This window comes from Streptomyces sp. NPDC053542, from assembly GCF_044544685.1.
Taxonomy (GTDB): Bacteria; Actinomycetota; Actinomycetes; order Streptomycetales; family Streptomycetaceae; genus Streptomyces.
Map to the genome: position 1 here is coordinate 318,785 of NZ_JBITXL010000004.1, position 112,237 is coordinate 431,021.

General features: G+C 72.3%; 101 protein-coding genes and 1 tRNA gene (2 of these 102 cut by a window edge). 46 read left to right on the plus strand and 56 right to left on the minus strand.

The window, feature by feature from the left end:
- Positions 1 to 11: transfer RNA gene (locus ACIGXO_RS13155), tRNA-Asn, on the minus strand; it reaches 62 nt to the left of the window's first position.
- Positions 12 to 229: 218 nt separating this feature from the next.
- Between ACIGXO_RS13155 and ACIGXO_RS13160 the strand changes: the two genes are divergently transcribed.
- Both ACIGXO_RS13160 and ACIGXO_RS13165 read left to right on the plus strand, forming a co-directional pair.
- Positions 230 to 529, plus strand: a complete 300-nt coding sequence (locus ACIGXO_RS13160) for a YtxH domain-containing protein (RefSeq protein ID WP_223735773.1) — start codon at positions 230 to 232, stop codon at positions 527 to 529.
- Between the two features lie 114 nt (positions 530 to 643).
- The gene (locus ACIGXO_RS13165) at positions 644 to 2,161 is read left to right on the plus strand and encodes an FGGY family carbohydrate kinase (protein ID WP_399784676.1); all 1,518 of its coding nucleotides are present in this window, start codon (positions 644 to 646) and stop codon (positions 2,159 to 2,161) included.
- A gap of 81 nt (positions 2,162 to 2,242) precedes the next feature.
- Here ACIGXO_RS13165 and ACIGXO_RS13170 read toward each other — a convergent pair whose 3' ends face one another.
- The 6 genes from ACIGXO_RS13170 to ACIGXO_RS13195 all read right to left on the minus strand — a co-directional run bounded on the left by ACIGXO_RS13170 (position 2,243) and on the right by ACIGXO_RS13195 (position 9,724).
- Positions 2,243 to 3,457: an RNA polymerase sigma factor gene (locus tag ACIGXO_RS13170; protein WP_399784679.1), complete on the minus strand. Its 1,215-nt coding sequence runs from the start codon at positions 3,455 to 3,457 to the stop codon at positions 2,243 to 2,245.
- A 127-nt stretch (positions 3,458 to 3,584) separates the two neighbouring features.
- Positions 3,585 to 5,489 carry a DNA primase gene (dnaG, locus tag ACIGXO_RS13175; RefSeq protein WP_399784682.1) on the minus strand — a complete coding sequence of 635 codons (1,905 nt, stop codon included), beginning with the start codon at positions 5,487 to 5,489 and terminating at the stop codon, positions 3,585 to 3,587.
- 44 nt (positions 5,490 to 5,533) lie between these two features.
- A complete protein-coding gene (locus ACIGXO_RS13180; RefSeq protein WP_399784684.1) occupies positions 5,534 to 5,983 on the minus strand; it encodes a GNAT family N-acetyltransferase in 450 nt (149 codons plus the stop codon).
- A gap of 41 nt (positions 5,984 to 6,024) precedes the next feature.
- Positions 6,025 to 7,290 carry an NAD(P)/FAD-dependent oxidoreductase gene (locus ACIGXO_RS13185; protein ID WP_399784686.1) on the minus strand — a complete coding sequence of 422 codons (1,266 nt, stop codon included), beginning with the start codon at positions 7,288 to 7,290 and terminating at the stop codon, positions 6,025 to 6,027.
- Positions 7,291 to 7,469: 179 nt separating this feature from the next.
- Positions 7,470 to 8,900, minus strand: coding sequence for a deoxyguanosinetriphosphate triphosphohydrolase (locus ACIGXO_RS13190; protein ID WP_399784689.1), 1,431 nt, complete (start codon positions 8,898 to 8,900; stop codon positions 7,470 to 7,472).
- Positions 8,897 to 9,724, minus strand: a complete 828-nt coding sequence (locus ACIGXO_RS13195; RefSeq protein WP_399784692.1) for a sirohydrochlorin chelatase — start codon at positions 9,722 to 9,724, stop codon at positions 8,897 to 8,899. The genes ACIGXO_RS13190 and ACIGXO_RS13195 overlap by 4 nt, the downstream gene beginning before the upstream one ends.
- A gap of 219 nt (positions 9,725 to 9,943) precedes the next feature.
- Between ACIGXO_RS13195 and ACIGXO_RS13200 the strand changes: the two genes are divergently transcribed.
- Positions 9,944 to 12,025, plus strand: a complete 2,082-nt coding sequence (locus tag ACIGXO_RS13200) for a molybdopterin oxidoreductase family protein (RefSeq protein WP_399784695.1) — start codon at positions 9,944 to 9,946, stop codon at positions 12,023 to 12,025.
- A 42-nt stretch (positions 12,026 to 12,067) separates the two neighbouring features.
- Here ACIGXO_RS13200 and ACIGXO_RS13205 read toward each other — a convergent pair whose 3' ends face one another.
- The 3 genes from ACIGXO_RS13205 to ACIGXO_RS13215 all read right to left on the minus strand — a co-directional run bounded on the left by ACIGXO_RS13205 (position 12,068) and on the right by ACIGXO_RS13215 (position 14,136).
- The gene (locus ACIGXO_RS13205) at positions 12,068 to 12,523 is read right to left on the minus strand and encodes a MarR family winged helix-turn-helix transcriptional regulator (protein WP_399784697.1); all 456 of its coding nucleotides are present in this window, start codon (positions 12,521 to 12,523) and stop codon (positions 12,068 to 12,070) included.
- A 92-nt stretch (positions 12,524 to 12,615) separates the two neighbouring features.
- Positions 12,616 to 13,617 (minus strand): adenosine deaminase, encoded by a 1,002-nt coding sequence (locus ACIGXO_RS13210; protein ID WP_399784700.1) that lies wholly within the window; start codon positions 13,615 to 13,617, stop codon positions 12,616 to 12,618.
- 6 nt (positions 13,618 to 13,623) lie between these two features.
- The gene (locus tag ACIGXO_RS13215; RefSeq protein ID WP_399784703.1) at positions 13,624 to 14,136 is read right to left on the minus strand and encodes a gamma-glutamylcyclotransferase family protein; all 513 of its coding nucleotides are present in this window, start codon (positions 14,134 to 14,136) and stop codon (positions 13,624 to 13,626) included.
- 240 nt (positions 14,137 to 14,376) lie between these two features.
- Here ACIGXO_RS13215 and ACIGXO_RS13220 point away from each other — a divergent pair, with 240 nt between their 5' ends.
- Together ACIGXO_RS13220 and ACIGXO_RS13225 are read left to right on the plus strand one after the other, a co-directional pair.
- Positions 14,377 to 14,733 (plus strand): hypothetical protein, encoded by a 357-nt coding sequence (locus ACIGXO_RS13220; RefSeq protein ID WP_399784706.1) that lies wholly within the window; start codon positions 14,377 to 14,379, stop codon positions 14,731 to 14,733.
- The gene (locus tag ACIGXO_RS13225) at positions 14,730 to 14,975 is read left to right on the plus strand and encodes a hypothetical protein (protein ID WP_399784709.1); all 246 of its coding nucleotides are present in this window, start codon (positions 14,730 to 14,732) and stop codon (positions 14,973 to 14,975) included. The genes ACIGXO_RS13220 and ACIGXO_RS13225 overlap by 4 nt, the downstream gene beginning before the upstream one ends.
- An 8-nt stretch (positions 14,976 to 14,983) precedes the next feature.
- On the opposite strand, the gene cutA is transcribed toward ACIGXO_RS13225, so the two are convergent.
- Positions 14,984 to 15,328 carry a divalent-cation tolerance protein CutA gene (gene cutA / locus ACIGXO_RS13230; protein ID WP_399784712.1) on the minus strand — a complete coding sequence of 115 codons (345 nt, stop codon included), beginning with the start codon at positions 15,326 to 15,328 and terminating at the stop codon, positions 14,984 to 14,986.
- A gap of 160 nt (positions 15,329 to 15,488) precedes the next feature.
- Between cutA and ACIGXO_RS13235 the strand changes: the two genes are divergently transcribed.
- Both ACIGXO_RS13235 and ACIGXO_RS13240 read left to right on the plus strand, forming a co-directional pair.
- Complete coding sequence (locus ACIGXO_RS13235; protein ID WP_031054966.1) at positions 15,489 to 15,818, plus strand: cupin; 330 nt, start codon at positions 15,489 to 15,491, stop codon at positions 15,816 to 15,818.
- A 161-nt stretch (positions 15,819 to 15,979) separates the two neighbouring features.
- Complete coding sequence (locus ACIGXO_RS13240; protein ID WP_399784715.1) at positions 15,980 to 16,615, plus strand: hypothetical protein; 636 nt, start codon at positions 15,980 to 15,982, stop codon at positions 16,613 to 16,615.
- 24 nt (positions 16,616 to 16,639) lie between these two features.
- Here ACIGXO_RS13240 and ACIGXO_RS13245 read toward each other — a convergent pair whose 3' ends face one another.
- Complete coding sequence (locus ACIGXO_RS13245; RefSeq protein WP_399785640.1) at positions 16,640 to 17,425, minus strand: sulfite exporter TauE/SafE family protein; 786 nt, start codon at positions 17,423 to 17,425, stop codon at positions 16,640 to 16,642.
- A gap of 61 nt (positions 17,426 to 17,486) precedes the next feature.
- Here ACIGXO_RS13245 and ACIGXO_RS13250 point away from each other — a divergent pair, with 61 nt between their 5' ends.
- Positions 17,487 to 18,413 (plus strand): aldo/keto reductase, encoded by a 927-nt coding sequence (locus ACIGXO_RS13250; protein ID WP_399784718.1) that lies wholly within the window; start codon positions 17,487 to 17,489, stop codon positions 18,411 to 18,413.
- Positions 18,414 to 18,457: 44 nt separating this feature from the next.
- On the opposite strand, the gene ACIGXO_RS13255 is transcribed toward ACIGXO_RS13250, so the two are convergent.
- Positions 18,458 to 19,474: an Lrp/AsnC family transcriptional regulator gene (locus tag ACIGXO_RS13255; RefSeq protein WP_399785643.1), complete on the minus strand. Its 1,017-nt coding sequence runs from the start codon at positions 19,472 to 19,474 to the stop codon at positions 18,458 to 18,460.
- Positions 19,475 to 19,634: 160 nt separating this feature from the next.
- Between ACIGXO_RS13255 and ACIGXO_RS13260 the strand changes: the two genes are divergently transcribed.
- The 6 genes from ACIGXO_RS13260 to ACIGXO_RS13285 all read left to right on the plus strand — a co-directional run bounded on the left by ACIGXO_RS13260 (position 19,635) and on the right by ACIGXO_RS13285 (position 27,776).
- Positions 19,635 to 20,930, plus strand: a complete 1,296-nt coding sequence (locus ACIGXO_RS13260; RefSeq protein ID WP_399784720.1) for an MFS transporter — start codon at positions 19,635 to 19,637, stop codon at positions 20,928 to 20,930.
- 84 nt (positions 20,931 to 21,014) lie between these two features.
- Positions 21,015 to 22,208, plus strand: coding sequence for a M20 family metallopeptidase (locus ACIGXO_RS13265; protein WP_399784722.1), 1,194 nt, complete (start codon positions 21,015 to 21,017; stop codon positions 22,206 to 22,208).
- A 109-nt stretch (positions 22,209 to 22,317) separates the two neighbouring features.
- Positions 22,318 to 23,583, plus strand: coding sequence for an NAD(P)/FAD-dependent oxidoreductase (locus ACIGXO_RS13270; RefSeq protein WP_399784725.1), 1,266 nt, complete (start codon positions 22,318 to 22,320; stop codon positions 23,581 to 23,583).
- A 2-nt stretch (positions 23,584 to 23,585) separates the two neighbouring features.
- Positions 23,586 to 26,183 carry a nitrite reductase large subunit NirB gene (gene nirB, locus ACIGXO_RS13275; protein WP_399784727.1) on the plus strand — a complete coding sequence of 866 codons (2,598 nt, stop codon included), beginning with the start codon at positions 23,586 to 23,588 and terminating at the stop codon, positions 26,181 to 26,183.
- Positions 26,180 to 26,557, plus strand: coding sequence for a nitrite reductase small subunit NirD (gene nirD / locus ACIGXO_RS13280; protein WP_399784730.1), 378 nt, complete (start codon positions 26,180 to 26,182; stop codon positions 26,555 to 26,557). Before nirB ends, nirD begins: the two co-directional genes overlap by 4 nt.
- A gap of 280 nt (positions 26,558 to 26,837) precedes the next feature.
- Positions 26,838 to 27,776, plus strand: a complete 939-nt coding sequence (locus tag ACIGXO_RS13285; RefSeq protein ID WP_399784732.1) for an oxidoreductase — start codon at positions 26,838 to 26,840, stop codon at positions 27,774 to 27,776.
- A 12-nt stretch (positions 27,777 to 27,788) separates the two neighbouring features.
- On the opposite strand, the gene ACIGXO_RS13290 is transcribed toward ACIGXO_RS13285, so the two are convergent.
- A complete protein-coding gene (locus ACIGXO_RS13290) occupies positions 27,789 to 29,174 on the minus strand; it encodes an FAD-binding oxidoreductase (RefSeq protein WP_399784735.1) in 1,386 nt (461 codons plus the stop codon).
- A 204-nt stretch (positions 29,175 to 29,378) separates the two neighbouring features.
- Positions 29,379 to 29,990, minus strand: a complete 612-nt coding sequence (locus ACIGXO_RS13295) for a TetR/AcrR family transcriptional regulator (protein ID WP_399784739.1) — start codon at positions 29,988 to 29,990, stop codon at positions 29,379 to 29,381.
- A gap of 147 nt (positions 29,991 to 30,137) precedes the next feature.
- Here ACIGXO_RS13295 and ACIGXO_RS13300 point away from each other — a divergent pair, with 147 nt between their 5' ends.
- Positions 30,138 to 31,703: an APC family permease gene (locus tag ACIGXO_RS13300; protein WP_399784742.1), complete on the plus strand. Its 1,566-nt coding sequence runs from the start codon at positions 30,138 to 30,140 to the stop codon at positions 31,701 to 31,703.
- Here ACIGXO_RS13300 and ACIGXO_RS13305 read toward each other — a convergent pair.
- The 7 genes from ACIGXO_RS13305 to ACIGXO_RS13335 all read right to left on the minus strand — a co-directional run bounded on the left by ACIGXO_RS13305 (position 31,638) and on the right by ACIGXO_RS13335 (position 41,423).
- Complete coding sequence (locus ACIGXO_RS13305; protein WP_399784744.1) at positions 31,638 to 33,860, minus strand: acetate--CoA ligase family protein; 2,223 nt, start codon at positions 33,858 to 33,860, stop codon at positions 31,638 to 31,640. The genes ACIGXO_RS13300 and ACIGXO_RS13305 overlap by 66 nt on opposite strands.
- Complete coding sequence (locus ACIGXO_RS13310) at positions 33,857 to 35,083, minus strand: Glu/Leu/Phe/Val dehydrogenase dimerization domain-containing protein (protein ID WP_399784746.1); 1,227 nt, start codon at positions 35,081 to 35,083, stop codon at positions 33,857 to 33,859. The genes ACIGXO_RS13305 and ACIGXO_RS13310 overlap by 4 nt, the downstream gene beginning before the upstream one ends.
- Positions 35,080 to 36,750: a thiamine pyrophosphate-dependent enzyme gene (locus tag ACIGXO_RS13315; protein WP_399784749.1), complete on the minus strand. Its 1,671-nt coding sequence runs from the start codon at positions 36,748 to 36,750 to the stop codon at positions 35,080 to 35,082. The genes ACIGXO_RS13310 and ACIGXO_RS13315 overlap by 4 nt, the downstream gene beginning before the upstream one ends.
- The gene (locus ACIGXO_RS13320) at positions 36,750 to 37,907 is read right to left on the minus strand and encodes an acyl-CoA dehydrogenase family protein (RefSeq protein WP_399784751.1); all 1,158 of its coding nucleotides are present in this window, start codon (positions 37,905 to 37,907) and stop codon (positions 36,750 to 36,752) included. Before ACIGXO_RS13320 ends, ACIGXO_RS13315 begins: the two co-directional genes overlap by 1 nt.
- A 188-nt stretch (positions 37,908 to 38,095) precedes the next feature.
- Positions 38,096 to 38,425 (minus strand): hypothetical protein, encoded by a 330-nt coding sequence (locus ACIGXO_RS13325; protein WP_399784754.1) that lies wholly within the window; start codon positions 38,423 to 38,425, stop codon positions 38,096 to 38,098.
- Between the two features lie 71 nt (positions 38,426 to 38,496).
- Positions 38,497 to 39,822 (minus strand): condensation domain-containing protein, encoded by a 1,326-nt coding sequence (locus ACIGXO_RS13330; RefSeq protein ID WP_399784757.1) that lies wholly within the window; start codon positions 39,820 to 39,822, stop codon positions 38,497 to 38,499.
- A gap of 245 nt (positions 39,823 to 40,067) precedes the next feature.
- A complete protein-coding gene (locus ACIGXO_RS13335; RefSeq protein WP_399784760.1) occupies positions 40,068 to 41,423 on the minus strand; it encodes an MFS transporter in 1,356 nt (451 codons plus the stop codon).
- 223 nt (positions 41,424 to 41,646) lie between these two features.
- Between ACIGXO_RS13335 and ACIGXO_RS13340 the strand changes: the two genes are divergently transcribed.
- The gene (locus tag ACIGXO_RS13340; protein WP_399784763.1) at positions 41,647 to 42,399 is read left to right on the plus strand and encodes an IclR family transcriptional regulator; all 753 of its coding nucleotides are present in this window, start codon (positions 41,647 to 41,649) and stop codon (positions 42,397 to 42,399) included.
- Between the two features lie 54 nt (positions 42,400 to 42,453).
- On the opposite strand, the gene ACIGXO_RS13345 is transcribed toward ACIGXO_RS13340, so the two are convergent.
- Complete coding sequence (locus ACIGXO_RS13345) at positions 42,454 to 42,891, minus strand: MarR family winged helix-turn-helix transcriptional regulator (RefSeq protein ID WP_399785646.1); 438 nt, start codon at positions 42,889 to 42,891, stop codon at positions 42,454 to 42,456.
- Positions 42,892 to 42,982: 91 nt separating this feature from the next.
- On the opposite strand from ACIGXO_RS13345, the gene ACIGXO_RS13350 reads away from it, so the two are divergent.
- From ACIGXO_RS13350 to ACIGXO_RS13400, 11 genes are all read left to right on the plus strand, one after another.
- On the plus strand, positions 42,983 to 43,825 hold the full coding sequence (locus ACIGXO_RS13350) for a CoA transferase subunit A (RefSeq protein ID WP_399784766.1): 843 nt from the start codon (positions 42,983 to 42,985) through the stop codon (positions 43,823 to 43,825).
- The gene (locus tag ACIGXO_RS13355) at positions 43,825 to 44,613 is read left to right on the plus strand and encodes a CoA-transferase subunit beta (RefSeq protein ID WP_399784769.1); all 789 of its coding nucleotides are present in this window, start codon (positions 43,825 to 43,827) and stop codon (positions 44,611 to 44,613) included. The genes ACIGXO_RS13350 and ACIGXO_RS13355 overlap by 1 nt, the downstream gene beginning before the upstream one ends.
- Positions 44,614 to 44,622: 9 nt before the next feature.
- The gene (gene pcaH / locus ACIGXO_RS13360) at positions 44,623 to 45,390 is read left to right on the plus strand and encodes a protocatechuate 3,4-dioxygenase subunit beta (RefSeq protein ID WP_399784772.1); all 768 of its coding nucleotides are present in this window, start codon (positions 44,623 to 44,625) and stop codon (positions 45,388 to 45,390) included.
- A complete protein-coding gene (pcaG, locus tag ACIGXO_RS13365) occupies positions 45,390 to 45,968 on the plus strand; it encodes a protocatechuate 3,4-dioxygenase subunit alpha (protein WP_399784775.1) in 579 nt (192 codons plus the stop codon). The genes pcaH and pcaG overlap by 1 nt, the downstream gene beginning before the upstream one ends.
- The gene (pcaB, locus tag ACIGXO_RS13370) at positions 45,955 to 47,352 is read left to right on the plus strand and encodes a 3-carboxy-cis,cis-muconate cycloisomerase (protein ID WP_399784777.1); all 1,398 of its coding nucleotides are present in this window, start codon (positions 45,955 to 45,957) and stop codon (positions 47,350 to 47,352) included. The genes pcaG and pcaB overlap by 14 nt, the downstream gene beginning before the upstream one ends.
- Positions 47,353 to 47,461: 109 nt before the next feature.
- Positions 47,462 to 48,637 carry a 3-oxoadipate enol-lactonase gene (pcaD, locus tag ACIGXO_RS13375; RefSeq protein ID WP_399784781.1) on the plus strand — a complete coding sequence of 392 codons (1,176 nt, stop codon included), beginning with the start codon at positions 47,462 to 47,464 and terminating at the stop codon, positions 48,635 to 48,637.
- Positions 48,638 to 48,797: 160 nt separating this feature from the next.
- Positions 48,798 to 50,066, plus strand: coding sequence for an ABC transporter substrate-binding protein (locus tag ACIGXO_RS13380; protein WP_399785649.1), 1,269 nt, complete (start codon positions 48,798 to 48,800; stop codon positions 50,064 to 50,066).
- The gene (locus tag ACIGXO_RS13385) at positions 50,063 to 50,977 is read left to right on the plus strand and encodes a carbohydrate ABC transporter permease (RefSeq protein ID WP_399784784.1); all 915 of its coding nucleotides are present in this window, start codon (positions 50,063 to 50,065) and stop codon (positions 50,975 to 50,977) included. Before ACIGXO_RS13380 ends, ACIGXO_RS13385 begins: the two co-directional genes overlap by 4 nt.
- A 3-nt stretch (positions 50,978 to 50,980) precedes the next feature.
- Positions 50,981 to 51,817, plus strand: a complete 837-nt coding sequence (locus ACIGXO_RS13390; protein ID WP_399784787.1) for a carbohydrate ABC transporter permease — start codon at positions 50,981 to 50,983, stop codon at positions 51,815 to 51,817.
- A gap of 284 nt (positions 51,818 to 52,101) precedes the next feature.
- Entirely contained in the window at positions 52,102 to 53,052 is a 951-nt protein-coding gene (locus tag ACIGXO_RS13395) for a TauD/TfdA dioxygenase family protein (protein ID WP_399784790.1), read from the plus strand.
- A gap of 123 nt (positions 53,053 to 53,175) precedes the next feature.
- Positions 53,176 to 54,336, plus strand: coding sequence for an alkaline phosphatase PhoX (locus ACIGXO_RS13400; protein WP_399784793.1), 1,161 nt, complete (start codon positions 53,176 to 53,178; stop codon positions 54,334 to 54,336).
- Here ACIGXO_RS13400 and ACIGXO_RS13405 read toward each other — a convergent pair.
- From ACIGXO_RS13405 to ACIGXO_RS13415, 3 genes are all read right to left on the minus strand, one after another.
- Positions 54,314 to 55,162, minus strand: a complete 849-nt coding sequence (locus ACIGXO_RS13405) for an ArsR/SmtB family transcription factor (RefSeq protein ID WP_399784796.1) — start codon at positions 55,160 to 55,162, stop codon at positions 54,314 to 54,316. The genes ACIGXO_RS13400 and ACIGXO_RS13405 overlap by 23 nt on opposite strands.
- Before the next feature lie 634 nt (positions 55,163 to 55,796).
- Positions 55,797 to 58,535: a pyruvate, phosphate dikinase gene (ppdK, locus tag ACIGXO_RS13410; protein ID WP_399784799.1), complete on the minus strand. Its 2,739-nt coding sequence runs from the start codon at positions 58,533 to 58,535 to the stop codon at positions 55,797 to 55,799.
- A gap of 389 nt (positions 58,536 to 58,924) precedes the next feature.
- A complete protein-coding gene (locus ACIGXO_RS13415; protein ID WP_399784801.1) occupies positions 58,925 to 59,659 on the minus strand; it encodes a type 1 glutamine amidotransferase in 735 nt (244 codons plus the stop codon).
- A gap of 175 nt (positions 59,660 to 59,834) precedes the next feature.
- Between ACIGXO_RS13415 and ACIGXO_RS13420 the strand changes: the two genes are divergently transcribed.
- Positions 59,835 to 60,773, plus strand: a complete 939-nt coding sequence (locus tag ACIGXO_RS13420; RefSeq protein WP_399784804.1) for a TIGR03619 family F420-dependent LLM class oxidoreductase — start codon at positions 59,835 to 59,837, stop codon at positions 60,771 to 60,773.
- An 89-nt stretch (positions 60,774 to 60,862) separates the two neighbouring features.
- Here the strand turns inward: ACIGXO_RS13420 and ACIGXO_RS13425 are convergent, their stop codons facing one another.
- From ACIGXO_RS13425 to ACIGXO_RS13435, 3 genes are all read right to left on the minus strand, one after another.
- Positions 60,863 to 61,492: an MBL fold metallo-hydrolase gene (locus ACIGXO_RS13425; RefSeq protein ID WP_399784807.1), complete on the minus strand. Its 630-nt coding sequence runs from the start codon at positions 61,490 to 61,492 to the stop codon at positions 60,863 to 60,865.
- Positions 61,492 to 62,577, minus strand: a complete 1,086-nt coding sequence (locus ACIGXO_RS13430) for an S-(hydroxymethyl)mycothiol dehydrogenase (RefSeq protein ID WP_399784810.1) — start codon at positions 62,575 to 62,577, stop codon at positions 61,492 to 61,494. Before ACIGXO_RS13430 ends, ACIGXO_RS13425 begins: the two co-directional genes overlap by 1 nt.
- A 114-nt stretch (positions 62,578 to 62,691) precedes the next feature.
- A complete protein-coding gene (locus tag ACIGXO_RS13435) occupies positions 62,692 to 63,681 on the minus strand; it encodes a LysR family transcriptional regulator (RefSeq protein ID WP_399784813.1) in 990 nt (329 codons plus the stop codon).
- Positions 63,682 to 63,868: 187 nt separating this feature from the next.
- Between ACIGXO_RS13435 and ACIGXO_RS13440 the strand changes: the two genes are divergently transcribed.
- The 3 genes from ACIGXO_RS13440 (at position 63,869) to ACIGXO_RS13450 (ending at position 67,973) form a co-directional block, all read left to right on the plus strand.
- On the plus strand, positions 63,869 to 65,617 hold the full coding sequence (locus ACIGXO_RS13440; RefSeq protein WP_399784816.1) for an amidohydrolase: 1,749 nt from the start codon (positions 63,869 to 63,871) through the stop codon (positions 65,615 to 65,617).
- A 62-nt stretch (positions 65,618 to 65,679) separates the two neighbouring features.
- Positions 65,680 to 67,197, plus strand: coding sequence for an aldehyde dehydrogenase (locus ACIGXO_RS13445; RefSeq protein ID WP_399784819.1), 1,518 nt, complete (start codon positions 65,680 to 65,682; stop codon positions 67,195 to 67,197).
- Positions 67,194 to 67,973, plus strand: coding sequence for a gamma-glutamyl-gamma-aminobutyrate hydrolase family protein (locus ACIGXO_RS13450; RefSeq protein ID WP_399784822.1), 780 nt, complete (start codon positions 67,194 to 67,196; stop codon positions 67,971 to 67,973). The genes ACIGXO_RS13445 and ACIGXO_RS13450 overlap by 4 nt, the downstream gene beginning before the upstream one ends.
- Positions 67,974 to 68,325: 352 nt before the next feature.
- Here the strand turns inward: ACIGXO_RS13450 and ACIGXO_RS13455 are convergent, their stop codons facing one another.
- On the minus strand, positions 68,326 to 68,898 hold the full coding sequence (locus tag ACIGXO_RS13455) for a MarR family winged helix-turn-helix transcriptional regulator (protein WP_399784824.1): 573 nt from the start codon (positions 68,896 to 68,898) through the stop codon (positions 68,326 to 68,328).
- Positions 68,899 to 69,126: 228 nt separating this feature from the next.
- On the opposite strand from ACIGXO_RS13455, the gene ACIGXO_RS13460 reads away from it, so the two are divergent.
- Positions 69,127 to 70,650, plus strand: coding sequence for an APC family permease (locus tag ACIGXO_RS13460; protein ID WP_399784827.1), 1,524 nt, complete (start codon positions 69,127 to 69,129; stop codon positions 70,648 to 70,650).
- 134 nt (positions 70,651 to 70,784) lie between these two features.
- Here ACIGXO_RS13460 and dusB read toward each other — a convergent pair whose 3' ends face one another.
- Entirely contained in the window at positions 70,785 to 71,924 is a 1,140-nt protein-coding gene (gene dusB / locus ACIGXO_RS13465; protein WP_399784830.1) for a tRNA dihydrouridine synthase DusB, read from the minus strand.
- A gap of 157 nt (positions 71,925 to 72,081) precedes the next feature.
- Here dusB and ACIGXO_RS13470 point away from each other — a divergent pair, with 157 nt between their 5' ends.
- Complete coding sequence (locus tag ACIGXO_RS13470; RefSeq protein ID WP_399784833.1) at positions 72,082 to 73,539, plus strand: MFS transporter; 1,458 nt, start codon at positions 72,082 to 72,084, stop codon at positions 73,537 to 73,539.
- Here ACIGXO_RS13470 and ACIGXO_RS13475 read toward each other — a convergent pair.
- Complete coding sequence (locus ACIGXO_RS13475; protein WP_399784836.1) at positions 73,536 to 74,465, minus strand: helix-turn-helix transcriptional regulator; 930 nt, start codon at positions 74,463 to 74,465, stop codon at positions 73,536 to 73,538. The genes ACIGXO_RS13470 and ACIGXO_RS13475 overlap by 4 nt on opposite strands.
- Before the next feature lie 100 nt (positions 74,466 to 74,565).
- On the opposite strand from ACIGXO_RS13475, the gene ACIGXO_RS13480 reads away from it, so the two are divergent.
- A complete protein-coding gene (locus tag ACIGXO_RS13480) occupies positions 74,566 to 76,029 on the plus strand; it encodes an MFS transporter (protein WP_399784839.1) in 1,464 nt (487 codons plus the stop codon).
- A gap of 118 nt (positions 76,030 to 76,147) precedes the next feature.
- Here ACIGXO_RS13480 and ACIGXO_RS13485 read toward each other — a convergent pair whose 3' ends face one another.
- Positions 76,148 to 77,530 carry a glycine--tRNA ligase gene (locus tag ACIGXO_RS13485; RefSeq protein WP_399784842.1) on the minus strand — a complete coding sequence of 461 codons (1,383 nt, stop codon included), beginning with the start codon at positions 77,528 to 77,530 and terminating at the stop codon, positions 76,148 to 76,150.
- Positions 77,531 to 77,674: 144 nt separating this feature from the next.
- On the opposite strand from ACIGXO_RS13485, the gene ACIGXO_RS13490 reads away from it, so the two are divergent.
- The 4 genes from ACIGXO_RS13490 (at position 77,675) to ACIGXO_RS13505 (ending at position 80,879) form a co-directional block, all read left to right on the plus strand.
- On the plus strand, positions 77,675 to 78,643 hold the full coding sequence (locus ACIGXO_RS13490) for a metal ABC transporter substrate-binding protein (protein WP_399784845.1): 969 nt from the start codon (positions 77,675 to 77,677) through the stop codon (positions 78,641 to 78,643).
- Positions 78,644 to 78,669: 26 nt separating this feature from the next.
- The gene (locus ACIGXO_RS13495; RefSeq protein ID WP_399784847.1) at positions 78,670 to 79,452 is read left to right on the plus strand and encodes a metal ABC transporter ATP-binding protein; all 783 of its coding nucleotides are present in this window, start codon (positions 78,670 to 78,672) and stop codon (positions 79,450 to 79,452) included.
- Between the two features lies 1 nt (position 79,453).
- The gene (locus ACIGXO_RS13500; protein WP_399784850.1) at positions 79,454 to 80,353 is read left to right on the plus strand and encodes a metal ABC transporter permease; all 900 of its coding nucleotides are present in this window, start codon (positions 79,454 to 79,456) and stop codon (positions 80,351 to 80,353) included.
- Between the two features lie 100 nt (positions 80,354 to 80,453).
- Positions 80,454 to 80,879, plus strand: coding sequence for a Fur family transcriptional regulator (locus ACIGXO_RS13505; RefSeq protein WP_031066726.1), 426 nt, complete (start codon positions 80,454 to 80,456; stop codon positions 80,877 to 80,879).
- Positions 80,880 to 80,946: 67 nt separating this feature from the next.
- On the opposite strand, the gene ACIGXO_RS13510 is transcribed toward ACIGXO_RS13505, so the two are convergent.
- From ACIGXO_RS13510 to leuA, 5 genes are all read right to left on the minus strand, one after another.
- Positions 80,947 to 81,777 carry an isoprenyl transferase gene (locus tag ACIGXO_RS13510; protein WP_399784853.1) on the minus strand — a complete coding sequence of 277 codons (831 nt, stop codon included), beginning with the start codon at positions 81,775 to 81,777 and terminating at the stop codon, positions 80,947 to 80,949.
- Between the two features lie 71 nt (positions 81,778 to 81,848).
- Entirely contained in the window at positions 81,849 to 82,595 is a 747-nt protein-coding gene (gene recO, locus ACIGXO_RS13515) for a DNA repair protein RecO (protein ID WP_399784856.1), read from the minus strand.
- 80 nt (positions 82,596 to 82,675) lie between these two features.
- On the minus strand, positions 82,676 to 82,891 hold the full coding sequence (locus tag ACIGXO_RS13520) for a hypothetical protein (RefSeq protein ID WP_399784859.1): 216 nt from the start codon (positions 82,889 to 82,891) through the stop codon (positions 82,676 to 82,678).
- A gap of 234 nt (positions 82,892 to 83,125) precedes the next feature.
- Complete coding sequence (locus ACIGXO_RS13525) at positions 83,126 to 83,818, minus strand: TerB family tellurite resistance protein (protein ID WP_399785653.1); 693 nt, start codon at positions 83,816 to 83,818, stop codon at positions 83,126 to 83,128.
- Positions 83,819 to 84,045: 227 nt separating this feature from the next.
- Entirely contained in the window at positions 84,046 to 85,812 is a 1,767-nt protein-coding gene (gene leuA, locus ACIGXO_RS13530) for a 2-isopropylmalate synthase (RefSeq protein ID WP_399784861.1), read from the minus strand.
- A 301-nt stretch (positions 85,813 to 86,113) separates the two neighbouring features.
- Between leuA and ACIGXO_RS13535 the strand changes: the two genes are divergently transcribed.
- From ACIGXO_RS13535 to ACIGXO_RS13545, 3 genes are all read left to right on the plus strand, one after another.
- Positions 86,114 to 87,211, plus strand: coding sequence for a M4 family metallopeptidase (locus ACIGXO_RS13535; protein ID WP_399784864.1), 1,098 nt, complete (start codon positions 86,114 to 86,116; stop codon positions 87,209 to 87,211).
- A gap of 48 nt (positions 87,212 to 87,259) precedes the next feature.
- A complete protein-coding gene (locus ACIGXO_RS13540; RefSeq protein WP_399784867.1) occupies positions 87,260 to 87,529 on the plus strand; it encodes a protealysin inhibitor emfourin in 270 nt (89 codons plus the stop codon).
- Positions 87,530 to 87,635: 106 nt separating this feature from the next.
- Positions 87,636 to 88,901: an MFS transporter gene (locus ACIGXO_RS13545; RefSeq protein WP_399784870.1), complete on the plus strand. Its 1,266-nt coding sequence runs from the start codon at positions 87,636 to 87,638 to the stop codon at positions 88,899 to 88,901.
- A 17-nt stretch (positions 88,902 to 88,918) separates the two neighbouring features.
- Here ACIGXO_RS13545 and era read toward each other — a convergent pair whose 3' ends face one another.
- The 3 genes from era to ACIGXO_RS13560 form a co-directional block, all read right to left on the minus strand.
- Entirely contained in the window at positions 88,919 to 89,857 is a 939-nt protein-coding gene (gene era / locus ACIGXO_RS13550; protein ID WP_399784872.1) for a GTPase Era, read from the minus strand.
- A gap of 99 nt (positions 89,858 to 89,956) precedes the next feature.
- Entirely contained in the window at positions 89,957 to 90,304 is a 348-nt protein-coding gene (locus tag ACIGXO_RS13555) for a cytidine deaminase (protein WP_399784874.1), read from the minus strand.
- A 251-nt stretch (positions 90,305 to 90,555) separates the two neighbouring features.
- Positions 90,556 to 91,422 carry a helix-turn-helix transcriptional regulator gene (locus ACIGXO_RS13560; protein WP_399784877.1) on the minus strand — a complete coding sequence of 289 codons (867 nt, stop codon included), beginning with the start codon at positions 91,420 to 91,422 and terminating at the stop codon, positions 90,556 to 90,558.
- An 86-nt stretch (positions 91,423 to 91,508) separates the two neighbouring features.
- Between ACIGXO_RS13560 and ACIGXO_RS13565 the strand changes: the two genes are divergently transcribed.
- A complete protein-coding gene (locus tag ACIGXO_RS13565; RefSeq protein WP_399784880.1) occupies positions 91,509 to 92,987 on the plus strand; it encodes an MFS transporter in 1,479 nt (492 codons plus the stop codon).
- Positions 92,988 to 93,254: 267 nt separating this feature from the next.
- Entirely contained in the window at positions 93,255 to 93,878 is a 624-nt protein-coding gene (locus tag ACIGXO_RS13570) for a class I SAM-dependent methyltransferase (protein ID WP_399784884.1), read from the plus strand.
- Positions 93,879 to 93,909: 31 nt separating this feature from the next.
- Here the strand turns inward: ACIGXO_RS13570 and ACIGXO_RS13575 are convergent, their stop codons facing one another.
- From ACIGXO_RS13575 to ACIGXO_RS13590, 4 genes are all read right to left on the minus strand, one after another.
- Positions 93,910 to 95,223 (minus strand): hemolysin family protein, encoded by a 1,314-nt coding sequence (locus ACIGXO_RS13575; protein WP_399784887.1) that lies wholly within the window; start codon positions 95,221 to 95,223, stop codon positions 93,910 to 93,912.
- 4 nt (positions 95,224 to 95,227) lie between these two features.
- Positions 95,228 to 95,725 carry an rRNA maturation RNase YbeY gene (ybeY, locus tag ACIGXO_RS13580; RefSeq protein WP_031066761.1) on the minus strand — a complete coding sequence of 166 codons (498 nt, stop codon included), beginning with the start codon at positions 95,723 to 95,725 and terminating at the stop codon, positions 95,228 to 95,230.
- An 11-nt stretch (positions 95,726 to 95,736) separates the two neighbouring features.
- Positions 95,737 to 96,792 (minus strand): PhoH family protein, encoded by a 1,056-nt coding sequence (locus ACIGXO_RS13585; protein WP_399784891.1) that lies wholly within the window; start codon positions 96,790 to 96,792, stop codon positions 95,737 to 95,739.
- Positions 96,793 to 97,137: 345 nt separating this feature from the next.
- The gene (locus ACIGXO_RS13590) at positions 97,138 to 98,286 is read right to left on the minus strand and encodes a carbohydrate kinase family protein (RefSeq protein WP_399784894.1); all 1,149 of its coding nucleotides are present in this window, start codon (positions 98,284 to 98,286) and stop codon (positions 97,138 to 97,140) included.
- Between the two features lie 111 nt (positions 98,287 to 98,397).
- Here ACIGXO_RS13590 and ACIGXO_RS13595 point away from each other — a divergent pair, with 111 nt between their 5' ends.
- Entirely contained in the window at positions 98,398 to 99,708 is a 1,311-nt protein-coding gene (locus ACIGXO_RS13595; protein ID WP_399784897.1) for a 6-phospho-beta-glucosidase, read from the plus strand.
- A gap of 36 nt (positions 99,709 to 99,744) precedes the next feature.
- On the opposite strand, the gene ACIGXO_RS13600 is transcribed toward ACIGXO_RS13595, so the two are convergent.
- The 5 genes from ACIGXO_RS13600 to ACIGXO_RS13620 all read right to left on the minus strand — a co-directional run bounded on the left by ACIGXO_RS13600 (position 99,745) and on the right by ACIGXO_RS13620 (position 105,451).
- Positions 99,745 to 101,304, minus strand: a complete 1,560-nt coding sequence (locus tag ACIGXO_RS13600) for a hypothetical protein (RefSeq protein ID WP_399784900.1) — start codon at positions 101,302 to 101,304, stop codon at positions 99,745 to 99,747.
- 95 nt (positions 101,305 to 101,399) lie between these two features.
- On the minus strand, positions 101,400 to 102,029 hold the full coding sequence (locus tag ACIGXO_RS13605) for an MBL fold metallo-hydrolase (RefSeq protein WP_399784902.1): 630 nt from the start codon (positions 102,027 to 102,029) through the stop codon (positions 101,400 to 101,402).
- Positions 102,029 to 103,114 carry an S-(hydroxymethyl)mycothiol dehydrogenase gene (locus ACIGXO_RS13610; protein ID WP_399784905.1) on the minus strand — a complete coding sequence of 362 codons (1,086 nt, stop codon included), beginning with the start codon at positions 103,112 to 103,114 and terminating at the stop codon, positions 102,029 to 102,031. Before ACIGXO_RS13610 ends, ACIGXO_RS13605 begins: the two co-directional genes overlap by 1 nt.
- Before the next feature lie 112 nt (positions 103,115 to 103,226).
- Entirely contained in the window at positions 103,227 to 104,528 is a 1,302-nt protein-coding gene (locus tag ACIGXO_RS13615; RefSeq protein ID WP_399784908.1) for a glucarate dehydratase family protein, read from the minus strand.
- The gene (locus ACIGXO_RS13620; RefSeq protein WP_399784910.1) at positions 104,525 to 105,451 is read right to left on the minus strand and encodes a 5-dehydro-4-deoxyglucarate dehydratase; all 927 of its coding nucleotides are present in this window, start codon (positions 105,449 to 105,451) and stop codon (positions 104,525 to 104,527) included. Before ACIGXO_RS13620 ends, ACIGXO_RS13615 begins: the two co-directional genes overlap by 4 nt.
- 194 nt (positions 105,452 to 105,645) lie before the next feature.
- On the opposite strand from ACIGXO_RS13620, the gene ACIGXO_RS13625 reads away from it, so the two are divergent.
- Positions 105,646 to 106,422, plus strand: coding sequence for an HAD family acid phosphatase (locus tag ACIGXO_RS13625; RefSeq protein ID WP_399784913.1), 777 nt, complete (start codon positions 105,646 to 105,648; stop codon positions 106,420 to 106,422).
- A 60-nt stretch (positions 106,423 to 106,482) separates the two neighbouring features.
- On the opposite strand, the gene ACIGXO_RS13630 is transcribed toward ACIGXO_RS13625, so the two are convergent.
- From ACIGXO_RS13630 to ACIGXO_RS13640, 3 genes are all read right to left on the minus strand, one after another.
- A complete protein-coding gene (locus ACIGXO_RS13630; RefSeq protein ID WP_399784916.1) occupies positions 106,483 to 107,406 on the minus strand; it encodes a ribonuclease Z in 924 nt (307 codons plus the stop codon).
- A 33-nt stretch (positions 107,407 to 107,439) separates the two neighbouring features.
- On the minus strand, positions 107,440 to 107,799 hold the full coding sequence (locus tag ACIGXO_RS13635) for a histidine triad nucleotide-binding protein (RefSeq protein WP_399784919.1): 360 nt from the start codon (positions 107,797 to 107,799) through the stop codon (positions 107,440 to 107,442).
- Between the two features lie 67 nt (positions 107,800 to 107,866).
- Positions 107,867 to 108,700: a hypothetical protein gene (locus tag ACIGXO_RS13640; RefSeq protein WP_399784922.1), complete on the minus strand. Its 834-nt coding sequence runs from the start codon at positions 108,698 to 108,700 to the stop codon at positions 107,867 to 107,869.
- 141 nt (positions 108,701 to 108,841) lie between these two features.
- Between ACIGXO_RS13640 and ACIGXO_RS13645 the strand changes: the two genes are divergently transcribed.
- A complete protein-coding gene (locus ACIGXO_RS13645; RefSeq protein WP_399784924.1) occupies positions 108,842 to 109,270 on the plus strand; it encodes an OsmC family protein in 429 nt (142 codons plus the stop codon).
- Between the two features lie 30 nt (positions 109,271 to 109,300).
- On the opposite strand, the gene ACIGXO_RS13650 is transcribed toward ACIGXO_RS13645, so the two are convergent.
- The 3 genes from ACIGXO_RS13650 to dnaJ all read right to left on the minus strand — a co-directional run.
- Positions 109,301 to 110,044 carry a 16S rRNA (uracil(1498)-N(3))-methyltransferase gene (locus ACIGXO_RS13650; RefSeq protein WP_399784927.1) on the minus strand — a complete coding sequence of 248 codons (744 nt, stop codon included), beginning with the start codon at positions 110,042 to 110,044 and terminating at the stop codon, positions 109,301 to 109,303.
- Positions 110,041 to 111,147 (minus strand): nitronate monooxygenase, encoded by a 1,107-nt coding sequence (locus ACIGXO_RS13655; protein ID WP_399784929.1) that lies wholly within the window; start codon positions 111,145 to 111,147, stop codon positions 110,041 to 110,043. Before ACIGXO_RS13655 ends, ACIGXO_RS13650 begins: the two co-directional genes overlap by 4 nt.
- 112 nt (positions 111,148 to 111,259) lie before the next feature.
- A protein-coding gene (gene dnaJ, locus ACIGXO_RS13660; protein ID WP_399784933.1) for a molecular chaperone DnaJ crosses the window boundary here: on the minus strand, positions 111,260 to 112,237 show its 3' portion. The gene runs 159 nt beyond the window's last position; the window shows 978 of its 1,137 coding nt (coding positions 160-1,137); its start codon lies off the right edge, out of view; it ends in the stop codon at positions 111,260 to 111,262.

Genomic DNA, 112,237 nt, shown 5'->3' on the forward strand with positions numbered 1-112,237 from the left:
GCTACAGGGGATTGCTCTGTGTGCCTCGAACGCACTCCGGTCCGGGCTTCCGGACGGCGTGCGCTCGCTGCGACACATACATTAGCGCAAGCAGGGGGGTGCTTTGCCAATCGGTATGCCCATGGGTGATCACTCCGGCCCCGGGTACCGGTGAGAGCAGCACAGCAGCGGCTCGCCGCGTCACCGGGAAGCACCCGGGAGCGGGACGGACAGACAGAGAGGTGGAGCGATGCGCTACCGGCTCACGTTCATCGCGGGACTGGCCATCGGATACGTGCTCGGCACCCGGGCCGGGCGGGAGCGGTACGAACAGCTGCGCAAGAGTGCGCAGCGGGTCGCGCAGAACCCCGCCGTCCGCAATACCGCCGAGTCCGCCGCGCAGACCGGCCGGCAGGCCGCGAACAAGGCGTACGACGCGGTTTCGGCCAAGGTTGGTGACAAGATCCCGAACTCCGTTTCGGACCGCGTCCGTTCGCTGCGCGAGCAGCGTTCCGGCGCAGAGGACGACTGGGGCACCAGCAACACCTAGCGTCTCGCGCCGGCCGCGACCGGCCGGGACCGCCGCCTTCCCCGGGCCGCCGCCGTGCGGTCCGGGGAGTCCGGCTTTCCGCAGGGGTCCCCGCATGCGGCATCATCAGGTCCTATGGGGATAGTCGCCGGGTTGGACAGCTCGTCCGCAAGCACACGCATCGTCGTCTGCGACACCGAAACGGGTGCCGTCGTCAGGCAGGGGTACGCCCCGCACCCTGACGGGAAGGGGCCCGATGTCGATCCGCAGACGTGGCTGATGTCACTCGGTGAGGCAGCCGCCGGCGGGCTCCTGGAGGGCGTGCAGGCGATCGGCGTCTCGGCGCAGCAGCACGGCCTGCTCCCGCTGGACAACGACGGTGCGCTGATTCGCCCTGCCCTCATGGGCAACGACAAGCGGGCGCAGAGCGCGGCGGCCGACCTGATCGACGCGCTCGGGGGGCGCTCGGCGTGGGCGGAGGGCGTGGGTTCCGTACCGCACGCCGCGCAGCCGGTGGCGAAGTTGCGCTGGCTGGCGCGCGCGGAGCCCGAGCACGCCGCCCGTGTGGCGGAGATCATGCAGCCGCACGACTGGCTGGTCTGGCAGCTGCTGGGGCGCCCCGCGCGGCGCACGACGGACCGCGGCGGCGCCTCGGGCACCGGCTTCTGGTCGGCGGCGAGCGGCGCGTACCGCCCGGATCTGGTCGAGCTGGCGCTCGGGCACCAGGTGCGGCTCCCCGAGGTGCTGGGCCCCGCCGACGCTGCCGGGGTGACGCCGGAGGGGCTGCTGATCTCCGCCGGTACGGGCGAGACGATGGCCGCCGCCTTCGGGCTGGGCGTGGGCACCGGGGACGCCGTGGTGTCGCTGGGCGCCTCCGGCTCGGTCTTCGGCATCCACCACGAGGCGCTGGCGGACTCGACGGGGACGATCACGTCTTTCGCCGACGCGACCGGCATGCATCTGCCGGTCGTCCACACCAGCAACGCCGTACGGGTGCTGCGCGGCATGGCCGAGGCGCTGGGGACGGACCTGGAGGGCCTGTCCGACCTGGCGCTGAAGTCGACACCGGGCTCGTACGGGATGGTGATGCTGCCCTATCTGGAGGGCGAGCGGACGCCTCATCTGCCGCACACCGCGGGGTCGCTGCACGGGCTGCGCAGGGAGAGCATGAAGCCCGAGCACATGGCGCGCGCCGCCGTCGAGGGCATGCTGTGCGGGCTCGCGGACGCGCTGGACGTGCTGCGCGGGCGGGGCGTGCCGGTGCGCAGAGTGTTCCTGCTGGGTGCCGCGGCCGAGCTGGGCGCCGTGCAGGCCGCCGCGCCCGCGCTGCTGGGCGCGCAGGTCGTGGTGCCGCAGCCGGCGGACTACGCGGCGGTGGGCGCGGCCCGACAGGCGGCGTGGGCGCTGGGCCTCGCGCACGGGACGCACTCGGCGCAGGAGCCGCCGCGCTGGCCGGCCGCGGCCTGCCAGGTGTTCGAGCCGGGCGAGGAGCTGGCCGTGGGGCAGGCGGTGCGGCAGCAGTACACGTCGGTACGGGAGGAGACGCACCCGGGCGCGTTCGACGAGGCGACGGGCGGCCCGGAGGCGGCCGTGAGCCCTGCGGAGAACGCTGTGGGGAGCCCTGTGGGGGGTCAGGAGCCGGTCGAGGGCTGAGAGCCGCGACGGGCGTGCCCCGGGGCACGAACCGGCGCTCGGTCGAGGTATCAGTCGAGGTAGCCGCGCAGCTGGTCGGTATCAGTCGAGGTAGCCGCGCAGCTGGTCGGCGAAGGCGTGATCGCGGAGCTTGTTCAGGGTCTTGGACTCGATCTGGCGGATGCGTTCGCGGGTGACGCCGAAGATGCGCCCTATCTCCTCCAGCGTGCGCGGCCTGCCGTCGGCCAGGCCGTAGCGGAGCTGGACGACCTTGCGCTCGCGCTCGCCGAGGGTGGAGAGCACCGCTTCGAGGTGCTCGCGCAACAGCAGGAAAGCGGCGGACTCCACGGGGGACGCGGCGTCGCCGTCCTCGATGAGGTCGCCGAGCGCGACGTCGTCCTCCTCGCCGACCGGTGCGTGCAGCGAGACGGGCTCCTGGGCGAGCCGCAGCACCTCGCTGACGCGCTCCTCGGGCAGGTCGAGCTGGGCGGCGACCTCCTCGGGGGTCGGTTCGTAGCCGCGCTCCTGGAGCATCCGGCGCTGGACCCGTACGACGCGGTTGATCAGCTCGACGACGTGCACCGGGACCCGGATCGTGCGGGCCTGGTCGGCGAGGGCGCGGGACATCGCCTGGCGGATCCACCACGTCGCGTACGTGGAGAACTTGTAGCCGCGCGCGTAATCGAACTTCTCGACCGCGCGGATCAGTCCGAGGTTTCCCTCCTGGACGAGGTCGAGCATGGTCAGGCCGCGGCCGACGTACCGCTTGGCGACCGAGACGACCAGGCGGAGGTTGGCCTCGATCAGGCGGCGCTTGGCCATCCGGCCCAGTACCACCAGCTTGTCGAGGTCGAGGGCCAGCTGGGAGTCCAGGTCGGGGGTGCCCGCGAGCTTCGCCTCGGCGAACAGGCCGGCTTCCACCCGGCGGGCCAGCTCGACCTCCTCGGCCGCGCTGAGCAGCGGGATGCGGCCGATCTCCCGGAGGTACTGCCGGAAGAGGTCGGAGGACGGGCCACCCGCCTCGGGCCTGGCCTGCCGCTCCGGTGGCGGCTCAGGTGCCGGGTCCGGCTCTTCGGACAGCATCTCGGGGGCGGGCGGCTCGGCCTGCTGGGGCACGGTGGCGGCCGCTTCGGGCGGCGCGTCGGCGAGGCTCCGTGTCTGCACGGGGGCGACCTCCAGGGTGATCGCTGCTGAGGCGGCACAAAGGTCGGGTACGGCTGCGGCCGAGCCGCCGTCCGTCCCGTACATCAGAAGCGGGTTGGCGTCGGACTCCGGCTCTGTACCGCCGGATCCGGCGCGCTTCGAGGACTCAGGCACCGTTCCTCAGTGTGGAGTACGACACACTCCCGCCACGAGGGGCGTGCGGCGACTTTTTGCCTTCAGTGGGTGACCGGGTGGTTACGCAGACAGTCCGGCAGGCCGCGGCGGGCGCGCCGCGCGTGCCTCAGAGGGCCGCGGCGCCGCGCTCCCGGAGGGCCTGGGCGTACTGCTCCAGCACCCAGAGCTCGTTCTGCAGGGCGGTGTACTGCTCGCCGCCCGTCCGCGGGTCGTGGCGCTGCAGCGCGCCGTGGATCTCGGCACAGCGCTGCCGGACGGCGGCCAGCCGGACGGCGACGAGCTGCACGCCCGCGTACAGCTCGTCCGGATCGCGGCGGGTGTGCAGCGGCTCGACGGCCAGCTCCGTGACCATCGAGCGGACCGCGTCGTCGGGCGCGGCCTCGCGGACGCGGGTGAGGAAGCCGGCGTCGGCGGCGGCCGTGCCGCCCGCCTCCTCGATGCAGCGGCGGACCACGGCGTACGGCGGCGCGGTGAACTCGTCGATGCCGTACGCGTCGAACGTCGGGGCGACCAGGTCGGGGCGCTGCAGGGCGAGCTTGAGCAGCTCGCGCTCGACGCGGTGCGCCGGGCTGCGGAGGTTCAGCGCGGGGCCCCGGGGGGCCTCGGGGGCCGCGGGCCGCGCGGGCTCGGCGCCGCGCCGCTGCGGCCTGCCCTGGGCCTCCCTCGGGTCCCTGCCGCGCTCGCGGGCCCAGCGGGCCAGCTGGGAGACGCGGCGGACGACGAACTGGGTGTCCAGGATGCCGAGCAGGCCGGCCAGCTGGACGGCCGTCTCGTGCTGGATGGAGCTGTTCTTGATGTTGGCGACGATGGGCGCCGCCTCGTCCAGCGCGGCGGCGCGGCCGACCGGGGTGGCCAGATTGTGCCGCGCGACGAGCTGGCGCAGCGCGAACTCGAAGAGCGGCGTACGGGACTCCACCAGGTCGGCGACGGCCTCGTCGCCCTTGGCCAGGCGCAGCTCGCAGGGGTCCATGCCGCCGGGCGTGATCGCGATGGAGGTCTCGGCGGCGAACTTCTGGTCGTCCTCGAAGGCGCGCAGCGCCGCCTTCTGGCCCGCGGCGTCGCCGTCGAAGGTGAAGACGACCTCGGAGCCGCTGTTGTCCATCAGGAGCCGGCGGAGGATCTTGATGTGGCCCTCGCCGAAGGACGTGCCGCAGGTCGCGATGGCGCTGCGGACGCCGGCGAGGTGGCAGGCCATGACGTCGGTGTAGCCCTCGACCACCACCGCGCGGTTCCCCTTGGCGATCTCCTTCTTCGCGAGGTCGATGCCGTACAGCACATGCGACTTGCGGTAGATCGGGGTCTCGGGGGTGTTGAGGTACTTCGGGCCGTTGTCGTCGTCGCGGAGCTTGCGGGCGCCAAAGCCGACGACCTCGCCCGCGATGTCCCGGATGGGCCACATCAGACGGCCCCGGAAGCGGTCGATGGGGCCGCGGCGGCCGTCCTGGGAGAGGCCGGAGAGGATCAGCTCCTTGTCCGTGAAGCCGCGGCCGCGCAGGAAGCGCGTGAGGTGGTCCCAGCCCGCGGGGCTGTACCCCACGCCGAAGTGCTGGGCCGCGGCCTGGTCGAAGCCGCGCTCGGCGAGGAACTTCCGGCCGATCTCGGCCTCGGGGCTGTCGAGCTGCTCGATGTAGAACTGCGCGGCGACCTTGTGCGCCTCGACGAGGCGGGTGCGCTCGCCCTGCTGGCGCCCGGGGGCGTACCCGCCCTCTTCGTACCGCAGGGTGATGCCCGCCTGGGAGGCGAGGCGCTCGATGGTCTCGGCGAAGGAGAGGTGGTCGACCTTCATGATGAAGTCGACGGTGTCGCCGCCCTCCTGGCAGCCGAAGCAGTGGTACAGCCCCTTGCTGGGGCTGACGTGGAATGAGGGGGACTTCTCGTCGTGGAAGGGGCACAGGCCCTTCAGATTGCCGCCGCCGGCGTTCCGGAGCTGGAGGTACTCGGACACGACGGCGTCGATCGGGACCGCGTCCCGCACCGCCCGCACGTCGTCATCGTTGATCCTGCCTGCCACGCGAGAATTCTACGGGGCACCAGTGACAGTTCCGGGTCCCCGTCTCACGCTGCGGCGATCTTGAAGACGAAGCGGTGATGCGCGCCACTCGGCGCGATCTCGAAGGTCTCGCCGTCCGTGGTGAAGCCCATCCGCTCGTAGAAGCCGCGCGCGGAGACCCGGCCGTTGCACCACACGAGCTGGGCCCCGCGCCGCGCCGCCTCCTCGATGCCGGCGCGCAGCACGGCGGCCCCGAAGCCCCGCCCGCGCGCCTCGGGCGAGCTGGCCATGCCGCGGAAGCGGTACGCGGGGACGGCCTCCTCGCCCGGCACGGGGTCGGGGAAGAAGGTCGCGCAGGCCGCGAGGGTGTCCCCGTCGTACGCCGCCATGTGGAAGACGCCGGGGTCCGCGTCCTCCGGGTACCTCGCGGCCTCGGCGGGCAGCCCGGGGCGGAGCACCGACCAACGCAGGTCGAAGATCTCCGCCCGCGGGACCGTTTTCGTACGGATGGCCATGGGGCGCACGCTACGCGAGGAACGACCGGCCCGGCATTCGATTATGCGAGGAACGACTCCAGCGGCACCGTCGGATCGGCCAGCGCCTCCGCGTCCAGGGCACGCCCGGAGCGGATCATGGCCTGCAGCGGCTCGGTGACGTCCCACACATTGACGTTCATCGCGGCCAGCAGCCGGCCGCCGGAGTCCAGCCAGCAGGCGATGAACTCGCGCTTGCCGACGTCGCCGCGGAGCACGACCTGCTCGTAGGAGCCCGGTGGCGCGTAGCCCGAGTACTCCAGGCCGACGTCGTACTGGTCGGAGAAGAAGTACGGGATGCGGTCGTAGCTGACCTCCTGGCCCAGCATGGCGCGCGCGGCGGCCGGGCCGCCGTTGAGCGCGTTGGCCCAGTGCTCCACGCGCAGCCGGGTCTCCAGGACCGGGTGCGCGGCCGCGGCCACGTCACCGGCCGCGAAGATGTGCGGGTCGGACGTGCGCAGCGACGCGTCCACGACGATGCCGCCGCCCTCCGAGCGGTCCGCGAGGGCCAGCCCGGCCTGCTCGGCGAGGGCGGTGCGGGGCGCGGCGCCGATCGCGGCGAGCACGTCGTGCGCCGGGTGCTCCTCGCCGTCGTCGGTCTGCGCCGCCAGTACGACGCCGCCCTGGCCGGTGATCTCGGTGAGCGTGGCGCCGAAGTGGAAGCGGACGCCGTGCTCGCGGTGCAGCTCGGTGAAGAGCCCGCCGATCTCGGGGCCGAGGACGTGGTGCAGCGGGGTCGCCGAGGGCTCGACGATGGTGACCTCGGCGCCGTAGGAGCGGGCCGCGGCCGCGACCTCCAGGCCGATCCAGCCCGCGCCGGCGATCACGAGGTGGCCGTTGTCCCGGCCGAGGGAGGCCAGTACGCCGCGCAGCCGTTCGGCGTGCGCGAGGCGGCGCAGGTGGTGGACGCCGGCCAGGTCGGTGCCGGGGATGTCCAGGCGGCGCGGCTCGGCACCGGTGGCCAGCAGCAGCTTGTCGTACGCGATGAGGGTGCCGTCACCGAGCCGTACCGTACGGGTCACCGGGTCCAGGGCGACTGCGGGCTGGCCGAGATGCAGCTCGATGTCGCTGCGCGCGTACCACGCCGGCTCGTGCACGAAGACGCTGTCCCGTTCGGCCTTGCCGATCAGGAAGTCCTTGGAGAGCGGCGGCCGTTCGTACGGGTGGTCGCGCTCGTCACAGATGAGGATCACCCGGCCGCTGAACCCCTCCGACCGGAGGGTCTCGGCTGCCTTTGCCCCGGCCAGGCCACCGCCGACGATGACGAACGTCTGGTGTGCGTCGACCACTTGCTTCCTCCTCGCTGCGGCGCAGTGCGTCTGCGCCTTGAACGCCCCCCGTTCGGCCCCCGTTTGCGCCCCCGTTCGAAAAAGCCATACCCCCGTTCGAGCACCTCAGCACTGCGGGGGTTCGAGCGTCCCGCACAGAGGGTGATGGGGGAAGAGGGTAGGCCCTTGCTACGTCACCCTTAGTTGTCACGCGCGGGCGGACGACGCCGTTCTGTGAGGCCCTTGTGGCGTGTGAGGCGGGCGTGCAGGGTGCGCGCCGAGGTGTCCGTGAGGGCCGCGATCTGGTCGATGACGGCGCGCATCCGTGCGGTGTCGTCCGCTGCTCCGTCGAACAGCGAACGGAACTGCGGGTCGAGGCCGTCCGGTGCGCGCGCGAGCAGCGCCTCGGCCAGCTCCGCGATGATCACCCGCTGTTCGGCGCGCAGCGCCTCTTGGTCGGGGCGCTGCATCACGTACCGGTCGGCGACCGCCTTCAGTACGGCGCATTCGAGGCGGGCCTCCTCGGGGACGACCAGATCGGCGCGGTAACGGGTGAGCCGCCCCGTACCGTACGCGGCGCGGGTGGCGGCTTCCGCGGCGAGGCAGAACCGGCCGATCAGCTGGCTGGTGGCGTCCTTCAGGCGGGCCTGGGCGACCGCGGAGCCGTCGTAGCCGTGCGGCCACCACTCCTGCTCCAGCAGCCGGTCCAGGGCCGCTCCCAGCTCCGCGTCGCCGGCGCCCGGCGCGTACCGGTCCGCGGCCACCGCGAAGACCTCGGCGCGCTCGGGGTCCGCGTAGAGCACGGCCGGGTCCAGGTGTCCGGCGTGCAGCCCGTCCTCCACGTCGTGCACCGAGTACGCCACGTCGTCGGACCAGTCCATGACCTGCGCCTCGAAGCTGCGCGCGGCTTCGGGGGCGCCCTGCCGCAGCCACCGGAAGACGGGCAGGTCGTCCGCGTACACCCCGAACTTGCGCGAGCGCGGGTCCTCGGGGTGGCCGCCGCGCACCCAGGGGTACTTGGTCGCCGCGTCCAGGGCGGCGCGCGTGAGGTTGAGGCCGACGCTGACGATGCGGCCGTCGTCGGCGGTGACGAACCGTTTCGGTTCGAGCCGGGCCAGCAGCCGCAGGGACTGCGCGTTGCCCTCGAAGCCGCCGCAGGGCGCGGCCACTTCGTTCAGCGCCTGCTCGCCGTTGTGCCCGAAGGGCGGATGGCCCAGGTCGTGCGCCAGGCACGCGGTCTCGACCAGGTCCGGGTCGCAGCCGAGCGCCGCGCCCAGCTCCCGCCCGACCTGCGCGCACTCCAGGGAGTGCGTGAGCCGGGTGCGCGGGGTCGCGTCCCAGGCGTGCGCGCCGGTACCGGACGCGGCGACGCCGGGCGTGACGACCTGCGTCTTGCCGGCCAGTCTGCGCAGCGCGGCGGAGTGCAGCACGCGCGCGCGGTCCCGCTGGAAAGCCGTCCGGCCCGGGCGCTTGTCCGGCTCGGACACCCAGCGCTCGGCGTCGGCGTCGTCGTACGCGGCGCCGTACCGGTCACTGTTGTACAGATCGTTGTCGTACGAGGTGCCCACGGGCCGCCCGGCACGGTGCGCCGCGCGGCCTGCCCGTGGTTCTGGTGAGTTGGGACCCGTCATACCGCGACGGTAGCCGCACCGGCCCCCTCTCGGTCGGAAGCGGTACGCGCGCGGAGCGACTGGTCGTAACGGTGCAGGACGAGACGGGCGAGGGCCGGGTGGTCGCCGAGGGGCGCGGCGGCGGGTCCGAGGACGGCGGAGGAGGCGGTCGCGAAGCGGCCGGGCGCGGTGAAGTACGAGGCGAGGACGGGCCGCAGGCCGCGCGTCCGCAGGGCCGCCGCGGCCTCCTCGACGGTGGCGCCGGCGCCCGCCGCGTAGCCCGGTACGACGGGCACGCCGCCGAGCCGCATGGAGAGCAGCCGGGCGGTGCGTTCGGTGTCGGTGGCCGAGTCCGTGTCCCGCGAGCCGGCCGCGGCCAGGACTATCCCCGTGCCGGGCGCCTCCGGCCGGGTCCCGGCCTCCGTCAGCCGTTCGTGCAGCGCCTCGGCGAGCAGCGAGTGCGGCCCGAGCGGCGCCGCTATACGGGCGCTGACCTGCGGCGCGGCGTCGGCCATCGAGGGTATGTCGGACTTGGTGTGGTAGCCGCGGCTCAGCAGCAGCGGCACGAGGACCGCGTCGCCGTCCAGCCCGGCCAGCGTGTCGGACAGCAGTGGCTCGTTCAGTTCAATGTGTCCCAGGCGCACCGGGAGTCCGGGGCGCAGGGCGCGTACCCGGTCCAGCAGCGCGGTGACGGTCTCCAGGGCGCGGGGATCGCGGCTTCCGTGGGCGACCGCGACGAGGGTCGGCGGCATCGGTTTCTTGACGGGGCCGCACGGCAGGGTGCGGCGGCTGTGGAGTCTGACCCGGCTGAGCTGGGTGCTGAGCTGTGTGGTGATCTCTGTCATGAGCTGCGCCGTACTGTCGAAGGGAACCGCTGCGGGAAGGTGCGCGTTCGACGCCGTCATGGAGGGAGCCTGGCAGCGGAGAGTTGCCGGAGCGTTGCGCAGGAGTGACGAGTCGTTTCTCCGCCCTCACGGGTCCGGGCGCGCCCCGGGGAGGGACCCGTGCCGGGCACGTAACACCAGGGGGCGGCGGCGGAAACGCGCGCGTTGCACCGTGACCGTATGAACGCCGACGTCACGACCGGCACGGTCGACACGCACTGTCCGTACTGCTCCCTGCAGTGCGGAATGTCGCTGCGCCCGGAGCAGGGCACGGTACAGGTGGTCGAGCGCCCCGCGTTCCCCGTGAACCGCGGAGCGCTGTGCGGTAAGGGCCGTACCGCCGCCGAGGTCCTGGACCAGCGGGTACGGCTGACGGAACCGCTGGTCAGGGACGGTGGGACGCTGCGGCCCGCCACCTGGGACGAGGCCCTGGACCGGGTCGCTGCGGGACTGGACAGCGCACGGTCCGTATACGGGGACGACGCGGTGGGCGTCTTCGGGGGCGGCGGCCTGACCAACGAGAAGGCGTACGCGCTGGGCAAGTTCGCGCGCGTCGCGCTCGGCACCTCGCAGATCGACTACAACGGCCGGTTCTGCATGTCCTCGGCGGCCGCGGCACACGGGCGCGCGTTCGGTCTCGACCGCGGCATGCCGTTCCCGCTGGCGGACGTGGCCCGTACGGGGTGCGTGATCCTGGTGGGCTCCAACCTCGCCGAGACCATGCCGCCCGCGCTGCGCTACCTGACCGAGCTGCGCGAGAACGGCGGCAAGCTGATCGTCGTCGACCCGCGCCGCACGAAGACCGCCGAGGCGGCCGACCTGCACCTCGCCCCGCGCCCCGGGACCGATCTCGCGCTGGCTCTGGGCCTGCTGCACCTCGTCGTCGCCCAGGGCCGTACGGACGAGGCGTTCATCGCGGAGCGCACCACCGGGTGGCCCGAGGCGCGGGCCGCCGCGATGGCGCACTGGCCGGAGCTGGTGGAGCGGATCACGGGCGTGCCGGTGCCGGAACTGCGCGAGGCCGTCGCGCTGTTCTGCGACGCCGGCTCCTCGATGGTGCTCACCGCGCGCGGCCCGGAGCAGCAGGCCAAGGGCACCGACACGGTCGGCGCGTGGATCAACCTGTGCCTGGCCACCGGGCGGGCCGGCCGGGAGCTGTCCGGGTACGGCTGCCTGACGGGCCAGGGCAACGGCCAGGGCGGCCGCGAGCACGGCCAGAAGGCCGACCAGCTGCCCGGCTACCGCAAGCTCGACGACCCGGCCGCCAGGGAGCACGTGGCGGCCGTCTGGGGCGTCTCCCCGGACAGCCTGCCGGGTCCGGGGCGCAGCGCGTACGAGCTGCTGGACGCGCTCGGCACCGATGTGCGCGCGCTGCTCCTGATGGGCTCCAACCCGGTCGTCTCCGCACCGCGCGCCGCGCACGTGGAGGAGCGCATCCGCTCGCTGGACTTCCTGGCCGTCGCGGATGTCGTCCTCTCGGAGACGGCCGCGCTGGCGGATGTGGTGCTGCCGGTGACGCAGTGGGCGGAGGAGACCGGTACGACGACGAACCTGGAGGGCCGGGTACTGCTGCGCCGCCGCGCCCTGGACCCGCCGCCCGGTGTCCGCACGGACCTGGCGGTGCTGAACGGGCTGGCGGCGCGGCTGGGCCACGAGAAGGGCTTCCCCGACGATCCGGAGGAGGTCTTCGAGGAGCTGCGCCGCGCCTCGGAGGGCGGCGCGGCGGACTACTCCGGGATCAGCTACCGGCGCATCGCCGCCGAGGACGGCATCTTCTGGCCGTGCCCCGACGAGACGCACCCGGGAACCCCGCGGCTCTTCCTGGACCGGTTCGCCACCCCGGACGGCCGGGCCCGCTTCGTACCGGTGTCGCACCGCGCGTCGGCGGAGGAGGCGGACGCCGAGTACCCGGTGCTGCTGACCACTGGGCGGGTGCTGGCGCAGTACCAGTCGGGCGCGCAGACCCGGCGCGTGAAGGAGCTGAACGACGCGGCGCCCGGCCCCTTCGTGCAGATCCACCCGCTGCTCGCGGAGCGGTACGGCATCGGCGAGGGCGACCGGGTCGCGGTGGAGTCCCGGCGCGGCCGGGCCGTGGCGCCCGCCCGGCTGACCGGCACCATCCGCTCCGACACGGTCTTCATGCCGTTCCACTGGCCGGGCGAGGGCCGCGCCAACACCCTCACCAACCCGGCCTTGGACCCCACCTCGCGGATGCCGGAGTTCAAGGTCTGCGCGGTCCGGCTGACACCGCTGGGCCCCTAGAGGGCTTCAGCTGGGCCCTTAGAGGGCTTCAGTCGGAGGGCTTCAGTGATGCCAGGCACGGCCCCCGGTGTTGTGGATGAAGCGCTGGAGCACCTTGAGCGTGACCAGGTACTCCTCGTCGGTGATGCCCTCGTGGCGCTCCGTCCACAACTCCTCCTGGAGGGCGGCGGCCTTGGTGTACAAGGCCGAGCCCTCCGGGGTGATCCGCAGCGTGGCGTCCGCGTCCTGGGTGATCCAGCCGCGGGCGACCGTCGTGTCGATCTCCTCCTCCAGGGCACCGTCGACCTCGAGGTAGCCCTTGAGCACCTGCGTCACCTCGCCGCGGGACCGGCCGTCCGGCGCCGGCGCGACCTGGTTCAGCACCCACCACTGCGGCTGGCTGAGGCCCAGCTCCGCGAGGGCGCCGCGGATACGGGTCACGACCGCGTGGGACGCGGCCCAGCTCCAGTAACCGATGGGCTGCCGGATCAGTTCGGTGTCGCTGTGGGAGTACTCCATGGCTCCGCCCTCTTTCCATTCGGTTGAGGACGAAGCTAGAAGCTCAAGCGGACTTGAGGTCAAGCAGGCTCGAGGCCGGGCGGACCCGACCGTCAGGCGCCCCGGTGGTCGTCGACCTCCTTCAGGTACGCGGCGCGCGTCTCCTCGTCCAGGAACGACGCCGTGAAGGAGTTGCGGGCCAGCGTGCGCAGCGTCTCCTCGTCCAGCCGCAGCGCGTCCCGTACGGCCGTGAAGTTGTCGTGCGCGTACCCGCCGAAGTAGGCCGGGTCGTCGGAGTTCACGGTCACCAGCAGGCCCGCGTCCAGCATGGCGGGCAGCGGGTGGTCGGCGAGGTCGTCGATCACCCGCAGCCGGACGTTGGACAGCGGGCAGACGGTGAGCGGCACCTGCTCGGCGGCCAGCCGGGCCACCAGGCCGGCGTCCTCCATGCACCGCACGCCGTGATCGACCCGGTCCACCCCGAGGACGTCCAGCGCCTCCCAGACGTACGCGGGCGGGCCCTCCTCACCGGCGTGCGCCACGCACTTCAGCCCGGCCTCCCGCGCCCGCGCGTACACCTCGCGGAACTTCGACGGCGGGTTGCCGACCTCGGCGGAGTCCAGCCCGACCGCGGTGATCCGGTCCAGGTACGGGCGGGCCGCCTCGAACGTCTCCAGGGCCGACTCCGCGCTCTCGTCCCGCAGGAAGCACATGATGAGCCGGGTCGTGATGCCGTAGGTCTCCTGAGCGGCGTCCAGGGCCCTTCCCAGGCCCTCGATGACGGTGCCGATCGGCACGCCGCGCGCGGTGTGCGCCTGCGGGTCGAAGAAGATCTCCGCGTGCCGCACGCCCTGTTCCTTGGCGCGCGCGAGATAGGCATTCGCAAGATCCGCGAAGTCCTCCTCACTCCGCAGCACGGCCATCAGCGCGTAGTACAGATCCAGGAACGACTGCAGATCGCTGAACGAGTAGGCGCGGCGCAGCTCCTCCTCGGAGGCGTACGGCAGCTCGACACCGTTGCGCGCGGCAAGCGCGAACGCCAGCTCGGGCTCCAGCGTGCCCTCGATGTGCAGATGCAGCTCGGCCTTGGGGAGCGGGGGGTGAGCGGTGGTCATGTCGGCTCAGGCACCTTCCTGTGCGGTGGCGGCGAAGGCGCGGCCCTCGTTGGCGGCGACGCCGGGGCCCACCGGGCCCGCGGCACGTCCCCCGGTGGCGAGCCAGTCGCCACCGGGGACCGGGGTGCCGGTGGCCCGGAGGCGGCCGGCCAGGGGTTCGGCGGCGAAGTACACCCACGCGCGCACGGTGTTGCCGTCCGGCAGGACGGCGTCACAGGCGACCCGGTCGTAATCGTTGTCCGGCGCGCCCGGGGTGTACCCCTCCAGCCGGTCCAGCACCGCCAGGACCTCGTCGTACGCGCCCTCGGCGGGCGTGATGACGTGACCGTGCACCTCTGCTTCGGCGGGGCCCTGGATCGCGTACGGGTAGCCGGGCCCGTCGTACAGCAGCGCCCCGTGGATCAGCGCCGGCTGCTCCGCCGCGGTGCGGCCGCGCAGCGCCCAGGCGTGATTGGCCTCTCCGGGGCGCAGCGTCCCGTAGACGAAGAAGGGCAGCCGCTCGGCGGGCCGGTCGTTCATGGGTCGTTCTCCTCGTACTCGTACTTCCCACCTGCAACCATGCCAGGCCGCGCCGCGTCGCTGACCGGTAGGTCGGACATCTGACCGAAGAGCGACGGAACGGGGGCGCGGCGCAGGCCGTCACGCGGCAGGGGGTTGTCCAGCGGAACGATCCCCGTGCGGACCTCCGAGGGCTAGGCTCGGAGCGTGATGCCCGATGCACGCCCGCGCAGTCGGCGTGCGAGAGACCAGGAGGCCATCGTGAGCAGTCAGCCGGTCGGCACGGACGGCCCGCTGGTACCCATGCCGCAACTGACCCCTGAAGCTCTGCGCAGGGCTGTCGCACAGATCGCGCCGAGCCGTCTGCCGGAGTTCAACGACCACCTGGCGAGCGCCGCGACCAACGCGCAGCGCACCAGCAACGTGGGACCACTGCGTGCCTTCACCAGCCACTGGGGCACGCTCGTCAACATCTACCGCTGGCCGGAGCGCGCCACGCGGTTCCTCGCCGCCGAGACGCTCGCGGCCGATCCGGACGCGGACCCCGAGGCCGCCCGCACCGCAGCGAGCGAGGTCGGCCGCATCCTGCGGGCCGCCGGCGAGGAGATCGGTACGTGAGCGTCTGGCGCTGGGAGTACGACCCGGACGAGGAACACGTCGTGGGCGGTCTTCCGTCCCATGTGGTGACGGAAGTCGAACGCCTCGCCGGCGAGCTCGCGGTGCTCGGCGCGGATGCCGCAGAAGTGGGCGTCGGTCACAAGCTGCGCAATCTCGCGTTCCTCGATATGGGGCTGCTCTACTTCCTGCCCGTGCCGCGGCAGGAACTGATCGTGGTCGTGCGGGTGACCTGGGCCGGCTGAGGGTCCGGCTAGCGGGTCTCCTCCTGGATCCACGCCAGATAGTCCGCCGCGCCGTGGACGATCGGGGTGGCGATGATCTCCGGGGTGTCGTAGTCGTGCGCCCCGCGGAGGTACTCCTCCAGCTCCTGGTAGCGGTTGCCGGTCGTCTTGAGGAGTACCTGCCACTCCTCGCTGGTCTCGATCCCGCCGTCCCAGCGGTACACGGAGGTGACCGGCGCGCTGACCTGGGCGCACGCCGCCAGGCGCGCCTCGATCGCGCCGCGGGCCAGCGCCTCGGCCTTCTCCGCCGCGTCGGTCGTCGTCAGCACGGTCAGGAATGCGGGCGGTGCGGTCTGCTCGGGCAGGTCGGTCACGGGAGGTCCTTTTGGGTCGCGGGCGGGCGGGTACCTGATCCTTCCGCATCCACGGGTACCACGGCGCGCCGATGACTTGCGGCGCCCGGCGCACCCGCGAGGATGGGGAACAGGACCACGCCACCGGACCGCCGCACGTCCGCGACCGAAGGGCCCCCTCATGGACGACCTCACCGCCCTCGCCCGCCAGCAGCTCGACGACGCCAAGGCCGACCCGCACGGCCGCAGCGCACGGCTCTTCCTGCACGACGGGCCGCTGCGGCAGACCGTGATCGCGCTGGTCGGCGGCGCCTCGCTGGACGAGCACGTCTCGCCGCCGGCAGGCAGCATGCAGATCCTGCACGGGCACGTGCAGATCACGACGGACCGCGGCAAGCAGGACATGATCGCCGGACAGGTCGCGCAGATCCCGCGCGAGAAGCACGGCGTGACGGCCGTGGAGAACTCCGCGGTGCTGCTGACTTCGGTGACGCACGTCGACGGGATGTGAGCCAGGCGCCCGTCGACTGCGCGTGAGCGCGGTGGGCGGCACAACCCTCGGGCCGGTCCGCGGGTCTCACACGGTGAGAGTCCGTTACGTACCGCCACGGGGGAAAGGTCTCGTCCATGCGTCACCGTTCCATGCGTCACCGTTCCATGCGTCACCGTTCCATGCGTCACCGCTCCACGCGTCACCGTTCCGTACGCCGCCGTACCGCGCTCACCGCCGCCGCCATCGCGCTGGCGGCCACCGGTACCACCGCCGCGGTCGCGGCTCCGGCCGCCACCACCCCGCCCCGCTTCCTCGCGCCCGGCGAGCTCCCGCCGCACGCGTCCTCGCCCTGGTACGCCTCGAAGGTCACTCCCGGGCTGCCGGACCCGGAGCCGTTCTGCCTGGACGGCGGCGTGGTGCCCGGCGGCGACGGCACGTACCACCGCACTTACTGGACCGATTACGACACGGGCGCTCTGCAGGTCAGCGTGGTGACGGCCAACGAGGACAGCGCGCAACGGCTGGCCGCGGCGCTGCGCCGGAAGGTCGCGCGCTGCGCCGGCGACTGGCTGCACGACAAGCCCGGCGGCACCGCGTCCTGGAAGGACTACGGCACGGTCACCGCGGCGGACGGCGGCCGGGTGTACGGCATCCACACCTCGATCCCCGAGTCCGAGCCCGGCGTGCACCTCTTCGGTGTCGGCCGCTCGGGCCGGACCGTCACGGTCGTGGAGTGGGGCGAGATGGGCAACCTCGACCAGGCGCCGGTACCGGCCTTCAAGGCCACCCTCCGTCAGGCGCTCAACAAGCTCTGAGCCGACAGGCGCGGAGCAGCGCGCTCAGGCCAGCCACTGCTCGTACGCCATCGAGCACAGCAGCCCCGCGACGACCACGACCAGCACGCCGCGCACGAATCCGGCGCCCTTCTTCAGCGCCATCCGGGCGCCGACCGTGCTGCCCGCGAGGTTGAACGCGGCGAGCAGCGCGCCCAGCCCCCACAGCACGGTGCCCTGGTACGTGAACATCGCCAGGGCACCGACGTTGGTGCAGACGTTGACGACCTTCGCCGTCGCCGACGCGGTCACCAGGTCCATGTGCAGGACCGCCGCCAGCGCGATGACCAGGAACGCCCCGGTACCGGGGCCGACCAGCCCGTCGTAGAAGCCGATGCCGAGCCCGGCGATCAGCACGGCGGCGATCACCCGCTGCCGGGTGACCGGGCCCGAGGGCGCGGGCGCGGTCCCGAAGGACGGCCGGAGCAGCACGAACGCGAGCACGCCCACCAGCACGATCATGATCAGCGGGCGCAGCACCGCGCTGTCCAGACCGGCCGCGAGGAACGCACCGCCCAGCGAACCGCCCGCTGCCGCCAGCCCGATGCGCACCGCGGACGGCACGTCCAGCGGCGTCTTGCGGACGTACGTGATGGCCGCGCCCGTCGTGCCGACCACCGCCGCCGACTTGTTGGTACCGAGCACGAAGGCGACCGGTACGTGCGGGAGGCCGACGAGCAGCGCCGGCAGCAGGACCAGCCCGCCGCCGCCCACCACGGCGTCGATCCAGCCGGCCGCCAGCGCGGCCAGGCAGAGCAGGAGCAGGGTCGTCATGGATATGTCAGGCACCAGGTGATCTTATGGATCACCGGCCGCTCCAGGGCGGGGAGTTATGGATCTAGAGTGTGAAGTCATGGATCCCGATGACTCCGACAGCTCCGAGAACCCCGCGAACTCCGCGAACTCCGCGAATTCCACGATATTTTCCCCGGCCCCGGTCTTCTCCCTGGGCGGCGCGCTGCCCGTCCGGCGGCTCGGTTACGGCACCGCGCAGCTGTCCGGGCCGGGTTACTGGGGTCCGCGGCACGCCGACCCGCGGGACGCGGTGGCCGTGCTGCGGCGCGCCGTGGAGCGCGGGGTGAACCTCCTCGACACCGCCGACAACTACGGCCCCGCGGTGGCCGAGGAGTTGATCGCCGAGGCGCTGCATCCGTATCCCGAGGGCCTGGTGATCGCCACCAAGGGCGGCGTGGTCCGCACGAGCGCGGACGCCTGGCACATCGACGGGCGCCCCGAGTCGCTGCGCGCGATGTGCGACGCGAGCCTGCGGCGGCTGCGCCGGGAGACCATCGACCTGTACCAGCTGCACCGGCTGGACCCGAAGGTGCCGCTCGCCGACCAGATCGGCACGCTGCTGGAGCTGCGGGACGCGGGCAAGATCCGGTACCTCGGCCTGGACACGGTCGGCCCGGACGAGCTGACCGCCGCCCTCGCGCTCGCGCCGATCGCCTCCGTGCAGAACCGGTACAACCTCCTCGACCGCGGCTCGGAGGAACTGCTGGGGCTGTGCGAGCGGCACGGGATCGCGTTCCTGCCGTGGTTCCCGCTCGGCAACGGCGGGCTGACCGGCGGCGCCGCGCGCGCCCTGGACCTGGTCGCGGAGCGGCACGGCGCGAGCCACGGGCAGATCGCGCTGGCCTGGCTGCTGCACCGCTCCCCCGTGCTGCTGCCCACGCCCGGTACGGGGGCGCTCGCGCACCTGGAGGAGAACCTCGCCGCGGCGGACATCGCCCTCAGCCCGGCCGATATGAAGCTGCTGGAGGACGCGGCGGACCGCTGACCCGCAGGAACCTGTCGGGCTGAGCCCCGGCCCGGCCGCCGGGGTCACGCCCAGGGATCCACCGGTACGACGTCCACCGCGCGCCCCCGGTCGTCCAGCGCCCGCCCCATCAGCTTGGACTGCTTCAGGACGATCGCCCGGTCGTGCAGCTGGAGGTGCGGCAGCCGCTCGCCGAGCTGGATCTCCAGCCGCTGCACGTCCAGGACCGACTGCAGCCAGAGCGTGAAGAGGAGGTTCTGCCGGCCGGTGACGGCTGCGCAGAGCCGCACCTCGGGCAGGCCCAGCAGGACCCGCGCGGTCTCGGCGAGGTGGGTGGCGGGGACGCTCGCCCACAGGGTCGCCGAGATCGGCCACTCGGTCAGCTCGCGGGCCACCTCGCAGCGGAGCGCGATGTCCCGGTCCGCCATCAGCCGGCCGAGCCGGCGCCGTACCGTGGGCGCGCTCAGCCCGACCGCGCGCCCGATCTCCACCGCGCTGCCCCGCCCGTCCCGGGACATCTCCGTGATCAGCGCCCGGTCCTGCGCGTCCAGCGGCGCGGCGGCGCCCTGCGGCGCCTCGGCGGTGCGCAGCGCCTCCCGCTGCCGGGCGTCCAGGGCCCGCAGCCGCCAGCGGCTGCCCTCGCCGTAGACGCGGGTGGCGATGGACGCGCGGGTGGCGGTGACGCCCGGCAGCCCGGCGATGCGCCGGAGCAGCAGGTCGGAGAGGGCGGCGAGGCCCGGCACGAAGACGGTGATCACCAGGTCCCGGCCGCCGGCCATCTGCTCGACGGTGGCCACCTGTGGCAGCCGTACCAGCGTCTGCGTGACCGTCTCGACGCTGCCCGCCACGCAGTCGATCTCGACGAACGCCACGCACATCCGATCCAGCCGCCGCGCCCCCGGATAGGCGGTGACCCAGGCCAGCCCGGCCTTCTCCAGGCGGCTCCAGCGGCGCGCCGCGGTGACCGGGTCGATGCCCAGTACCGGGGCGAGCGTCTGCCACGAGGCGCGCGGCGCGATCTGCAGGGCGTGGACCAGCTGGGCGTCGAGTCCGCTCAGGTCCATGGGGATGTTTTCCTGCATGGTCACCGCCTCTACGAAGCTTTCCTGCGTTTTGAGGGTAATCCGTTTCTCTCCGTTCGGTCCCTGGCCAGCATGGCGACTCATTCGAGCCATTCGGCACCGCCTGAAACCGGACGTTCGGTCGTCCGGGCACAGGAGACCCCATGAGACGAGGTCGGCGATGACATCAGCGGTCACGGCAAGAGCCGCGGACACCCCACGCACGGCGCACGGCAACGGGCGCAAGGCGCTGCTCGCCGCCACCGTCGGCGGTGTCGTGGAGTCCTTCGACTGGGCCATCTACGCCGTACTGGCCCCGTATTTCGCGGCGGCCATGTTCCCGGGCGACGACCCGGTGACCAAGCTGCTCGCCGCCTACGTGGGCTTCGCGGTCGGCTTCGTCGTACGGCCCTTCGGCAGTTACGTCGTGGGCCGGATCGCCGACTCCCGCGGCCGCCGCTTCGCCCTCACGCTCAGCATGGCGGTCATCTCCGGCGCCAGCGTCCTGATCGCGGCGCTGCCGACGGCCGCGCTGCTCGGCGCCGCCGCTCCCGTACTGCTGATCGTGCTGCGGCTGGTCCAGGGCCTCTCGATGGGCGGCGAGAACCCCAGCGCCGCCGCGTACGTCACCGAGACAGCCCCGCGCCACCTGCGCTTCCTCTACAGCTCGATCTCGTACTCGGGCGTGGTCATCGGCAACATCCTCTCCTTCGGAGTGCTGACTCTGCTGCTGGTCGCGTTCGGCGAGGACGGCGTGCGGGGCGGCGGCTGGCGGCTCGGTTTCCTGGTCGCGGCGGCGCTCGGCCTGCTCGCGCTGTGGATCCGGCGCGGCGTCGAGGAGAGCGCCGAGTTCGAGGCCGACGCGGCGGGCCCGACGGCCGCCGAGCGGCGCGCGCTGTACCGGTCGAACCTGCGCAACATGGCGGCCGTCTTCCTGATCTCGGTCGGCGCGACCGTCGGCTACTACTACGGCACCACCTACCTCCCCCAGTACGCGCAGCAGCTGGGCGTCGTCTCCGGCACCGAGTCCGCCGCCTCGATGCTGGCCCCGCTGGTGCTGCTGGTCGCGTCCATGGTCGTGGTCGGCCGGCTCGCCGACCGGCTGGGCGCGCTGCGCACCCTGCGCATCGGCCTGTCCGTGCTGGCGCTCGCGACCGTGCCGCTGATGCTCGCGCTGGGCCACGGCGCGCTGCCGATGTGGCTGGTCACGGTGGTCTACCTGGCGCTGATCGCGGCACCCATCGGGCTGACCAACGTGCTGTTCGCGCAGCTCTTCCCGGTCGCGGTGCGGGTGGTCGCGATGGGTGTTCCGTACACGATCGCGATCGGGCTGTTCGGCGGCACGTTCCCGCTGCTCGCCCAGGCCATGGCGAAGGCCGGGCATCTGACGCTGGTGCCCTGGTGGGCCGCCGGGGCCGCCGCCGTCTCCCTCGCCGGCACCTTCCTGATCCGCCGGCCCAGGACTTCCGAGCGCTGAGCGCTCCCGCGCCGAGGCCCTCTTGTGGCAGCCCTCGCGGTGCGGTCCTCTCATTGCAGCCGCCCCCACTCCGAAGGAGCACAAATGAATCTGCGGGACGACGCCCGCGCCCTCTCCGGCGATCTCGTACAGCTGCGCCGCACGCTGCACCGCATCCCCGAGGTCGGCCTCGACCTGCCACGCACCCAGGAGACGGTCCTGACGGCGCTGGACGGTCTCCCGCTGGAGATCAGCACCGGCGAGCGCCTCAGCTCGGTGACGGCCGTACTGCGCGGCGCGCAGCCGGGCCCCACGGTGCTGCTGCGCGGTGACATGGACGCGCTGCCGGTCGCCGAGAAGACCGGTCTGGACTTCGCCGCCGACACCGGCCGGATGCACGCCTGCGGCCACGACCTGCACACCACCATGCTCACCGGCGCCGCGAAGCTCCTCTCGGCGCACCGCGACCGCCTCGCGGGCGACGTGGTCTTCATGTTCCAGCCCGGCGAGGAGGGCTTCGACGGCGCCGGGCAGATGCTGGCGGAGGGCGTACTGGACGCCTCCGGCACACGCCCGGACGCCGCGTACGCCATCCATGTGATGTCCGCGGGTCTTCGGAGCGGCGTCTTCGGGACCCGCGGCGGCCCGGCGCTTGCCGCGTCCAACGTCCTGAAGGTGACGGTGCACGGCGAGGGCGGCCACGGCTCGATGCCGCACCGCGCCAAGGACCCGGTGCAGGCCGCCTGCGCCATGGTCACCGCGCTCCAGGCGTGGATCACCCGTACGTTCGACATCTTCGACCCGGTCGTGCTGACGGTGGGCACCTTCCACGCCGGTACCCAGCAGAACGTCATCCCGGACCACGCCACCTTCCAGGCGACCGTCCGCAGCTTCTCCCCCGAAGCGCAGCGCAAGGTCAGGGAGGGCTCCCCGGAGGTCTGCCGGGGCATCGCGCAGGCGTACGGCGTCGAGGTGGACGCGGAATTCGTCGAGCAGTACCCGGTCACCGTCAACGATCACGCCGAGGCGGACTTCGTGGCGCACACCGTGCGGGAGGCGCTCGGCGAGGAGTTCTACGCGCCGCTGCCGCAGCCGCTGCACGGCTCGGAGGACTTCTCCCGGGTGATCGCCGAGGTGCCCGGCGCGATGCTGACGCTGGGCTCCCCGCCGCCCGGCGCCGACCCGGAGACCGCCCCGAACAACCACTCGCCGCTCGCCGTCTTCGACGACGCGGTCCTCGCGGACGGCGCCGCGGTCTACGCCGAGCTGGCGGCCCGCCGCCTCGCCAAGGCCGCATAACGCCGCTCGCTCTCCTCACACGGCACCCTGCCGTGTGAGGAGAGCAGCGTTCCCCGGCGGAAACGACCGGGATGCGGACGGGTAACAGCGGCGTCGCACGCTGCTGTGCATGACCTCGAAACAGCGCGTGGTGGTGATCGGCGGCGGAATGGCCGCCGCCCGGCTCGCGCGGCAGCTCGGCACCGGCGACAGCCAGGACGCCCGGTACACGGTGACCGTGATCGGCGAGGAGCCGCACGCGCCGTACAACCGCGTGCTGCTCGCCGAGGTACTGGCGGGCCGCTACACCCCCGAGGTGATCGCGCTGCCCGCGGTCCCCGGGGCGCGGTGGCTCAGCGGCGTACGGGCGGTCCGCGTCGACCGCGACGTCCGGCTCGTCCACTGCGACGACGGCCGCGCCGTCCCCTACGACGTCCTCGTCCTCGCCACCGGCTCCAACCCCGTACTTCCCCCGCTGCGCGGCCTCTTCGCGCCGGGCGCCGGCGAACTCCCGCGCGGCGTCCACCCCTTCCGCACCCTGGACGACTGCAGTGCGCTCGCCGGCTCCGAGGGCCGCCGCGCGGTCGTCATCGGCGGCGGGCTGCTCGGCGTCTCGGCCGCCCGGGCGCTCGCCGAGCGCGGCGCCCAGGTCGTACTGGCCCACCAGGGCGAGCACCTGATGGAGCGCCAGCTCGACGAGGAGGCGGGCGAACTGCTCCGCACCCACCTCCACGACCTCGGCGTCGAGGTGCACACCGAATGCCGCGTCCGGGGCCTGCGCACCGGCGACGGCGCGGTCCGCGCGGTCGAGCTGGCCGACGGCTACGCGCTCGACGCCGACCTGGTCGTCCTGGCCTGCGGGGTACGCCCCCGTACCGGCCTGGCCGCGGCCGCCGGGCTCACCGTCCGCCGCGGCATCGTCGTCGACGACGCGCTACGCACCGACGACCCCCGCATCTTCGCGATCGGCGACTGCGCCGAGCACGACGGCGTGACGTACGGGCTGGCCGGTCCGGCCCTGGAACAGGCCGATCTGCTGGCGGCCCGGCTGCTCGACGACGACGCGCCGCGCTCCTACCGCGGTACGCGGGCGCTCACCAGGCTGACCCTGGGCGGCCCGAGCTCCGGTTCCGGCCCCGCATCCGGACCCGCCTCCGTCCTCGACCTCGCCGCCTTCGGCGAAACCACCCCCGCCCCCGGCGACGACGTCATCCGCCTCAGCGACGCCACCCGCAGCGCGTACCGCCGGGTCGTCGTCCGCGGCGACCGGCTGGTCGGCGGCATTCTCCTCGGCGATCTCGGCACCGTCGGCGCGCTCGCCCGTACCTGGGAGGGCGACGAACCACTGCCCGCCGCTCCCGTGCTCCACCTGCTCACCAATGATGGAGGCCACTGACCATGACTGCCACTCCCACGATCGTGCTCATCGGCCATGGGATGGTCGGCCAGCGCTTCCTGGAGGCCCTCGCCGACCGGGGGATGACCGGTGACGCCGCGCGCGTCGTCGTCCTGTGCGAGGAGCCGCGCCCGGCGTACGACCGGGTCCAGCTCACCTCGTACTTCTCCGGCCGCACCCCCGAGGACCTCTCCCTCGTCGAGGCGGACTTCATCGAGAAGCACGGCATCGAACTGCGCCTCGGCGACCCGGCCGAGACCGTCGACCGCGCCACCCGCACGGTGACCGCCCGCTCCGGCTTCACCGTCCAGTACGACCAGCTCGTCCTCGCCACCGGTTCCTACCCCTTCGTCCCGCCGGTCCCCGGCAAGGACAGCAAGGGCTGCTTCGTCTACCGGACGATCGAGGACCTGCTGGAGATCGAGGAGTACGCCAAGAACGTCACCTCCGGCTCGGTCGTCGGCGGCGGCCTGCTCGGCCTGGAGGCCGCGGGCGCGCTCAAGGGCCTGGGCCTGGACACGCACGTCGTGGAGTTCGCGCCCCGGCTGATGCCCGTCCAGGTCGACGACGGCGGCGGCGAGGCGCTGCGCCGCACCATCGAGGACATGGGCGTCACCGTGCACACCGGCGTCGGCGGCAAGGAGATCACCGCGGGCGAGGACGGCGCGGTGACCGGCATGGAGCTCTCCGACGGCTCGCGCATCGACACCGACATGGTGATCTTCTCGGCCGGTGTCCGGCCGCGCGACCAGCTGGCCCGCGAGTGCGGCCTGGAGGTCGGCGAGCGCGGCGGCATCAAGGTCGACGAGCAGTGCCGCACGGCGACCGACCCGGCGGTCTTCGCGATCGGCGAGTGCGCGCTGGCCGTCGACGGCCGGGTGTACGGCCTGGTCGCGCCCGGTTACGAGATGGCCGAGACCGCCGCGTCCGCCATCGCGGCGCAGGAGACCGCCGGCTTCACCGGCGCCGACACCTCCACCAAGCTCAAGCTGCTCGGCGTGGACGTGGCGTCCTTCGGCGACGCGCACGGCAACGCCGAGGGCTGCCTGGACGTGGTGTACGCCGACTCCCGCTCCGGCGTCTACAAGAAGCTGGTCATCGGCCAGGACGGCACGCTGCTGGGCGGCGTCCTGGTCGGCGACGCCGAGGCGTACGGCACGCTGCGCCCGCTCACCGGCAGCGTCCCGCCCGTCTCCCCCGAGCAGCTGGTGCTGCCCGCGGGCACCGGCGGCCCGGTCTCGATCGGCCCGTCCGCGCTGCCCGACGAGGCGGTCATCTGCAACTGCCACAACGTCACCAAGGGCACCATCCGCGCCGCCGTCACCGAGCACTCCTGCGGCACGGTCCCCGAGGTCAAGAAGTGCACCAAGGCCGGCACCGGCTGCGGCTCCTGCGTCAAGGCGCTGACCACCCTGGTCAACGACGAGCTGGAGCTGAACGGCGTCACCGTCGACAAGGGCCTGTGCGGCTGCTTCCCGCACACCCGCGCCGAGCTGTACGAGATCGTCCGCACCCTGCGCCTCACCTCGTACGAGGAGCTGCTCGCCTCGCACGGCCGGGACGGCGCGAAGGACGGCGACGGCTGCGAGGTCTGCAAGCCGGCCGTCGGCTCGATCATCGCCTCGCTCGCGCCCACCCTCGGGGCCAGCGGTTACGTCCTGGACGGTGAGCAGGCGGCGCTGCAGGACACCAACGACCACTTCCTCGCCAACCTCCAGCGCAACGGCTCGTACTCGATCGTGCCGCGCATCCCCGGCGGCGAGATCACACCCGAGAAGCTGATCGTCATCGGCGAGGTGGCCCGCGACTTCGGCCTCTACACGAAGATCACCGGCGGCCAGCGGATCGACATGTTCGGCGCGCGGGTGGACCAACTGCCGCGGATCTGGGCCCGGCTGGTCGACGCCGGATTCGAGTCCGGCCACGCGTACGGCAAGGCGCTGCGCACGGTGAAGTCCTGCGTCGGCCAGACCTGGTGCCGCTACGGCGTCCAGGACTCCGTCCGCATGGCCATCGACCTGGAGCTGCGCTACCGGGGCCTGCGCTCCCCGCACAAGCTCAAGTCCGCGGTCTCCGGCTGCGCCCGCGAGTGCGCCGAGGCCCGCGGCAAGGACTTCGGCGTCATCGCGACCTCGAACGGCTGGAACCTGTACGTCGGCGGCAACGGCGGCGCCGACCCGCGCCACGCCGACCTGCTGGCCCAGGACCTGTCCGACGCCGAGCTGATCCGTCTCATCGACCGCTTCCTGATGTTCTACATCCGCACCGCCGACCGCCTGGAGCGCACCTCCGCCTGGCTGGAGCGCATCGAGGGCGGCCTGGACCACGTACGCGACGTCGTCGTCCACGACTCCCTCGGCCTCTGTGACGAGCTGGAGGCCCTGATGGCCGACCACGTCACCCACTACCGCGACGAATGGGCCGAGACCCTCGACGACCCCGAGCGCCTCGCCCGCTTCGTCTCCTTCGTCAACGCGCCGGACGCGCCCGACCCGTCCGTCCGCTTCGTCCCCGAGCGGGACCAGATGAAGCCGGACCTGGACCTGCTGGCCGGCCCCACGCTCCCCGTACGCACCCTGGAAGGGACTGTCGCCCGATGACCGAGACCCTCGAACGTCCGCTGACGACCGGCACGATCGAACTGCGCACCGACCGCGGCTGGCTCGCCGTCTGCGCCCCCTCCGGGCTCGTCCCCGGGCGCGGCGTGGCCGTGCTGCTGCCCGACGGCGGCCAGGCCGCGGTCTTCCTGGACCGCGCGGGCCGTCCGTACGCGATCGGCAACCGCGACCCCTTCACCGGCGCCTACGTCCTCTCCCGCGGCCTCACCGGCTCCGCCGACGGCCGCCCCTACGTGGCCTCCCCGCTCCTGAAGCAGCGCTTCGACCTGGAGACGGGCGTCTGCCTGGACGACGCGTCGGTGTCGGTCCCGGTGTACGAGACGCGCATCGCCCCGGAAGCCGCCGCGGCCGCCTGATCCCCGGCCGCCGGCCGGGCCCGTGACCGACCGCCCCGCCCCGCGCCGCCCTGCCCTGCCAGGCGCGGAGCGGGGCGGTCGCATGCCCGGCGGGCGTGGCGGGGCGGTTGCAGGCGCGGCGGGCGTGGCGGGGCGGTCGCATGCCCGGCGGGCGTGGCGGGGCGGTCGCAGGCGCGGCGGGCGTGGCGGGGAGGCCCTTTGTCCGGCCCGCCGGACGTACGTCGTACCCTGGCCCCGGCCGAGGAGCACCGTCGAGCAACGCGCACCGAGGAGTCCAGACATGGCCCGCCGCTGGAACACGTCCCACATCCCCGACCTCACCGGCAAGCTGGCCGTCGTCACGGGGGCCAACAGCGGCCTCGGCTACGTCACGGCCCGGGAACTCGCCCGCCGCGGGGCCAAGGTGATCCTCGCCTGCCGCGACAAGGACCGCGGCGCCGCGGCCGCCGCCCAGCTGCACTCCGAGGTCCCCGCCTCCGACGTGGAGATGCGCACCCTCGACCTCGCCGACCTGGCCTCCGTCCGCGGCTTCGCCGCCGACCTGGCCCCGGCCCGCCTCGACCTGCTCATCAACAACGCCGGCGTGATGGCCCTGCCGCACCGCCGCACCGCCGACGGCTTCGAGATGCAGTTCGGCACCAATCACCTCGGCCACTTCGCGCTGACCGGCCTGCTCCTCCCTGCCCTGCTCGCCACGCCCGGCGCCCGCGTCGTCACGGTCTCCAGCGGCTTCCACGCGCTCGCCAACGTCGACCTCAGCGACCTCAACTACGAACACGGCCGCTACCGCCGCTGGATCGCCTACGCCCGCTCCAAGTCGGCCAACCTGCTCTTCACGCACGAGCTGGCGAACCGCCTCGGCCGCGCGGGCGCGGACGTCCTGTCCGTCGCCGCGCACCCCGGCTACGCCGCCACCAATCTCCAGACCGCCGGCGTACGCATGGAGGGCCGCACCCGCGCCGAGCGCCTCGTCCTCCTCGGCAACCGCGTCATCGCCCAGCCCGCCGAGTCCGGCGCGCTCCCGGCCCTGTGCGCGGCGACGGCCCCGCACATGAAGCCGGACGCGTTCATCGGCCCGCAGGGCGGCCTCCGCGGTGCCCCCGGGCTGTCCTTCCGCGCCCCGTGGACGCAGGACGACAGCACCTCGGAGGCCCTGTGGACGGCTTCGGAAGAACTGACGGGCGTGACGTACGACTTCACGAGTGCGCCGCGGGCCTGACGTTTCCCGACGTCACGCGACGTCCGCCGGCCGCACGTTCTGGTTCGTGTGGAAGACGTTGTCCGGGTCGTACTCGCGCTTGATCCGCGCCAGCCGGTCGTAGTTCTCCCGGTAGGTGGCCCGGACCCGGTCCTCCCCTTCCCCCTCGCCGATGAAGTTCACATAGCCGCCGCCCATCGAGTAGGGGCGCAGCGCCTCCCAGTACGCGACGCTCCACTCCTTGATCGTCTGCGCGTTGGCCGGGTCGGGGTCGATGCCGGCGAAGACCCCGGACCACAGCGCGTCCCGGTAGCTCCACGCGGTGTCGCCGCTCCCCACCCGGTGCGCGGCCCCGTCGACCGGGTACAGATGCATGGTCGACAGCCCGTCCGGCAGCCCTTCCGCGTACGTGAGGTGCGCGTCCAGCGCGGCGTCCGGAATCCGGTCGAAGAAGTGCCCGCGCCAGTACCACTGCAGTCCGGGCGGCAACAGCTCGTCGAACATGGACTGCAGCTCCGGATACGGCATCGGCGCCGCGAAATGGAATGCGGGCTTTCCGGGCTCCTGTACGGCGGCGAGCGCCTCGCTCAGCCGGTCCGGTTCACCCGTCCAGCACCACACCACCCCGCACATCTTCCGCCCGTGAATCTCATCGGGGAACGGCGGCCGCGGCGGCACGTTCAGCACCGCGAAGAAACCGTACAGATCCTCCCTCTGCCGCGGCAGGAATTCCCGGTACCAGCCCAGGACTTCACGCGTCCGCTCGGCCGGCCACACGGTAATCCCGACCCCCACCGTGCTCACCGGATGCAGCCGGTAGGTGAAGGAGGTCACCACGCCGAAATTCCCGCCTCCGCCGCGCAGCGCCCAGAACAGCTCGGGGTGGTTCTTCTCGTCCACGGTGACGAAACTGCCATCGGCGAGTACGACGTCGGCGGCCAGCAAACTGTCCAGCGTCAGGCCGTACTTCCGCGTGAGGTACCCGTGCCCGCCGCCGAGCGTCAGCCCGCCGAGGCCCGTGGTGGACACGGTGCCGGAGGGCACGGCGAGGCCGAAGGCGTGCGTGGCGTGATCGAGGTCGGCCTGCAGTCCCCCGCCCCCGACCTGCGCGGTCCGCGCGCCGGGATCGACCCGCACCCAGCGCATCGGCGCCAGGTCGACGGTGACGCCGCCGTCCACGATGCCGAGCCCCGGCCCGCTGTGCCCTCCGCCCCGTACGGCGAGTTCGAGCCCCTGCTCGCGGACGGTCCGCACCGCGCTCATGACGTCGGCGACGTCCGAGCACCGCACGACCGCACCGGGACGCTTGTCGATCATCCCGTTGTAGACCTTGCGGGCGTCGTCATATCCGGAATCCTCCGGCCCTATAACAGGCCCCCGCACCGCTTCCCTCAGCGCTTCCAGAGTTTCCGATTTCATGGCGTCAGCGTCCCGCCGCGGACGCACTCCGGCAATCCCCCGCCACTGGCAATTCCAGCTCGGCGACGAGCGTTTTACCGAGGGGACTGCGGGGGCGAATGGTCCAACGGTTGGCGAGAGTCGATATGAGATAAAGGCCGCGACCGGAGGGCGCGCAGGTGACCGTCAACGCCCGCACCTGGTGGGAATGCGTCGCGTACGCGACTACGCGCTGAGGGAGTCGCGGGTCAGGCCCAGTTCGCGGGCCAGCGACTCCTCCGCCCACTCCAGCATCGAAGCGCGGGAGAGCGGGCCCTGGTAAGAGGTCATCTGGACGGCCAGGCCGTCCAGGAACGCCGTGAGGCGCCACGCCGAGGCCGCGGGGTCGGGGCAGTCGAATTCACCCGCCGCCGCGCCCTCGGCCATCACATCCGCGAGGGCCTTCTTCCATTGCTGGTCCAGGCCGCCGGCCGTCTCCCGCAGGACGGGATCGCGCAGGGCCGCGGCCCACCCCTCGATCCACAGGCGCCAGCCTTTCGCCTGCCCCGTAGGCGCATACCACCGCACCGCCGCGCGCAGCCGGCGTACCGCGGTCGTGCGGCGACCGAGGAGCTGCCGCAGGTGCGCGAGATCGGCCTCGGCCGCGTGCGCGAACGCCGCCGCGACAAGCTTTTCCTTCGTGGAGAAGTGGTACAGGACGAGCGCGTTGGAGACACCCAGCGCCGAGGCCACGTCGGAGACGCGGACCGCCGCGACACCACGGGCCTCGATCTGCTCAATCGCGGCGCGCAGCAGCTCTTCGCGCCGCTCCGCCACGTTCAACCGGACTCTTGCCACGCCGTCAGCCTACAGGCGGCGTGCGTGCGAGAACCCTTGACACCGCCCGGCTGCGGGGCCACAGTCCCTTCCCATTACTGACTGCGCGTTCAGTTAGTTGGAGCGTTCCGCTCCGCCGTCCCGCCCGCGTCGTCGCAGGGAGTCCGTGTGAGAGACACAGAGACGCCACAGCTGTCCGCTCCATCGGGCCGCAAAGGCCCGGACTCGCCCGACCTCTCCGAGGGGTGGGGCGAGCAGCGCGGCCGGCTCCGAAAGGATCTGCGGCGGCTGGACGTGCTGTTCTTCCTGATCTGCACGCTGGTCGGGCTGGACACGATCGGGTCGGTGGCGGCGCAGGGCCCGCAGGGCCTGACCTGGATGGCGATCCTCGCCCTCGCCTTCTTCCTCCCGTACGGCCTGCTGGTCGCCGAGCTGGGCTCCGCCTTCCCCGTACAGGGCGGCCCGTACGTCTGGACCCGACTCGCCTTCGGGCGGCTCACCGCCGGTCTCAACCAGATCCTCTACTGGATATCCAATCCGGTATGGGTCGGCGGCAGCCTCTGCATCATCGCGCTGACGACGTGGGAGGAATTCTTCACACCGCTCCCCGGGGTGTGGAAGTACGCGGCGGGGCTGGTCTTCATCTGGGGCGGGGCGCTCGCCGTCGTCCAGGCCGTACGGTTCGGGAAGTGGGTCCCGATCGCGGGCGCCATCGCACGCATCGTACTCCTGGGCTTCTTTCTCGTCTCCGTGGTCGTCTTCGCTTTCGAGCACGGCGTGCACGCACTCCCCGCGGGCGAATTCGCGCCGACGTATGCGGGATTCATCGCCCTGGTCCCCGTACTGATCTTCAACTACGTGGGGTTCGAGCTGCCGAGTTCGGCGGCCGAGGAGATGACCAATCCGCGCCGGGACATCCCGCTCTCGATCCTGCGCTCCGGCCTGGCGTCGATCGTGCTGTACGGCGGCCCCATCCTCGGAATCCTCTTCGTCCTTCCCGGAAAGGAGATCGGCAGCCTCGGTGGATTCATCGACGCGTGCAAGGCCGTATTCACGGTGTACGGGGGCCATATCGCCGCCGACGGCACCGTCACGCTGAGCGGCGCGGGCTCGGTCTTCGGCGGCATCGCGGCGGCCGGGCTCATCATCGGGCTGCTGACCAGCGGCGTCACCTGGGCGATGGGCGCGCACCGGGCGCAGGCGGTGGCCTGCGCGGACGGCGTGGGACCGGCCTGGCTCGGCAAGATCGACGAAAAGCGCGGCACACCGGTCCGCGTGAACCTGCTGTCGGCGGCCCTCGCTTCGGTTCTTTTCGTCCTAGCCCTCAACCTGACCGAAGGCGACGGCGAGAAGTATTTCGCGGCTGGGCTCGGGCTGACGATTTCCACCACATTCATCTCGTACGTCATCACCTTCCCGAGCCTGCTGGTGCTGCGGCGGAAGTACCCGGACACGGTGCGGCCTTACGCCGTGCCGGGCGGGCGACTCGGCGCATGGGTGGTCACCACACTGGCAACGGGCCTCGTCGCCTTCACAGTCGTGGTCCTGATCTGGCCCGGCTTCGGGGTCGGGTGGTTCGGCACGGAGGGGAACGCGGCCGATTCGCTGCCGCCGTCCTTCGCGGGGCAGCGAATCGCCTACACCCTCAGCCAAGTACTCCCGCTGGCTCTATTCCTGGTCATCGGGTTGGTGTTCTACGCACTGGGCACGAAGACGCGGCGCGCGAAGGGATGACTGACCCAGTACGGCAGCCGCGTCCAGGGCCACCGCGCCGCCCGGGTGGACGAGGAGCGGGTTGATCTCGATGTCGGTGAGTTCGGGGTGTTCGGCGGCGGCGCGAGCGAGGGCGCAGAGGGCGGCCGCCGCGGCGTCGAGGTCGACGGGCGGGGCGCCGCGCCAGCCGGTGAGCAGGGGCGCGTGGCGCAGGGAGAGCAGCAGGTCGCGGGCGTGGTCGGGGGTGAGGGGCGCCAGGGCGAGTGCGGTGTCGGCGAGGAGCTCGGCACGTACGCCGCCGATGCCGGCCATGAGGACCGGGCCGAAGGCGGGGTCGCGCCGTACACCGGCGATCAGTTCGACCGCGTACGGAGGTGTGGCCATGGCCTCGACGGCATATCGGTGCGCACCTGTCGCGGCGGTCATCCGCGCGAAGGCTCCGCGCAGAGCCGACTCGTCGGCGAGGCCGAGTGCTACTCCCCCGGCCTCCGTCTTGTGCGCCAGGCCCATCGCCTTCAGGGCGAGCGGGTAGCCGACGCGGAGCGCGGCCGCCGCGGCCTCGTCGGCAGTGTGGACGAACTCGGCGGCGGGGAACGTCAGTCCGTAGGAACAGAGCAGGTCGCGGGTGGTCTCGTAGTCGCCGTCGGGGGCGCGGTGCGGGGACGGGGGCGGGGTGGGCAGGGGCGGCCGGAGCTGCGCCGTACGGACGCGGGCCAGGCCGGACAGGGCCGTCGCGGCCTGCTCGATGCGTTCGTAGACCGGGACGCCGCGCTGCCGGAGGACGGCGAGGGCGGGGGTGTCGCGGGCCATGGTGTGGACGAGGAGCAGGCGGCCCGACGCGGTGGCAGCGTCGGCGAGTTCCCGCGCCACCTCGGTCTCGCGCGCGGCCTGCGCCGGATTGGCGGTCGCGTAGTCGCCGAAGTAGCCGGTGAGGATTACGGCATCGGCTTCTCCGGAGGTGAGGAGGGCGCGGGTGAGCTGCGCGTATGTGGCTAGGTCGGCCTCGCCTGCGCCGGCTAGGTCTACGGGGTTGGCGCAGCCGGCGCCGGGCGGGAGGTGAGCGGCGACGGTTGCCGCGGTGGCGGCGGAGAACGGGGGTACGTCGAGGCCGCGGGCGGCGCAGGCGTCTGCGGCTAGGGCGCCTTGGCCGCCGCTGTCGGCGAGGATGGCTGTGCGGGGGCGCGACGCCGGTGGGTGGCTGGGGCCCGTATCTGCGGCTGCCCGCCGCGGGGGTGCCGCTGCGCCCACCCGTGCCGCCCCAGCGGCACGATTGCCCGCAGCTGGGTGGGAGGCGGCGCGACCGCGCGCGGCCAGCAGGCACGCCGCCACATCCACCACCTCCCCCGCCGTGTCCAACAGCACCGCGCCGGCGTCCCGGCAAACGGCGGCGACCGTGGCGCGGGCGCTGACCAGGGCCCCCGTGTGGGATGCCGCGGCGCGGCCCGACGCGGCGCTACCGCCCACGGTCAGCAGCAGGACCGGCTTCCCGGCCGCATGCGCCGCGGCAAGCGCCCGGCCCAGCCGCCGCCCGTCGCGGAAGTCCTCGACGTACGCGGCGATGACCCGCGTCGGCTCATGACGCACCAGCGCCAACAGCGCGTCCGTCGCGTCGATGTCCCGCTGATTGCCGAGCGAGACGAAGCGGGAGAAGCCCTGGCCCGCGCGGGCCAGCAGGCGGCCGATCTCCAGTGCGAGATTGCCGCTCTGGGAGACCAGGCCGAACTGCCCGGCCGGGAAGTCGCCCCAGCTCAGGCGGAGGTCGCTGGTGGTGTCGACGACGCCCATGCAGTTCGGGCCGAGGAGGCGGGCGCCGTGTCCCCGGATCAGGGACGCCAGCGCCTGTTCCGCCTCCGCGTCCGCGCCGCCCGAGGTGATGACCGTGAAGCAGCGGGCACCGGCCGCCAGCCCCTCGGCGACCACCGCCCGCACCTGGGGCGGCGGTACGGCCACCACCACCTGCTCCGGCGCGCTCGGCAGGGCGCCGAGGTCCGGCAGGAAGGGCACGCCGTCCAGCGCGCCGCCGCGCCGGTTGACCAGGTGCACCGCCCGGCGCCCGCGCCCGGCGAGCGCTCCGGAGGCGAGCCAGTACCCCCACTTCTCGGGATTGGCCGAGGCCCCGACCACGGCCACGGACCGGGGGTCGAACAGCGAGTCCAAGGGGTCCTGTTCAGGCGTCATCGGTACCACCCGAACCGCTCCGCGATCACCGGCAGCCGGTCCGCCACGATGCCGTGCGCGGCGGCGCGCGGCGTGCAGCCGACCGCCTCGGCGCGCGCCAGCATCTGGTCGATCAGGGCCCGCATCGACCGCCGCGTGTACGCGAACGCCTCGTCCGCGTCGGCGCCGATGTCCCCGAAGAGCGTCCACCACCACCAGGCGTTCGTCCCGGAGTTGACGACGACGTCGGGCAGCACCGTCACCCCGCGGGCGGTGAGCAGCGCCTCGGCCTCCTCCCGTACCGGCATGTTCGCCGCCTCGACCACCCAACGCGCGGTGATGTCCGCCTGGTTCCCGGCGTCGATGGCGTACGAGACGGCCGCCGGTACCAGGATCTCCGCGTCCGCCGACAGCCAGGCGTCACCCGGCAGTTCGCGGTCACCGGGGCGCAGCGCCGCGCGGTCCACGGTGCCGTGCGGGTCGCGGGCGGCGAGCAGCGCCTCGACGTCCAGCCCGTCCGGGTTGGCCATGGTCCCCTTGACGTCGGCGACCGCGACGACCCGCAGTCCGGCGCGGGCCAGGAAGCGCGCGGTCGCGCCGCCCATCGTGCCCAGCCCCTGCACGGCGACCCGGGTGCCCGCGTACGGGACGCCCGCGCGGTCCAGCGCGGCGAGCGCGGCCTCCGCGACACCGCAGCCGCCCACCAGCTCGTCCAGCCCGATCCCGTCCACGTCGATGGCGAAGGCGTCGGCGAGCCGCTGCCGGGCGGCCGTCTCGTCCTCGAGGAGCGGGTACACCGCCTGGATGGAGGAGACCAGCCCGGCCTCGTCCGCCGCCTTGTCGACCAGGTCCTGGGTCAGGCCCAGGTCCTCGCCGGTGGTCCAGAAGTGCTCGATGTACGGGCGCATGGCCCGCAGGTAGCGCACGAGGACGCCGTACGCCTCGGGCGCGCGCGGGTCGCAGTCGATGCCGCCCTTCGCGCCGCCGAGCGGGATGTACCGGCCCTCGGGGTTGTAGTGCAGCGCCTCCTTCATGGTCATGCCGCGGGCGAGCCCGGTCACTTCGTCGAGGGTGCAGCCGGCCCGCATCCGCAGGCCGCCGCTGGACACGCCGCGCACGAGCCGGTCGATGACCAGGTAACCCCGGTGACCGGTCTCGTGATCGGTCCAGGTGAGGGACGTCAGGGGGGCGGGGCCAGCGTCAGAGGCAGGGGCAGAGGCAGGGGCAGGCGCGGGCTGGCTCATCGGGCGGGCTCCTCGGGGACGGTGATGACGGTGGGGCCGGGGGTGGTGAGTGCCTTGCCGAGGGCGTCGGCGAGTTCGGCGGCGGTCGCGGCGCGTACGCCCTGGCCTCCGTACGCACGGGCCAGCGCGGGCAGGTCGACGGGCGGTACGCCGCTCGGCGGCAGGTCGACGGCGATCGGCCGGTCGCCCCGCGCGGCCATCTCGTCGCGGATCTCGCCGTACCCCCCGTTGTCGAACACGACCACAGGGAGCGGCAGTCGGGTCTGTACGGCGGTGGCCAGCTCCTGTACGGAGAACTGCAGCCCGCCGTCGCCGCTCAGCGCGACGACCTGCCGCCCCGGGTCCGCGACCTTGGCGCCGATGGCGGCGGGCAGCGCGTAGCCGAGGGTGCCGAAGCCGGTCGGGTGCAGATAGCGGCCCTCCGGGCCGAGCGGGAGGTGCGGGATCGCGCCGTAGTAGCAGCACTGGGCGCTGTCGGAGGTGAGGACGGCGTCCGGGTCCAGTACCTCGCGGAGCACCCGGAGGTACGGCAGCCAGCGCGCGTCCCGCTCGGCCGTCTCCGCGTCCCGCTCGGCACGAAGGGCGGCGGCCGTACGCGCGGCCGCACCCGTGTCCCGCTCGGTCCCCGCCTCCTCGGTCCCCGCCTCCTCGATCAGCGCCCGTACCGTCTCCCGCCCCTCCCCCACCAGCGCGATGTCGGCCGGGAGCACCCCGTACATCTGTGCCGGATCGATGTCCGCGCGGATCAGCGGGCCGCCCAGGGCGAGCGGCTCGGCCGTCCATACGTCCGACTCGGCGAGCTCCGTGCCGACCGCGAGCACCGCGTCGCAGTCCTCGGCCAGCCAGCGCTGCACCACCGGGCTGTGCAGGGAGACGCCCAGGGAGAGGGGGTGGGTCTCGGGGACGGTGCCCTTGCCGTTGGCGGTGGTCACCACGAGGGCGCCCAACCGCTCTGCCAGCGCTCGGCATTCGGGGGCGGCGGCCCGCGCGCCGCCCCCGAGGACGAGCACGGGACGGCGGGCCGGACGCAGCGCCGCCGCGGCCTCGGCCACCGGGCCGGCATCGGCGCCCACCGTCACGCAGGGCGGCGCGAGCCGTACCGGACCGGGCGCCTCCGCCGCCGTCAGCAGGTCCAGCGGCACCTCGATGTGCACCGGGCGCGGCCGCCCCGTACGGAAGAGGGTGAACGCGCGGGCGACCGCCGCGCCGATCTCCGCCACCGTCGACACCCGGTGGCTGACCGCCGCGACCGCCCGCAGCGCGTCCGTCTGGCTGCGCATCTCGTGCAGCAGCCCGGTGGACTGCCGCGGGTGGCGCAGCGGCATCCCGGGCGAGACGACGAGCAGCGGGACGCTGTCGGAGTACGCCTGGCCGACCGCCGCCGCGATGTTGAGGAGCGCGGGGCCGGTGGTGGTGAGCGCGACGCCGGGGCGGCCGGTGACGCGGGCGTACGCGTCGGCCGCGTAGCCCGCGCCCTGCTCGTGGCGGGGGTTGAGGTGCGCGATGCCGTACGCGTCGAGGTGGCGGTAGATCTCCAGGTTGTGCGTGCCGGGGATGCCGAACGCCTGCGTGACGCCGTGCGCGGCCAGCGCGCGCACGAGGGCCTGACCACCCGTCATGACCGCCGCCCGGCCCTCTGTCACGACCGCGTTCATGTCCGCCGTCATCACATCCCCCGCGCGATGACGAGCCGCATGATGTCCGAGGTGCCTTCCTCGATCTCCTCCAGCTTGGCGTCGCGCATCCACTGCTCGACCGGGTACTCGCGCGAGTAGCCCCAGCCGCCGAGCGTCTGGACCGCGGCCCAGGTGCAGTACGCGGCGGTCTCGGAGGCGGTGAGCTTGGCCATCGCGGCCTCGGTGGTCGCGTCCAGCCCGGCGTCCAGCCGCTTGGCCGCGCGCCAGGTCATCAGCCGGGCCTGCTCGATGCGGGTCCGCATGTCCGCGAGGCGGAAGGCGACGGCCTGGTGCTCGATGATGGGCTTGCCGAACTGCTGCCGGGTGGTGGCGTAGTCGCGGGCGTACTCGTAGGCGGCGCGGGCGATGCCGGTCGCGGCCGCGCCGAGGACCGCGCGCGAGATGTCGAACGTCCGCATGAGGCCGTGGAAGCCCTGGCCCTCGTCGCCGAGCCGGTTCTCCTCCGGTACGAACGCGTCGCGGAAGAAGATCTCGCGGCAGACGATCGCGCGCTGCCCCATCTTCCGCATGGGCGCGCCGAATTCGACGCCCTCGGTGTCCTTGCGCAGCAGGAACGCGGTGACGCCGCGGGCGCGCCGGGCGGGGTCGGTCTTGGCGAACACGACGTACAGCTCGGCCTCGCCGGCGTTGGAGATCCACGCCTTCTGACCGTTGATCAGGTAGCCGCCGGCGGTGCGGGTTGCGGTGGTGGTGATCGAGGCGGCGTCGGAGCCGGCGCCGGGCTCGGTGGTGGCCAGGGCGGTCATGGGGGTGTCGACGCCGGTGAGCGGGGTGAGCCAGGTCCGCTGCTGCTCCTTGGTGCCGAGCTCCAGCACGGGGTCGGCGAAGAAGCCGTTGGAGCAGAGGAGGTTGCCGATGCCGAGGTCGCCCACGCACAGCTCCTCCTGCACGAGTGCCTGCGTGAAGACGTCGGTGAAGCCGCCGCCCCCGTACTCGGCCGGGAGCATGAAGCCGGTGATGCCTACCTCGGCGGCCTTGCGCCACAGGTCCCAGGGGGTCTTGGTATCGGCCTCGTCCACGTCGCGGGCGCGCGGCCGGATCTCGTCGCGGGCGAACGCGCGGGTGAGGTCGATGATGTCCCGCTGCTCGGGGGTCAGCGGGACCAGCTCGGTGGGCAGCTCTGACATGGGCTCTCCCTCTCCGGATGCGACGGCCGCTGCGGTGCGGCGGCGCCGCTTACTGAATCGTGAGTCAGTATTTGGAGCGGGGAGCGGGCATGTCAATGAGCCCGCCGACTGAATCGTCGGTCAGCGGGCTCGGGGCTTTCCGGGGAGAGCGGGGGCTCGGTCGGCCGTGGTGGCCGAGGCGCCGGTCGTCAGCCGTGACGGCCGAGGCGCCGGTCCAGTGCGCGGTCCGCGCGGGCCAGCGCGTCCGCGGTGTCCCGGCGGGCGGCGGCCGCGTCGGGCAGGCCGAGCGCGGCGGCGATCTCGTCCCAGTCGTGCCCGGAGGACAGCAGCGCGCGCACGGCACCACCGAGCGCGGTATCGGCGGCGGCCCGCACCCGGCCGATCTCGGCGAGGGTGGCCAGCAGGTCGGGAGCCGTGCGCGCGGCGGCGCCGTGCTGCTGGGCGAGGGCCAGCGACTGGTCGGTGGTGACCCACCAGTCGCCAGCGGTGGCGGCGGGGAGTTCCGGTGTCAGGGTCATGCGGCCAGAGTAGCGAGCGCGGACCACGGAACGGGCCGCTTGGTCCGCTGAGCGGACCAGCACCGTCCCCTTTAGAACGTCCCCTTTTCTGCCATGTTCCGCAAGGTCTGCTCCAGCGTGCCGCCGAGAGCCGACTTCGTGACGCGGGCCTGCGGCGTGTCCACGTAAATGGAGTTCATGTGGAGGCCGTCGTCGTTGCGGTGGAACCAGAAACAGATGCCGTTGCTGCGCGAGGCCCACAGATGCTTTCTGGCGTTCCGCGCGGCGTGCTGCTCGGCGCCGGGCGCCTTGCGGAAATCCAGGTAGGAGAAGAAGTTCACGGCATACGGCCAGTAGCGCAGCGCGGTGTACTCGCGCGGTGCGAGCAGCCGCCACGCCTGTACGAACGGCACGTCGGCATGGCGCTGCATTTCGGCGAAGGCGCTCCGTACGCCGCTCATCACGTCCGCGAACTCCGCGCCCTCCGGCACCGGGAATTCCATCGGCATCGTATTGATGAACCAGCCCATGGTGTGCGCATAGGCGCCCCGGCCGCGTTCGTTGACCGGCATGAGGCCCCGGTAGACCGACGGCCCGCCTTCCTTGCGGAGGGACACCCCCACCGCGGCCAGCAGGCCCATGAACAGCCGCCCGTCGACCGCCCGGCACTGGTCGTCCAGCGCCGCGGCCCCGTCCGCCCGCAGAAGCGTTTCCGTTTCGTTGACCGTGGGATACAGGCAGCCCGGCTCGACGCCGAGGTCGAGCGGGAACGGCGGGAAGAAGTTCCCGCCCCGCGCCATGAACCCCTTCCAGTGGTCCAGCCGGCTGTCCTCGGCGACCATGGTCCCGTTGCGGCCGCGCTGTTCGCGGCTGAAGTCGACATAGCTGCCCACCTCGGAGAAGTCGGGCTCCTCGCCGCCGGCGTAGGCCGCGTAGGCGCTGGCGATGTCGTGCACCGCGATCGGCGTCGACAGCCCGTCCGTGACCAGGTGGTCGCAGGCGAAGTACACCGTGGTGGAGTCGTCCCTGACGACCGCGCCCATGATGATCAGCGGCCAGGACAGCGTGTCGACCCGCTGGAAGAACTCGTGCAGATACGCGCGGATTCCGGCGACGGTGCCGACCGGCCCCACGTCCACCGTTTTGAGTTCGATGTCCTCCGGCGCCAGCGCGTCGCAGGACAGGTCGCCGGCGAGCTGCTGGAATGTGCAGCGCAACACCTCGTGGCGGCGCACGAAATGCAGCAGCGCCGATTCCAGCGCGGACCGGTCCAGGGGCCCGGAGATCTCGAACGATCCGGCCACGTAGGCGCTTACGGAGTCGTCCGTGCTGCGCGAGTCCTGGGCGACCGCGAAATGTTTCGCCTGGTTGTACGTGGTGGTCTCGTGCGGCGGGTCGGATTCGGCCGAGCCGTGCATTCTCGTTTCCACCACCGACCACTCAAAGACGTGTCCCGGGGCGATCTCCACATCTTCGATGGGTACCTGAAGCACTATGGCTCTTTTCGTTGCCTGTCAGTTGCCATGCCGCTCGCGCGGCCGGGGCGGGCGGCGTTGGCGGCCACGACCCGGACCCGCTCCTTCACCCAACGAGCCGGAAAGCTGACAGAAACGGGGGCCATGACAAGCGCCCGGACAACGGCGCCGCCGACGGCCGGACAGGATCAGCCCTCGACGCGCTCCACCTTGTCGATGAGCAGGGCGTACGCCAGCAGGCCGACCAGGACGACGATCGCGATGTAGCCGAGCGCCCAGGCGAAGGAGCCGGTGCGGTCCACGATCACGCCGATGACCAGCGGCGTCAGCACGCCGCCCGCGTTCGCGGCGAAGCTGAAGACGCCGCCGCCGGTGCCGGTGAGCCGGCGCGGCACCGCGTCGGAGAACAGCGCCCAGCTGTTCTGCATCAGGCCCTGCGCGAAGAACGCGACGGACATGAACGTGATCACCAGCGGTACGGAGTTGGTGAAGTTCGCACAGACGATGACTGAGGCGAGTACGAAACCGATCATTACGGGGGCCTTGCGGGCGAACGTTCGAGAGAACCGTCCGGAGTTCAGCATCCGGTCGGACCACGCGCCGCCCGCCATCGTGCCGACCAGCGCCGCGAGGTACGGCGCCGAGGCCCAGAAGCCGGCCTTGATGATGCCCAGGTGCTTCTCCTCGACCAGGTAGCTCGGGAACCAGGTGAGGAAGAAGAAGAGGACCGAGGTGCTGGCGAACTGGCCGATGTACATGCCCCACAGCCGCCGGTTGCTCAGCAGGACCCGCAGGTCGGACCAGACGCCGGTGTCCAGCACGGCCGCCTGCTCCTTGGCCGCCGCGATCTCCTCGGCGGACTCCAGTTCGTCCGCCTGCCGGATGTGCGCAAGCTCCGCGGCGCTGACCTTCGGGGAATGCTCGGGACGGTCGTAGACCCTGGCGAACCAGACCACGGAGAAGAGCAGGCCGACGACGCCGGTGACCAGGAAGACCGAGCGCCAGCCGAAGTGCACGGTGAGCAGGGAGAGCACGGGCGCGGCGACGGCCAGGCCGATGTACTCGCCGGAGGTGTACGTGGCGGTGGCGCGGCCGCGCTCCCGGCCCGGGAACCAGTTCACGACCAGGCGGTTGTTGGACGGGAAGGCGGGCGCCTCGAAGGCGCCGAGCGCGACGCGGATGCCGACCAGCGGGACGAAGCTGCGGGCCGCCGCGACCACGATGGTCGCCAGCGACCAGCCCACCAGCGCGTACCCGAAGGCCAGCTTGGCGCCGATCCGGTCGATGAGCCGGCCCGCGGGCACCTGGAGCAGCAGGTACGCCCAGCCGAAGGAGGAGAGCAGCAGGCCCTGCTGGGTGCCGGAGAGGTGCAGCTCGTCCTTGATGTGCGGGAGCGCGACCGAGAGGTTCGTGCGGTCCAGGTAGTTGATCGCCGTGATGACGAAGAGGCAGGCGAGCAGCCCGTACCGGGCGCGGCTGAGGGCGGGGCGGGCGGCGTCGGGGACGACGGGCGGGGGCGAGGCGGGGCGCAGGGTCGCGCTCATGCGGGGACTCCTTCGTCCGGTCGGCTGCGCGGATCCGGTCCGCCGCACGGACCGGGGTCCGCGGTCGGATCTGGTCCGCTGTACGGACCACTCGGTCCGAGCTGCGGCGACGATAGAACGTGTGCTGACTATCTACAAGAGGTTGCCGGCGAGTAACCGCGGGATTGCCCGCCCCGGCCGACCCCCTGGTCCGCGCAGCGGACCCGGTCCCATACTGGGCGCCATGAGCGAGAGCGAGCGCGGCGGCATGCGGACGGTTCAGCGGGCCATCGACATCCTGGGGCTCTTCGGCGAGGAGCGCCCCGCGCTGTCCCTCCGGGAGATCGTCGCGGGCAGCGGGCTGCCCAAGACCACCGCGCTCCGCCTGCTCCAGACGCTCCGCATGAACGGCCTGCTGTGGCTGGACGAGCACGGCAGATACACGGCGGGCCCGACCTTCCTGCGCTGGGTCCGGCTGGCGGACCAGGGCTGGCGCCTCCCGGCCACCGCCCGGCGCGCGCTGCGCGAGCTGGCCGCCGAGCACCGCGAGACGGTGCATCTGTACGTACGGCGTGACGTGCACCGCATCTGCATCGCCCAGGAGGAGGGCCCGCAGGCGCTGCGGCACGTCGTACGGGTCGGTGACGAGCTGCCGCTGTGGGCCGGCGGACCGTCGAAGATCCTGCTGATCGACGCGGACGCGGCGCTGGTCGAGCGGGTCGCGCGGCGCTCCCCGCACGGCACGAAGCATGCCGCCACGCTGTCCGAATGGGCGGCCGAGGCGGAGCGCGCCGGGTACGCGGTCAGCCACGGCGAGCACGAGGAGGGACTGTCGTCGGTGGCCGTTCCGGTGCGCTCGCGGAGTGGCGAGGTGGTGGCCACGCTGTCCTTCGGGGGCCCGTCGGCGCGCTTCACCGCCGAGCGGGTGCCGCGCTTCGTCGCGTCGCTGACGGCGGCGGCGCGGACGGTGGCCGGCGGCCTGCCGGTCACGGGCTGAGCGCCGGCGGGTCCGCTGTACGGACCGGGGCCACAGCGCCGCAGCCCCGGCCGGCTAGCCCCGCAGCTCCTCCGCCGCGTCCGCGACCCTGCCGATCAGGCGCAGCAGCGTCTCCTGCTCCTCCTCGTCCAGCGGGGCGAGGAAGACCCGGTTCATGCGGGTGGTGCGGGTGACGAGCTTGCGGTGCAGGCGGGCGCCCTCGTCGGAGAGCTTGAGTACGTTGCGGCGGCCGTCGTGCGGGTCGCGTACCCGCTCCACGAGGTTGCGCCGGACCAGCCTGGCGACCACGTCGGCGATGGTCGAGCGGTCCAGGTGCACGTGCTCGCTCAGCGTGCGCTGGTCGATGTCCGGCTTCTCGACCAGCGCGTTGAGCACGGCGAACTGCGGGGAGGTGGTCTCCTCCGAGACCATCGCGCCCCACAGCAGCGAGTGCGCCTGCTGGAGGCGCCGGGCCAGGTGCCCGGGGTGGGTGCTCAGATCGACCGCGGCCATGGGGCCTCCCATTGACGAATCATGACTCGGGTGGAAGTCTACGGCCCGTCGACGAATTAATCAGTACACTGACTATTCCCGCGGAGTGACGATGGCCGAGATTCGCAGCCTCCACGACGCCGTGGCGGACCTCATTCGCGACGGTGACACCGTCGCGATGGAAGGCTTCACGCACCTGATCCCGTTCGCGGCGGCGCACGAGATCATCCGCCAGGGCATCACCGACCTGACCCTCGCCCGGATGACGCCGGACGTCATCTACGACCAGCTGATCGGCGCGGGCCTGGTGAAGAAGCTGGTCTTCTCGTGGGGCGGCAACCCCGGCGTCGGCTCGCTGCACCGCTTCCGCGACGCCGTCGAGAACGGCTGGCCGCGCCCCCTGGAGCTGGACGAGCACAGCCACGCCGGCATGGCGAACCGCTACGTCGCGGGCGCCTCCAAGCTCCCGTTCGCCGTCCTGCGCGGCTACCGCGGCAGCGACATTCCCGGCCGTACGGACACCGTCTCGACCGTGACCTGCCCGTTCACCGGCGAGAAGCTGGCGGCCGTCGCGGCGCTCAACCCCGATGTCACCGTCATCCACGCCCAGCAGGCCGACCGCGCGGGCAACGTGCAGCTGTGGGGCCTGACCGGCGTGCAGAAGGAGGCCGCGCTCGCCGCGAGCCGGGTGCTGGTCACCGTCGAGGAGATCGTGGACGAGCTGGAGCCGCGCCCCGGCGGCGTCGTCCTGCCGACCTGGGTGCTGGACGCGGTCGTGCCCGTGCCCGGCGGCGCCCACCCCTCGTACGCCACCGGCTACACCGTCCGCGACAACGCCTTCTACCAGGCGTGGGACCCCATCGCGCGGGACCGCGACGCCTTCACCCAGTGGATCGAGACGCACGTGCGCGGCGCGCAGGCGCCCGTGGCCGACGCCGAAGGAGCGAACGCCTGATGTCCGAAGCGCCCGTCACCGAGACCGAGTTCACCCCGTTCACCCGCGACGAGCTGATGGAGGTCAACGCGGCCCGCGCGCTGGCCGGAGCGAAGACCTGCTTCGTCGGCATCGGCCTGCCCAGCACCGCCGCCAACCTGGCCCGCGCCACCGTCAATCCGGACCTGGTCCTCATCTACGAGTCCGGCACGATCGGCTCCAAGCCGACCGCGCTGCCGCTGTCCATCGGCGACGGCGAACTGGCCGAGACCGCCGACGCGGTGGTGCCGGTACCGGAGATGTTCAACTACTGGCTGCAGGGCGGCCGGATCGACGTCGGCTTCCTCGGCGCGGCCCAGGTCGACCGGTACGCCAACATCAACACCACCGTGGTCAACCGCGGCCCGGACAAGCCCGAGGGCCGGCTGCCCGGCGCGGGCGGCGCCCCGGAGATCGCCGCCAACTGTGGCAAGGTGCTGATGGTGCTGCGCCACTCCACCCGTAACTTCGTGCGGGCACTGGACTTCGTCACCACCCTCGGGCACGGCTCCGGACCCAAGGACCGCGCCGCGCTCGGCATGCCGGGCGCCGGACCCACCGCCGTCATCACCGACCTCGGCGTGCTGCGCCCGGACCCGGAGACCGCCGAGCTGGTCCTCACCGAGCTGCACCCCGGCGTCACCGTCGACCAGGTGCGGGCGGCCACCGGCTGGGAGCTGCGGGTCGCGGCCGAGGTGGGCACCACCGCCGCGCCCACCACCGAGGAGCTGGCCGCGCTGCGGAAGCTCAAGGCCGCAGGGAAGAAGTAGGAGACCACCATGGCACTCACCCAGCACGACATCGACCGTGAAGTGGCCGAGCTGCAGGACGCGTACGACAAGGCGCGGGCCGGCGGCGCGCCCGCCGCGCACCACCCGCCGCGCGACTACGCGCCGTACCGCTCCAGCGCGTTGCGCCACCCCAAGCAGCCGCTGGTCGCGGTGCACGGCGACCCGGAGACCGTCGAGCTGTCCGGCCCGGCCTTCGGCACCACCGACGTCACGGCCCTCGACAACGACCTCACCCGGCAGCACACGGGCGAGCCGCTCGGCGAGCGGATCACCGTCTCCGGGCGGCTGCTGGACGGCCGCGGCCGTCCCGTGCGCGGCCAGCTCGTCGAGATCTGGCAGGCCAACGCCTCGGGCCGGTACGCCCACCAGCGCGACGACCACCCCGCGCCGCTGGACCCCAACTTCACCGGTGTGGGCCGGGTGCTGACCGGCGACGACGGCAGCTACTCCTTCACCACCATCAAGCCCGGGGCCTACCCCTGGCGCAACCACACCAACGCCTGGCGCCCGGCGCACATCCACTTCTCGCTCTTCGGCGACGCGTTCACCCAGCGGCTGGTCACGCAGATGTACTTCCCGAACGACCCGCTGTTCCCGTACGACCCGATCCTCCGCTCGGTGACCGACGAGTCGGCCCGGCAGCGGCTGATCGCCACCTACGACCACGACCTGTCCCAGCCGGAGTTCTCGCTGGGCTACCGCTGGGACATCGTCCTGGACGGTCCGTCCGCCACCTGGATCGAGGAGGGCCGCTGATGTCCGACCAGCACAGCCCCGCACTGGCCCCGACGCCCTCGCACACCGTGGGCCCCTTCTACGGGTACGCGCTGCCGTTCCCCGACGGCGGCGAGATCGCCCCGGCCGGGCACCCGGACACGATCACCGTGCACGGATACGTGTACGACGGTGCCGGCGAGCCGGTCCCGGACGCACTGCTGGAGTTCTGGCAGGCGGCGCCCGACGGCTCGCTCACCGGCAAGCCCGGCTCGCTCCGCCGCGACCCGGTGACCGGTGGCTTCTACGGCCGCAACGGCGTGGACTTCACCGGCTTCGGGCGGGTGCCCACCGACGCCGACGGGCACTACGCGATCCGCACGCTGCCGCCGGGCGGTGCGCCGTACCTCTCCGTCTGCGTCTTCGCGCGCGGCCTGCTGCACCACCTCTTCACCCGCGCCTACCTCGACGAACCCGCCGGCGACACGCTGCTGTCGGGTCTGGAGCCCGCGCGGCGGGAGACTCTTCTCGCCAGGGCCGAGGCGGACAAGCACCGCACGTACCGCTTCGACATCCACCTCCAGGGCGACAAGGAGACGGTCTTCCTTGCCTTCGACTGAACCCGCCGGGGACTCCGCCGCCGGGCCCGCGGACGTGGGGCTGCTGGCCCCCGTCCGGGCCGGCTCGGCGGCCGAGGCCGCGACGGGAGACGCCGCGTTCCTCCAGGCCATGCTGGACGCGGAGGCCGCGCTCACCCGCGCGCAGGCCGCGCTCGGCGAGGCCCCGGGCGCGGCGGCCGACGCCGTGACGGCCGCGGCCGACGTGCGCCGGTTTGACGTCCGTGACCTGGCGCTGCGTGCCCGCTCCGGCGGCAACCCGGTGATCCCGCTGGTCGCGGACCTCACCGCGGCGGTCAAGGAGAGCGCGCCGGACGCCGCCGCGTACGTCCACCGGGGCGCCACCAGCCAGGACATCTGGGACACCGGCGCGATGCTGGTCGCACGGCGGACGGTGGCGCTGGTACTGAGTGACCTCGCCCGTACGGCGACCGCGCTGCACGGGCTGGCGGAGGTGCACCGCGAGACGGTCATGCCGGGCCGCACCCTCACCCAGCACGCCGTGCCGACCACCTTCGGGCTGAAGGCGGCGGGCTGGCGGGCGCTGGTCCTGGACGCGTACGAGCGGCTGGCGGCGGTCCGGCTGCCGGCCCAGCTGGGCGGGGCCGCCGGGACGCTGGCCGCGTTCGGCGCGCTGTCGGAGACCTTCGCGCCCGAGGACGGGGAGCGGCTGATCGCGACGTACGCGGCGGAGGCCGGGCTCGACGAGCCGGTACTCCCCTGGCACACGCTGCGGACGCCCGTCGCCGACCTGGCATCCGCGCTCGCGTTCGCCACCGGCGCGCTCGGCAAGATCGCCGCGGATGTGCTGGTGCTCTCCCGTACCGAGTGCGGTGAGGTCGCCGAGGGCAGCGGCGGGGGCTCGTCCGCGATGCCGCACAAGGCCAATCCGGTACGCGCCACGCTGCTCGCCGCCGCGGCCCGGCAGGCCCCGGGTCTCGCCGCGACCGTACTGGGCTCGCTGGCCGCCGAGGACGAGCGCCCGGCCGGCGCCTGGCACGCCGAATGGCAGCCGCTGCGCGAGCTGCTGCGGCTGGCCGGCGGCGCCGCCGAGCACGCCGCCGCGCTGGCCGAGGGCCTGCGCGTCTTCCCCGACCGGATGCGCGCCAACCTCATGCGGACCAAGGGGCTGATGGCCGCCGAGCGGCTGTCCGCCGCGCTCGCGCCGGTACTCGGGCGGCAGGCGGCCAAGGCGGCGCTGACCCGCGCCTCGCGCACCGCCGTCGAGGAGGACCGCACGCTGGCCGACGTGCTGCGCGCCGACCCGGAGGTGGCCGGTGCGCTGCCCCCGGAGGAGCTGGCCGCGCTGGCCGACCCCGCCGCGTACACCGGATCGGCGGCCGTCCTCACCGACCGGGCGCTGCGCCGTCCGGGCCCGGCCGCGTGAAGCCACCGGGACCCGCCACGGCCCCGCGTCCGCGACCGGCGCCTGACCGCCGCCCCGCCGGGCACCCGTTCCCCATCCGTATCCGTAACTCCCCAGAGGAGGCCCCCACATGACCGAGCTCCCCCACCACCGGCTCGACGGACCGCAGGACGCCCCGCCGCTCATCCTCGGCCCGTCCATCGGCACCTCGCTCGATGTCTGGGAGCCGCAGCTGGCGGCCCTGACCCGGACGCACCGCGTGCTGCGCTGGGACCTGCCGGGGCACGGCGGTTCGGCGGCCGGGCTGGTGCCCGCCGAGGCGACCATGGCCGACCTCGCCCGGCTCGTGCTGGGGCTGGCCGACGCGCAGGGCTGGGACACCTTCGCGTACGCCGGGATCTCCATCGGCGGCGCGGTGGGCCTGACGCTGGCCGCCGACCACCCCGAGCGGCTGACCCGGCTGGCCGTGGTCTGCTCCTCGGCGGACTTCGGCGGCTCGGACACCTGGCGGGAGCGGGCCGCGCTGGTCCGCGCGGACGGTACGGAGGCGATGGCGGCCAGCCGTCCGGGCACCTGGTTCGCGCCCGAGTTCGCCGCGGCGCACCGCGGGCAGGCGCTGATCAAGGACCTGCTGGACACCGACCCGGCCGGCTACGCCGCCTGCTGCGAGGCGCTCGCCTCGTACGACATCCGCGACCGGCTGGCCGACATCACCGTGCCCACGCTGGTCGTCGCGGGCCGCGAGGACCCGGCGACGCCGCCCGCGCACGCCCGCGAGATCGCCGACGGCATCCCCGGCGCGAGCCTCACCGAGGTCGCGGACGCCTACCACCTGGCGGGGGTGGACCGGCCGGGCCCGGTGACCGCCGCGCTCGCCGCCCACTTCGCGCCGGACCCCGACGCCGCGTCCGGCACCGCCGGGCACCCGGTCGACGACGCGGGCCGGCACGCCGCCGGGATGGCCGTGCGCCGCGCCGTCCTGGGCGACGCGCACGTGGACCGCGCCGAGGCCGGGAAGACCCGGTTCACCGCCCGCTTCCAGGACTTCATCACCCGCTACGCCTGGGGCGAGATCTGGGCCGGCGACACCCTGGACCGCCGCACCCGCAGCTGCATCACGCTGACCGCGATGATCGCCCACGGCCACCACTCCGAATTCGCCATGCACGTACGGGCCGCGGTACGCAACGGCCTCACCCCCGAGGAGATCGGCGAGGTCGTGATGCAGAGCGCCGTCTACTGCGGCGTACCGGCCGCCAACACCGCGTTCGGCATCGCCCAGGAGGTGCTCGCCGAGCTGGAGTGACCTGCGCGGCGGGCGGTGCGATGCGCCCGCGACACCCGGCGATGTCCCCGTCCGGAATGATCTGTTGCGCGTTTCACGTTGTTGCCATGCGTGCATCACACCGGTGCGGCAGAGTAGCCGCACCGGGTCGATCATCGACGAGCGCTGGGGGACAGCAGGCATGACGGACATCGGCAGACGGCGGCTGTTGGCGGCCGGCGGCGGTATCGCGCTCACCGGCGCACTGGCGGCCTGCGGCTCCAACACCGGCCGGAGCGGCGGCAGTTCGGGTCCGGCGCTGAGCCAGTGGTACCACCAGTACGGCGAGGCCGGCACCGAGCAGGCGGTGAAACGGTACGCCGCTGCGTACGACAAGGCCGACGTCACCGTCCAGTGGCGGCCCGGAGACTACGACCGGCAGACCGCCGCCGCCCTGCTCACCGACTCGGGCCCGGACGTCTTCGAGGTCAACGGCCCGACGCTGGACCAGATCCGCGGCGGCCAGGTGGCCGACCTGACCGACCAGGTCGCGCCGGCCAAGGACGACTTCAACCAGGCCGTGCTCGCGCCGAAGATCTGGCAGGACAAGATCTGGGCGATCCCCCAGGTCATCGACGCGCAGCTGCTGTACTACCGCAAGAGCATGCTGACGGACGCCGGAGTCCGGCCGCCCCGCACGCTCGACGAACTGGTCGACGCCGCCCGCGAGCTGACCGCCAAGGGCAGGAAGGACAAGGTCAAGGGGCTGTTCCTGGGGAACGACGGGGGCGCGGGCGCGCTCTTCGGCACCCCGCTCTACGCCGCCGGCCTCTCGGCCGTCACCGAGGACGGCAAGGTCGGCTTCGACGACCCGGCGGCGGCCCGCACGCTCGGCAAGATCCACGAGCTGTACGCCGACAAGTCGCTCCTGCTCGGCGCGCCCACCGACTGGTCCGACCCGGACGCGCTCACCCAGGGCCTGACCGCCATGCAGTGGTCGGGGCTGTGGGCGCTGCCGGAGGTGAAGAAGGCGCTGGGGGACGACTTCGGTGTGCTGCCGTTCCCGAAGGACGGCGCGGGCGGGAAGGTCGCGGTGCCGGTCGGCGCGTACGGCTCGGCGGTGAGCGCGCGCAGCAAGCACAAGAAGGAGGCCGCGGAGTTCGCGAAGTGGCTGTGGATCGACCGCACGGACCACCAGCGCGACTTCGCGCTCTCCTACGGCTTCCACATCCCGGCCCGGATCTCGCTCGCGAAGAAGGCGAAGGAGCTGCGGTCGGGCGCGGCGGCCGACGCGGTCTCCTACGCCACGGACCACGGCTACGCCGAACCGCTGCTGTGGACCACCGCCGCGAAGACCGCCTACCAGGACGCGCTCAGCCGCATCATCAAGAACGGCGCGAACCCGGAGACGGAGCTGAAGTCGGTCGTCCGCAAGACCCGCGCGGAGCTGGAACGGGTCAAGAAGAAGTGATCCGGAGCCTGCTGGGACCCCAGAACCGCACTCTGTGGTTCTGGGTGTTCGTCGGTCCGTTCGCGGTCGGACTGGCCCTGTTCACGTACGTACCGCTGCTGTGGAGCGTCTGGCTCAGCTTCTTCGACGCGCACAACACCGTGACGCCGACGAAGTTCGTCGGACTGGACAACTACGCCGCGATGCTGGGCGACGACGCGTTCCTCAGCAGCCTGGGGACGTTCCTGCTGTTCTCGGCGTTCATCGTGCCGGCGACGTACGTGCTGTCGCTCGGGCTGGCGCTGATGGTGAACCGGGTGCGGATCGCGCAGGCGTTCTTCCGGTCGGTCTTCTTCCTGCCCACCGCGTGCAGTTACGTGGTGGCCTCGCTGGTGTGGAAGCTGTCGGTCTTCAACGGGGTGCGCTTCGGGCTGGTCAACACCGTGCTGGGGTGGTTCGGCGCGGACCAGACGGCGTGGCTGTCGACGACCGACCCGCCCTGGTACTGGCTGGTGATCGTCACCGTACGGCTGTGGCTGCAGGCCGGCTTCTACATGATCCTCTTCCTGGCCGGGCTGCAGCGGATCTCCCCGCGGCTGTACGAGGCGGCCGCGGTGGACGGCGCGAAGCCCGGCTGGCAGACCTTCCGGCACATCACCTTCCCGCAGCTGCGGGCGACGTCGGTGGCCGTCGTCCTGCTCCTGGTCATCAACGCCTTCCAGGCATTCGACGAGTTCTACAACCTGCTCTCCGACGCCCGCGGTTATCCGCCGTACGCCCGGCCGCCGCTGGTCTACCTGTACTACATCGCGCTCGGCAGCGAGCAGAACCTCGGGCTCGGCAGCGCGGGCGCGGTGATCCTCGCGCTGATCATCGCGGTGGCGACCATCGTCCAGGCCCGCTGGTTCGGGCTCGGCCGCAAGGAGGACTGACCGGTGGACCAGGCACTCATCCGGGCGGGCCGGGCCCTGCGGCTGGTCCTGCTGATCGTCCTCGCGCTGCTCTTCCTGATCCCGTTCTACCTGCTGCTGCGGAACGGGCTGGCGACCGAGGCGGACATCACCGCGCCGGACTGGACGTTCTTCCCGCGCTCGCTGCAGTGGGGCAACTTCGCCGAACTGTTCGCGGACCCGAACCTGCCGATGGCGCGGGCGCTGCTGAACTCCACGGTGATCGCGGTGGCCACCACGCTGGGCACGCTGCTGCTGGCCTCGCTGGCCGGGTACGGCCTGGCCCGCATCCCGTACCGGCACGCGAACGCGGTCTTCTACGCGATCCTCGGCACGCTCATGGTCCCGGCCGCGGTCACCTTCGTGCCCAGCTTCGTGCTGGTCTCCTCCCTCGGCTGGATCTCGACGTTGCGCGGACTGATCATTCCCACCCTTTTCTCCGCTTTCGCGTGCTTCATCTTCCGGCAGTACTTCCTCGGCTTCCCGCGCGAGCTGGAGGACGCGGCGCGGGTGGACGGGCTGGGGTACTGGCGGACGTACTGGCGGGTGGTGGTGCCGAACTCACGGCCGGTGTTCGCGGCGGTCGGCACGATCGTCTTCATCGGGGCGTGGAACGCCTTCCTGTGGCCGCTGGTGATCGGCCAGGACCGGGAGGCGTGGACGGTGCAGGTGGCGCTGTCGACGTTCACCACCGCGCAGAACGTCAATCTGCACGCGCTGTTCCTCGCGGCCGCGGTCTCGATCCTGCCGCTGGTCCTGGTGTTCTTCCTGCTCCAGCGGTACATCGTGGCGGGCGTGGAGCGGACGGGTATCGACGACTGACACCTCCTGGTGACCACCGCGGCGGGCCTGGTACGGTGCGAGACATGATGGCGCTTACACCTTCCCGTGTGCGGGAGCCGCAGGACTGCGGCCCCCACGGTGAGTGCGCGCCCCGCGGCCTCAGCTTCCTGAGCCGCCGCGGCCGGGTGGGGTCTCCCCCGGCCTGTTCCCCGCGTCGCTGAGCCCTGTCGGCTCGCGGCGCTTCTTTCCTCCCCCTTTTTCCTTTTTCACCCTTTCCGTGCCTGCGCACGTTCCCAGTCCCTTGGTACCTCCAGGAGGATCAGATGACGGCCATCGCCGAACCCACCACCGCCCCCGCCGCCCCGCTGCTGCGCGATCACCGCATCCCCGCCGACGGCCTCTACGAAGGCGTACGCGTCCTGAACCGGCTGCCCGAAGGCTGGGAGGACCGGCCGTACGAGCGCTTCGAGGTCGTGCCGCAGGGCCGCACCATCGGTGCCGAGATCCGCGGCGTGGACCTGTCCCGGCCGCTGGGCGACGCGCTCCGCGCCGAGCTGAACCGGGCCCTGCTGGAGTGGAAGGTGCTCTTCTTCCGCGGCGCGCACCTGACCTCCGGCGCGCAGGCCGCGTTCGCCCGCAACTGGGGTGAGCTGGAGACCAATCCGCTGCTGGCGCGCGGGGCCAGCGAGGAGGTGGTGCGGTTCGACAAGAAGGACCCCACGGCACCCACCTTCGAGAACGTCTGGCACACGGACGTGACCTTCCGGGAGCGGCCCGCGCTGGGCGCCGTACTCCAGCTCCGCGAGGTGCCGCCGTTCGGCGGGGACACGATGTGGGCGGACATGGCGGCCGCGTACGACAACCTGCCGCAGGAGGTGAAGGACCGCATCGACGGCGCGAAGGCCGTGCACGACTTCATCCCCGGCTTCTCGCGCTTCTACTCGGCGGAGCGGCTCGCCCCGCTCCAGGAGCAGTTCCCGCCGGTCGAGCACCCGGTGGTGCGCCGGCACCCGGAGACCGGCCGGAAGATGCTCTTCGTCAACACCTCCTTCACCACCCGCATCGTGGGCTGGGACCAGGAGGAGAGCGACCGGATGCTGCGGCTGCTGTTCCAGCAGGCCCATGTGCCGGAGTACCAGGTGCGGTTCCGCTGGCAGGCGGGCGACGTGGCGTTCTGGGACAACCGGGCGACGCAGCACTACGCGGTGTACGACTACGCGCCGCACGCCCGGGTCGCCGAGCGGGTCGCCATCGCGGGCGACCGGCCCCAGTAGGACTGTCCGGCCTCCCGTTACCGCTTGTTGAGGTCACGTCAACTCGGGCCTCCTACGGTGCACTTCGCGCCACCCCGGCCGCCGTCCGGCGGCCGGGGCTCTCCCGACACACGTGGAGTGACCGTGGAACGTCGTACCTTCCTGCGCGGAGCCGTCATCGGTGCCTCGGCGGCCGCCTTCGCCGGCACCCTGATGCCCGGTGCCGCCTACGCCGCACCCGCCCAGCCGGGCTCCGGCCCGTACGGCGCGCTCGGCGCCGCGGACGCCAACGGCATCCAGCTGCCCGCCGGGTTCACCAGCCGGGTCATCGCCCGGTCGCGTCAGACGGTCGGCAGCACCGGGTACACCTGGCACGACGCCCCCGACGGCGGCGCCTGCTTCGCCGATGGCGCGGGCTGGATCTACGTCTCCAACTCCGAGATCAACCCCGGCGGCGGCGTCAGCGCCGTGAAGTTCTCCTCGACGGGCGCGATCACCGGCGCGTACCGCATACTCTCCGGCACCCGGCAGAACTGCGCGGGCGGCAGAACCCCCTGGAACACCTGGCTCTCCTGCGAGGAGGTCTCGCTCGGCGCGGTGTACGAGACGGACCCGTTCGGGGCGAAGGCCGCGGTCCGCCGGGACGCGCTGGGGAAGTTCAAGCACGAGGCGGCCGCGGCCGACCCGGTGCGCAAGGTGATCTATCTGACCGAGGACGAGTCGGACGGCTGCCTGTACCGCTTCGTGCCGACCACCTGGGGCGATCTGTCGGCCGGCCGGCTCCAGGTGCTGGTCGCCGGGACCGCCACAGCCGGCTCCTTCAGCTGGGCGGACGTGCCGGACCCGGACGGTTCGCCGGCCACCACCCGTACCCAGGTCTCCGGCGCCAAGCACTTCAACGGCGGCGAGGGCTGCCACTACGCCAACGACACGGTGTGGTTCACCACCAAGGGCGACAACCGCCTCTGGCAGCTGAACCTGGCGAACAACACGTACGAGCTGGCGTACGACGACTCGCTGGTCACCGGCGGGAACGCGCCGCTGACCGGCGTCGACAACGTCACCGGCGCGTCCTCCGGCGACCTCTACGTCGCCGAGGACGGCGGCAACATGGAGATCTGCGTCATCACGCCGGACGACGTCGTGGCGCCGTTCCTGCGGATCAGCGGCCAGTCGGGCTCGGAGATCACCGGCCCGGCCTTCTCGCCGGACGGCAAGCGGCTGTACTTCTCCAGCCAGCGCGGCACGACCGGCAGTTCGTCCGGCGGCATCACCTACGAGGTCACGGGGCCGTTCCGGGCGTAGCCGGTACCGGGTCCGCCGGGGCGCCGCCGCGGATGAGGGCGGCGCCCAGGGGCGTGAGGGTGTGCAGGACCGCGTTGCCCTGGCGCAGGGTGACGAGCAGTCCGGCCTCCCGCAGTACGGTCGCGTGCTGGCTCGCGGAGGCCAGCGACACCTCCGCGCGCCGGGCCAGTTCGCTGGTGGTGCAGCCGCCGCCGATGCCCCGCAGGATCGCGGAGCGGGTGCGGCCGACGAGCTTGCCGAGCGAACGGCCCGGCGCCGTGGCCACGGTGGGCCGCGGGGCGTGGTGCTCGACGGGGTAGACCAGGACGGGTGTGAGCTCCGGGTCGAGGAGGGTGACCGGGGTGCGGCGGCAGAAGAACGACGGGACGAGCAGCAGCCCCCGGCCGTTCAAGTACACGTCGCGGTCGACGGGATAGTCGGCCTCCAGGACGGGCGGCCGCCAGCGCATCATGGGCGGCAGCGAGCCGAGCAGCCGGTCGGCGCCGCCGTCCAGCAGGGCCCGGCCGCGGGCCGCCCGGTCCGCCTCGATACGGGCCTGGAGGTGCGGCCAGTAGGGCGCGATGGCCGCGTCGTGGTAGTGCCGCAGGACGCCGGCGAGCCGGTGCAGCGGCCGGGTGTCGCCCTGGGCGAGGTCGCGCAGCCACGGCTGGGGCGGGCGGCCCTCGGTCAGCCGGGTGAGGTCCCGGTGCAGCCGCGGGGCCGGAGTCGCCTTCAGCGCGGCGAGTGCGTCATCGATTCCGAGCAGCCCCTCGGGGGGCGTCAGGAAATCGGGAAAATATCCCTTGGTAGGGATCAGCGGGGCGAGATAACGTGTTTCACCATTCAACCGGGAGCGGGTTTCCGTCCGCCATTCGTTCAGCGTCGTACCACCCTGCCGGTCGCGAAGTCGGTGAAAACTTAAAACGGTCTCCCACAGCACATCAGGGCGCGCGGCAATCCGCACGCGTGCCAGATCCGGTCCACTGAAATGGACGCGCAGCACCGAAACCCCACCATCGCCATCCGTTGTCGGCCCCCGAGCACCGAGTATGCACACGGCCACGTGGGGTCACCACGCCCTTTTGGCCAGACTTGAAAAGGGTCGCGCCGGGGCCGAACTCCCGGAATGCTGTTGCTCAATTCGGTGGCGATACGGATGGCACGGATTGCTCGGACCCGTGGGGGGTGACGAGTCATCACCGGCCGTCCCGCTACCCGCCGAAGGCCGCCGCCCGGGCCGAGCTGGCGGCGGCAGCTCCCGAGGGGGGAGTCCGGAAAAGGCGAGGGCGGCACCTCCGCACAGGTGCCGCCCTCGTTTCAGCGAGCCGGAGCCGCCCATAGGCTGAGGGTCGGGGGCCCATACAGCGGCTCCGGTCGTCTGTGGACCGGGTGACCGGCCGTTTGTACCGCCTGCCGACCGGAGTTTCGTGCACCGGCCGGCAGACGTGCTCAGGGGTCGGGCGCTCTGGCCCGACCGCGGGTCAGCGGCTGTCGCTGCCCTTGGACTCCGCCGCCGCGCGGCCCGCCTCCAGGCGCGCCACGGGGATGCGGAACGGCGAGCAGGACACGTAGTCCAGGCCCACCTCGTGGAAGAAGTGCACCGACTCGGGGTCGCCGCCGTGCTCGCCGCAGACGCCGAGCTTGAGGTCGGGGCGGGTGGCCCGGCCGGCCTCCACGGCGTTGCGGACGAGCGAGCCCACGCCGTCCTTGTCGATCGTCTCGAACGGGCTGACGCCGAAGATGCCCTTCTCCAGGTACGCGGTGAAGAAGCTGGCCTCCACGTCGTCCCGGGAGAAGCCCCACACGGTCTGCGTGAGGTCGTTCGTGCCGAAGGAGAAGAAGTCGGCGGACTCGGCGATCTGCCCGGCGGTGAGGGCCGCACGGGGCAGCTCGATCATCGTGCCGAGGGTGACCCCCAGCTCCACGCCCTGCTCCTGCTCGACCTCCGCGATGACCTGCTCGGCCTCCTCGCGGACGATCTCCAGCTCCTGGACGGTGCCGACCAGCGGGATCATGACCTCGGCGCGCGGGTCGCCGCCGGCCTTCTTCCGCTCGGCCGCGGCCTGCGCGATGGCCCGTACCTGCATGGTGAACAGGCCGGGGATGACCAGGCCGAGGCGGACGCCGCGCAGACCCAGCATCGGGTTCTGCTCGTGCAGCTTGTGCACGGCCTGGAGCAGGCGCAGGTCGTTCTCGTTGGCATCCTTGCGGGCCTCGGCGAGCGCGACCCGTACGGACAGCTCGGTGATGTCCGGCAGGAACTCGTGCAGCGGCGGGTCCAGGAGGCGCACCGTGACGGGCAGGCCGTCCATCGCCTCGAAGAGCTCGACGAAGTCGCCCTTCTGCAGCGGGAGGAGGGCGGCCAGCGCCGCGTCCTGCTCGTCGTTGGTGTCGGCGAGGATCAGGCGCTCGACCAGCTCGCGCCGCTCACCGAGGAACATGTGCTCGGTGCGGCACAGGCCGATGCCCTGCGCGCCGAAGCGGCGGGCGCGGGCGGCGTCCTCCGCGTTGTCGGCGTTGGTGCGGACGGCCAGCCGGCGCTTGGAGTCGGCGTACGACATCAGGCGGTGCACGGACTGCACGAGCTCGTCCGTGCCCTCGGCCTCCGCGTCGACCTTGCCCTCGAAGTACTCGACGACCGGGGACGGGACGACCGGGACCTCACCGAGGTAGATCTTGCCGGTGGAGCCGTCGATGGAGACGACGTCGCCCTCCTCGATGACCACACCGCCCGGCGCGGTCAGGCAGCGCCGCTTGGTGTCGACCTCCAGCTCCTCGGCGCCGCAGACACAGGTCTTGCCCATGCCGCGGGCGACGACGGCGGCGTGCGAGGTCTTGCCGCCGCGCGAGGTGAGGATGCCCTCGGCGGAGATCATGCCGTTGAGGTCGTCCGGGTTGGTCTCGCGGCGGATGAGGATGACCTTCTCGCCCGAACGCGACCACTTGACCGCGGTGTACGAGTCGAAGACGGCCTTGCCGACGGCCGCGCCAGGCGAGGCGGCGATGCCCCGGCCCAGCAGCTCGGTCTTCGCCTTCTCGTCGAAGCGGGGGAACATCAGCTGCGCGAGCTGCGCGCCGTTGACCCGCTGCAGCGCCTCGGCCTCGTCGATCAGGCCCTGGTCGACGAGCTGCGTGGCGATGCGGAAGGCCGCACCGGCCGTGCGCTTTCCGACGCGGGTCTGCAGCATCCACAGCTTGCCGCGCTCGATGGTGAACTCGATGTCGCACAGGTCCTTGTAGTGCGTCTCGAGCGTCTCCATGATCTGCATCAGCTCGTCGTACGACTTCTTGTCGAGCTGCTCCAGCTCCGCGAGCGGAACGGTGTTGCGGATACCGGCGACGACGTCCTCGCCCTGCGCGTTCTGCAGGTAGTCGCCGTAGACGCCCTGGTGGCCGCTGGCCGGGTCGCGGGTGAAGGCGACGCCGGTACCGGAGTCGGGGCCGAGGTTGCCGAAGACCATCGAGCAGACGTTGACCGCCGTGCCGAGGTCGCCCGGGATGCGCTCCTGGCGCCGGTACAGCTTGGCCCGGTCGGTGTTCCACGACTCGAAGACCGCGCGGACGGCGAGGTCCATCTGCTCGCGCGGGTCCTGCGGGAAGTCGCGCTTCGTCTCCTTGGAGACGATCTCCTTGAACTGCCCGACGAGCTTCTTCATGTCGGCCGCGTCCAGCTCGACGTCGACCTTCACGCCCTTGGCCTTCTTGGCCTCGTCCAGCGCCTCTTCGAAGAGGTCACCGTCCACGCCGAGCACGGTCTTGCCGAACATCTGGATGAGGCGGCGGTACGAGTCCCACGCGAAGCGCTCGGAACCGGCCTGCTGCGCGAGGCCGTTCACGGACTCGTCCGAGAGCCCGATGTTCAGCACGGTGTCCATCATGCCGGGCATCGAGAACTTCGCACCGGAACGGACCGATACGAGCAGCGGGTTGTCCGCCTGCCCGAGCTTCTTGCCCATCTGGCGCTCCAGCGCGTCCAGATGCGCGGTGACCTCGGCACGCAGTGCCGCCGGCTCCTCGCCGCTCTCCAGGTACTCCTTGCACGCCTCGGTGGTGATGGTGAAACCGGGCGGGACGGGAAGTCCCAGATTGGTCATCTCGGCGAGGTTCGCACCTTTCCCGCCGAGCAGATCCTTCAGGTCCTTGTTGCCCTCGGTGAAGTCGTAGACGAACTTCACCGCGTCGGCGGACGGGGATACGTGGGGATCTTGTGTTTCCGACACGGGACTGACTCCTCGCGGACGGGCTGCCCTGACGGCGAGGAACATACCCAGATCGAAGGCGTCTGGGTACGTCCACTCGGTCGACATACGCCTGTAACCCGACGTCAGCCAACAGATCGAAAGTCAGCTGTCCCGAGATCATGCATTCATCTTCTGAAGGTATGACTCCGGAAGGTATCGATGATCATGGCTGATTCCGCACAGAGCGCGACGATCGCCTTGATCGTCTGAACTCAAGAACGGTGGCACCCAGTGCCAGCCTTGGAGACATAGAACCCCGATGAAACGCTCATCTGAGCGCGACCCTGATCAAGGGTGGCGAGAATCACGCGCGCCGAGGCCCTCCGATCCCACGATTCGGACCGGCCGGCGGACAGGTAACGCCCCTGTCATCCCGCCGTCGCCACTCGCTCCAGGAAGGCGTCCACGAGCGCGTACGCCCGCTCCCGCGCCTCGGGAAGCGCCGCCCGCACCTCCTTGACCAGCGCGTCGGGGTCGGCGCCGAGCGACTCCGCGATCCCCGTGTCATCGCCGTCGAACCAGGCCCGCAGCACCTCCGGCGTCAGCTCCGGATGGAACTGCACGCCCAGCGCCCGCCCGCAGACGAACGCCTGCGACGCGACCTCGTTGCGCGCGAGCTCGCGGAGCGGCAGGCCGGCACCACCGTCCTCCGGTACGGCCTTCGGGAGCAGCCACCGGTCCCCGTGGAACTGGAACCACGGCCCCGGTCCGACCAGCCCCGGCTCGTCCGCCTCGATCTCCGTCCAGCCGAGCTCGAAGCGCGGGGCGCGCTCAATCGATCCCCCGAGCGAGGCGGCCAGCAGCTGCCCGCCGAAGCAGATGCCGAGCACGGGTACGCCCAGCCGCCGCGCGTCCCGCAGCAGGTCCAGTTCGGCCCGTATCCACGCGTTCATGCGGTTCACCGACCAGGGCGCGCCGAGCGACAGGATCAGGTCATATTCGGCGGCCGCCGGAAACCGGGGCTCGACGTCCGGAGTCGCGTACCGCTCGGCGGGGACCACGAGCAGTTCGTCGAGCGCGTATCCGCGCTGCGCCAGCCGGTCGCCGGCGTGGCCGGCGGTGGAGAGGTGGTCGTGGGCGATGACCAGGGCGCGCTTTGTCATGGATACCTCGCTCGGTTCGGGTTCGGGGCCTTGTGTCGGTCGGGCTCGGACTCTTGGGTCGGTCGAGCTCGAAGCCTCGTGCCGCTCGGGCCCGGACCCTTGTATCGTTTGGCATCAAACAATACCGTCGGTCGGCACCTCACCCGAGAGCCCTCGTCAATGACCTGGAGGCCCCATGCCGTCCCCCCGCATGCTGCTCGTCCTCAGCGAGAACTGGACCATGACCGGCGGCCGCTGCGACCTGGCGGCGCTGGTCCGCTGGGCCCGCGAGGCGGAGGACGCGGGCTTTGACTCGGTCATGCTCAGCGAGCACCTCGTCCTCGGCCCGGACTCCGGCGCGCGGGGCGTCATGCCCAACCCGCGCGAGTACGCCCTCCCGGGCAACCAGGACCCGCACACCCCCTGGCCCAACTCGGTCGTCCTGCTCAGCGCCATCGCCGCGGTCACCGAGCGGCTGCGCCTGGTCGCCGGCGCGATCCTGGCGCCGCTGCGCCACCCGCTCGTCCTCGCCAAGGAGCTGGCCACGCTGGACCTGCTCAGCGAGGGGCGGCTGGTCGTCCTGCCGACGGTGAGCTGGAGCCGCGACGAGTACGCGGCGCTGGACGTGCCGTTCGAGAAGCGCGGCAGGCTGCTGGACGAGCACCTGGCCGCGTGGGAACGGCTGTGGCAGCCCTCCCCCGCCACCTTCAAGGGTGAGCACTACGCCTTCTCGGACGTCCACCTGGAGCCCAAGCCGTACCGGCCCGGCGGCCCGGAGCTGTGGTTCGGGGGCGGCTCGCTGCACGGCCCGCTGCTGCGCCGCCTGGTCCGTTACGGCCACGGCTTCAACCCGCTGGGCCGGCCGGCCCCCGGGGAACTGGAGAAGCTGCGCGCGGCGATGGCGGAGGCCGGCCGCTCGATGGACGAGCTGGAGCTGGTCGGCGGTACGCGGGCGGCCTTCCCCGGCCCGGACGCGGTCGCGGACCTGGGCCGCGCGCTGGAGAGCGTGCCGGAGCAGCTGGCGCAGGGCTTCGGCACGTTCTGCGTCAAACCGTCGCAGTTCACCGACGACCCGCAGGACGTCGGCCGCTTCTGCCGCGAGGTGATGCGGCGGGTGGCGCGGCTGACGTCCTGAGGGGCGTACGAAGAGGGCGTACGAAAGAGGGCGTACTGCGCGGGGTCCTGCTGGGGGCCGTGCCGGTCCCCAGCAGGTGGTGCGGCGGCTCAGTGGCCGCGGGCGATCCACTCCTCCAGGTGCGGCGCCTCGTCCCCGATGGTGGTGCTGTCGCCGTGGCCGGTGAACACCTTGGTCTCCGGCGGCAGGCTGAGCAGCCGTTCCTTGATGGACTCGACGATGGTCGGGAAGTCCGAGAACGACCGGCCGGTCGCGCCGGGGCCGCCCGCGAACAGGGTGTCCCCGGTGAACACGGCCCCCAGCGCCGGCGCGTACAGGCACACCGCGCCGGGCGCGTGCCCCGGCGTGTGCAGCACGGTCAGCTCCGTACCGGCGACCGTGAAGACCTGCCCGTCCTCCAGCTCGCCGTCCGGCAGCCGCTCGGGGTGGGTCAGCTTCCACAGCGGCCAGTCGTCCGGGTGCAGCAGGACCGGGGAGGCGGCCCGGTCCGCGAGTTCCGGCGCGGCGTCGATGTGGTCGTTGTGCGCGTGCGTGGAGATGATCGCCAGCAGCCGGCGGTCCCCGACGGCGCGCAGGATGGCCTCGGCGTCGTGCGCGGCGTCGATGACGACTGCTTCGTTGTCGTCCCCGATGATCCACACGTTGTTGTCGACGTCCCAGGTACCGCCGTCGAGGGAGAACGTCCCGGAGGTGACCAGGTGATCGATGCGGGCCGCCATCACAGCACCACCACCGAGCGCAGCACGTCGCCTTCGTGCATCCGGTCGAACGCCTTCTCGACGTCCTCGATGCCGATCGTCTCGGTCACGAACGCGCCGAGGTCGATCCGGCCCTGCTGGTGCAGGTCGACCAGCATCGGGAAGTCACGCGACGGCAGGCAGTCTCCGTACCAGGACGACTTGAGGGCCCCGCCGCGGCCGAAGACGTCCAGCAGCGGCAGCTCCAGCGTCATCTCCGGCGTCGGCACGCCCACCAGAACCACCGTGCCCGCCAGATCGCGGGCGTAGAACGCCTGCTTGTACGTCTCCGGACGGCCGACCGCCTCGATGACGACATCCGCACCGAACCCACCGGTCAGCTCGCGGATCGCCTCGACCGCGTCCACGGCCTTGGAGTTCACGGTGTGCGTGGCGCCGATCGCCTCGGCGGTCGCCAGCTTCCGGTCGTCGATGTCCACCGCGATGATCTTCGCGGCGCCGGCGAGCCGGGCCCCGGCGATCGCCGCGTCACCGACACCACCGCAGCCGATCACGGCAACCGAGTCGCCCCGCCCGACGTTGCCCGTGTTGATCGCCGCGCCGACGCCGGCCATCACGCCGCAGCCGAGCAGCCCCGCCACGGCGGGCGAGACACTCGGGTCGACCTTCGTGCACTGCCCCGCCGCCACCAGCGTCTTCTCCGCGAACGCACCGATACCGAGGGCGGGCGACAGCTCCGTACCGTCCGTCAGCGTCATCTTCTGCTTGGCATTGTGCGTGTCGAAGCAGTACTGCGGACGCCCCCGCAGACACGCCCGACACTGCCCGCACACCGCACGCCAGTTCAGAATGACAAAGTCGCCCGGCGCCACGTCCGTCACGCCCTCGCCCACCGACTCCACGACGCCAGCGGCCTCGTGCCCCAGCAGGAACGGGAACTCGTCGTTGATGCCGCCCTGCTTGTAGTGCAGGTCCGTATGGCACACACCGCACGCCTGGATCTGCACGACCGCCTCACCCGGGCCGGGATCCGGGATCACGATGGTCTCCACTCGTACCGGCTCGTTCTTCCCCGGTGCGATGACTCCGCGTACTTCCTGCGCCATGGGAGCAGCCTTTCGCCACGTCAGATCATGGGACGGGATCTCCTGTCCGGCCCGCCCACGGGACACCCTCGCGCTCGCGCGGGCACCGCGTCCAACATCCAGTTCTGATCACATTCATCGCTGACTGTGCTCAATAGACGGATGATGCTCCATGGCGGGCTGGTGCTCGATGGAGGCCAGCAGCGCCTGGGCCGCGGGCGAGAGCCGGCCGCTGCGGGGCACGGCGATGCCCACATTCCACACCGTGTCGGCGGCGAGCGGTACCGCGGCGAGTCCGCGCGCCTGGTCCTTGTGCGTGACCGGGCGGGGCACCACCGCGACGCCCATCCCCCGCGCGACCAGGTCGAGGAGCGTGTAGACGTCGTTGACCTCCATCGCCACCGTGCGGCGCGTGCCCGCGGCGGCGAACAGCGCGTCGGCGGCCCGCCGGGCGCCCCAGTCGCGGTGCAGGTCGACGAAGACCTCGCCGGCCAGCGCTTGCGGGGCGAGCGGTTCGCCACCGTACGCCGCGGGCGGCTCGCCGCCGTACGTTGCGGGCGGTTCACCGCCGTACGCCGCGCGCGGCTCGCCGCTGGGGACGAGCGGGTGGTCCGGGCGGCACAGCAGCATCATCGGCTCGGTCGCCACGGGCCGGATGCGCACGCCCTCCTCGTGCCCTTCGTACACGACGAACGCCAGGTCCAGGGCGCCGCGGCGGACCTCCCCCAGCAGGTGCGCCGAGCCGGACTGGACCATGTGGACCTCGACGCCGGGGTGGCGTCCGCGCAGGTCGGCCAGGAGCGAGACGGGGTCGATGATGCCCATGCACTGCTCGGTACCGACGGCGAGGGTGCCGGTGAACAGGCCGCGTACGGCCGCGACCGCCTCCCGCGCCGCGGCGGCTCCGGCCAGCGTGCGGCGCGCCTCCACGAGGAAGGCCCGGCCCGCGGCGGTGAGCTGGACGCGGCGGGTGGTGCGGGCGAAGAGGTCGGCGCCGAGCTCGCGCTCCAGGGCGCGTACGGAGGCGGAGAGGCCGGACTGGGCGATGTGCAGCCGTTCGGCGGCGCGTGTGAAGTGCTGCTCTTCGGAGACGGCGACGAAGTGTTCCAGGTGCCTGAGTTCCACGATTAAGCACTGTAGATGCTGGGACCTCATCGCGAAACGGGTTGCGTATGACGCAGCGTACGACACTCAACGCCCCACGAAAATCCCCCGCCCTCTTGCGCCGTCCCCGCACCTCCACATTAAGTTTGACCCCAAACGACTACCAGCCGCTGCCGGTCTCCGTACTCACCGTCCCTAAGGGGCCGCCATGCCAGATCCCGCTGCTCCCGCCACTCCCAGTACTCCCATTGATCCCACTGCTCCCGCCGACCTCGTCCTCCTCAACGGCCACGCCCTCACCCTCGACGCCGCGTTCCGTACGGCCGAGGCGGTCGCCGTGCGCGGCGGCCGCATCGCCGCCACCGGGACCACCTCCGAGCTGCGCCCGCTCATCGGCCCGCGCACGGAGGTCGTCGACCTCGCCGGCGGCACCGTCCTCCCCGGCATCAACGACTCGCACCTGCACGCCTGCGCGTTCGGCGCCACCCGCCCGCCGCTCGCCGTGGACGTCTCGTCCCCCACCGTCTCCTCGATCGCGGACATTCGCGCGGCCGTACGCGCCCAGGCGGACCGGCAGCCGCCCGGGACCTGGATCTTCGGCAACGGCTGGGACATCGGGTACCTCGACGAGTGCCGCAAGGACAGCGCCCGCACGCCCACCCGCTGGGACCTGGACGAGGTCTCCCCCGACCACCCGGTCCTCCTGTACGAGTTCTCCGGGCACACCGCCTGGCTCAACTCCCGCGCCCTGGAGGCGGCGGGCATCACGCCGGACACCGACGCGCCACCCGGCGGCATCATCGAGCGGCGGGCCGACGGCGCCCCCACCGGCATCCTCCGCGAGAGCGCCCAGGAGCTGGTCAACACCGTCATCCCGGCCATGACCGAGGCGGCGCGCGAGGCCGCGATCCGGGCCGCGATCGACGTCTGCCACGCCGAGGGCATCACCAGCTTCACCGAGCCGGGGCTCGGGCCCGGCGGCAAGAGCCTCTTCCTCGGCTCCGCCGACACCGCCACGCTGAAGGTGTACGCGCGAATGGCGCGCGAGGGCCAACTCCGCGCCCGCGTCAGCGTCCTGCTCCTCCCCCTCGAAATGGGCGGCGCGGCCGCCGGTCTCCCCGACCGTCTGGCCGCCCTCGAAGGACTCTGCGACGGCGCCGACCCCCGTCTTCTCTCCGTCCTCGGCGTCAAGCTCTTCGCCGACGGGGTACCGCCCAGCCGTACGGCCTGGATGTCCGAGGAGTACGCGAACGGCGGCGGCCACGGCAGCCTCTGCCTGCACGGCCGCACCCACACCCAACGCGTCGACGAACTCAACGCGATCATCCGTCACGTCCACGCCACAGGTCACCAACTCGGCGTCCACATCACCGGCGACGCCGGCATCGACGCCGTCGTGGACGCCTTCGCCGCCGCCCAGCTCGACCACCCGCGCCCGGACGCCCGGCACTACATCATCCACGGCGACTTCGCCTCACCCCGCGCCCTGGCCACCCTGGCGAAACACGGCTGGGGCGCCAACATGAACCCCGGCGTCAAGGACACCATCGCCGACCTGATGGACGGCATCGTCGGCCCCGAACGCTCGGCGTACCAATGGCCGGTACGCAGCGCGGTGGACGCCGGCATCCCGGTCACCGCCAGCTCCGACGCCCCCATCACCTACCCGAACTGGCGCGCCGGCGTCTCCTCCATGCTCCTCCGCCGCTCCAAGGCCACCGGCCGCCCCAGCGGCCCCGACCAGTGCGTGGACCTCCAAACCGCCCTCCGCGCCTACACCACCCACGCCACCCGCCAAGACTTCGCCGAGTCCTGGAAAGGCACCGTGACCCCCGGCAAAACCGCCGACCTCTGCGTCCTCGCCGGCGACCTCCTCCACACACCCCCGGAAGACATCCCGTCCCTCCCGGTCACCATGACCATCTTCGACGGCGAGATCGTCCACGACACCCGCTGACCGGGGCGCGGCGCACCAACGGACAAACAACTCAGACAAGCAACGCAGACAAGGAGGCCGTGATGGGGCCCACGCTCGACAGCAGTCATGCGGACTGGGTACGGGTCGCCGAGGGGATCGTGCCGCCGGGGCGGCATCGGATCGCGGGGCGGGAGGAGGACGGGTCGGGGGCCGTGTTCGATGTGGTCTCGCCGCGGGACGGTGCGGCGCTCGCCGAGGTCGCCGACGCCGGGGAGAAGGAGGTGGATCTCGCCGTTGCCGCGGCGCGGCGGGCGTTCGACTCCGGACCTTGGCCGCGTCTCGCCCCGGCCGAGCGGGGGCGCGCCCTGCTGCGGATTGCCGATCTCGTCGAAGAGCACCGCTCCGAGATCGCGGCGCTGATCTCGTTGGAGAACGGTAAGCCGATCGCCGAGTCGTACGGGATCGAACTGCGGGCCGTGGCAGGGACTTTCCGGTGGTACGGGCAGCTCGCGGACAAGCTGCGCGATGAAGTGCCGCACACCGATCCCGGTGCGCTGGCGCTGGTCACGCGGGAGCCGGCCGGGGTGGTCGGGGCGGTCGTGCCGTGGAACTTTCCGCTCACGCTCGCCGCCTGGAAGATCGCCCCGGCGCTGGCCGCCGGCTGCGCCGTCGTGCTCAAGCCCTCCGAGCTGACTCCGCTCTCCGCCCTGCTGCTGGGGCGGCTCGTCGACGAGGCCATGGCGGAGGCGGGGGTGCCGGGCGGCGTGCTCAACGTCGTCGCGGGCGACGGGCCGACCGCCGGCCGCGCGCTCGGCCTGCACCCGGACGTCGACGTGCTCGCCTTCACCGGCTCCACCGCCGTCGGCCGCCACTACCTGCGGTACGCCGCCGACTCCAACCTCAAGCGGGTCTGGCTGGAGCTGGGCGGCAAGTCCCCCAACATCGTGCTGCCCGACGCGCCGGATCTGGACGCGGCCGCCGCCACCGCCGCCTGGGGGATCTTCTTCAACCAGGGCGAGATGTGCACCGCGCCGTCCCGGCTGCTCGTGCACTCCTCGGTCGCGGAGCGGGTGACGGACGCGGTGGTCGCGCGTGCCGAAGCGCTGCGGATCGGCGATCCGCTGGATCCGGCGACCGAGATGGGGGCGCTGGCGGGGGCCGCCCGGATGGACGCCGTACGCGGGCACGTCGAGGCGGGGCGCGCGGCCGGGGCCCGGCTCCGTACCGGCGGCGAGCCGCTCGACCCGGCGCCCGTGCCCGGCGGTACGTACCTCCGGCCCACCGTCTTCGACCGGGTCACCCCGGACATGGCGCTCACCCGCGAGGAGGTCTTCGGGCCGGTGCTGTCCGTGCTGACCTTCGACACCGTCGAGGAGGCGGTGGCGCTGGCCAATGACACCGAGTACGGCTTGGCGGCCGGGCTGTGGACCGGCGATCTCCGCACCGCGCACACCGTCTCGCGCGCCCTGCGCGCCGGCACGGTCTGGGTCAACTGCTACGAGGAGGGCGATCTGACCGTCCCCTTCGGCGGCTACAAGCAGTCCGGCAACGGCCGCGACAAGTCCGCGCACGCGCTGGAGAAGTACACCGAACTCAAGACCACTTGGATTCAGTTGTGAATAACTCGACCACCCGTACGCGTCCGCTGATCGCGCTGCCGCAGCGGTTCTCCGCCACGACGTCCGCGCTGCGGTACGAAGCCGTGGTCACCGCGCGGGCGCTGGCCGACACCGTACTGCGGGCCGGTGGTGAGCCGTTCATGATGCATCCGTACGCACCCGAGGGGCGGGTGGACGAGGCGGAGGTCGCGGATCGGCTGGCGCGCTGCGACGGGGTGCTGCTGCCGGGCGGCGGGGATCTGACGCCGCGGCTGTACGCGACGGCGGAGGCGGCCGTGCACGAGAGCGTGTACGACGTGGACGAGGAGCAGGACGCGTTCGACCTGGCGGTGGCCCGGTACGCGCTGGGGGCAGGGCTGCCCACGCTCGCCGTCTGCCGCGGACTGCAGGTCGTGAACGTCGCGCTGGGCGGCACGCTGCGGCAGGACATGGGCGGGCCGGACCGCGAGCACCGGCACGTCGTGCATCCCGTACGGCTGGAGAGCGGGTCGGCCGTGGCGCGCGCGGCCGGTACGGAGCGGGTGGACGCGTCCTGCTTCCACCACCAGTGCGTGGACCGGCTGGGCGCCGGGCTCACGGTGACCGGCCGGGCCGCCGACGGCACGGTCGAGGCGCTGGAACTGCCGGACGGGGCGGGCTGGTTCGTTGCAGTGCAGTGGCACCCGGAGGACACGGCAGCGAAGGACCCGGCCCAACAGGGGTTGTTCGACACGCTGGTGAGGCAGTCGAGTCCGAGTTATCCACAGCCCGAGCGGGATGAGAACGCCGTGCCCTAATCTCGAAACGTAGTCACGGAGAGTCGCCGGCGGGCCGCTGCAGGGGGCCGTTGCAGCGGCCGTTACAGGGGGCTGTTGGACGGGCTGTTGCAGGGGGCTGTTAGACGGGCCGTTGCAGGGGCCCTTCCGACCGACGCACACGAAGTGACTACTCCGGGGGGAGGGGGGAGGGCCCCCGCGGGGGTTGTGGGGTCAGGCAGGCGGGGGGTGTGAGGCCAGGCCCGCGGGGCTTGCGGGGTCGGATCCACGGGGGACGCCGGGTCAGCCCCACGGGGGTTGCCGGGCCAGCCCCACGGGGGTTGCCGGGACAGCCCCGCGGGGTTGCCGGGCCAGCCCCGCGGGCGCTACCGGGTCACCCCCGCGCCCGCCGCCCACTCCTCCGCGGCCGTGGGTCCGCGCCTCCCAGTAGGTCCAACCGGCGCTGTTCGCCGTCCGTTTCCACTCGGACGACGATGCGGCGGAGGAGGTCGGCGAGTTGGCGGGCCTCGGTGTCGGTGAGGTCGTCGGTGACGAATGCCTCCTCGGCGTTGAACTGCGGGAAGAGCTCCGCCATCAGCTCCTCGCCCGCCGGGGTGAGGGAGAGCAGCGCGAGCCGGCCGTCGGTCGGGTGGCCGCTGCGTTCCATCAGGCCGCGGCCCTGGAGCGTGCGGGCGACGCCGGTGAGCGTGCCCTTGGAGATGCCGGCCTCCTCGGCGACCCGCCGGGTCTCCATCTCGCCCCAGATCCACACCACCCACAGCACCACGAAGGAGGTCCAGGTCAGCTCGGCGCCGCGCAGCACCGAGTTCTCGAAGTGCTGCCGGACCGCGGCGGCGGCGCGGTAGATGTTGCCCACCGCCGCCATCTGCGCGTGCCGGATGGGCGTCTCGCCGAGCTTGGCCTGTACCGCCTTCTCCGTGTCCCCGATGGAACGGTGACCGGTCACCACAGCCGCTCCCGCATCTCCCGCATCTCCCCACACCTTCCTGCGAACCCGCCCGGACCCTTGCCGGGGGTCGTTTGTGGTCGTACGATCTGCCGCACCGAAATCCATACGGGCTCAAACGATATCGCGGCGGCGACTCCCGGCCGCTCGCCCGTACGCCCGCGCCGCTCGCCCGTACGCCCGCGCCGCGCGCTCGTGCCCCATCATCCCCCGCCCCAGGAGCCTGGCATGGCCATCGACCCACGCGCTCCCGCAGCCCGCCCGTCGGGCGCGGCACCGCCCGCGACCCCCGCGCCCCGCATCGGCGTTCCCGGCATCGTCTTCTTCATCATCGCCGCCTCGGCGCCGCTCACCGTAGCGGCCGGCGGCATCCCGCAGTCCCTCGGCGTCACCGGCGTCCTCGGCATCCCGCTGCTCTACCTGTTGATCGCGGTCCTGCTGGCGGTCTTCAGCGCGGGCTACGCCGCGATGAGCCGGCACATCACCGGCGCCGGCGCCTTCTACGCCTACGCGGCGCACGGCATCGGCCGCACCGCGGGCGTCGCCGCCGCCTTCGTCGCGCTGGTCTCCTACAACGCCATGCAGGTCGGCATCGCCGGGCTCTTCGGCGCCACCACCGCCGACTTCCTCGCGGCCCGCACCGGCCTGGACATTCCCTGGTGGACACTGGTGCTGGCCGCGACGGCGCTGGTCGGCGCGCTGGGCTACCGGCGGATCGACGTGGGCGTGAAGGTACTCGCCGTACTGATCGTGATCGAGTCCGGGACCGTGCTGGTCTTCGACGTCGCGGCCTTCGGGCACGCCCCGCAAGGCGTCTCGCTCGCCCCGCTGAGCTGGCACGCGGCCACCGACGGCGCGCTCGGCGTCGCCCTGTGCTGCATCTTCGCCGCCTTCATGGGCTTTGAATCGGCGGCGCTGTACGGCGAGGAGTGCAAGGACCCACGGCGGACCGTCGGGCGCGCGACCTACACCGCGGTCGCGATCATCGGCCTCTTCTACGCCGTCACCGCCTGGGCGATGATCAGCGGCGCCGGGGCCGGGCACGCGGTGCGCTACGCCGCCGCGCACGGCCCGGAGATGATGTTCGCGCTCGGCGCGGAGAGCCTCGGCCCGCTCTTCTCCGACCTGGCACAACTCTTCCTGATCACCTCCCTGGTCGCCGCGCTGCTCTCCTTCCACAACGCGGTGGCCCGGTACGTGCGTTCCCTGGGCCGGGAGGGCGTACTGCCGCGCGCACTCGGCGCACTGCACCCCCGGTACGCCTCCCCCGCGCGCGGCTCACTCGTACAGACCGCGGTGACCGTGGCCGTGACCGCCCTCTTCGCGCTCGCCGGACGCGACCCGGTGGACGACGTCTTCACCTGGCTCACCAACCTCGGCGCGCTGGGCGTCATCCTGCTGCTGCTCGTCACGTCGGTGGCGGTGATCTGTTACTTCGCGCGCCGGGGAAGCCGTGGCCGCGGTACGGACGAGGGGCGCGGCGGCGGCCGTACGGACGAGGGAGTCTGGCAGCGGCTGATCGCCCCCGGGCTCTCGGCCGTGGCGCTCGCCGTGATCTTCTACCTCGCGCTCACCACGTTCAGCGTCCAGCTCGGCGTCGGCCCCGGCAATCCGCTGCGCTGGGTCCTGCCCTGCCTGGTCCTCGTGGCCGCCGTACTGGGCGTCGCCTGGGCCCGCTACCTGCGGGCGGCCCACCCCGCCACGTACGCGGCGATCGGCACCTGCGCCACGGACGACGCCAACGCCTCCTGAGTACTCGTCATGGACGACGCCCCTGACTACTCGTCACGGACGGCAGCATTCGTCGTGAACGACACACCCTGAGCACTCGTCATGAACGACGCCCCCTCAGCGCTCGTCGTGGACAAGCGGCCCGGCCGGGCCCGTCAGCCGCCCGACGTGTCCAGTTCCGCGTCCGCGCTGACGCCCGCGCAGTCGTACGGGTCGTCCAGCCAGCCGTCCGGGAGGACGACCTTGTTGCGGCCCGAGGTGCGGCCGCGCGGGCCGTCGGCGCCGGCCGGCCAGGGCTGGTCGAGGTCCAGCGCGGAGAGGTGCTCCGCCAGCTCTTCGAGCGAGGAGGAGACCGCGAGCTTGCGGCGCATCTCGGAGCCGACCGAGAAGCCCTTGGTGTACCAGGCGACGTGCTTGCGGAAGTCGATCACGCCGCGCGCCTCGTCGCCCAGCCACTCGCCGAGGAGCGTCGCGTGGCGCACCATGATGTCCGCGACCTCCTTCATCGCGGGGCGCGCGTAGTCCTCCGTACGCCCCTCGAAGGCGGCCACGAGGTCGGCGAAGAGCCAGGGGCGGCCCAGGCAGCCGCGCCCCACGACGACGCCGTCGCAGCCGGTCTCGCGCACCATCCGCAGCGCGTCGTCCGCGGACCAGATGTCGCCGTTGCCGAGCACGGGGATGTCGCTGACCGCGCCGACGTGTTCCTTCAGGCGCGCGATGGCGTCCCAGTCGGCGGTGCCGCCGTAGTGCTGGGCGGCGGTGCGGCCGTGCAGCGCGACGGCGGTGACGCCCTCCTCGACGGCGATCCGGCCGGCGTCGAGGTAGGTCATGTGGTCGTCGTCGATGCCCTTGCGCATCTTGATCGTGACGGGCAGCGAGCCGGCGTTGCCGACCGCCTCGCGCAGGATCGAGCGCAGCAGGTTGCGCTTGTACGGGAGGGCCGAGCCGCCGCCCTTGCGCGTCACCTTGGGGACCGGGCAGCCGAAGTTCAGGTCGATGTGGTCGGCCAGGTCCTCTTCCGCGATCATGCGGACGGCCTTGCCGACGGTGTCCGGGTCGACGCCGTACAGCTGGATCGAGCGCGGCTTCTCGCTCGCGTCGAAGTGGATCAGCTGCATGGTCTTCTCGTTGCGCTCGACCAGCGCCCGCGTGGTGATCATCTCGCTGACGAAGAGGCCCTTGCCGCCCGAGAACTCCCGGCACAGGGTCCGGAAGGGCGCGTTGGTGATCCCGGCCATCGGCGCGAGGACCACGGGGGGCTGCACGCTGTGCGGGCCGATCTGCAGCGAGGACATCTGAAGCGGGTTCCTTCGACGGGTACGGGGGCGGGTGCGGCTTCCCATTGTCGCGCACGTGCGGAGCGGGGCGGTCGGCAACGGCCGCAACGGCTGCGGCGGGCCCGCCGCCCGCATCTCGGGAGCCCGGTCCGGGGAATCGTTGTAGCGTTCAATTATGCCCGAGCTCACCCACCGGCGACGCATGCTCGTGCTGGCGATCTGCTGCATGAGCCTGCTGATCGTCAGCCTGGACAACACCGTCCTCAACGTCGCCCTGCCCTCCCTCCGCCGCGACCTGCACGCCTCCGTGTCCGGCATGCAGTGGACCATCGACGCCTACACGCTCGTCCTGGCGTCGCTGCTGATGCTGGCCGGTTCCACGGCGGACCGGCTCGGCCGCCGCCGGGTCTTCCAGGCCGGCCTCATCGTCTTCACCCTCGGCTCGCTGCTGTGCAGCCTCGCGCCGAGCCTGCCGTGGCTGGTGGCGTTCCGGATGGTGCAGGCGGTGGGCGGCTCGATGCTCAACCCCGTCGCGATGTCGATCATCACCAACACCTTCACCGAGCCGCGCGAACGGGCGCGGGCGATCGGCGTGTGGGGCGGCGTGGTCGGCCTGAGCATGGCCGCGGGACCGGTGGTCGGCGGGCTGCTCGTGGAGGCCGTCGACTGGCGGGCGATCTTCTGGATCAACGTACCCATCGGGCTGCTCGCGCTCTTCCTGACCATCCGCTACGTCCCGCACTCCCGCGCGCCCCACCCGCGCCGCCCCGACCCGGTGGGCCAGATCCTGGTCATCCTGCTGCTCGGCGCGCTGACGTACGCGATCATCGAGGCGCCCGAAGCGGGCTGGAGCTCGCCGCTGATCATGGGCTGCTCCGCGCTCGCCGTGCTGTCCCTCGCCGGGCTGATCGGCTACGAGCGGCGGCGCACCGAGCCGCTGATCGAGCTGCGCTTCTTCCGCAGCGCGCCGTTCAGCGGCGCCACGGTCATCGCCGTGAGCGCGTTCGCCGCGCTCGGCGGCTTCCTCTTCGTCAACACGCTCTATCTCCAGGACATCCGCGGCCTCTCGGCGCTCGCGGCGGGCCTGTACATGCTGCCGATGGCGGCCATGACGCTGATCTTCGCGCCGCTGTCCGGGCGGCTGGTCGGCGCCCGCGGGCCACGGCTGCCGCTGCTGCTCGCCGGTACCGGCATGGTGCTCAGCGGCGTGCTCTTCGCCGCTTTCGAGGCGGAGACCAGTACGCCGCTGCTCTTCACCGGTTACGTGCTCTTCGGCATCGGCTTCGGCCTGGTCAACGCGCCGATCACCAACACCGCGGTGTCCGGGATGCCGCGCGCGCAGGCCGGGGTCGCCGCCGCGGTGGCCTCCACCAGCCGCCAGGTGGGCCAGTCGCTGGGCGTGGCCGTGATCGGCGCGGTGCTGGCGAGCGGTGCGGGGGCCGCCGCGTCCGACGACCGGTTCGCCGCCGCCGGCCGCCCGGCCTGGTGGATCATCACCGGCTGCGGCCTGGCCGTCCTCCTCGTCGGCGCGCTCACCAGCGGCCGCTGGGCCCGGGAGACGGCCCGCCGCGCGGCCCATCAGCTGGAGCAAGCCCCGTCGAACAGCCGGCCGGCCGGCTGCCGGCAGAACTAGCTCGCGACGGCCTCGGCGCTCTCCGCAGCCTTCCTCTCCGCGGCCTTCCTCTCCTCCGCCGCCACCGCCAGCTCCCTCAACCGCTCCAGCCGTTCCCGCGACGCCTCGTCCCGCGGCGAGTACACCGTCACCCGGATGCCCTCCCGCGCGCCGACGTACAGCGGGGTGTTGGCCACCCGCACCAGCCCGACCTCCGGGTTCTCGAAGGTCTTGGTCTTCGCGCGGGCGCACAGCACCTCGTGCCGGTCCCAGAGCTCGCGGAACTCCGGCGAGGCCCGCTGCAGCCGCTTGAGCAGCGCCTTCCAGGCGGGCTCCGCGACGTGCTCGGCCATCGCGGCGCGGAAGCGGGCCGTCATCTGGCCCAGCGTCTTCTCGAGGTCGGGCACGGCGGCCCGCCACTCGGGATGCGTGAAGGTGAGCCACAGGCAGTTGCGGTCCTGCGGTTCCAGCGCGTCGAGGTCGGTCAGCAGCCGCCCGTAGGTGCGGTTGTACGCGAGGATGTCGTACCGCCGGTTCTGCACGCAGGCCGGGAACGGCTCCAGCTGCGTCAGCACCTGCCGCAGCTCCGGCGAGACCACCGCGCACTCGCCGCCGGGCGCCGGGTCGACCGCGTCGGCGAGCGCGAAGAGGTGCGCGCGCTCGCTGGCGTCGAAGAGCAGCGCCCGTGCCACGGAGTCCAGCACCTGTGCCGAGACATGGATGTCCCGGGCCTGTTCGAGCCAGGTGTACCAAGTGACCCCGACCGCGGCGAGCTGCGCGACCTCTTCGCGGCGCAGCCCGGGGGTGCGCCGCCGCGGGCCGCGCGGCAGGCCGACCCGCTCGGGCGTGATGCGTTCGCGGCGGCTGCGGAGGAACGCGGCCAGCTCGTGCCGGCGGACCCGGGCGGCGTCGCGGGCGGGCGGCGCGGGGAGGGTGGTGACGGTCATGCTCCCAGGGTGACGCACCGCCGAGCCGGTTGCCAGGTAGTGCCGGTACCAGGATGAGCAGACTCTGGTACCCGGCTGGGCGCTGCCGGATTCTCGCAGTGTGAGCACCACGACGACACCTCAACCGACTCCTCCGACGAGGCCGGAGACCCCGGCTCCGGGCCGCGGCGGGACGGCCTCCGACGCCCGGCTGACCGGTCTCGGCCTCGCCACCCTCCTCCTGGGCGCCGCGCTGCCCATGACCGACTTCTTCATCGTGAACGTCGCGCTGCCCTCCATCGAACGCGATCTGCGGGCCGGGCCCGCCGTGCTGGAGATGGTCGCGGCCGCCTACGCCATGGCGTACGCCGTGCTGCTCGTCCTCGGCGGCCGGCTCGGCGACACGTACGGCAGGCGGCGGCTCTTCCTGTGGGGCGCGGCCGCCTTCGGGCTCACCTCGCTGGCCTGCGGCCTGGCGCCGGACGCCTGGACGCTGGTGGCGGCGCGGGCCGCGCAGGGCGCGGCGTCCGCGGTGATGCTGCCGCAGGTGCTGGCCACCATCCACGCGACCACGTCCGGCGGGCGGCGCGGCCGGGCGCTGGGCCTGTACGGCGCGACGGGCGGCGTCGCCGGGGTGGCCGGGCAGCTGCTCGGCGGGCTGCTGGTCTCCGCCGACCTGCTGGGCACCGGCTGGCGCGCGATCTTCCTGGTGAACGTGCCGGTGGTGGCGGCCATCCTGCTGCTGGGCCGGTTCTCGGTACCGGACAGCCGGGCGGCGCGGCCGTCCCGCGGCGACCGGGCCGGTACGGCGCTCTTCGCGCTCGCGCTGGTCGCGCTGCTGCTGCCGCTGACCGAGGGCCGGGCGGCCGGCGGTCCGCTGTGGTCCTGGCTGCTGCTGGCCGCCGCGCCCCTGCTGGCCTGGGCGTTCTACGTGGTCGAGCGGCGGGCCGAGCGCAGCGGCGGCGCCCCGCTGCTGCCGCCGTCCCTGCTGCGCGAGCCGGGGCTGCGGCGCGGGCTGGCCGTGGCGGTCCCGCTGTTCGCCGGGTTCGGCGGCTTCATGTTCGTGGTGGCGGTCGCGCTCCAGCAGGGGCTGGGGCTGTCGCCCGTCGTGGCGGGCGCCGCCATCGTGCCGATGAGCGTGACGTACCTGGTCACGTCCATGTGGGGGCCCCGGCTGGTACCGCGGCTGGGCAGCCGGGTGCTGACGGCCGGTGCGGTGGCGCACGCGGTGGGGCTGGCCCTGCTCGCGGCGACCGTCCTGACCCGCTGGCCGGACCTGGACCCGGTCTCCCTGGCCCCCGCGATGGCCGTCATCGGCGCAGGGCAGGGCTTCCAGCTCCCGACGTACTTCCGGGTGATGCTCGCCTCGGTACCGCCGGAGCGGGCGGGCGCGGGCAGCGGCCTCTCGGTCACCGCCCAGCAGACCTGCCTCGCGCTCGGCGTGGCAGTGATCGGCTCGGTGTACCTGGGCCTCGTCCCGTCCATGGGCACCCGCGACGCACTCCTGACGGCCCTCGCCGTCCAGTTCACGGGCCTGCTGGCCATGACGGCCCTGTCCCTGCGCCTCCCGCGCACCCTGCACTGAAAACGCGAATCCCCGCGCCCCTTCAGGGGCGCGGGGAACTGCGCGCGCAGCCACAACGGCGCGGCACGTCCGCTACGGTGCCGAAGCCCCACCCCGGAGGCCACGGCGAACCGCTGCGTCAGCAGCCCAGCAGACGCCCACCCAGGTACGACTGGATCTGGTCCAGAGAGACGCGCTCCTGCTTCATCGTGTCGCGCTCGCGCACGGTCACCGCGTTGTCGTCGAGGGTGTCGAAGTCGACCGTGACGCAGAACGGCGTGCCGATCTCGTCCTGGCGGCGGTAGCGGCGGCCGATCGCGCCCGCGTCGTCGAACTCGATGTTCCAGTTCTTGCGCAGGTCCGCCGCGAGGCCCTTGGCCTTCGGGGACAGCTGCGGGTTCCGGGACAGCGGAAGGACAGCGACCTTGACCGGCGACAGGCGCGGGTCCAGGCGCAGGACGGTGCGCTTCTCCATCTTGCCCTTGGCGTTGGGCGCCTCGTCCTCGACGTACGCGTCGAGCATGAAGGCGAGCATCGCGCGGCCGACACCGGCCGCGGGCTCGATGACGAACGGGGTGTACCGCTCGCCGGCCTCCTGGTCGAAGTAGGACAGGTCCTGGCCGGACGCCTTGGAGTGCGAGGAGAGGTCGTAGTCCGTACGGTTCGCGACGCCCTCCAGCTCGCCCCACTCCGAGCCGCCGAACTGGAAGCGGTACTCGATGTCAGCGGTGCGCTTGGAGTAGTGCGAGAGCTTCTCGGCGGGGTGCTCGTACCAGCGGATGTTCTCCTCGCGGAGACCCAGGTCGCGGTACCAGTTCCAGCGCTGCTCCATCCAGTACTCGTGCCACTGCTCGTCCTCGCCCGGCTTGACGAAGAACTCCATCTCCATCTGCTCGAACTCGCGGGTGCGGAAGATGAAGTTGCCCGGCGTGATCTCGTTGCGGAAGGACTTGCCCATCTGGGCGATGCCGAACGGGGGCTTCTTCCGCGAAGTCTGCTGGACCTGGGCGAAGTTGGTGAAGATGCCCTGGGCGGTCTCGGGGCGGAGGTACGCGACCGAACCGGAGTCCTGGGTCGGGCCGAGGTGCGTGGAGAGCAGGCCGGAGAACTGCTTGGGCTCGGTGAAGCTGCCCTTGTTGCCGCAGTGCGGGCAGTTGAGGTCGGCCAGGCCGTTGGCGGGCAGGTGGCCGTGCTTGGCCTCGTACGCCTCTTCCAGGTGGTCCGCGCGGAACCGCTTGTGGCAGGAGGTGCACTCGGTCAGCGGGTCGGTGAAGGTGGCGACGTGACCCGACGCGACCCAGACCTCCGAGGCGAGGATGACCGACGAGTCGAGACCGACCACGTCGTCGCGCGAGGTGACCATGTTGCGCCACCACTGACGCTTGATGTTCTCCTTGAGCTCGACTCCCAGCGGACCGTAGTCCCAGGCGGCGCGCTGGCCGCCGTAGATCTCGCTACACGGGTATACGAAGCCACGGCGCTTGCTCAGGCTGACGATGGTGTCGATCTTGTCGGCGGCCACGGTGCTCTCTTCATTGCGACGACGAACAGCGAATGACTCAGGGTACCGGCGGCCATGCCCCCGGGATCAAATCGGTTCCCGCCGCTGTCCCCCTCTCACCTGGTTTGTTGACAATCGTTTCCAGCCTAGTTGAAAATGACTGTCATGAACGTACGCCGTCAGATATCCACCGTGGCCCTCGCCGGCTCCGCCGTCCTGGGCCTCCTCGCCGTCTCCGCCTGCTCCACCTCCGGTGCAACGGGCAAGGAGGACGGCAAGCTCGCCGTGACGGCGTCCTTCTACCCGATGCAGTTCCTCGCCGAGAAGATCGGCGGCAAGCACGTCTCGGTCACCGGCCTCACCGCCCCCGGCACCGAGCCGCACGACCTGGAGCTCAGCCCGAAGCAGACCGCCCAGCTCGGCGAGTCCGACGCCATCGTCTACCTCAAGGGCGTCCAGCCGGCCGTGGACGAGGCCGTCAAGCAGTCCGGGGTGAAGCACACCGCCGACGCGGCCTCCTTCACGACCCTGGAGAGCCACGGCAGCGAGGTCGGCGGCCACGGCCATGAAGAGCACGGCCACGGGGGCCACGAGCACGGCGAGGAGTCCGGGCTCGACCCGCACATCTGGCTCGACCCCGTGAAGTACGCCGAGGCCGCCAAGGGCGTCGGGAAGACCCTCGCCGCGGCGGACCCGAAGCACAAGGCCGACTACGAGAAGAACACCGCCGCCCTGGTGAAGCAGCTGGACAAGCTGAACCAGGAGTACAAGGACGGGCTGAAGAACCGTAAGTCGGACACCTTCATCACCACGCACGCCGCCTTCGGCTACCTCGCCGAGCGCTACGGCCTCACCGAGGAGGCCATCAGCGGCCTGGACCCGGAGGCCACCGACGTCAGCGGCAGCCGCGTGAAGGACCTCCAGGCGCTCGCGAAGAAGCACGGCGTGCACACCGTCTTCTTCGAGACGCTGACCAGCCCCGACATGGCCAAGACGCTGGCCAAGGACGTACACGCCAAGACGGACGTGCTCGACCCCATCGAGGGCATCACCAAGAAGTCCCGCGGCGACGACTACCTCTCCGTCATGGAGTCCAACCTCAAGGCGCTGCAGAAGGCCCTGGGCGCCAAGTGACCGGCCGACCCACCGAAGGAGCTGCCATGAGCGGTACGGACGAGGCCCCGGCCGTCGTCTCGCTGCGCGGCGCGAACGCCGCGCTCGGCGCCCGCCCCGTGCTGCGCGGCATCGACCTGACCGTGCGGCGCGGCGAGGTCGTCGCGCTGCTCGGCGCCAACGGCTCCGGCAAGTCCACCGCCGTGCGGGCGGTGGTCGGCCAGGTGCCGCTCAGCTCCGGAGAGCTGGAGCTGTTCGGCACGCCCGCACGCCGCTTCAGGGACTGGGCGCGCATCGGGTACGTACCGCAGCGCACCACCGCGGCCGGCGGGGTGCCCGCCACGGTCCGCGAGGTCGTGGCGGCGGGCCGGCTGGCCCGTACGAAGCTGAAGTGGCCGGGGAAGGCCGACCGCGCGGCCGTCATGGCGGCGCTGGAGCAGGTCGGCATGGCCGACCGCGCGAAGGACTCGGTCGGCGCGCTCTCCGGCGGCCAGCACCAGCGCGTGCTCATAGCCCGCGCGCTGGTCGCCGAGCCCGAACTGCTGATCATGGACGAGCCGATGGCCGGCGTGGACCTCGCCAGCCAGGAGGTGCTGGCCAGGACGCTCCGCGCGCAGGTCGCGGCGGGCGCCACGGTCCTGCTCGTCCTGCACGAGCTGGGCCCGCTGGAGCCGCTCATCGACCGCGCCGTGGTGCTGCGGGACGGCTGCGTCGTCCACGACGGCCCGCCCCCGGAGGCCGTGGGCCAGCACGCGCTGCCCGGCCACGACCACGTACACCCGCACGCGGACGCGGCGAACGAGCCCGTCCGGACAGGACTGCTGACCTGAGATGGACATCCTCACCTACGCCTTCATGCAGCGGGCGCTGATCGCCGCCGCCCTGGTCGGCATCACCGCGCCCGCCGTCGGCATCTATCTCGTGCAGCGCCGCCAGGCGATCATGGGCGACGGCATCGGCCACGTCGCGCTCACCGGCGTCGCGCTCGGCGTCCTGCTCAACACCTCGCCGGTGTGGATGGCCGTGCTGGTCGCCACGATCGGCGCGGTGATCATGGAGCTGGTCCGGTCGTACGGCAGGACCCGCGGCGACATCGCGCTCGCCATGCTCTTCTACGGCGGCATGGCCGGCGGCGTAATGATCATCAACCTCGCCCCCGGCGGCTCCACCGCGAACCTCACGAGCTACCTCTTCGGCTCCATCACCAGCGTCTCCCCCGAGGACGTCACGGTCACCGCGGTCCTGGCCGCCTTCGTGCTGGTGATCACGCTCGGGCTGCGCCGCCAGCTCTTCGCGATCTGCCAGGACGAGGAGTTCGCACGCGTCACCGGCCTGCCGGTCCGCGTACTGAACCTCCTGCTCGCGGTCACCGCGGCGGTCACCGTCACCGTCGCCATGCGCGCCGTCGGCCTGCTGCTGGTCAGCGCGCTGCTCGTGGTGCCGGTCGCGGCCGCCCAGCAGGCCACCCGCGGCTTCGCGGCGACCCTCGCCATCGCGGTGGCGATCGGCGTGATCGTCACGCTCTCCGGTACGGCCGTGTCGTTCTACGTGGACGTGCCGCCGGGTGCGAGCATCGTGCTGCTGGCCATCGCGGTCTTCGCCGTCTTCTCGCTGATCGCCGCGCCACTGGCGAAAAAACGCGCGCGGGCGGCCGTGCGGGCCGAAGAGGGGTGCACCCTGGAGGTACCAGGTGCGCGGCCTCCCGCCGACGACGTCGGCGTGCGGGTGTAGTCGCGGGACGGTGTAAGCGTCCCACCCGGCCTCCGGTCATCACCTGGCACAATGGCCGGACGTTCCGCAGGGGGATGTTCTACGCCTAAGGGAGGCAACGGTGGCGACGAGCGCGGGATCTCCGGTGCGCGGCCGGTCGACGCGGCAGCGGGCCGCCGTGGCCGCGGCTCTCGACGAGGTCGACGAGTTCCGCAGCGCGCAGGAACTGCACGACATGCTCAAGCACCGGGGCGACTCGGTGGGGCTCACCACGGTCTACCGCACGCTGCAGTCGCTGGCCGACGCCGGCGAGGTGGACGTGCTGCGCACCAGCGAGGGCGAGGCCGTCTACCGCCGGTGCAGCACCGACGACCACCATCACCACCTGGTCTGCCGCAGCTGCGGCAAGGCCGTGGAGGTCGAGGGCCCGGCAGTGGAGCGGTGGGCCGATCAGATCGCGGCGGAGCACGGCTTCCGTGACGTCGCGCACACGATCGAGATCTTCGGCACGTGCGGGGACTGCGTGAAGGCCGCACAGGCGTCCTAGGGGCGCCTCGAGAACGACGAAGGGCCCGGTTGCCGCCAAGGCGGCTGCCGGGCCCTTCTGCGTGCGCTCAGCCCTGCTGGGCGGGCGCTTCCGGGACCTCGTTCGGCTGGGCGCCGCCGAAGCGCCGGTCGCGCTGGGCGTACGCCATGCACGCGTCCCACAGGTTCCGCCGGTCGAAGTCCGGCCACAGCACGTCCTGGAAGACCATCTCGGCGTACGCGCTCTGCCAGATCAGGTAGTTCGACGTGCGCTGCTCACCGGAGGGCCGCAGGAACATGTCCACGTCCGGCATGTCCGGGTAGTACAGGTACTTCGCGAAGGTCTTCTCGCTGACCTTCGACGGGTCCAGCCGGCCCGCCTTCACGTCCTCGGCCAGCGCCTGCGCCGCGTCCGCGATCTCCGCGCGGCCGCCGTAGTTCATGCAGAAGTACAGCGTCAGCTTGTCGTTGTCCGTGGTCTGCTCCTGCGCGACCTGGAGCTCCTTGGCCACCGACTTCCACAGCTTGGGCATCCGCCCCACCCAGCGCACCCGGATGCCGAGCGCGTCCAGCTGGTCCCGGGTCTTGCGGATGAAGTCCCGGTTGAAGTTCATCAGGAAGCGCACCTCGTCGGGCGAGCGCTTCCAGTTCTCGGTGGAGAAGGCGTACAGCGAGATGGCCTTCACGCCCATCTCGATCGCGCCCTGCAGCACGTCCAGCACCTGCTCGGCGCCGACCTTGTGCCCCTCGGTGCGGGGCAGCCCGCGCTCCTTCGCCCAGCGCCCGTTGCCGTCCATCACGATGGCCACGTGCTCGGGGACCAGCTCACCGGGGATCTTCGGCGGCCGCGCACCGGACGGGTGCGGCTCCGGCGCCTGGTACTCCCGCCGCGAACGGCCCAGAATCCCACGTCGTGCCATGCGTGCCACGTCTCCTAGTTCTTCGGTGGAGCTCTTGGGTGGAGCTCTTGGGTGGTTACTTCTCTACGCAGCTATTTCTCTACGTAGCGGAGCGAGCGCAGTCCCCGCTCCAGATGCCACTGCAGATACGCCGCGACGAGCCCGCTGCCCTCCCGGACGTGCCGGGCCTCGGCCGCGTCCGCCGTCGGCCAGTCCCCCGTCAGCAACGCGCTGAGCAGCGCGATCGACTCAGAGGAGGGTACGACGCTGCCGGGCACTCGGCACTCCCCGCATATCACTCCGCCCGCGCCGACCGAGAAGAACCGGTTCGGACCGGGCATTCCGCACCGCGCGCAGTCGTCAAAACTAGGTGCGTAGCCGTTCACGGCGAGCGAGCGCAGCAGGAAGGCGTCCAGGACGAGATGCGCGGCGTGCTCCCCGGAGGCGAGCGTCCGGAGCCCGCCCACCAGCAGCAGGTACTGCTGCACGGCCGGCTCGCCCTCGTGGTCGGTGAACCGCTCCGCCGTCTCCAGCATCGCGGTCCCCGCGGTGTACCGGTCGTAGTCGCGGACGATGCCGCCACCGTACGCGGCGATCGTCTCGCTCTGCGTGCACAGCGGCAGCCCGCGCCCGACCAGCTCGCTGCCGCGCGCGAAGAACTGCACGTCCACGTGCGAGAACGGCTCCAGCCGCGCGCCGAACTTCGACTTCGTGCGCCGGACACCGCGGGCCACGGCCCGTACCCGGCCGTGGCCGCGGGTCAGCAGCGTGATGATCCGGTCCGCCTCACCCAGTTTCTGGGTGCGCAGCACGACGCCGTCATCACGGAACAGACTCATGCAGCCATTGTCCCGTACGGCCGTACCGCACGGGGACGGTCCCCCGTTGCTCCCCGTCCGGGGCTCGGGCGCTCAGGCGCTCAGCCCACCTCGCCGCGGCTGCGGGCGTTCACGTACGCCGTGGCCGCGCTCAGCCGCTCGCTCGCCGTCGCGATCCGCACGGCGTCGGGCACGCAGTCCCACTCCCGCCCGCCGCCCACCGGCCGCAGCTGCAGATACGGCCCCTCGCTCCCCATCACCATTCCGACCCTGCCCGTCCGCGTGTCCACGACGTACGAACCCACCGCGGCGCTCATCGTTCCTCGCTCGCTTTCTTCACCCTCGTATCCGGCACTGGTGTCCCACTGTCCCGACCCGGACTTTTCCGCCGGAAGATTTTCCCTGTTCACATCCGTGACACACGCCGGCGGATCTAAAATCAACAGCGGCGTACGCGCGTCAAGTGCGGCGGGCTGCAGGGAAGTTGAGGAACTCGGGCAGCATGTCCGCCCGCGCGTACGAGGAGTTGAGGGCCTGACCGCGCGGCAGCCCTAGGAGGGCGTGCGCGCGGCCGCGGCGAGGAGCCGGTCCGTGTCCTGCGCGTCGAGCGACAGCGCCGTGCCGACGGTCGTGAGGACCTCGCGCTCGGGGCCCGTGTAGGGACCGTCCGCGAGGGCGATGCGCGCGCCCTGCAGCAGCAGGGATTCGCGGCCCGCCGGCGCGAGGTGGGGCGCCAGCGGTTCCAGCGCTTCGTGGAGCTCTATGGCGAGCGCCGTGCCGCACGGGTCGAGGCCGTCGCGGCCGTCGTGGTACGTGCCGGGGAGCCGGCCCGTGTCGGCGGCCAGCGCGGCCAGCAGGGAGAGCAGCTGGTCCTCCGTGCACTCGGTGAAGCCGGAGGCCCGTACCGCCGCGACCGCCTGCTCGCGGACCGTGCGGGACGCCGTGCCGCCCGCCGCCAGCAGCGCGAGCGTCACCGTGTGCACCGCGTCGCGGAGCATCGCGGAGAAGCGGGTCGTGGTGGGGTGGTCCAGGGCGTCCAGGCCGAAGTGGCCCGTACAGGAGGAACATTCCAGGACGGGGCCGGCCGCGCCGCGCGGGAGGACGGGGACGCCGAGCAGGGTCAGCCGGCGCCTGCCCGTACGGCGGCGGTAGTTACGGTCGCCACCGCACTCGGGGCAGAAGAACTCGCCGTCGGCGATCGTGCGCCATGACGTGCGCACGCCCACCATGCCCAGCTTGTGCATCACGTCCAGACCTCCATACCGCGCTGGCCACGCTGCCCCGCTGACGTGATGTTAGCCACATCAGAGACGCGGCGTCAGCATGTCGTACCGGACAATGCGGAAGGCCCCGCGCCTCTTTTCGACGAGGAGCGGGGCCTTGCGCGGGCGTCACGCGGGGGCGGTGAACCGGCCCGTGGGTACGTTCCCGTACCCGGCCAGCGGGTTTACCGAACCCACTCGTCCGAGTGTCAGCGGCTCGCGCGGTTGACCGCGGAGACGACGGCCTTGAGCGAGGCGCGCGTCGTGTTCGGGTCGATGCCGATGCCCCACAGGACCTTGCCGTCGATCGCGCACTCGATGTACGAGGCGGCCTGCGCGGAGGCGCCCTCGCTCATGGTGTGCTCCTGGTAGTCCAGCAGCCGTACGTCGACCCCGATGCTCTGCAGGGCGTCGAAGAACGCGGAGATCGGGCCGTTGCCGGAGCCGGTCAGGACGGTGTCCTGGCCGTCGACGACCGCCTCGACCGTGAGCGCGTCGATGCCGTCCCGGTCCGTCGTGGTCTGGCCGTTCTTGACCTGGATACGGCCCCACGGGTTCTCGGGGTTGGGCAGGTACTCGTCCTGGAAGGTGGACCAGATCGCGGCCGGGGTGACCTCGCCGCCCTCGGAGTCGGTCTTCTCCTGGATGGTCCGGGAGAACTCGATCTGCATCCGGCGCGGCAGGTCCAGCTTGTGGTCGTTCTTCAGGACGTACGCGATACCGCCCTTGCCGGACTGGGAGTTGACCCGGATGACCGCCTCGTAGGAGCGGCCGACGTCCTTCGGGTCGATGGGCAGGTACGGGACCGCCCACTCGATGTCGTCCACGGTCTTGCCCTGCGCGGCCGCGTCGGCCTCCAGAGCGTCGAAGCCCTTCTTGATGGCGTCCTGGTGGGAGCCGGAGAAGGCGGTGTAGACCAGGTCGCCCGCGTAGGGGTGGCGCGGGTGGACCTCCATCTGGTTGCAGTACTCGCTCGTACGGCGGATCTCGTCGATCTGCGAGAAGTCGATCATCGGGTCGACGCCCTGCGAGAACAGGTTCATGCCCAGGGTGACCAGGTCGACGTTGCCGGTGCGCTCGCCCTGGCCGAACAGGCAGCCCTCGACGCGGTCGGCGCCGGCCATGACCGCCAGCTCGGCGGCGGCGACGGCGGTGCCGCGGTCGTTGTGCGGGTGGGTCGACAGGCAGACGTACTCGCGGCGGGACAGGTTGCGGGACATCCACTCGAAGCGGTCCGCGTGGGTGCTCGGCGTGGAGCGCTCGACCGTGGCGGGCAGGTTCAGGATGATCTCGCGGCCCTCCTCGGGCTGCCAGACGTCCATGACCGCCTCGCAGACCTCCAGGGCGAAGTCCAGCTCGGTGTCGGTGAAGATCTCGGGGCTGTACTGGTAGCCAAAGATCGTCTCGTCGCCCAGGATCTTCTCGGCGTACTCCATGACCAGCCGCGTGCCGTCCACGGCGATCTGCTTGACCTCTTCCTTGGAGCCGCGGAAGACGACCCGGCGGAAGGTGGGGGCGGTGGCGTTGTACAGGTGCACCGTCGCGCGGTGGGCGCCGCGCAGCGACTCGATGGTCTTCTCGATCAGCTCTTCGCGGGCCTGCGTCAGGACGGAGATCGTCACGTCCTCGGGGATCGCGCCCTCTTCGATGATGGAGCGGACGAAGTTGAAGTCGGTCTCACCGGAGGAGGGGAAGCCGACCTCGATCTCCTTGTAGCCCATCTTGACCAGCAGGTCGAACATCTCGCGCTTGCGCGCGGGCGACATCGGGTCGATCAGCGCCTGGTTGCCGTCGCGCAGGTCGGTCGAGAGCCAGCGGGGCGCCTGGGTGATGCGCTTGTCGGGCCACGTGCGGTCCGGAATGTCCACGGCCTCGTACTTGCCGTACTTGTGGATCGGCATCCCGGAGGGCTTCTGCGTCACGGTCGCGGCGGTGATGGGCGTGGGGCGGCCGATGGAATTCGCGGGGTTCGACATGGTGCGTAGGGCTCCTCGATGGGGTCCGGTAAGGACGGCCGACGGGGCGGTAAACCGCAACACCGAACTCCGCGGGGAGGGGGTCGGCCTACGACTACAGGCCCTCGCCGCGGCAGCTAAGGAGAAGCAGCCCGAAACGCATGATGCTCTGCACCCTAGCGGAGACCCGTGTCATATGGATGTCCCGTATCAGTATGCGGGACCGGAGGCGCATTGCGGCCTTTTCGCGACGAAGCACACATTCGCGGGAATCTCCGTAGCGGGTCGTGACAGGGCCTGTACACGGTGCCACGCTCGCCCCATGGACGCCACTTCCTCACACCAGAGTCACGCTGTCCGCCCGGTCTTCTGCGGGATCATCCCGCCCCACCTCCTCGACCACCTCTCCCGCGCCGAGAGCTCCGCCCTCTCCGGCCGGGCCCGCCGCACCCTCGAGCACGACGCCCTGCAGCGCACCCGCCGCCGCCTCACCACCGTCCGCGGCCTCGCCGCGCCGGACGGGGCCCGCACCGGCAGCGACAAGCCGCAGCGCACGATCTATGACGCGGAGCACACCGAGACCCTGCCCGGCACGAAGGTCCGCGGCGAGTCCGACCCGGCGGGCCAGGACGCCTCCGTCAACCGCGCCTTCGCCGGCCTCGGCGCCACCTTCGAGCTGTACTTCAAGATCTACGGCCGGCACTCCATCGACGACCTGGGCCTGCCGCTGGACGCCACGGTCCACTACGGCAGGGAGTACGACAACGCCTTCTGGGACGGCGAGCGGATGGTCTTCGGGGACGGCGACGGCGAGCTGTTCCTGGACTTCACCACCGCCGTGGACGTCATCGGGCACGAACTGACCCACGGCGTCACCCAGTACACCGCCAACCTGGAGTACCTCGGCCAGTCCGGCGCGCTGAACGAGTCCGTCTCGGACGTCTTCGGCTCGCTGATCAAGCAGTACTCCCTCAAGCAGAGCGCCGACCAGGCGGACTGGCTGATCGGCGACGGGCTGCTCGGCCCGGACGTCGACAAGGGGACCGCGCTGCGCTCGATGAAGGCGCCCGGCACGGCGTACGACGACGACGTGCTCGGCAAGGACCCGCAGCCCGCCTCGATGGACGGCTACGTGGAGACCTCGCAGGACAACGGCGGGGTGCACATCAACTCCGGCATCCCCAACCGCGCCTTCTACCTCGCGGCGACCGCCCTGGGCGGCAACGCCTGGGAGCGGGCCGGACAGGTCTGGTACGACGTGCTGACGGGCGGCAATCTCGCCAAGGACGCCCAGTTCGCGGACTTCGCCCAACTGACGATCGACGCCGCCAAGGCCCGCTACGGCGACCAGGGCGCGGAGCACGAGGCGCTGGTCAAGGCGTGGTCCGAGGTGGGTGTCACCAACGACGAGGGACAGTGACCTGCGGCGGTCATTGACCCGCGGCGTGCCGAGGAGAAGGCTGCGGCCATGCGGATTCAGGTGAGGCGCACCGGCGGTTTCGCCGGCATCGAGAAGCACGCCGAGATCGACACCGCTGACCGGGCCGATGCCGCCCAGTGGGGCGACCTGGTCGAGCGGGCGCTGGCCGACGGGCGGGACACCCAGCCCGTCGGGGTGCCGGACGGGTTCACGTACCAGATCACCGTCGACGGCCGGACCGTGTACTGCGCGGATCCCCGGCTGACCGACCACCAGCGCAAGCTGATCACCCGGGTGCTGAAGGAAGGGGCGGCATAGGGGACAGGTCCCCGGCCCCGATGACGCGTGTCAAGGGTGCGGGTGGGCGGCTCCGCCCGCACCCTTGACACGTTACTGACCGGCCAGGCGGCGGAGGAGCTCCGAGGTGATCCCCCAGCCCCTGGACCGGTACGGCGCACAGGACGCGCTGGCCGAGCCCGTCGTGCCGGTCGGGCGCGGCTGGACGGCGGCGCTGGTGCTGGCGAGCGGGGCGGTCTGGGTCGGCTGGTTCGGGCCGCTGCAGATCCTGCTGGCCCTCCAGGCCGCCGAGCTGGCCCCGGCGGGCACCTCGAAGGAGACCGTGCTGGCCTGGGTGACCGGCTGCGGCGCGGCCGTCGCGCTGGTCGCCACGCCGCTCTTCGGCGCCGCCTCGGACCGTACGGCCTCCCGCTTCGGCCGCCGTACGCCGTGGCTCGCGGGCGGCGTGCCGGCCGGCGCCGTCGCGCTCGCGCTGCTGGCCACGGCGGACGGGGTGCCGTCCCTGCTGCTGGGCTGGTGCCTGGTCCAGCTGGCGCTGAGCGCCGCGTACGCCGCGCTGACGGCCGCGGTGCCGGACCGGGTGCCGCGGGGGCAGCGCGGGGCGGTCGGCGGCTGGCTGGGCGCGGCCCAGATCCTGGGCGTACTGGCGGGCACGGGCCTGGCGACCGCGGCCGGCGGCATCGCGGCGGGCTATCTGGCCTGCGCCGCCTTCACGGTCCTCGGCACGCTCCCGTACGTCCTGCTCCACCGCGACCCGGTACTGCCCGCCGAGCGGCGCCCGCCGTTCGACCGGCGCGCCTTCCTGACCGCCTTCTGGATCAGCCCGCGCCGCCATCCGGACCTGGCCTGGGCCTGGCTGACCCGCTTCCTGGTCAACCTCGGGAACTCGATCGCGCTGCTGTACCTGCTGTACTACCTGCGGGACGCGCTGCGCCGCCCCGACCCGGCGAGCGGGGTGCTGGTCCTCACCGCGGTGAACAGTGCGCTGCTGCTGACGACGGTCGTCACCGCGGGCTTCTGGTCGGACCGCGTCGGCCGCCGCAAGCCGTTCGTCCTGTGGGCCGGCGTCCTGATGGCGGCGGCCACCGCGGTGCTCGCCTGCTGGCAGAGCTGGCCCGGGGCGCTGGTGGCGGCCGGCACGCTGGGCATCGGTTTCGGGGTCTTCATGGCCGTCGACTTCGCGCTGATGACGGACGTCCTCCCGGCCGCGGCGCACCGCGGCAAGGACCTCGGCGTCATCAACATCGCCAATTCCCTGCCCCAGGTCGCAGCCCCGGCCCTGGCGGCACCGGTCGTCCGCCACCTGGGCGGCTACCCGGTCCTGTACCTCCTGGCCGCGGCCGTCGCCCTCACGGGCGCGCTCTTCGTACGCCGCATCCGGGGAGTGGACTGAACCGTGCGCGACAGCGTCTAGAAGCCCAGCTTGCGCAGCTGCTTGGGATCCCGCTGCCAGTCCTTGGCGACCTTCACATGGAGGTCCAGGTAGACCGGCGTGCCGAGCAGCGCCTCGATGTGCTTGCGGGACTTCATCCCGACCTCCTTCAGACGCTTGCCCTTGGGGCCGATGATGATGCCCTTCTGGCTGGGCCGCTCGATGTAGACGATCGCGTGCACGTCCAGCAGCGGCTTCTCGGCGGGCCGGTCCTCGCGCGGCAGCATCTCCTCCACCACGACCGCGATGGAGTGCGGCAGCTCGTCCCGTACGCCCTCCAGCGCCGCCTCGCGGATCAGCTCGGCGACCATGACCTGCTCGGGCTCGTCGGTGAGGTCGCCCTCCGGGTACAGCGGCGGGCTCTCGGGCAGCATCGGCACGAGCAGGTCGGCCAGCAGCCCCACCTGGCTGTCGCCGACCGCCGACACCGGAATGATCTCGGCCCACTCGATCCCGAGCTCCTGGCCCAGCTTGTCGATGGCGATCAGCTGCTCGGCCAGCGTCTTGGAGTCCACCAGGTCGCTCTTGGTGACGATGGCGACCTTCGGGGTCTTCTTGATCCCGGCCAGCTCACCGGCGATGAAACGGTCCCCCGGGCCGAGCTTCTGGTCGGCGGGCAGGCAGAAGCCGATCACGTCGACCTCGGCCCAGGTGGTCCGCACGACGTCGTTCAGCCGCTCGCCCAGCAGCGTGCGCGGCTTGTGCAGGCCGGGGGTGTCGACGAGGACCAGCTGCGCGTCCGGGCGGTGCACGATGCCGCGGACGGTGTGCCGGGTGGTCTGCGGCCGGTTCGAGGTGATGGCCACCTTCGTACCGACGAGAGCGTTCGTCAGGGTGGACTTGCCCGCGTTCGGGCGGCCTACGAAGCATGCGAAGCCGGCGCGGTGCGGGGCGGAGGAGTCTGTACGAACGCTCATGGCGCCCATTCTCCCCGATCGCGGGCATGACACCGACCACCGGCCCGGCCGGACCGGTGGGTCAGCGGTATGCGTGCGAGGTCAGCGGCGCTGTGGCGGTCAGCCGGCCTTGACGGTCTCGCGGAGGGCGCCGTCGGGACCGGCGACCAGGACGGGGGTCTCCGCACCGCCCAGGTCACGGACGGCGGCGCGGTCCGCGTCCGCAGCGGTGGCGGCCTCGGTGACCACCGCGGCCGCCTCCAGGGACTGCGCGCCGCTCGCGACGGCCATCGCCACGGCGGTCTGCAGGGCGCTCAGCTTGAGGGAGTCGAGGTTCACGGTGCCCGCGACATACGTCCGGCCGGTCTCGTCGCGTACGGCGGCGCCCTCGGCCACACCGTTACGGGCTCGCGCCGAACGGGCGAGGGTGATGATCTTGCGGTCTTCCGGATCCATCGCTTCGCTCATACGGCCGAGCCTATCCGCTGCGCTCGGCTGGGGCCGATGAGGGCTCGCGTACGTTGCCGGGGGCGGCGCGGTTTCGCCTGCGGCGGGCGGATGCCGCTGCGCGGGGCTTGACGTCACGGGGCCGGACCTCCGCGGGTGGGGTACCGGACTGCTTCGCTTTACGTCCGGTACCCCACCCGCTCCGGCCCGTCCCCTCCCGTCGGTGGTGGGTGGAAAGACGGGGGCGACGGGGTGGCGGGGGCGTCGTTGCTTCAGCCCGCCACCGAGTACAGCTCGCCGCGTCGTTCCTCGGCCGACAGCAGCCGGACGAGCTTCGCCTCGGTCTCGTCGTCCTGCGCGTTGTGCATCACCACGGTCAGGTCGGCGCGGGACGGCACCCGCAGCTGCGTGGACTCGAACCGGAGCGTGCCCACCAGCGGGTGCTCCATTTCCTGGTGCAGCTGGCCGCCCGGCGTGACGTCCTGGCGCGCCCACAACCGCGTGAATTCCCCGCTCGCCGCCGACGCCTCCCGTACGACCTCGGCGAAGCCCTCGTCGCCCGGCCGCTCGGAGCAGGCGGCACGGTACTGGGCGACGATGTGCGGCGCGTTCCGCTGCCAGCTGTGCGCGCGGGACCGGTAGACCGGGTCGGTGAAGTAGGCGATCACGCAGTTCGACGAGACGCCCGGCCGCCCGCGCCCCAGCGCCAGCCGCGACGCCTCGTTGTACGCGACGGTGTTCCAGTACGGGTCCATGATGTGCGCCGGGAACGGCAGCCACGCGTCGATCAGCCGCTGCAGCCCGTCGCAGATCGGATCGCCGTCGTACTCGGAGCGCGGCAGCGGCGGGTTCAGCCCGGCCAGCACGTACAGGTGGCGGCGCTCGGCGTCGCGCAGCTTCAGCACCCGCGCCACCGCGTCCAGCACCTGCGGCGAGACGCTGATGTCGCGGCCCTGCTCCAGCCACTGGTACCAGGAGGCGCCGACCCCGGCGAGCACCGCGACCTCCTCGCGGCGCAGCCCCGGCGTACGGCGCCGCCCGCCGTCCGGCAGCCCCGCCTCGGCCGGACTGACGCGCGCCCGGCGCGCCATCAGAAACTCCCGCAGTTCCTCCCGGCGCCCCGCCGTCCGTGCCGCCATCGCTCCCCCTCGTGCTGCCTGGTGGTCGGAACACCACGATAAGTTCCCGCTCCCCACCGGTTATTCCGGACGACGAGGCTCGTCCCATGCCGACCGAAACAACCGCTCCGGCGCGGGAATCCGCTCCGGCCACGCCCGACGCCGTACGGGAAACCGCCCCGGCGCCCACCGCGACCCGGATGACGGGCCGGGCCAGACTCGTCCTCCTCGTGCTGTGCGCCGCCCAGTTCCTCGTCGCCCTGGACTTCTCGATCCTGAACGTGGCGCTGCCCGTACTGGGCGCCGACCTCGGCATGGGCCAGGCCGACCTGCAGTGGGCGGTGACCGCCTTCGCCCTGCCGTCCGGCGGCTTCCTGCTGCTCTCCGGCCGGGTCGCCGACCTCTACGGACGGCGCCGGCTCTTCCTCACCGGCCTCGCGCTCTTCACCGCGGCCTCCGTCCTCGCCACCCTCGCCTGGTCGCCCGCGGCGTTCCTCGCGGGCCGCGCGCTGCAGGGCATCGGCGCGGCCGTCATCGTCCCGGCCGGCATGTCCCTGCTCACCACGACCTTCGCCGAAGGGCCGCAGCGCGAGCGCGCGCTGGGCGTCAGCGGCACGCTGCTGTCCATGGGCTTCACCGTCGGCATGGTGCTCGGCGGCGTCCTCACCGACTCCCTCGGCTGGCGCTCGACGATGGGCCTGCTGGCCGTGGCGGGCGCGGCCGTCCTGGCGCTGGCCCCCGCTCTCCTGACGGAGAGCCGCCGCCCGGACCGGCCCCGTATCGACGTGCCCGGCGCGCTCACCGTCACCGGCGGCCTCCTGTCCCTCATCTACGCCCTCTCCACCGCCGCCACCGACGGCTTCGCCCGCCCCGACGTCCTCCTCACCCTCGTCCTGGGCGCGGTACTGCTCGTCGCCTTCGTGTGCGTCGAGTACCGCTCCCCCGAGCCGCTGGTCTCGCTCCCCATGCTCCGCCGCCCCACGGTGGCGTTCGGCAACCTCGCGGGCCTCACCACCGTCTCGATGATGAGCACCGTCGTGTTCCTCCTGACGCTGTACCTCCAGGAGGTGCTGCACCTCTCGCCGTTCCGCACGGGTCTGGTCTTCGGCGTGCAGGGCGTCGTCTCCGCGCTGGCCGGCATCCTGGCCCCGCGCTTGATCGCCCGCATCGGCGCCCGCGGCACGCTGCTGACCGGCCTGCTGATCCAGGCGGCGCTCACGGCCTCGCTCCTGGGTCTCGGCACGGGCTCCGGTTCGGCCTGGCTCGCCATGGCCGGCGTCACCCTCGCCTCCCTCGGCCACCTCTGGGTGATCGTCTCCTACGGCGTCACCGCGACGTCCGGCCTCCCCGACCACGAACAGGGCCTGGCCACCGGCCTGGTCACCAGCGCCCAGCAGATCGGCATGACCATCGGCATCCCCCTGCTCAGCGCCCTGGCCTCCGCCCACGTCTCCGCGCTCCGCGCGAGCGGCGCCGACCTCGCCGAGGCAACATTGGGCGGCATCCGCCTGGGCCTGGCCACCGACGCAGCCATCCTCCTGGCGGTCACCACCCTGATCACCTTCGGCCTCCGCCGCCGCACGTAGCCGCACCACAACGGCCCTCGTTTTCCCACCCACCACCGACGGGAGGGGACGGGCCGGAGCGGGTGGGGGTCCGGACGTAAAGCGAAGCAGTCCGGACCCCCACCCGCGGAGGCCCGGCACCGTAACGTCAAGCCCCGCGCAGCGGTAACGGCCCGCCGCAGGCGAAACGGCGCCGCACCCGGCAACGGACGCAAGCCCCCATCGACCCAAGCCGAGCGCGGCGCCCAAGCACCCGTACGCCTACGCTGGAAAGCGGAGGCGATCCCCATGGGCTTCTACTCAGAACGCGTTCTCCCGCGCATCATCGACGTCGCCTGCGGGATGAAACCCACCAGACCCCTGCGCCGCCGGGTCTGCGCGCCCCTGGCGGGCGACATCCTCGAGATCGGCTTCGGCACGGGCCACAACGTGCCGTTCTACCCGCCGACCGTCACCAGCGTGGCCGCCATCGAGCCCTCCGACCGCGGCTGGGAACTCGCCGGCACCCGCCTGCGGGCATCCCGTACGCCCGTCCACCGAGCCGGCCTGGACGGCCAGTCGCTGCCCTTCGAGGACAACAGTTTCGACGCCGCGCTCTCCACGTGGACGCTGTGCACCATCCCCGACGCCGGGGCCGCCCTGCGCGAGGTCCGGCGCGTCCTCAAGCCGGGCGGCACCCTGCGCTTCCTCGAACACGGCCTGGCCCCGGAAACAGATGCGTCCGTACGCCAGTGGCAGCGCCGCCTGGATCCCCTCAACGCACGCCTCTTCGGGGGCTGCCACCTCACGCGGCCGATAGCCGACCTGCTGACCTCGGCAGGCTTCACGATCACCGAGCTGGAGACGTTCTACGAGAAGGGCGCCCCCAAGCCGATGGGCGCCGACTCACTGGGCACGGCGGTGGCCCGCTAGGGGGCGTGGAAGCCCCCTGGCCCTCGTCGCTCTAGCCCTCGTCGCTCCCGGCGCCTCCGGCGCCGACGGGCTCCACCAGTACCGTGACGATCTTGTTCCGGCGCCCCGCCGGGGACTCCGCCGTGAGCCGCAGCGCCTTCAGGGCCGGGTCCACGGCGTCCTCGGAGAGGTCGACCTCCGCCTGCGCGCCCGCGATCGGCACCCTGCCCAGCCGCTTGGCCAGCAGCCCGCCGACCGTCTCCACGTCCTCGTCGTCCAGCTCCAGGCCGTACAGCTCGCCGAGGTCGCCGATGTCGAGGCGGGCCGTGACCCGGTACCGGCCGTCGCCCAGCTCCTGCACGGGCGGCAGCTCGCGGTCGTACTCGTCGGTGATCTCGCCGACGATCTCCTCGAGGATGTCCTCGATCGTGACAATCCCCGCGGTACCACCGTATTCGTCGATCACCACAGCAACATGGTTGCGGTCCCGCTGCATCTCCCGCAGCAGGTCACCCGCGTTCTTCGTGTCCGGCACGAACGCCGCGGGCCGCATCGCCGTCGACACCAGCTCGGTCTCCGCGTCCCGGCTGATGTGCACCTTCCGGGCGAGGTCCTTCACGTACACCACGCCCACCACGTCGTCCTCGCTCTCCCCCGTCACGGGGATGCGCGAGAACCCGGACCGCAGCGCGAGCGTGAGCGCCTGCCGGATGGTCTTGAACCGCTCGACGGACACCAGGTCCGTGCGCGGCACCATGACCTCCCGGACGAGGGTGTCGCCGAGCTGGAAGACCGAGTGCACCATGCGGCGCTCCTCGTCCTCGATCAGCGACTCCTGCTCCGCGAGGTCGACCATCGCGCGCAGCTCGGCCTCGGAGGCGAAGGGGCCCTTGCGGAAGCCCTTGCCGGGGGTGAGCGCGTTGCCGAGGAGGATCAGCAGCTGCGGGATCGGACCCATGATCCGGGCCAGTGGCAGCAGCACGTACGCCGCTGCCGTCGCCGTGTTCAGCGGGTGCTGGCGGCCGATCGTACGCGGGGAGACCCCGACCGCGACGTACGAGACGAGCACCATCACCGCGATGGCGACGGTCAGCGCCTCCCAGGTTTCCTCGAACCGCCGCACGCACGCGTACGTGACGACGACGGCAGCGGCCATCTCGCAGCCGACCCGCACCAGCAGGGCGACGTTCAGATAGCGGGTGGGGTCGGCGGCGACGGCGGCGAGCTTGGCGCTGCCGCGCCGCCCCGACCGTACGGCCTCCTCGGCGCGGAAGCTGGTCGTGCGGGCGAGGCCCGTCTCCGCGCAGGCGGCGAGCCAGGCGACCACGACGAGGAGGACGGCGACGGCGATCAGCTGGAGGGACACCGCGTCACCGGGTGGTGGGTGCCGGGGACGGGCCCTCGATGCCGCGCTCGGCCCGCCAGCCGTCGATGATCGCGGCCTGCAGCCCGAACATCTCGGCCTTCTCGTCCGGCTCCTCGTGGTCGTAGCCCAGGAGGTGCAGGACGCCGTGGACGGTGAGCAGCTGCAGCTCCTCGTCCATGGAGTGCTCCGTGGGCGCGTCCTCGCCCTGCTTCTTCGCGACCTCCGGGCAGAGCACGATGTCGCCGAGCAGCCCCTGCGGGGGCTCCTCCTCGTCCTTGGCCGGCGGGCGCAGCTCGTCCATCGGGAAGGACATCACGTCGGTCGGCCCGGGGAGGTCCATCCACTGGATGTGGAGCTGCTCCATGGCGTCGGCGTCGACGACGATGACCGAGAGCTCGGACAGCGGGTGGATGCGCATCCGGGCGAGCGCGTAGCGGGCGACATCCAGGACCGCCTGCTCGTCGATGTCCGTACCGGACTCGTTGTTGACGTCGATTGCCATCGTTGTTCTGCTCAGTGCTTTCCGTTGCGGCTGCGGCTGTCGTGCTGGCCGGAGCGTCCGTCGTTCTGGCCATTGCGGCTGTCGTACTTCTCGTACGCGTCGACGATACGGCCCACGAGCTTGTGCCGGACGACGTCAGTGCTGGTGAGGCGCGAGAAATGGACGTCGTCCACGTCCTCGAGGATCTCCTGCACCTGGCGCAGACCGCTCTTCGTGCCGCCGGGCAGGTCGATCTGCGTCACATCGCCCGTGATCACGATCTTCGAGTCGAAGCCGAGCCGGGTGAGGAACATCTTCATCTGCTCGGGGCTGGTGTTCTGCGCCTCGTCGAGGATGATGAACGCGTCGTTCAGCGTCCGGCCGCGCATGTACGCCAGCGGCGCGACCTCGATCGTCCCGGCGGCCATCAGGCGCGGGATGGAGTCGGGGTCGAGCATGTCGTGCAGCGCGTCGTAGAGCGGGCGCAGATACGGGTCGATCTTCTCGTAGAGCGTGCCGGGCAGGAAGCCCAGGCGCTCGCCCGCCTCGACCGCGGGCCGGGTCAGGATGATGCGGTTGACCTGCTTGGACTGCAGGGCCTGCACCGCCTTGGCCATGGCGAGGTAGGTCTTGCCCGTACCGGCGGGGCCAATGCCGAAGACGACGGTGTGCTTGTCGATGGCGTCGACGTACCGCTTCTGGTTCAGCGTCTTGGGACGGATCGTGCGGCCCCGGTTGGAGAGGATGTTCTGAGTGAGCACCTCCGCGGGGGTCTCGCTCGTCCCGCCCTCGCCGTTCTCCGCCGAGCGCAGCATGGCGATCGAGCGTTCCACTGCGTCCTCCGTCATCGGCTGTCCGGTGCGGAGCACCAGCATCATCTCGTCGAACAGGCGCTGGATGAGCGCGACGTCCTCGGGATTTCCGACGGCGCTGACCTCATTGCCACGGACGTGGATGTCGGCCGTCGGGAAGGCGTTCTCGATCACGCGCAGCAACGCGTCTCCCGACCCCAGGACCGTGACCATGGGGTGCGTGGGCGGGACGGTGAACTGGGCGCGCGCCTGCTGATTAGTGGGTGTCTGCGTCATGGGCCGGCTCTGTGGCCTGCTGATCCCCATTTCTACGTAGCGATGCCTGCGGCTCTCCTGAGCACGTCCAGGGTACGACGCACCACCGACATCAACGGAGAACTTTTCGAGGAGGGCCGGTGGAGGGGGGCTGCCGGGGCCTTTGGCCGGCCTACGGGGGCGCCGGCACGGGTGCAGGGCCCGCCTGCGGAGGCGAATCGAAGCTCGCCTACGGGGGCGAATCGAACACAGGTGGCCCCCTTGCTCAGGGGTTACCCAGGAGGGGCGGCGGGCATCCGCCCTCGCGCCCGCGGAGGACGGCCCTCACCCCCGCGGGGAATGGCCCTCGCCCCTGCGGGGAGCCGCTCAGCCCGAGCGGCGGAAGCCGATCGTGGGGAGGGCGCGGGCCAGGGGCCACTGGCGGTAGGCGGCCGGCAGGACGCCCTCCAGGAACGCGTACCGCTCCCGCGCCGCGAGCCCTTCCGCGGCCGCCGTGCGGTGGTCCCGTACCTGCTGCCACCACGCGGCGATCTCCGACCAGCCGGGCGCGGACAGCGAGCCGCCGAACTCCTGCACCGACAGCGCCGCCGTCAGGCCCGCGAACGCCAGCCGGTCGGCCAGCGGCCAGCCCGCGAGCGTGCCCGTGACGAAGCCCGCCACGAAGACGTCGCCCGCGCCCGTGGGGTCCAGCGCCTCCACCGCGATCGCCGGGACCTCGGCGCACTCGCCGGTACGCGCGTCCACCGCGCACGCGCCCCGCGCGCCCATGGTGACCACGGCGACCGGCACCAGGTCGGCGAGCTTGCGGGCGGCCGCCTGCGGCGAGTCCGTACGCGTGTACCGCATCGCCTCCTCCGCGTTCGGCAGGAACGCCTCGCAGTGCTCGAGGTCGGCGAGGTCGGCCGGATCCCAGCGCCCGGTGTCGTCCCAGCCCACGTCCGCGAAGATCCGGGCACCGCGGCCGGCCGCGCAGCCCAGCCAGCCCTCCCGCCGCCCCGGCACCAGCGAGGCGACGCAGGCGCGCGAGGCGGGCGGGCACCCCGGCGCGTGCGCCCCGTCGAAGGCGGACTCCGGCGGCGGGGCCTCGTGCCCGTGCGACACCATCGTGCGCTCGCCCTCGTACGCCATGGAGACGGTCACCGGCGAGTGCCACCCGGGCACCTTCCGCGACATCGAGAGGTCGATGCCCTCCCCCTGGCGCAGCGCGTCCCAGCAGTACTCGCCGTACATGTCGTCCCCGAAGGCCGCCGCCAGCGAGGTGTGCAGCCCGAGCCGGGCCAGCGCGGTCGCCATGTTCGCGACCCCGCCGGGGCTCGACCCCATGCCGCGCGCCCAGGACTCGGTGCCACGGACCGGCGCCGAGTCCAGCCCGGTGAAGATGATGTCGAGGAAGACCGTGCCGGTGAGATAGACGTCCGTGGCCGGGTCCTGCGGCCCGCGAACGGCGGCGAGCGGGTCGAGCACCGCCGGCGCGGGACTCGTGGGAGCGAACTGTTCTCCGCTGTGAGCGCTCACCTTGCCTGCCCCTTTCGTCCGTGCACGTCACGCCAGTGTGCCGGATCAGGGGTGGCCATGGCTGCGAGCGCGGCGGCTTCCCCCGCGCCTTCGTGCGGTACGTTCCGGCGCATGAGGCTCACGATTCTCGGTGGTGGCGGCTTCCGGGTGCCGCTGGTCCACCGCGCGCTGCTCGACGATCCCGCGCGCGCCGTGACGGAGGTGACGCTGTACGACACCGACGCGGACCGGCTGCGGGTCATCGCGGCCGTACTGGAGCGGCAGGCGGCGGGGCGGGAGCGGCCGGTACGGGTGCGGCTCGCGACGGACCTCGACGACGCCCTGCGCGGCGCGGACTTCGTGTTCTCCGCGATCCGGGTCGGCGGCACCGCGGGGCGCGTCGCGGACGAGCGGATCCCGCTCTCCGAGGGCGTGCTCGGCCAGGAGACGGTGGGCGCGGGCGGCGTGCTCTACGGGCTGCGCACGATCCCCGTGGCGCTGCACATCGCCGAGCGGGCCGCGGCGCTGGCCCCGGACGCCTGGGTCATCAACTTCACCAACCCTGCCGGAATGGTCACCGAGGCGATGGCCGAGGTGCTGGGCGAGCGGGTGATCGGCATCTGTGACTCGCCGGTGGGCCTGGTGCGCCGGGCCGCGCGGGCGGCGGGCGCGGACCCGGACGCGGTGACGTACGACTACGTGGGGCTGAACCACCTCGGGTGGCTGCGGTCGCTGTCCTACGAGGGCCGGGACCTGCTCCCGGGGCTGCTCGCCGACCCCGAGGCACTCGGGTCGTTCGAGGAGGGCCGGCTCTTCGGGGCGGAGTGGCTGCACGCCCTCGGGGCGCTCCCCAACGAGTACCTGCATTACTACTACTTCCGCCGCGAGACGCTCGCCTCCGTACGGGCGGCGGACGAGACCCGCGGTGTCTTCCTCGACCGGCAGCAGGGCGGCTTCTTCGAGGCGGCGGGCCGGCGCCCGGAGGAGGCGTACGCGCTGTGGGAGCGCACGCGCCTGGAGCGCGAGGAGACGTACATGGCGGAGAGCCGGGAGGCGAGCGGCGGCTGGCAGCGGGACAGCTGCGACCTGGAGGGCGGCGGGTACGACCGGGTGGCGCTGGCCCTGATGCACGCCATCGCGGGCGACCGGCGGGCCCGGCTGATCCTGAACGTGCGCAACGGGACGACCGTTCCGGCGCTCGCCCCCGAGGCCATCATCGAGACGGTGTGCGAGGTGGGCGCGGACGGCGCCCGGCCGCTGCCGTGCGCCCCGCTCCGCAACGACCAACTGGGGCTGATGCTCCAGCTGAAGGCGGTGGAACGGGCGACGGTGGAGGCCGCCGTCTTCAAGGAGCGCGACGCGGCCCTGCGGGCGCTCGCGCTGCACCCTCTGGTGGACTCACCGGCGGTGGCCGCCCGCATCCTGGAGCGGGCGGCGGACTGAGCGGTCCGGCGGGCGCGGTTCGGCGGCTGGGCGGCCTCAGCGGCTGACGGACTCCGCCAGGGCGGCGAGGCGGCGCTGTACGTCGTCCTGGGCGCCGTTCCTGCCGGGCACCCGGCTCCGGAGGTTCGCCAGCTCCACGCCCAGCTTCCGGACCTCCTCGTCGTTGCCGACCTGGTGCCAGCAGTGGTGGGCGCGGTCGACGGCGGCCGTGACCTCGGGGTGCGTCTCGCTCTGCCCGCCGGCCAGCCGGACGTGCGCGGACCGCATCCACAGCCCGCTCGCCCGCACCGGCTCGCCGGCCTGCCGGGCCAGCTCCGCCTGTACCTCGATCCAGTGCACCGCCTCGGGGGACACCGGCCCGTGGCTCCGGAGGGCGGCCTGCTCCCAGGCCGCGGCCATCGCGGCGGCCTCCCCGTGCCGCCCGGCCGCCGCCGCGGCGAACACGGCATGGTGCGGGTCGACGGCAGGCGCCGCACCGGGGACCGGGGGTATGGCGGCCACGACGGGAATCGGGGGCTGGGAGGGCTGCGGGGGCTGCGCAGGAGCCGGGGTGGGCGCGGGAGCCGGAGCGGGATCGGGCGTGGGCGCCGGGGCGGACTCGGGCGTGGGCGCGGGAGCCGAAGCGGGCTCAGGCGTGGGCGCCGGGGCCGACTCGGGCGTGGGCGCGGGAGCGGACTCGGGCGCAGGCGCCGGTGCAGGAGCCGGGGTGGGCGCGGGAGCCGAAGCGGGCGCAGGCGCCGACGCGGGAGCCGGGGTGGGCGCGGGAGCCGAAGCGGGCTCAGGCGCCGACGCGGGCGCCGGAGCCGATGCAGCCACCGCCCCAGCAATCGGCGCAGCCACAGCCCCCGCACCCGGTGCAGGCGCCGCCCCAGGGACCGGCCCAAACCCCGCACCCGGCACCGGTACCGGCGCCTGCACCCCCGTTCCCGAGCGCTCCGGCGCCAGCCACAGCGTCACCCCGCCGTCCAGCCCCGCCTCACGCAGCGCCCACCCGTGCAACTCCTCCGCACTGGGCCGCTCCGCCGTCGTCCCCGTCTCCGCCACCGCCCGCAGCACCCGCGTCAGGGCATGCGTGTACGCCGGCGCGGGCCGGTGCCGCTTGTCGCTGCGCTGCACCGTGCCGTACAGCAGGAACGGTCCGCCCAGCGACAGCTTCCCCCTGCCCAGGTCGTGCCAGATCTCCGGCCCCGCCGCCAGGTCGGCCAGCACCGTCGTGCTGCCCGGCGGCCGGTGCTGCAGTTCCGCGGCGAGCCAGTGCCACGGCAGCGCCGTGTACCGGACCGTTCGGGGCACGGTCCGGGCCAGCGCCAGATGCGGCTTGCCCTGCCGCGCGTCGACCTGGATGTGCCCCGCGACGTAGATCAGCAGCGGCCCGTCGACGGCGGCCGCGGTGCGGATGTGGGTCAGCACCGTATTCGGGTCGTCCGGGTTCGCCAGCTGTACGGCGCTGGCGTACGGAGCGCCCACGAGCCGCGCCGGCGGAACGGCCGCCAGCTGCGGCAGCGCGGCGGTCGCCGGCAGCGGCCGGCGGGCCGGCGGATCGGCGGCAATCAGCAGTGCGTAGCCAGGAGCGGTCGGTGCGGTGCTGATTGCCATACCGAGCACGGTAACCGGCCGCACTCCCGATACGCATGGGATGTCGGCGCAAAGGTTCGAAAACTGGTAGCAACTGACGCCGCTACGGCCCTTGCTCAGTGGCCGCGCGCGATCCACTCCTCCAGGTGCGGCGCCTCGTCCCCGATGGTCGTCGGGTCGCCGTGCCCGGTGAGCACCTTCGTGTCGGGCGGCAGGCTGAGCAGCCGTTCCTTGATCGACTCGACGATGGTCGGGAAGTCGGAGAACGACCGGCCGGTCGCCCCGGGCCCGCCCTGGAAGAGCGTGTCACCGCTGAACACGACCCCGAGATCGGGCGCGTGGAAGCAGACCGCGCCGGGCGCGTGCCCCGGCGTGTGCAGCACGGTCAGATCCGTACCGGCGATGGTCAGCACCTGTCCGTCCGTCAGCTCCCGGTCCGGAGGGCTGCCCGGATGGGTCAGCTTCCACAGCGGCAGGTCGTCGGGGTGGAGGTGGATCATGGCACCGGTACGGGACGCCAGCGCGGGCGCCGCGTCGATGTGGTCGTCGTGCGCGTGCGTACAGAGCACGGCGCGCAGCCGCCGTTCGCCGAGCGCCGCGAGGATGGCGTCGGCGTCGTGCGCGGCATCGATGACCACCGCTTCCTCGTCGTCCCCGACGATCCACACGTTGTTGTCCACTTCCCACGTCCCGCCGTCGAGGGAGAACGTCCCGGAGGTGACCAGGTGATCGATGCGGGCCGCCATCACAGCACCACCACCGAGCGCAGCACATTGCCCTCATGCATCCGCGCGAACGCCGCCTCCACGTCCTCGATCCCGATCGTCTCGGTCACGAACGCGCCCAGATCCAGCCGCCCCTGCTGGTGCAGATCGACCAGCATCGGGAAATCGCGCGAGGGCAGACAGTCCCCGTACCAGGAGGACTTGAGCGCCCCACCGCGCCCGAAGACGTCCAGCAGCGGCAGCTCCAGCGTCATCTCCGGCGTCGGCACGCCCACCAGGACCACCGTGCCCGCCAGATCGCGGGCGTAGAACGCCTGCTTGTACGTCTCCGGACGGCCGACCGCCTCGATGACCACATCCGCACCGAACCCACCGGTCAGCTCGCGGATCGCCTCGACCGGATCGACGGCCTTGGAATTCACCGAGTGCGTGGCCCCGATGGACAGCGCCTTCTCCAGCTTCCGGTCGTCGATGTCCACCGCGATGATCTTCGCGGCGCCCGCCAGCCGGGCCCCCGCGATCGCCGCGTCACCCACACCACCGCAGCCGATCACGGCAACCGAGTCACCCCGGCCGACATTGCCCGTATTGATCGCGGCACCGATGCCCGCCATCACCCCGCACCCCAGCAGCCCCGCCACCGCAGGCGACACGGCCGGATCCACCTTCGTGCACTGCCCCGCCGCCACCAGCGTCTTCTCCGCGAACGCGCCGATACCGAGAGCCGGGGACAGCTCCGTACCGTCCGTCAGCGTCATCTTCTGCTTGGCATTGTGGGTGTCGAAGCAGTACTGCGGACGCCCCCGCAGACACGCCCGACACTGCCCGCACACCGCACGCCAGTTCAAAATGACGAAGTCGCCCGGCGCCACATCCGTAACACCCTCGCCCACCGACTCCACGACACCGGCGGCCTCGTGCCCCAGCAGAAACGGGAACTCGTCGTTGATGCCGCCCTGCTTGTAGTGCAGGTCCGTATGGCACACACCGCACGCCTGGACCTGGACCACGGCCTCGCCGGGGCCCGGGTCCGGCACGACGATCGTCTCGACGCGCACCGGCTGGTCCTTGCCGGGTGCGATGACTCCGCGTACTTGCTGTGCCATGGGGGCGGCCCCTCTCGATGATCACGCACGGGACGGACCCATACCGTACGCGTTCCCCGCATTCCCGCCCAGAGGGCGACACCCCGGCGCCCGGGGGCGGCGGTCCGGGGAGTTACCAGCGCGGCACGGCCGGAGCCGTCCACCCCGGGTGCGCGACGCGCATCGCCGCCGCGTCGTCCCGGTCGCGCTGGCCGCCGTCGTCGTCCAGCCAGCGCCGGTGCAGCGCGGCCAGGCGGTCCCGGTCCAGTTCGACGCCGAGGCCCGGGGTGTCGGTGACCGCGACGGCGCCGCCGTCGAAGGCGATCCGCTCGGTGAGGACGTCCTCGGTCTGCCAGGGGTAGTGCGTGTCGCAGGCGTACCGCAGGTCCGGGACGGTCGCCGCGACGTGCGTCATCGCGGCGAGGCTGATGCCGAGGTGGGTGTTGGAGTGCATGGAGACGCCGACGCCGAACGTGCGGCAGATCGCGGCCAGTTCGCGGGTGTTGCGCAGGCCGCCCCAGTAGTGGTGGTCGGAGAGGACGACCTGGACGGCGCCGCGGGTGAACGCCCCGGCGATCTCGTCGAAGGTCGTCACGCACATGTTGGTGGCGAGCGGAATCTCCGTACGGGCCGCCACCTGAGCCATCCGGTCGGTGCCGCTCGCCGGGTCCTCCAGGTACTCCAGTACGTCCTTCAGCTCCTCGGCGACCTTCAGGGAGGTCTCCACCGACCAGGCGCCGTTGGGGTCCAGGCGCAGCGGACGCCCGGGGAACTCCTCGGCCAGCGCGCGGATCGCGGCGATCTCCTCGGCCGGTTCGTACACCCCGCCCTTGAGCTTGAACGAGCCAAAGCCGTACGTGCCGGCGAGGCGGCGGGCCTGCGCGACCACGCCCGCCGGGTCGGTGGCCGCCGCCCAGTCGTCGGGCTCGCCGCGGCCGCCCGGGCGCTCGGCCCAGCGGTAGAAGAGGTACGCGCTGTAGTCGACCCGGTCGCGGACCTTGCCGCCGAGCAGGGCGTGCACGGGGAGTCCGGTGGCCCTGCCCCAGGCGTCCAGGCAGCCGACCTCGAAGCCGGAGAGGACGGAGAGGCGCAGCTTGTCGGCGGTCTGGACGCCGCGCAGCCCGCCGACGTCGACCGCGCCCGCGGCGGTGGCGGCCGGCGAGTCGCCGCAGACCTCGGCAGCGATTGCGGGAAGCGCGTTCAGATCCGTGACCGAGCGGCCGATGAGCGCATCGGCCAGCGGCCGGGCGATATCGAGGTACTTGGTGTCGCCGTAGGTCTCGCCGAGGCCGGTCGCGCCGCCCTCGGTGACCACCTCGATGATCAGCCGGGGGGTGTAGGGCTGGTGCACGCCCTGGGTGTTCAGCAGCGGCGGGTCGGCGACCAGGATCGGGGTGAGCCGGACTTCGGCGATCGTCAGTTCCGTCCGCGTCATCGGGTGGCTCCTACCAGGTCGAGGCCGCGCTCCAGGAGCGCCGCGAGGTCGGTGAGGTCGGCGGGGGACGGATCGGTGAGCGGGGCGCGTACCGGGCCGACGGGCAGGCCGCGCAGCCGGGCCGCCGCCTTGACCAGCGACACCGCGTATCCGGGCACCCGGTCGCGCAGCTCCACGAAGGGGATGTAGAAGCCGGTCAGCAGCTTCTCGACGGTGGTGTCGTCGTGCTCGGCGAGCGCCGTGAAGAAGGCGCCGGCGATCTCGGGCGCGAAGGCGTGCACGGCGGAGGAGTACGCGGTGACGCCCAGGCTCGCGTAGGCGCGGGCCTGTAGTTCGGCGGTGGCGGCGCCGTTGAAGAACAGGAAGCCGTCGGGCGCGGCGAGTTTGGCGCGCTGCAGTCGGTCCAGGTCGCTGTGGCCGTCCTTGAGGCCGATGACGCCGGGGATTTCGGCGATCCGGCGGACGCTGTCGGTGGTGAAGGTGACGTGGTCGCGCTGGTAGGCGATCAGCGGCAGCCGGGTGCGGGCGGCGACCTCGCGCACCTGCGCGACCAGGCCGTCCTGCGGGGCCCTGACCAGGTAGTGCGGCATCAGCAGGGCCGCGTCGGCCCCGGCCTTCTCGGCGATCCCGGCGAACCGCGCGGCCTGCGCCCAGCCGTAGCCCACGCCCGCGACGACCGGCAGCCGCCCGTCCGCCACCTCGACGGCGGCCCGGATCACCCGGCCGTACTCGTCCTCGTCCAGCGAGAAGAACTCGCCCGTGCCGCAGGCGGAGAAGAGCGCGCCGGGCCCGGCGGCGATCCGGCTCGCGAGGTAGTCGCGGTACGCGGGCAGGTCCAGCGCGCCGTCGCCGGCGAAGGAGGTGAGGGGGAAGGACAGCACGCCGCGAGCCATGCCCGCGCGCAGCCGTTCGGTGACCGTCATGGGCCTGTCTCCATATGTAGATGACATCCACAGATGAGAATGGAGGCTAGAGAGGGGCGTATCGGCCGTCAAGGGCGCCTGCGGCCGGCCACCTTTTACCAACGATTTAATCTCCGCGCGTAGATACGCAGAAGCAACGCCTGCTAGATCTACCGGAGCCCCCTTTTCCGCCCCCAACTCCGCAGGAGAACCACATGCGTTTCCGCGCGCGCCTGGGCGCCGTCGCCGCCGCGATGGCCGTCGCCGCCACCACCGCTTTCGGTGTCGGCCAGGCCACCGCCGACCACTCCGTCCCGCGCACGGACCAGGAGATCCCGAACCTCACCCAGGTCCAGGACAAGATCAAGGCGTACTACGGCGACACCGTCACCGCCGACGGGGAGCACTACGCCTCCCCGAAGAGCAACTACGCCCGCCAGGTCCACGGCATCGAGGCGAAGGCGCAGCGGTACCTGGACAGCGCCGCGCGGAACCACCACGGCTCCGGCAAGCCCGCCATCGTCCTCGACATGGACGACACCACCCTGCTCACCTACAACTTCGAGCTGCAGGTGGGCTTCGCCTTCAGCGACAAGGCCCAGGACGCGTACCTGAAGAGCCACGACATGGAGCCGGTCTTCGGGATGGACGCGCTGGTGAACCACGCCCGCGCCAAGGGCTACGAGGTCTTCTTCGTGACCGGCCGCAAGGAGGCCCAGCGCGACTGGAGCGTCCGCAACCTGAAGAACGTCGGCTACGACGTCCCGCTCGACCGCGGCCACGTCTACCTGAAGAACAAGGAGAACCCGCCGTCGTACCTGCCCTGCGGCGCCGGCTGCTCGACCATCGAGTACAAGTCCGGCACCCGCAAGCACATCGAGTCCCAGGGGTACGACATCGTCGCCAACTTCGGCGACCAGCACTCCGACCTGCGGGGCGGCTACGCGGACCGCACCTTCAAGCTGCCGAACCCGATGTACTACCTGCCGTAACGGGCGCCCCGGCAGCGCTGAGCGCCACTTCACCGGCGCTCAGCGCCGCTTCGCCAGGACTCAGCGGCGCTTCGGCAGCGGTACCCGCAACAGGTCCCGGGCCACCGTCAGTTCGCCGTCGTAGCCCGCCTCCCGGGCCTCCCGCTCGAACTCCGACGGGTCGGTGTACCGCTGCGAGAAGTGCGTGAGCACCAGGTGCCGGACGCCGGCGTTGCGCGCGACCACGGCCGCCTGACCCGCCGTCAGGTGGCCGTGCTCGGCGGCCAGCTGCCGGTCGCCGTCCAGGAACGTGGACTCGATGACGAGCATGTCGCAGCCCGCCGCGAGCTCGTGCGCGCCGGCGCACAGCCGGGTGTCCATCACGAACGCGAACGACTGGCCGGGCCGTACCTCGCTGACCTCCTCCAGGGTGACCGTCCGGCCGTCCGCCCGGACGATCGCGCCCTCCCGGCTCAGCCGGCCCACCTCGGGGCCGGCAATGCCGTGCGCGGCCAGCCGCTCGGGCAGCATCCGCCGCCCGTCCGGCTCCTGGAGGCGGTAGCCGTAGGACTCGACGGGGTGCGAGAGGCGGCGCGCGGTGAGCGTCCAGCCGGGCGTGTCGGCGAGCGTGCCGCCGTCGCCGGACACCGGCTCCTGCCGGATCTTCACGGTCTCCCGGTACGCCGTCGAATAGCGCAGCCGCTCGAAGAAGTGCGCCCCGCTCGCGGGGTAGTGGGCGATGACGGGGTGCGGCACCCGGTCGAGGTTGATCCGCTGGATCACCCCGGCCAGGCCCAGGCTGTGGTCACCGTGGAAATGCGTGACGCACAGCCGGTTGATGTCGTGCGCGGCCACCCCGGCGCGCAGCATCTGCCGCTGCGTCCCCTCGCCGGGGTCGAAGAGCAGCCCCTCGCCGTCCCAGCGCAGCAGGTAACCGTTGTGATTGCGGTGCCGTGTGGGCACCTGGCTGGCGGTGCCGAGGACGACCAGTTCGCGTACGGACAAGGTGCTGATCCGCTCCCGTGACCCTCCGGCGCCTTATCCGGGGGGCCAGTTGAGGCCGCGGCCGCCGAGTACGTGGGCGTGTGCGTGGAAGACGGTCTGGCCCGCGCCGGTGCCGGTGTTGAAGACGATGCGGAAGCCCGTGCCGTCGACCTTGTCCTCCTCGGCGACCTTGCGCGCCTCGCACAGCACGTCGGCGGCGATCTGCGGCTCGGCCTCGGCCAGGGACGCGGCGTCCGGGTGGTGGACCTTGGGGATCACCAGGACGTGGGTGGGCGCCTGGGGATTGATGTCGCGGAAGGCGACGGTCGTGTCGGTCTCTCGGACGATCGTCGCGGGCACCTCGCCCGCCGCGATCTTGCAGAACAGGCAGTCGGCCTGCGGTTCTCCCGCCACCGGGTGCGCTCCTCACGGGTCGTCGGCTCGTACGAACCTGATCGTACCGATCGGGGCGCGGCGTCGGTCACTGGCGTGCCGCGGCGGCGGCGGCGGCGGCGCCCTCCTGGTCGTCCTCCTTGCCGTCGTGCCACTTGCCGTCGTCCTGCCACTTGCCGTCGTCACCGTGGTCGCCGTCGTCGCCGTCCGGGCAGTCGTCGTGGCTGCCGTCGTCCTGCCACTTGCCGTCGTCGTGACCGTCGCCGTTCTGACCGTCGTCGTTCTGGCCGCCGCCCCCGCCGTTCTCGTCCCCGTTCTCGTTCCCGCCCTCGTCGCTCCCGCCGCCGCCCTGGTCATCGCGGGCGGGCCCGGACTCCGGGTTATCGCTGTTACCAGAGTTACCGGAGTCATCAGAGTTACCGGAGTCGCCGGGATTATCGGAGTTATCGCGGTCATCAGCGTTACCGCGGTCATCGGCGTTCGGCGAGGCGCTCGATGCCGGTGCGGCGTTGCAGTTGCCGATGGTGTCCGTACGGAAGATCACCCGGCCGTCGACCTGCGCGACCAGGTCCTTGCCCTCCACGCAGCGGCCGTTGACCTCCCTGGTCACGGGCCCCCGGATGGTGATCCGCTGCCCGCTCGCCGTCTCCCCCTGGCAGTCGACCCGGCCGCTGCCACCGCCCGCGGCGGGAGTGGCCGCCGGTGCGCCGCCGTTCGGCGCGGTCGCCGTGCAGCTCAGCCACCGCACCTCGACCTTCTCCCACTCCAGCGCCCGGGTCCCCTGCTCATCGGTGGTCACGGCTATCGCCGAGGTGTTGGAGTACCCCGTTGGCTCGCACGCCGCTGTTCCGGCGGCCACCGCACCCGCGGCACCCGCCGCTGCCAACGCCCGTAACCAACGGCCCCGCACGCGTCCCGTCATGCCCCGCAGCGTGCCACCGCCGCCGTACGGCCCGACAGGCCCGCTCCGGCCAACTCCGCGCGGCGCTCGCCCGGCCATGCCGATCATCACTAACCTGGGCCACGAAGAGTCAGGTTCCGCCACATACGGGAGCGATCCATCATGGCAACGACGCGCACGGCCAAGACCCACTGGGAAGGCAACCTGCTGGAGGGCAAGGGCCAGGTGGCCCTGGACTCCTCCAAGATCGGTTCGTACGACGTGAGCTGGCCTGCCCGCGCCGAGGAGCCTGGCGGGAAGACCAGCCCCGAGGAGCTGATCGCGGCGGCCCACTCCTCCTGCTACTCCATGGCGTTCTCGCACGGGCTGGCCGGCAAGGGCTACACCGTCGAGACGGTCGACACCCAGGCCGACGTCACCTTCCAGCCGGGCGAGGGCATCACCGCCATCAAGCTGACCGTACAGGCCAAGGTCCCCGGCCTGTCCGAGGACGACTTCCAGGCCGCGGCCGAGGACGCCAAGAAGAACTGCCCGGTCAGCCAGGCCCTCGCGGGCGTCAAGAACATCACACTCGACGCCAGGCTGATCTGAGGCCCCAGGGTCGTACGGGCTTCGCTGCGCTCAGTCCCAGCGGCCGGTACGGCCCAGCAGCAGGGCGGCCGCGGCCGTGCCGGCGGTGGAGGTGCGCAGCACGCTCGCCCCCAGCCGGTACGGCTTCGCGCCGGCCGCCGCGAACAGCTCCAGCTCCTCCGGCGAGACGCCGCCCTCGGGCCCGACGACGAGCACGATGTCACCGTCGGCGGGGAGTTCGGCGCGGGCCAGCGGCTCGCTGCCCTCCTCGTGCAGCACGGCGGCAAAGGCGGCGCCGGACAGCAGCGCCGCCACGTCCTTCGTGGTGGCCGCGTCCGCGACCTCGGGGAACGTCAGCCGGCGGGCCTGCTTCCCGGCCTCGCGCGCCGTATTGCGCCACTTCGTCAGCGACTTGGCGCCCCGCTCGCCCTTCCACTGCGTCACACAGCGGGACGCCTGCCACGGCACGATCGCGTCCACGCCGGTCTCGGTCATGGTCTCCACGGCCAGTTCGCCGCGGTCGCCCTTGGGCAGCGCCTGTACGACGGTGATGCGCGGCCGCGGCGCCTCCTCGGTCCGTACCTCCGTCACCGCGACGTCGAGGCGGTCCTTGCCCTCGACCGCGGCGACCGTCCCGTAAGCGCCGGTGCCCGCGCCGTCCGTCAGCACGATCTCCTCGCCGGTGCGCAGCCGCCGTACGGACACCGCGTGCCGCCCCTCGGGACCGTCCAGGGTGAGCGCCGCACCGGGCGCGGCGCCGGCCAGCGAGTCGACGAGGAAGACCGGGGCGGTCACGAGGCACTCCCGAGGGGTCCGGTTCCGGCGGCGCCGGAGGGGTTCAACAGATCGCGTGCGGCGGCCAGTTCGGCCACCAGTACCTCCATCAGTCCGGCCGCGGGCAGCTGCCGGGCCAGCCGGTGGCCCTGGCCCGCCCACAGGCTCATGGCCTGCGGGTCGCCGGCCTTGGCCGCGGCCTTGCGCACCGGGGAGGTGAGGTGGTGGACGGCCGGGTAGGCGGCCGGGGCGTACGGGCCGTGCTCGCGCAGGAAACGGTTCACCAGGCCGCGGGCCGGACGGCCGGAGAACGCCCGGGTCAGCTCCGTACGGGTGAACAGCGGGTCGGTCAGTGCCTGCTTGTGCAGCGGGTGGGCGCCGGACTCGGGGCAGGCCAGGAAGGCCGTGCCGAGCTGGGCGGCGGCCGCGCCCGCCGCGAGTACGGCGGCGATCCCCGCGCCCTGCATCAGCCCGCCCGCGGCGATCACCGGCAGCCGGACGGCCGCGCGGACCTCGGCGATCAGCGTCAGCAGGCCGAGGCCCGCGCCGGTGCCGTCGCTCTGCGGGTCGTCGCGGTGCGTGCCCTGGTGGCCGCCCGCCTCTATGCCCTGGGCGCACACGGCGTCGGCGCCCGCCTCCTCCGCGGCCCGTGCCTCGGCGGCCGTGGTGACCGTGACGACGGTGTACGTGCCGGCCCGGTCGAGGGCCTGCAGGGTCTTGCGGTCCGGGCAGCCGAAGGTGAAGGAGACCACCGGCACGGGGTCCTCGCGCAGGACGGCGAGCTTGGCGTCGTACCCGTCGTCGGCGGAGCCCGCGGTGTCGCCGAGCTCGGTCTCGTACCAGGTGGCCTCGCCCGCGAGCTGTTCGCGGTAGACCTCGACGGCGGCGGAGTCGGCGAGCTCCGGCTGCGGCATGAAGAGGTTCACGCCGAAGGGGCGGTCGGTCAGCCCGCGTACCCGGGTGATCTCCTGGTACATGCCGTCGGCCGTCTTGTATCCGGCCGCGAGGAAGCCCAGGCCGCCGGCCGCACTGACGGCTGCGGCCAGCTCGGGACACGAGGCGCCGCCCGCCATGGGGGCCTGCACAATCGGATGGCGGCACAGATCGGTCAGCGCGGTGGGCATGCCCACATCGTGTCACGCGTCACGGCCGCCCCTGGAATCGGGGCGACCGTGCCACTTACACACATATTCCGGAGCGGTTCACCATCCGTGAGGACGGCCTCGCCCCCTCGCCTCATCGTCCGTTGAAGGCATCTTTGAGGCGCGAGAACAGCCCCTGCTGGCCCGGCTGGAACTGTCCCGTCGGACGCTCCTCGCCGCGCAGCTTGGCGAGCCGGCGCAGCAGCTCCTCCTGCTCCGGGTCGAGCTTGCTCGGGGTCTGGACCTCGACGTGCACGACCAGGTCACCGCGGCCGCCGCCGCGCAGGTGCGTGATGCCGCAGCCGTGCAGCGGGATCGACTGGCCGGACTGGGTGCCGGGCCGGATGTCGACGTCCCGTACTCCGTCCAGCGTCTCCAGCGGGCACTTCGTGCCCAGCGCCGCCGCGGTCATCGGGATGGTGACCGTGCAGTGCAGGTCGTCGCCGCGGCGCTGGAACACCGGGTGCGCGACCTCGTGGATCTCGACGTACAGGTCGCCGGCGGGGCCGCCGCCGGGGCCGACCTCGCCCTCGCCCGCGAGCTGGATCCGGGTGCCGTTGTCGACACCGGCCGGGATCTTGACCGTGAGCGTACGGCGGGACCGGATACGGCCGTCGCCCGCGCACTCGGGGCACGGGGTCGGCACGACCGTGCCGAAGCCCTGGCACTGCGGGCAGGGCCGCGAGGTCATGACCTGGCCCAGGAAGGACCGGGTGACTTGCGAGACCTCACCGCGGCCCCGGCACATGTCACAGGTCTGCGCGGAGGTGCCGGGGGCGGCGCCCTCACCCGTACAGGTCGTACACACGATGGCGGTGTCGACCTGGATGTCCTTGGTCGTACCGAACGCGGCCTCGTGCAGCTCCACGTCCAGCCGGATCATGGCGTCCTGGCCGCGGCGGGTGCGCGAGCGCGGCCCGCGCTGCGACGCCGTGCCGAAGAACGCGTCCATGATGTCGGAGAAGTTGCCGAAGCCCGCGCCGAAGCCGCCGGCCCCGCCGGCGCCCCCGCCCTGGGACATCGGGTCGCCGCCGAGGTCGTAGACCTGCTTCTTCTGCGGGTCCGACAGCAC

Excerpts from the sequence above, each read along its gene's own strand:
- ACIGXO_RS13540 (WP_399784867.1), top strand. The coding sequence starts at position 87,260 with ATGCGGATTCAGGTGAGGCGCACCGGCGGTTTCGCCGGCATCGAGAAG.
- ACIGXO_RS13285 (WP_399784732.1), top strand. The coding sequence starts at position 26,838 with ATGGCCCGCCGCTGGAACACGTCCCACATCCCCGACCTCACCGGCAAG.
- pcaH (WP_399784772.1), top strand. The coding sequence starts at position 44,623 with ATGGCACTCACCCAGCACGACATCGACCGTGAAGTGGCCGAGCTGCAG.
- ACIGXO_RS13620 (WP_399784910.1), bottom strand. The coding sequence starts at position 105,451 with ATGACGGTCACCGAACGGCTGCGCGCGGGCATGGCTCGCGGCGTGCTG.
- ACIGXO_RS13535 (WP_399784864.1), top strand. The coding sequence starts at position 86,114 with ATGGACGCCACTTCCTCACACCAGAGTCACGCTGTCCGCCCGGTCTTC.
- ACIGXO_RS13655 (WP_399784929.1), bottom strand. The coding sequence starts at position 111,147 with ATGCCCACCGCGCTGACCGATCTGTGCCGCCATCCGATTGTGCAGGCC.
- ACIGXO_RS13355 (WP_399784769.1), top strand. The coding sequence starts at position 43,825 with ATGTCCGAAGCGCCCGTCACCGAGACCGAGTTCACCCCGTTCACCCGC.
- ACIGXO_RS13200 (WP_399784695.1), top strand. The coding sequence starts at position 9,944 with ATGAACGCCGACGTCACGACCGGCACGGTCGACACGCACTGTCCGTAC.
- ACIGXO_RS13240 (WP_399784715.1), top strand. The coding sequence starts at position 15,980 with ATGCGTCACCGCTCCACGCGTCACCGTTCCGTACGCCGCCGTACCGCG.
- ACIGXO_RS13600 (WP_399784900.1), bottom strand. The coding sequence starts at position 101,304 with ATGGCAATCAGCACCGCACCGACCGCTCCTGGCTACGCACTGCTGATT.
- ACIGXO_RS13565 (WP_399784880.1), top strand. The coding sequence starts at position 91,509 with ATGCCGACCGAAACAACCGCTCCGGCGCGGGAATCCGCTCCGGCCACG.
- ACIGXO_RS13320 (WP_399784751.1), bottom strand. The coding sequence starts at position 37,907 with ATGTCAGAGCTGCCCACCGAGCTGGTCCCGCTGACCCCCGAGCAGCGG.
- ACIGXO_RS13555 (WP_399784874.1), bottom strand. The coding sequence starts at position 90,304 with ATGAGCGAAGCGATGGATCCGGAAGACCGCAAGATCATCACCCTCGCC.
- ACIGXO_RS13335 (WP_399784760.1), bottom strand. The coding sequence starts at position 41,423 with ATGAGCGCGACCCTGCGCCCCGCCTCGCCCCCGCCCGTCGTCCCCGAC.
- ACIGXO_RS13190 (WP_399784689.1), bottom strand. The coding sequence starts at position 8,900 with ATGACGGGTCCCAACTCACCAGAACCACGGGCAGGCCGCGCGGCGCAC.
- ACIGXO_RS13570 (WP_399784884.1), top strand. The coding sequence starts at position 93,255 with ATGGGCTTCTACTCAGAACGCGTTCTCCCGCGCATCATCGACGTCGCC.
- ACIGXO_RS13605 (WP_399784902.1), bottom strand. The coding sequence starts at position 102,029 with ATGGCGGCCCGCATCGATCACCTGGTCACCTCCGGGACGTTCTCCCTC.
- ACIGXO_RS13215 (WP_399784703.1), bottom strand. The coding sequence starts at position 14,136 with ATGAACGACCGGCCCGCCGAGCGGCTGCCCTTCTTCGTCTACGGGACG.
- ACIGXO_RS13440 (WP_399784816.1), top strand. The coding sequence starts at position 63,869 with ATGCCAGATCCCGCTGCTCCCGCCACTCCCAGTACTCCCATTGATCCC.
- pcaD (WP_399784781.1), top strand. The coding sequence starts at position 47,462 with ATGACCGAGCTCCCCCACCACCGGCTCGACGGACCGCAGGACGCCCCG.
- ACIGXO_RS13430 (WP_399784810.1), bottom strand. The coding sequence starts at position 62,577 with ATGGCGCAGGAAGTACGCGGAGTCATCGCACCGGGGAAGAACGAGCCG.
- nirB (WP_399784727.1), top strand. The coding sequence starts at position 23,586 with ATGACTGCCACTCCCACGATCGTGCTCATCGGCCATGGGATGGTCGGC.
- ACIGXO_RS13490 (WP_399784845.1), top strand. The coding sequence starts at position 77,675 with ATGAACGTACGCCGTCAGATATCCACCGTGGCCCTCGCCGGCTCCGCC.
- ACIGXO_RS13205 (WP_399784697.1), bottom strand. The coding sequence starts at position 12,523 with ATGGAGTACTCCCACAGCGACACCGAACTGATCCGGCAGCCCATCGGT.
- ACIGXO_RS13265 (WP_399784722.1), top strand. The coding sequence starts at position 21,015 with ATGAATCTGCGGGACGACGCCCGCGCCCTCTCCGGCGATCTCGTACAG.
- recO (WP_399784856.1), bottom strand. The coding sequence starts at position 82,595 with ATGAGTCTGTTCCGTGATGACGGCGTCGTGCTGCGCACCCAGAAACTG.
- ACIGXO_RS13495 (WP_399784847.1), top strand. The coding sequence starts at position 78,670 with ATGAGCGGTACGGACGAGGCCCCGGCCGTCGTCTCGCTGCGCGGCGCG.
- ACIGXO_RS13290 (WP_399784735.1), bottom strand. The coding sequence starts at position 29,174 with ATGAAATCGGAAACTCTGGAAGCGCTGAGGGAAGCGGTGCGGGGGCCT.
- ACIGXO_RS13395 (WP_399784790.1), top strand. The coding sequence starts at position 52,102 with ATGACGGCCATCGCCGAACCCACCACCGCCCCCGCCGCCCCGCTGCTG.
- ACIGXO_RS13610 (WP_399784905.1), bottom strand. The coding sequence starts at position 103,114 with ATGGCACAGCAAGTACGCGGAGTCATCGCACCCGGCAAGGACCAGCCG.
- ACIGXO_RS13255 (WP_399785643.1), bottom strand. The coding sequence starts at position 19,474 with ATGCAGGAAAACATCCCCATGGACCTGAGCGGACTCGACGCCCAGCTG.
- ACIGXO_RS13560 (WP_399784877.1), bottom strand. The coding sequence starts at position 91,422 with ATGGCGGCACGGACGGCGGGGCGCCGGGAGGAACTGCGGGAGTTTCTG.
- dusB (WP_399784830.1), bottom strand. The coding sequence starts at position 71,924 with ATGTCCTCGCTGCAGATCGGCCCGCACAGCGTGCAGCCCCCCGTGGTC.
- nirD (WP_399784730.1), top strand. The coding sequence starts at position 26,180 with ATGACCGAGACCCTCGAACGTCCGCTGACGACCGGCACGATCGAACTG.
- era (WP_399784872.1), bottom strand. The coding sequence starts at position 89,857 with ATGAGCGTTCGTACAGACTCCTCCGCCCCGCACCGCGCCGGCTTCGCA.
- leuA (WP_399784861.1), bottom strand. The coding sequence starts at position 85,812 with ATGTCGAACCCCGCGAATTCCATCGGCCGCCCCACGCCCATCACCGCC.
- ACIGXO_RS13250 (WP_399784718.1), top strand. The coding sequence starts at position 17,487 with ATGGATCCCGATGACTCCGACAGCTCCGAGAACCCCGCGAACTCCGCG.
- ACIGXO_RS13165 (WP_399784676.1), top strand. The coding sequence starts at position 644 with ATGGGGATAGTCGCCGGGTTGGACAGCTCGTCCGCAAGCACACGCATC.
- ACIGXO_RS13415 (WP_399784801.1), bottom strand. The coding sequence starts at position 59,659 with ATGACAAAGCGCGCCCTGGTCATCGCCCACGACCACCTCTCCACCGCC.
- ACIGXO_RS13445 (WP_399784819.1), top strand. The coding sequence starts at position 65,680 with ATGGGGCCCACGCTCGACAGCAGTCATGCGGACTGGGTACGGGTCGCC.
- ACIGXO_RS13585 (WP_399784891.1), bottom strand. The coding sequence starts at position 96,792 with ATGACGCAGACACCCACTAATCAGCAGGCGCGCGCCCAGTTCACCGTC.
- ACIGXO_RS13470 (WP_399784833.1), top strand. The coding sequence starts at position 72,082 with ATGCCCGAGCTCACCCACCGGCGACGCATGCTCGTGCTGGCGATCTGC.
- ACIGXO_RS13350 (WP_399784766.1), top strand. The coding sequence starts at position 42,983 with ATGGCCGAGATTCGCAGCCTCCACGACGCCGTGGCGGACCTCATTCGC.
- ACIGXO_RS13340 (WP_399784763.1), top strand. The coding sequence starts at position 41,647 with ATGAGCGAGAGCGAGCGCGGCGGCATGCGGACGGTTCAGCGGGCCATC.
- ACIGXO_RS13315 (WP_399784749.1), bottom strand. The coding sequence starts at position 36,750 with ATGACGGCGGACATGAACGCGGTCGTGACAGAGGGCCGGGCGGCGGTC.
- ACIGXO_RS13475 (WP_399784836.1), bottom strand. The coding sequence starts at position 74,465 with ATGACCGTCACCACCCTCCCCGCGCCGCCCGCCCGCGACGCCGCCCGG.
- ACIGXO_RS13460 (WP_399784827.1), top strand. The coding sequence starts at position 69,127 with ATGGCCATCGACCCACGCGCTCCCGCAGCCCGCCCGTCGGGCGCGGCA.
- ACIGXO_RS13310 (WP_399784746.1), bottom strand. The coding sequence starts at position 35,083 with ATGAGCCAGCCCGCGCCTGCCCCTGCCTCTGCCCCTGCCTCTGACGCT.
- ACIGXO_RS13260 (WP_399784720.1), top strand. The coding sequence starts at position 19,635 with ATGACATCAGCGGTCACGGCAAGAGCCGCGGACACCCCACGCACGGCG.
- ACIGXO_RS13345 (WP_399785646.1), bottom strand. The coding sequence starts at position 42,891 with ATGGCCGCGGTCGATCTGAGCACCCACCCCGGGCACCTGGCCCGGCGC.
- ACIGXO_RS13525 (WP_399785653.1), bottom strand. The coding sequence starts at position 83,818 with ATGCACAAGCTGGGCATGGTGGGCGTGCGCACGTCATGGCGCACGATC.
- ACIGXO_RS13305 (WP_399784744.1), bottom strand. The coding sequence starts at position 33,860 with ATGACGCCTGAACAGGACCCCTTGGACTCGCTGTTCGACCCCCGGTCC.
- ACIGXO_RS13270 (WP_399784725.1), top strand. The coding sequence starts at position 22,318 with ATGACCTCGAAACAGCGCGTGGTGGTGATCGGCGGCGGAATGGCCGCC.
- ACIGXO_RS13595 (WP_399784897.1), top strand. The coding sequence starts at position 98,398 with ATGAGGCTCACGATTCTCGGTGGTGGCGGCTTCCGGGTGCCGCTGGTC.
- ACIGXO_RS13640 (WP_399784922.1), bottom strand. The coding sequence starts at position 108,700 with ATGACGGGACGCGTGCGGGGCCGTTGGTTACGGGCGTTGGCAGCGGCG.
- ACIGXO_RS13520 (WP_399784859.1), bottom strand. The coding sequence starts at position 82,891 with ATGAGCGCCGCGGTGGGTTCGTACGTCGTGGACACGCGGACGGGCAGG.
- ACIGXO_RS13330 (WP_399784757.1), bottom strand. The coding sequence starts at position 39,822 with ATGCACGGCTCGGCCGAATCCGACCCGCCGCACGAGACCACCACGTAC.
- ACIGXO_RS13615 (WP_399784908.1), bottom strand. The coding sequence starts at position 104,528 with ATGACGCGGACGGAACTGACGATCGCCGAAGTCCGGCTCACCCCGATC.
- ACIGXO_RS13380 (WP_399785649.1), top strand. The coding sequence starts at position 48,798 with ATGACGGACATCGGCAGACGGCGGCTGTTGGCGGCCGGCGGCGGTATC.
- ACIGXO_RS13500 (WP_399784850.1), top strand. The coding sequence starts at position 79,454 with ATGGACATCCTCACCTACGCCTTCATGCAGCGGGCGCTGATCGCCGCC.
- ACIGXO_RS13420 (WP_399784804.1), top strand. The coding sequence starts at position 59,835 with ATGCCGTCCCCCCGCATGCTGCTCGTCCTCAGCGAGAACTGGACCATG.
- ACIGXO_RS13425 (WP_399784807.1), bottom strand. The coding sequence starts at position 61,492 with ATGGCGGCCCGCATCGATCACCTGGTCACCTCCGGGACGTTCTCCCTC.
- ACIGXO_RS13325 (WP_399784754.1), bottom strand. The coding sequence starts at position 38,425 with ATGACCCTGACACCGGAACTCCCCGCCGCCACCGCTGGCGACTGGTGG.
- ACIGXO_RS13625 (WP_399784913.1), top strand. The coding sequence starts at position 105,646 with ATGCGTTTCCGCGCGCGCCTGGGCGCCGTCGCCGCCGCGATGGCCGTC.
- pcaG (WP_399784775.1), top strand. The coding sequence starts at position 45,390 with ATGTCCGACCAGCACAGCCCCGCACTGGCCCCGACGCCCTCGCACACC.
- ybeY (WP_031066761.1), bottom strand. The coding sequence starts at position 95,725 with ATGGCAATCGACGTCAACAACGAGTCCGGTACGGACATCGACGAGCAG.
- ACIGXO_RS13160 (WP_223735773.1), top strand. The coding sequence starts at position 230 with ATGCGCTACCGGCTCACGTTCATCGCGGGACTGGCCATCGGATACGTG.
- ACIGXO_RS13235 (WP_031054966.1), top strand. The coding sequence starts at position 15,489 with ATGGACGACCTCACCGCCCTCGCCCGCCAGCAGCTCGACGACGCCAAG.
- ACIGXO_RS13180 (WP_399784684.1), bottom strand. The coding sequence starts at position 5,983 with ATGGCCATCCGTACGAAAACGGTCCCGCGGGCGGAGATCTTCGACCTG.
- ACIGXO_RS13510 (WP_399784853.1), bottom strand. The coding sequence starts at position 81,777 with ATGGCACGACGTGGGATTCTGGGCCGTTCGCGGCGGGAGTACCAGGCG.
- ACIGXO_RS13210 (WP_399784700.1), bottom strand. The coding sequence starts at position 13,617 with ATGACCACCGCTCACCCCCCGCTCCCCAAGGCCGAGCTGCATCTGCAC.
- ACIGXO_RS13195 (WP_399784692.1), bottom strand. The coding sequence starts at position 9,724 with ATGACAGAGATCACCACACAGCTCAGCACCCAGCTCAGCCGGGTCAGA.
- ACIGXO_RS13645 (WP_399784924.1), top strand. The coding sequence starts at position 108,842 with ATGGCAACGACGCGCACGGCCAAGACCCACTGGGAAGGCAACCTGCTG.